The 89,784-nt window shown below is 62.0% G+C and carries 83 protein-coding genes, 1 tRNA gene and 2 pseudogenes (1 of these 86 cut by a window edge); 42 read left to right on the forward strand and 44 right to left on the reverse strand.

The window, feature by feature from the left end; all coding sequences use genetic code 11:
• From AC1VXC_RS02040 to AC1VXC_RS02065, 6 genes are all read right to left on the reverse strand, one after another.
• Positions 1–540 carry the 5' portion of a hypothetical protein gene (locus AC1VXC_RS02040; protein ID WP_005411398.1) on the reverse strand. It extends 369 nt beyond the left edge of the window, so 540 of the gene's 909 nt are visible here — the first part of the coding sequence; it begins with the start codon at positions 538–540; its stop codon lies off the left edge, out of view.
• On the reverse strand, positions 537–704 hold the full coding sequence (locus AC1VXC_RS02045; RefSeq protein WP_005411399.1) for a hypothetical protein: 168 nt from the start codon (positions 702–704) through the stop codon (positions 537–539). Before AC1VXC_RS02045 ends, AC1VXC_RS02040 begins: the two co-directional genes overlap by 4 nt.
• 277 nt (positions 705–981) lie before the next feature.
• Positions 982–1,218, reverse strand: coding sequence for a DUF2188 domain-containing protein (locus AC1VXC_RS02050; RefSeq protein ID WP_005411400.1), 237 nt, complete (start codon positions 1,216–1,218; stop codon positions 982–984).
• Between the two features lie 588 nt (positions 1,219–1,806).
• A complete protein-coding gene (locus AC1VXC_RS02055; protein ID WP_005411401.1) occupies positions 1,807–2,505 on the reverse strand; it encodes a helix-turn-helix domain-containing protein in 699 nt (232 codons plus the stop codon).
• A gap of 148 nt (positions 2,506–2,653) precedes the next feature.
• Positions 2,654–3,523 (reverse strand): restriction endonuclease, encoded by an 870-nt coding sequence (locus AC1VXC_RS02060; protein WP_005411402.1) that lies wholly within the window; start codon positions 3,521–3,523, stop codon positions 2,654–2,656.
• Positions 3,524–3,735: 212 nt separating this feature from the next.
• The gene (locus AC1VXC_RS02065; protein ID WP_005411403.1) at positions 3,736–4,563 is read right to left on the reverse strand and encodes a hypothetical protein; all 828 of its coding nucleotides are present in this window, start codon (positions 4,561–4,563) and stop codon (positions 3,736–3,738) included.
• 244 nt (positions 4,564–4,807) lie between these two features.
• Here AC1VXC_RS02065 and AC1VXC_RS02070 point away from each other — a divergent pair, with 244 nt between their 5' ends.
• Complete coding sequence (locus AC1VXC_RS02070) at positions 4,808–6,652, forward strand: DUF4209 domain-containing protein (RefSeq protein WP_005411404.1); 1,845 nt, start codon at positions 4,808–4,810, stop codon at positions 6,650–6,652.
• Positions 6,653–6,674: 22 nt separating this feature from the next.
• Here AC1VXC_RS02070 and AC1VXC_RS02075 read toward each other — a convergent pair whose 3' ends face one another.
• The 9 genes from AC1VXC_RS02075 to AC1VXC_RS02115 form a co-directional block, all read right to left on the reverse strand.
• Complete coding sequence (locus AC1VXC_RS02075; protein WP_005411405.1) at positions 6,675–8,417, reverse strand: hypothetical protein; 1,743 nt, start codon at positions 8,415–8,417, stop codon at positions 6,675–6,677.
• Between the two features lie 593 nt (positions 8,418–9,010).
• Positions 9,011–9,442, reverse strand: a complete 432-nt coding sequence (locus AC1VXC_RS02080; protein ID WP_481514792.1) for a GlcG/HbpS family heme-binding protein — start codon at positions 9,440–9,442, stop codon at positions 9,011–9,013.
• 69 nt (positions 9,443–9,511) lie between these two features.
• On the reverse strand, positions 9,512–10,525 hold the full coding sequence (locus tag AC1VXC_RS02085) for a zinc-binding alcohol dehydrogenase family protein (protein ID WP_481514793.1): 1,014 nt from the start codon (positions 10,523–10,525) through the stop codon (positions 9,512–9,514).
• A gap of 131 nt (positions 10,526–10,656) precedes the next feature.
• Complete coding sequence (locus AC1VXC_RS02090) at positions 10,657–11,187, reverse strand: peptide-methionine (S)-S-oxide reductase (RefSeq protein WP_481514794.1); 531 nt, start codon at positions 11,185–11,187, stop codon at positions 10,657–10,659.
• A 280-nt stretch (positions 11,188–11,467) separates the two neighbouring features.
• Positions 11,468–11,734 (reverse strand): hypothetical protein, encoded by a 267-nt coding sequence (locus AC1VXC_RS02095; RefSeq protein WP_481514795.1) that lies wholly within the window; start codon positions 11,732–11,734, stop codon positions 11,468–11,470.
• Between the two features lie 218 nt (positions 11,735–11,952).
• Positions 11,953–12,225 carry a glutaredoxin 3 gene (gene grxC / locus AC1VXC_RS02100; protein WP_279704292.1) on the reverse strand — a complete coding sequence of 91 codons (273 nt, stop codon included), beginning with the start codon at positions 12,223–12,225 and terminating at the stop codon, positions 11,953–11,955.
• Positions 12,226–12,450: 225 nt separating this feature from the next.
• The gene (locus tag AC1VXC_RS02105; protein ID WP_481509477.1) at positions 12,451–13,731 is read right to left on the reverse strand and encodes a thiolase family protein; all 1,281 of its coding nucleotides are present in this window, start codon (positions 13,729–13,731) and stop codon (positions 12,451–12,453) included.
• 255 nt (positions 13,732–13,986) lie between these two features.
• A complete protein-coding gene (locus tag AC1VXC_RS02110) occupies positions 13,987–14,733 on the reverse strand; it encodes an FAD-binding oxidoreductase (protein ID WP_481514796.1) in 747 nt (248 codons plus the stop codon).
• On the reverse strand, positions 14,726–15,331 hold the full coding sequence (locus AC1VXC_RS02115; RefSeq protein ID WP_481514797.1) for a sulfite oxidase-like oxidoreductase: 606 nt from the start codon (positions 15,329–15,331) through the stop codon (positions 14,726–14,728). The genes AC1VXC_RS02110 and AC1VXC_RS02115 overlap by 8 nt, the downstream gene beginning before the upstream one ends.
• Before the next feature lie 662 nt (positions 15,332–15,993).
• On the opposite strand from AC1VXC_RS02115, the gene AC1VXC_RS02120 reads away from it, so the two are divergent.
• Both AC1VXC_RS02120 and AC1VXC_RS02125 read left to right on the forward strand, forming a co-directional pair.
• On the forward strand, positions 15,994–16,464 hold the full coding sequence (locus tag AC1VXC_RS02120) for a peroxiredoxin family protein (protein ID WP_481514798.1): 471 nt from the start codon (positions 15,994–15,996) through the stop codon (positions 16,462–16,464).
• Between the two features lie 3 nt (positions 16,465–16,467).
• Entirely contained in the window at positions 16,468–16,959 is a 492-nt protein-coding gene (locus tag AC1VXC_RS02125) for a DM13 domain-containing protein (RefSeq protein WP_481514799.1), read from the forward strand.
• 112 nt (positions 16,960–17,071) lie between these two features.
• On the opposite strand, the gene AC1VXC_RS02130 is transcribed toward AC1VXC_RS02125, so the two are convergent.
• From AC1VXC_RS02130 to msrB, 6 genes are all read right to left on the reverse strand, one after another.
• Positions 17,072–17,521 carry a hypothetical protein gene (locus tag AC1VXC_RS02130; protein WP_200909198.1) on the reverse strand — a complete coding sequence of 150 codons (450 nt, stop codon included), beginning with the start codon at positions 17,519–17,521 and terminating at the stop codon, positions 17,072–17,074.
• A 95-nt stretch (positions 17,522–17,616) separates the two neighbouring features.
• Entirely contained in the window at positions 17,617–18,189 is a 573-nt protein-coding gene (locus AC1VXC_RS02135; RefSeq protein ID WP_054662472.1) for a hypothetical protein, read from the reverse strand.
• Positions 18,190–18,283: 94 nt separating this feature from the next.
• Entirely contained in the window at positions 18,284–19,252 is a 969-nt protein-coding gene (locus tag AC1VXC_RS02140; RefSeq protein ID WP_481538004.1) for a magnesium and cobalt transport protein CorA, read from the reverse strand.
• Positions 19,249–19,953 (reverse strand): glutathione S-transferase N-terminal domain-containing protein, encoded by a 705-nt coding sequence (locus tag AC1VXC_RS02145; RefSeq protein WP_054662466.1) that lies wholly within the window; start codon positions 19,951–19,953, stop codon positions 19,249–19,251. Before AC1VXC_RS02145 ends, AC1VXC_RS02140 begins: the two co-directional genes overlap by 4 nt.
• A 187-nt stretch (positions 19,954–20,140) precedes the next feature.
• The gene (msrA, locus tag AC1VXC_RS02150; RefSeq protein ID WP_028876941.1) at positions 20,141–20,635 is read right to left on the reverse strand and encodes a peptide-methionine (S)-S-oxide reductase MsrA; all 495 of its coding nucleotides are present in this window, start codon (positions 20,633–20,635) and stop codon (positions 20,141–20,143) included.
• Between the two features lies 1 nt (position 20,636).
• Positions 20,637–21,080: a peptide-methionine (R)-S-oxide reductase MsrB gene (gene msrB, locus AC1VXC_RS02155; RefSeq protein ID WP_028876940.1), complete on the reverse strand. Its 444-nt coding sequence runs from the start codon at positions 21,078–21,080 to the stop codon at positions 20,637–20,639.
• Positions 21,081–21,359: 279 nt separating this feature from the next.
• Between msrB and AC1VXC_RS02160 the strand changes: the two genes are divergently transcribed.
• Positions 21,360–22,577 (forward strand): bifunctional alpha/beta hydrolase/OsmC family protein, encoded by a 1,218-nt coding sequence (locus AC1VXC_RS02160; protein WP_279704282.1) that lies wholly within the window; start codon positions 21,360–21,362, stop codon positions 22,575–22,577.
• 130 nt (positions 22,578–22,707) lie between these two features.
• Here the strand turns inward: AC1VXC_RS02160 and AC1VXC_RS02165 are convergent, their stop codons facing one another.
• The 4 genes from AC1VXC_RS02165 to AC1VXC_RS02180 form a co-directional block, all read right to left on the reverse strand.
• Complete coding sequence (locus tag AC1VXC_RS02165; RefSeq protein WP_481538003.1) at positions 22,708–23,250, reverse strand: MarR family winged helix-turn-helix transcriptional regulator; 543 nt, start codon at positions 23,248–23,250, stop codon at positions 22,708–22,710.
• Positions 23,251–23,887: 637 nt separating this feature from the next.
• The gene (locus tag AC1VXC_RS02170) at positions 23,888–24,301 is read right to left on the reverse strand and encodes a cupin domain-containing protein (protein WP_279704280.1); all 414 of its coding nucleotides are present in this window, start codon (positions 24,299–24,301) and stop codon (positions 23,888–23,890) included.
• A 101-nt stretch (positions 24,302–24,402) separates the two neighbouring features.
• Entirely contained in the window at positions 24,403–25,416 is a 1,014-nt protein-coding gene (locus AC1VXC_RS02175; RefSeq protein ID WP_481514802.1) for a cytochrome P460 family protein, read from the reverse strand.
• An 87-nt stretch (positions 25,417–25,503) separates the two neighbouring features.
• On the reverse strand, positions 25,504–26,220 hold the full coding sequence (locus AC1VXC_RS02180) for a cytochrome P460 family protein (protein ID WP_481514803.1): 717 nt from the start codon (positions 26,218–26,220) through the stop codon (positions 25,504–25,506).
• A gap of 269 nt (positions 26,221–26,489) precedes the next feature.
• On the opposite strand from AC1VXC_RS02180, the gene AC1VXC_RS02185 reads away from it, so the two are divergent.
• Together AC1VXC_RS02185 and AC1VXC_RS02190 are read left to right on the forward strand one after the other, a co-directional pair.
• A complete protein-coding gene (locus AC1VXC_RS02185; RefSeq protein WP_481538002.1) occupies positions 26,490–28,394 on the forward strand; it encodes a putative bifunctional diguanylate cyclase/phosphodiesterase in 1,905 nt (634 codons plus the stop codon).
• Between the two features lie 663 nt (positions 28,395–29,057).
• Positions 29,058–31,664, forward strand: a complete 2,607-nt coding sequence (locus tag AC1VXC_RS02190; protein WP_481514805.1) for an AAA family ATPase — start codon at positions 29,058–29,060, stop codon at positions 31,662–31,664.
• Positions 31,665–31,916: 252 nt separating this feature from the next.
• On the opposite strand, the gene AC1VXC_RS02195 is transcribed toward AC1VXC_RS02190, so the two are convergent.
• Together AC1VXC_RS02195 and AC1VXC_RS02200 are read right to left on the reverse strand one after the other, a co-directional pair.
• The gene (locus tag AC1VXC_RS02195; RefSeq protein ID WP_481514806.1) at positions 31,917–33,989 is read right to left on the reverse strand and encodes a hypothetical protein; all 2,073 of its coding nucleotides are present in this window, start codon (positions 33,987–33,989) and stop codon (positions 31,917–31,919) included.
• A gap of 599 nt (positions 33,990–34,588) precedes the next feature.
• Positions 34,589–36,334 (reverse strand): glutamine--tRNA ligase/YqeY domain fusion protein, encoded by a 1,746-nt coding sequence (locus AC1VXC_RS02200; RefSeq protein WP_481514807.1) that lies wholly within the window; start codon positions 36,332–36,334, stop codon positions 34,589–34,591.
• Between the two features lie 258 nt (positions 36,335–36,592).
• Here AC1VXC_RS02200 and AC1VXC_RS02205 point away from each other — a divergent pair, with 258 nt between their 5' ends.
• Positions 36,593–37,468: a LysR family transcriptional regulator gene (locus AC1VXC_RS02205; RefSeq protein ID WP_481514808.1), complete on the forward strand. Its 876-nt coding sequence runs from the start codon at positions 36,593–36,595 to the stop codon at positions 37,466–37,468.
• 215 nt (positions 37,469–37,683) lie between these two features.
• Here the strand turns inward: AC1VXC_RS02205 and AC1VXC_RS02210 are convergent, their stop codons facing one another.
• Positions 37,684–38,079: a RidA family protein gene (locus AC1VXC_RS02210; RefSeq protein ID WP_005411430.1), complete on the reverse strand. Its 396-nt coding sequence runs from the start codon at positions 38,077–38,079 to the stop codon at positions 37,684–37,686.
• Between the two features lie 140 nt (positions 38,080–38,219).
• Between AC1VXC_RS02210 and AC1VXC_RS02215 the strand changes: the two genes are divergently transcribed.
• Positions 38,220–39,143 (forward strand): LysR family transcriptional regulator, encoded by a 924-nt coding sequence (locus AC1VXC_RS02215; protein WP_005411431.1) that lies wholly within the window; start codon positions 38,220–38,222, stop codon positions 39,141–39,143.
• A 245-nt stretch (positions 39,144–39,388) separates the two neighbouring features.
• Here AC1VXC_RS02215 and AC1VXC_RS02220 read toward each other — a convergent pair whose 3' ends face one another.
• The gene (locus AC1VXC_RS02220; RefSeq protein ID WP_032966091.1) at positions 39,389–39,631 is read right to left on the reverse strand and encodes a hypothetical protein; all 243 of its coding nucleotides are present in this window, start codon (positions 39,629–39,631) and stop codon (positions 39,389–39,391) included.
• Between AC1VXC_RS02220 and AC1VXC_RS02225 the strand changes: the two genes are divergently transcribed.
• From AC1VXC_RS02225 to AC1VXC_RS02255, 7 genes are all read left to right on the forward strand, one after another.
• On the forward strand, positions 39,548–40,510 hold the full coding sequence (locus tag AC1VXC_RS02225; protein WP_232282078.1) for a ComEC/Rec2 family competence protein: 963 nt from the start codon (positions 39,548–39,550) through the stop codon (positions 40,508–40,510). The genes AC1VXC_RS02220 and AC1VXC_RS02225 overlap by 84 nt on opposite strands.
• A gap of 33 nt (positions 40,511–40,543) precedes the next feature.
• Positions 40,544–40,855, forward strand: a complete 312-nt coding sequence (locus tag AC1VXC_RS02230) for a hypothetical protein (RefSeq protein WP_005411433.1) — start codon at positions 40,544–40,546, stop codon at positions 40,853–40,855.
• Position 40,856: 1 nt separating this feature from the next.
• The gene (locus AC1VXC_RS02235; protein WP_032966093.1) at positions 40,857–42,311 is read left to right on the forward strand and encodes a hypothetical protein; all 1,455 of its coding nucleotides are present in this window, start codon (positions 40,857–40,859) and stop codon (positions 42,309–42,311) included.
• Between the two features lie 222 nt (positions 42,312–42,533).
• Entirely contained in the window at positions 42,534–43,049 is a 516-nt protein-coding gene (locus tag AC1VXC_RS02240; RefSeq protein ID WP_005411435.1) for a hypothetical protein, read from the forward strand.
• Positions 43,050–43,091: 42 nt separating this feature from the next.
• Positions 43,092–43,562, forward strand: a complete 471-nt coding sequence (locus AC1VXC_RS02245; protein ID WP_005411436.1) for a hypothetical protein — start codon at positions 43,092–43,094, stop codon at positions 43,560–43,562.
• Between the two features lie 107 nt (positions 43,563–43,669).
• Complete coding sequence (locus AC1VXC_RS02250) at positions 43,670–44,872, forward strand: hypothetical protein (protein WP_005411437.1); 1,203 nt, start codon at positions 43,670–43,672, stop codon at positions 44,870–44,872.
• Between the two features lie 179 nt (positions 44,873–45,051).
• On the forward strand, positions 45,052–45,450 hold the full coding sequence (locus AC1VXC_RS02255; protein ID WP_005411438.1) for an antitoxin Xre-like helix-turn-helix domain-containing protein: 399 nt from the start codon (positions 45,052–45,054) through the stop codon (positions 45,448–45,450).
• A 73-nt stretch (positions 45,451–45,523) separates the two neighbouring features.
• Here AC1VXC_RS02255 and AC1VXC_RS02260 read toward each other — a convergent pair whose 3' ends face one another.
• From AC1VXC_RS02260 to AC1VXC_RS02280, 5 genes and pseudogenes are all read right to left on the reverse strand, one after another.
• A complete protein-coding gene (locus AC1VXC_RS02260; protein WP_232282075.1) occupies positions 45,524–46,033 on the reverse strand; it encodes a hypothetical protein in 510 nt (169 codons plus the stop codon).
• A 201-nt stretch (positions 46,034–46,234) separates the two neighbouring features.
• Positions 46,235–46,669, reverse strand: a pseudogene (locus AC1VXC_RS02265) (TniQ family protein); the annotation flags it as partial.
• On the reverse strand, positions 46,666–47,562 hold the full coding sequence (locus AC1VXC_RS02270) for a TniB family NTP-binding protein (protein WP_005411440.1): 897 nt from the start codon (positions 47,560–47,562) through the stop codon (positions 46,666–46,668). The gene AC1VXC_RS02270 and the pseudogene AC1VXC_RS02265, both read right to left, overlap by 4 nt.
• Positions 47,555–49,468 (reverse strand): transposase, encoded by a 1,914-nt coding sequence (locus tag AC1VXC_RS02275; RefSeq protein WP_481514809.1) that lies wholly within the window; start codon positions 49,466–49,468, stop codon positions 47,555–47,557. Before AC1VXC_RS02275 ends, AC1VXC_RS02270 begins: the two co-directional genes overlap by 8 nt.
• Before the next feature lie 10 nt (positions 49,469–49,478).
• The gene (locus tag AC1VXC_RS02280) at positions 49,479–50,249 is read right to left on the reverse strand and encodes a TnsA endonuclease N-terminal domain-containing protein (RefSeq protein WP_481514810.1); all 771 of its coding nucleotides are present in this window, start codon (positions 50,247–50,249) and stop codon (positions 49,479–49,481) included.
• A gap of 48 nt (positions 50,250–50,297) precedes the next feature.
• Between AC1VXC_RS02280 and AC1VXC_RS02285 the strand changes: the two are divergent.
• Positions 50,298–50,729, forward strand: a pseudogene (locus AC1VXC_RS02285) (magnesium chelatase subunit ChlI family protein); the annotation flags it as partial.
• Between the two features lie 216 nt (positions 50,730–50,945).
• On the forward strand, positions 50,946–52,472 hold the full coding sequence (locus AC1VXC_RS02290) for an esterase/lipase family protein (RefSeq protein ID WP_481538001.1): 1,527 nt from the start codon (positions 50,946–50,948) through the stop codon (positions 52,470–52,472).
• Between the two features lie 275 nt (positions 52,473–52,747).
• Here the strand turns inward: AC1VXC_RS02290 and AC1VXC_RS02295 are convergent, their stop codons facing one another.
• Positions 52,748–54,163: an aminotransferase-like domain-containing protein gene (locus tag AC1VXC_RS02295; protein WP_313173161.1), complete on the reverse strand. Its 1,416-nt coding sequence runs from the start codon at positions 54,161–54,163 to the stop codon at positions 52,748–52,750.
• A gap of 270 nt (positions 54,164–54,433) precedes the next feature.
• Between AC1VXC_RS02295 and AC1VXC_RS02300 the strand changes: the two genes are divergently transcribed.
• The gene (locus tag AC1VXC_RS02300) at positions 54,434–55,633 is read left to right on the forward strand and encodes a hypothetical protein (RefSeq protein WP_481538000.1); all 1,200 of its coding nucleotides are present in this window, start codon (positions 54,434–54,436) and stop codon (positions 55,631–55,633) included.
• Positions 55,633–56,586 carry a hydroxymethylglutaryl-CoA lyase gene (locus AC1VXC_RS02305; RefSeq protein ID WP_482994992.1) on the forward strand — a complete coding sequence of 318 codons (954 nt, stop codon included), beginning with the start codon at positions 55,633–55,635 and terminating at the stop codon, positions 56,584–56,586. The genes AC1VXC_RS02300 and AC1VXC_RS02305 overlap by 1 nt, the downstream gene beginning before the upstream one ends.
• A 163-nt stretch (positions 56,587–56,749) precedes the next feature.
• On the opposite strand, the gene AC1VXC_RS02310 is transcribed toward AC1VXC_RS02305, so the two are convergent.
• Positions 56,750–56,826, reverse strand: a tRNA-Arg gene (locus tag AC1VXC_RS02310).
• A gap of 127 nt (positions 56,827–56,953) precedes the next feature.
• Between AC1VXC_RS02310 and ubiA the strand changes: the two genes are divergently transcribed.
• Positions 56,954–57,847: a 4-hydroxybenzoate octaprenyltransferase gene (gene ubiA / locus AC1VXC_RS02315; protein WP_313173164.1), complete on the forward strand. Its 894-nt coding sequence runs from the start codon at positions 56,954–56,956 to the stop codon at positions 57,845–57,847.
• Between the two features lie 154 nt (positions 57,848–58,001).
• On the opposite strand, the gene AC1VXC_RS02320 is transcribed toward ubiA, so the two are convergent.
• Together AC1VXC_RS02320 and AC1VXC_RS02325 are read right to left on the reverse strand one after the other, a co-directional pair.
• The gene (locus AC1VXC_RS02320; RefSeq protein ID WP_313173165.1) at positions 58,002–58,583 is read right to left on the reverse strand and encodes an HdeD family acid-resistance protein; all 582 of its coding nucleotides are present in this window, start codon (positions 58,581–58,583) and stop codon (positions 58,002–58,004) included.
• A 145-nt stretch (positions 58,584–58,728) separates the two neighbouring features.
• Positions 58,729–59,430, reverse strand: coding sequence for a ComF family protein (locus tag AC1VXC_RS02325; RefSeq protein ID WP_481537998.1), 702 nt, complete (start codon positions 59,428–59,430; stop codon positions 58,729–58,731).
• Between the two features lie 73 nt (positions 59,431–59,503).
• Between AC1VXC_RS02325 and bioB the strand changes: the two genes are divergently transcribed.
• From bioB to bioC, 4 genes are all read left to right on the forward strand, one after another.
• Positions 59,504–60,532, forward strand: a complete 1,029-nt coding sequence (bioB, locus tag AC1VXC_RS02330; RefSeq protein ID WP_313493226.1) for a biotin synthase BioB — start codon at positions 59,504–59,506, stop codon at positions 60,530–60,532.
• Between the two features lie 90 nt (positions 60,533–60,622).
• Positions 60,623–61,831 carry an 8-amino-7-oxononanoate synthase gene (gene bioF, locus AC1VXC_RS02335; RefSeq protein ID WP_313173168.1) on the forward strand — a complete coding sequence of 403 codons (1,209 nt, stop codon included), beginning with the start codon at positions 60,623–60,625 and terminating at the stop codon, positions 61,829–61,831.
• A gap of 17 nt (positions 61,832–61,848) precedes the next feature.
• Complete coding sequence (gene bioH, locus AC1VXC_RS02340) at positions 61,849–62,616, forward strand: pimeloyl-ACP methyl ester esterase BioH (protein ID WP_481537997.1); 768 nt, start codon at positions 61,849–61,851, stop codon at positions 62,614–62,616.
• 98 nt (positions 62,617–62,714) lie between these two features.
• Entirely contained in the window at positions 62,715–63,602 is an 888-nt protein-coding gene (bioC, locus tag AC1VXC_RS02345) for a malonyl-ACP O-methyltransferase BioC (protein ID WP_313493222.1), read from the forward strand.
• Positions 63,603–64,055: 453 nt separating this feature from the next.
• Here bioC and AC1VXC_RS02350 read toward each other — a convergent pair whose 3' ends face one another.
• From AC1VXC_RS02350 to AC1VXC_RS02360, 3 genes are read right to left on the reverse strand one after another with little or no spacing between them, the layout of a single operon-like run.
• Positions 64,056–64,487 (reverse strand): ketosteroid isomerase-related protein, encoded by a 432-nt coding sequence (locus tag AC1VXC_RS02350; RefSeq protein ID WP_481537996.1) that lies wholly within the window; start codon positions 64,485–64,487, stop codon positions 64,056–64,058.
• 29 nt (positions 64,488–64,516) lie between these two features.
• Positions 64,517–65,125, reverse strand: a complete 609-nt coding sequence (locus AC1VXC_RS02355; RefSeq protein WP_313493218.1) for a YdcF family protein — start codon at positions 65,123–65,125, stop codon at positions 64,517–64,519.
• Complete coding sequence (locus AC1VXC_RS02360) at positions 65,122–66,084, reverse strand: pyridoxal-phosphate dependent enzyme (protein ID WP_313173173.1); 963 nt, start codon at positions 66,082–66,084, stop codon at positions 65,122–65,124. Before AC1VXC_RS02360 ends, AC1VXC_RS02355 begins: the two co-directional genes overlap by 4 nt.
• 142 nt (positions 66,085–66,226) lie before the next feature.
• Here AC1VXC_RS02360 and AC1VXC_RS02365 point away from each other — a divergent pair, with 142 nt between their 5' ends.
• The 11 genes from AC1VXC_RS02365 to AC1VXC_RS02415 all read left to right on the forward strand — a co-directional run bounded on the left by AC1VXC_RS02365 (position 66,227) and on the right by AC1VXC_RS02415 (position 79,060).
• Positions 66,227–66,850 carry a hypothetical protein gene (locus AC1VXC_RS02365; protein WP_481526907.1) on the forward strand — a complete coding sequence of 208 codons (624 nt, stop codon included), beginning with the start codon at positions 66,227–66,229 and terminating at the stop codon, positions 66,848–66,850.
• 491 nt (positions 66,851–67,341) lie between these two features.
• Positions 67,342–69,231: a tRNA uridine-5-carboxymethylaminomethyl(34) synthesis enzyme MnmG gene (gene mnmG, locus AC1VXC_RS02370; RefSeq protein WP_481537995.1), complete on the forward strand. Its 1,890-nt coding sequence runs from the start codon at positions 67,342–67,344 to the stop codon at positions 69,229–69,231.
• 220 nt (positions 69,232–69,451) lie between these two features.
• Positions 69,452–70,270, forward strand: a complete 819-nt coding sequence (locus AC1VXC_RS02375; RefSeq protein WP_481537994.1) for a nucleotidyltransferase domain-containing protein — start codon at positions 69,452–69,454, stop codon at positions 70,268–70,270.
• A 65-nt stretch (positions 70,271–70,335) separates the two neighbouring features.
• Positions 70,336–70,869, forward strand: coding sequence for a gamma carbonic anhydrase family protein (locus AC1VXC_RS02380; protein ID WP_481537993.1), 534 nt, complete (start codon positions 70,336–70,338; stop codon positions 70,867–70,869).
• Between the two features lie 83 nt (positions 70,870–70,952).
• A complete protein-coding gene (locus tag AC1VXC_RS02385) occupies positions 70,953–71,873 on the forward strand; it encodes a DUF2167 domain-containing protein (protein ID WP_481537992.1) in 921 nt (306 codons plus the stop codon).
• A 183-nt stretch (positions 71,874–72,056) separates the two neighbouring features.
• The gene (locus tag AC1VXC_RS02390) at positions 72,057–72,755 is read left to right on the forward strand and encodes an RDD family protein (RefSeq protein ID WP_313173177.1); all 699 of its coding nucleotides are present in this window, start codon (positions 72,057–72,059) and stop codon (positions 72,753–72,755) included.
• Positions 72,752–73,744, forward strand: a complete 993-nt coding sequence (locus AC1VXC_RS02395) for a stage II sporulation protein M (RefSeq protein WP_313173178.1) — start codon at positions 72,752–72,754, stop codon at positions 73,742–73,744. The genes AC1VXC_RS02390 and AC1VXC_RS02395 overlap by 4 nt, the downstream gene beginning before the upstream one ends.
• Positions 73,734–75,323, forward strand: coding sequence for a DUF4129 domain-containing protein (locus tag AC1VXC_RS02400; RefSeq protein ID WP_481537991.1), 1,590 nt, complete (start codon positions 73,734–73,736; stop codon positions 75,321–75,323). The genes AC1VXC_RS02395 and AC1VXC_RS02400 overlap by 11 nt, the downstream gene beginning before the upstream one ends.
• Entirely contained in the window at positions 75,320–76,468 is a 1,149-nt protein-coding gene (locus AC1VXC_RS02405; protein ID WP_481537990.1) for a DUF4350 domain-containing protein, read from the forward strand. Before AC1VXC_RS02400 ends, AC1VXC_RS02405 begins: the two co-directional genes overlap by 4 nt.
• The gene (locus AC1VXC_RS02410) at positions 76,465–77,484 is read left to right on the forward strand and encodes an AAA family ATPase (RefSeq protein WP_313173181.1); all 1,020 of its coding nucleotides are present in this window, start codon (positions 76,465–76,467) and stop codon (positions 77,482–77,484) included. Before AC1VXC_RS02405 ends, AC1VXC_RS02410 begins: the two co-directional genes overlap by 4 nt.
• Before the next feature lie 277 nt (positions 77,485–77,761).
• Positions 77,762–79,060 carry a DUF58 domain-containing protein gene (locus AC1VXC_RS02415; protein ID WP_313493209.1) on the forward strand — a complete coding sequence of 433 codons (1,299 nt, stop codon included), beginning with the start codon at positions 77,762–77,764 and terminating at the stop codon, positions 79,058–79,060.
• Positions 79,061–79,245: 185 nt separating this feature from the next.
• On the opposite strand, the gene AC1VXC_RS02420 is transcribed toward AC1VXC_RS02415, so the two are convergent.
• Complete coding sequence (locus AC1VXC_RS02420; protein ID WP_481539794.1) at positions 79,246–80,433, reverse strand: glutathionylspermidine synthase family protein; 1,188 nt, start codon at positions 80,431–80,433, stop codon at positions 79,246–79,248.
• 4 nt (positions 80,434–80,437) lie between these two features.
• On the reverse strand, positions 80,438–81,001 hold the full coding sequence (locus AC1VXC_RS02425) for a DUF1190 domain-containing protein (protein WP_312369406.1): 564 nt from the start codon (positions 80,999–81,001) through the stop codon (positions 80,438–80,440).
• Between the two features lie 536 nt (positions 81,002–81,537).
• On the opposite strand from AC1VXC_RS02425, the gene ilvD reads away from it, so the two are divergent.
• Together ilvD and AC1VXC_RS02435 are read left to right on the forward strand one after the other, a co-directional pair.
• Positions 81,538–83,376, forward strand: a complete 1,839-nt coding sequence (ilvD, locus tag AC1VXC_RS02430) for a dihydroxy-acid dehydratase (protein ID WP_313495841.1) — start codon at positions 81,538–81,540, stop codon at positions 83,374–83,376.
• A 30-nt stretch (positions 83,377–83,406) separates the two neighbouring features.
• Positions 83,407–84,012, forward strand: a complete 606-nt coding sequence (locus AC1VXC_RS02435; RefSeq protein WP_313495839.1) for a hypothetical protein — start codon at positions 83,407–83,409, stop codon at positions 84,010–84,012.
• On the opposite strand, the gene AC1VXC_RS02440 is transcribed toward AC1VXC_RS02435, so the two are convergent.
• A complete protein-coding gene (locus tag AC1VXC_RS02440; RefSeq protein WP_313495838.1) occupies positions 84,000–85,058 on the reverse strand; it encodes an integron integrase in 1,059 nt (352 codons plus the stop codon). The genes AC1VXC_RS02435 and AC1VXC_RS02440 overlap by 13 nt on opposite strands.
• Before the next feature lie 176 nt (positions 85,059–85,234).
• On the opposite strand from AC1VXC_RS02440, the gene AC1VXC_RS02445 reads away from it, so the two are divergent.
• The 5 genes from AC1VXC_RS02445 (at position 85,235) to AC1VXC_RS02465 (ending at position 89,695) form a co-directional block, all read left to right on the forward strand.
• The gene (locus tag AC1VXC_RS02445) at positions 85,235–85,636 is read left to right on the forward strand and encodes a DUF4288 domain-containing protein (RefSeq protein ID WP_313173187.1); all 402 of its coding nucleotides are present in this window, start codon (positions 85,235–85,237) and stop codon (positions 85,634–85,636) included.
• Between the two features lie 778 nt (positions 85,637–86,414).
• On the forward strand, positions 86,415–86,684 hold the full coding sequence (locus AC1VXC_RS02450) for a DUF6959 family protein (protein WP_165713009.1): 270 nt from the start codon (positions 86,415–86,417) through the stop codon (positions 86,682–86,684).
• Positions 86,685–86,741: 57 nt separating this feature from the next.
• Complete coding sequence (locus tag AC1VXC_RS02455) at positions 86,742–87,155, forward strand: hypothetical protein (RefSeq protein WP_481526897.1); 414 nt, start codon at positions 86,742–86,744, stop codon at positions 87,153–87,155.
• A 1,003-nt stretch (positions 87,156–88,158) separates the two neighbouring features.
• Complete coding sequence (locus tag AC1VXC_RS02460) at positions 88,159–88,614, forward strand: hypothetical protein (protein ID WP_313173193.1); 456 nt, start codon at positions 88,159–88,161, stop codon at positions 88,612–88,614.
• A gap of 952 nt (positions 88,615–89,566) precedes the next feature.
• Positions 89,567–89,695 carry a hypothetical protein gene (locus tag AC1VXC_RS02465; RefSeq protein ID WP_481539793.1) on the forward strand — a complete coding sequence of 43 codons (129 nt, stop codon included), beginning with the start codon at positions 89,567–89,569 and terminating at the stop codon, positions 89,693–89,695.
• The last annotated feature ends 89 nt before the right edge of the window (positions 89,696–89,784 follow it).

Consider the following 89,784-nt stretch of genomic DNA (forward strand, 5'->3'; position numbering starts at 1 on the left):
GACCAAGGAGATCAAGTGCGGCTTCTTACCGTTCTCTTTTCTGCACGTGGTGCACGGCGCCTCCAGCAATTGTCCCAGTGCTTTCTTCATGTACCTAGATTCAGGAAACTGCGTGCAGTAGAGCAGCTGCTTGATCGTGGTTTCGCACATTCTTGCGGTGTAAAGAACCACCTCGTTGTACAGCCTGAGCCGCTCGATTTCGGCATCGATGGGGTCGTCCTGCGCCGAGGGCACCGTGCAGTAATCGTAGTAGGCGTTCACGACGCGGGCCAGGATCAGGGCAATCGACCCGCCGCTAAACGTGAAGGGATTGGTGTAGCCGCCTGTGGTCGTGAGGTCCGCGTTTGACAGCAGCGGCAGTTGACCTCGCTGCTTCAGCCATGCCCGCATTTCCCGCGCCAGCGGAATGAAGTTGATGCCGACCAGTTTATGGCCGTCCCAACGGAATGCCTGGGGGCGATAGCCCCACTCCTGGTGTGACCCATGCCAATCCCGGTGTGGCGGGCGCTGATCCTTACGGGAGACTTCGTTCGTCGTCACGGGCCATTGGCTTCCGTAGACATCAACCAGCGCCCCCGTGCTAGCAGCTCATCGACATCATGCTGAATCTGAATCACGTCCGGATCCACTTCGCCCAGGGATTCATGGACGGTGTGCAGCCGAGTGACCGTGTCAATTTTCTCTTGAAGCGTAAGGCGGGCCATGGTGGCTCCTCGTGGCGGCGCGGATGACCGGGTGGCGTGCTCGACCGCAATTCGCTGCAGCGGTTCGGCCTCCCCGCCTGTCGGCAAGGAGTATTCGACATAGTGACTATAGAAGCTGCCTGGTTTTCCGGCCAAGGTTGCCTGGCGGCGCAGACGGCCCGCCACCCCTGGCGACGTAGGTGCGACAGGCGGGGCCAGGCGTCCGGCGTCGACATCGCAAGCTCGCCGGAGCAGGCAAAAATCGGCCCCGGCGTTGACGCCGGGGCCGGGTCAGACCTCAGTGCTTTTCGTCTTTGGGCGGATGCGGATCCCGTCCATAGCTGTCGCTGTCACGGATCCGGCCGTCGGGGCGGTGGATGACCACCTCCACCCTTTCGCGCTGCGCCTGGCCCTTGGCACGCTCAATGGCCTCGCGCTGCGTGTCCACCACCACGCCGGCGCGGCTGGCACCTTCGCGCTTGGTCGCCCAGCCGTTGTCGTGGGGCACCACATGGATATCCTTCTTCTTGCTCACAGCACATCTCCTCGCGCCGTTATCGATAGCGGCGCCGTTGTCGTCGGAAATAGAGAAGTCTCACCTGCCAGCAGGAGCCCAACTTGCGCTGTGGCGTCCACTCAGGTTGACGGCTCTGCACTCGAGTGATGAGATAGCCGGGCTGCCGGCGCGTTTCGCGCCGGCAGCGACGGCCACTGCCTCAGGCTATTGCGAGATGGTGGCTAAGCAAGTTCATCACCCTCCTTCCGAATCAACCTTTTCGGCTAGGTGTCCCCGCCACGGGAACGATGGACGTCTCGAAGGGCCCAAGGCTGCAACCTTGGGCCTTTCTCTTTTTCGGCCTTTCACCGAAATCCTGGCACTTTGAATGCGCGCCGTGCTTCCTATTTCTTATTAAATCCAACAGCACAATTCTAGTTTGCCACGGTCTTCTGGATATTGCTGATCGACACCACCTGCTGCTGAACATGTAGCCCGCCGGCGCCACCCAACAGGTCGATGACCGCGATTGGATGCCTGGATGTCGCACTGGCCGCCTAAGGATAAAGGCCTCCACGTCTCGGGTACTGAGACAGCCTCTACGCGCTGGTGCAATGGCTTGGCAGGCTACCAGCCAATCCGCGTCGCTTTGGGCGTGGCGATGTGGTCGGGCTCCTTGCCCAGCTGAAACGCGACGACGTACAGGGCGGTCACCTCCATCGGTTTGGCATCCGGCGCGGGCGGTCCAAACTTCATCCGCAACTTTCGCTCGGCGTAGCGCAATGAGATGCCAAGCGACCGGAGCTCATCCATGTGGCGCTCCAGATCCTCGTGGACTTCGAGCTTCTGAGTCTCTGAGTACAGCTCCGAGCAATCCCGGTAGTCCCGGAAGTAGTCCACCAGCGCAGCAAACGCTTCGGCGGCCTCCCGCGGAAGCTCGAACGCCGGCTCAGAGACGTCCATCTCGCAGCCCTCCACGAGCTTCGCAAACTGACGCCCGGTGCTGATCGGCGCGAGGGCCAAGGTGACGTTGTCCCGATCAAAAGCTTCCTTTGCCGCCTTGAGTTCCGCCTCGCTCGGAATCGAGAACGGCTTGTTCAAGGCGTCCAGGTCCTGCAGCTCGAAAGCCCGAGCCAGGGCTCGTCGGGTATCAAAGTTGGCTGACTCGCCCCGTTCAACGCGCTGGACGGTGCGAACACTCAGGCCAGAGATCGCCGCCAGCTGCTCCTGGGACCATTTCCGCGACTCGCGGACCAGCCTGGTAAAGGCACCGACCTCCGGGACGGTCAGGACCCGGGGAGAGGTGGGACTGTTGGTCGGGTTCATGCCGCTCGCTCCTGACGATTTGCTTGCGGGCCAGTGTAGGCACCCCGCCGCGGGCGAACACGACAGCGACCCGCCAGGGAGGCGCCAGGGACAATACCGCTTGGGCAGGGGCAGAGCCCGGCCCCGGGCCCGGGGCCGGGGGCCCGGATCAGGACTGGATCTGGAACAGATCCCGCACGGAGCAAAAAACTTCCCCACGCTCGGCTGCGTGCCGCAACTTGCGGTCCAAGACCTCTGGCAGCGGTATGCGCTTGTCGAGCATGGTCCAAAGGTCCAGCCCATCCATGCACACGATCGCCTTCGCCCGTCCAAACGACTGCAGTCCATCCTCGGTGAAACCGCTGTTGCTGATGAACAACCCACGCGCCCATGCCGCCTTCTCGGTCACCTTGCCGTGGAAGTTCCGAAGGTCGGCCGCCGGGGTCTTCGGGCTATGCCACTTAGCCTCAAGCAGATAAAACTCCCCCTCGAACTTGAAGCTACCGTCGATCTGCTCCCCCACAAGGCGGAAGGGGCTGTTCGGCTGCAGGCCGTAGGCTCGAAACAGTCCGATCAAGAACTTCTCGAAAGCGTATCCGCGCGGATGGGGCTCCAGGTTGTGCAGCGCGATCAGCTCGGACTTGAGCGACTCCACTGGAATCGGCGACGCCGCAGGCGGCGGGGCAACGCCGTGGCCCACATCCCGACCTTCCAGACGCCCAATGACCTCGAGCAGCATGCCGTCGGCATTTGGCAGTTCATCCGTGCGTCCCGAGTCCCGGTAGATCTTGGCGCGGCATTTGAGTAGCTCTCGGAGCGTTCGAGCGGCGGTGGCCTTGTCGACACCTTGCAGGAAGGTACGAAGTCGCTTGGCCTTGGACGTACCATTCACCGCAAAGCTCGGGTCGTTGAAGTCGATGTTGAGTTCATCCAGGAAGAACTCTGCAATCGTGCGATCAGAGAAGTTGAGCACGAAGCCCGATTCCATCTCCAGCACGCGGTCGACCACCCGCATTTCTGACGCTTTCAAGTTCGACATGCCATCCCTCGACCTATGCCCCGACACGCCCAGACCGCGACGCCCCCTGGGGCAATCATCAGCGATCAGACGGGGATGGGCAAACCGGCTGAGAGGCCTCCTCCCCTCGTGTCGACCGATTTTGAAGAGGCTAGATCACGCCCCCTCGTCCGACACCAGCCCGGGGTTAAAACGCGTCGCCATCCGCTGTCAGGTCAGGCGGATACGCTCGCCTAGGGCCAGCGCTCAATCGCGTCCAAGAACGCTTCGATGCCGTTATTGCTCTTGGAGAAGCATCGGGCAATGGGCATGTCGACGCCCTCCTCGGCTATCCGCTTGCGCAGCCCGTTGACCCTTCGCTCCCACGCCTTGTCCAACAACACCAGGTCGCAGTAGTCCACGGCATCCACGGCATGCATGAAGTCCAACGCGTCGTTCCGGGAGATATTGGCGTTTATGTCAAGGACAAAGTCTCGCGAAAGCTCACCCGCGATCACAAACTGGCGGGATCGGCCATTACCGAGCGGGGCGGCCTTCGCATTGGCCCGGTAGGACTCAGCCTGCCGGTAGCGTTCGAAAGTCGCCTTGATGGGCAGGGCTGCCCCGTTCAGGCACTCGAGCATCTCCTCCCTGCGGTCATGCACTAGCTGGAACATGCCTTGGAAGACGTCTTGGAGCGAGCCAACTTGGCAGAATCTCTGAGAGAACCAATCCAGATTCTTTGCATCTGGTCGAGGCCGCGAGCGCTGGCTGAGACCCCCATCGCCTTCCTCAGACAGCGGTTTGGTCTCAAAGAGGTAGATGTGCGGGACCACCTGCGCGAGCAAAATTTCCGCCTGCGCGCAGTGCCTGGGGTCCTTGAACACGGCGAACTCCCCCATCGACAGCGGCGCCAGCAGCCAAGTGCCGTTCTTGCGCTTGATGGCCTCTGCAAACCGGGTGGTCAGCTGAGTGCTTTCGGATATCTCCCGAATCGCGTACGTATCGAGATAAACCGTGGGACTGGCGAACTGCTGGGTCCAGACCACGTAGTCCCCGTCGACGGCAAATGAGATCGGCATCCGTCATTTTCTCAGAGAGTGCACCGAGTGCGGCATGGGTGCCGACCACCCTGGCGGCTGCTAGATAGTACTGCGCCCAGCGGCCGTCCCCAGGCTTGACTGGGCAGCTACGCGATCCTCCCCTGTTGCGGCCGGTCCCGCTAGCCGCTTGCCGCTTGCCGCCTGGCCTGGCCGGCCCGGCCGGCTTGGCACCAGGCGAACAACACGCTTACTCTGGCTCGTCGGATGATCAGGACGTGAGCGCGTGGGCATACTGGGCAATGCATTGGCGCCTGACGCCATACGGGCCGTTGAGTTGGCGCGTCACCTGGAAGGGCTCGATGACTGGGCGTCCAGCGCCTGGCGGCACTGCTCCATCTTGGCCACACGCTCTCAGGACCTGGCGGCGCAAGGCCTCGCCAACGAGGCGTCGGTCGTTTCCTTGCTGGCAGCGACAACGTCCCTACGGCTGAGTGCGGGAACCCCTAACAATGTCTTTCACCGGTCGCGACGCTCAGGCGATCCCGACGCCATCCGGATCGAGGACTTCGATGCGGACGACATCGCCTGCCTCCAGATCCTTTCTGAGAACCTCGATGACCCGTGGCTCCGGGCCCGGGTAGCAGACGTCGCGTCGGTCGCAGGACGCAGCCTCGGCCTGAAGATGTGGCATTTCGGCCAATTGGCGGCCAAGGCGTATCTGGAGCACTGCGAGCAGGTGATGTGCACGGACGGTGCCGTCTCGTCACGTGACGAGATACAGCGAGGCGTCGATCTTGCCGCCATGTACGAGAAGCGCAATGCCGATCTGCAGTTACGGTATTGGACCCTGATAGAGGCCGGCATTCGCCACTCACTTGACCAAGGCTGGCCCGGCGTATTCCTTCCTCTTTCCGAACTGGTACGTGCCCGAAACCGGGCCCTGGGGGCCCAGCTTGCGCCCCTCTTCGAGGACTACGCGGTCCGGTACGCCCACCAGGGCCAGGGCTATCAGCCAGACAATGCGCAGACCTGTTTTGAGATCGCCGCCAGATTCTGGGAGCGGGGCCGGGACGATGCCGCGGCCAGACGATGCCAGCAGGGGGCGGCTGAGGTATTGATCACCCGATCCCGCTTACCGGCATCGGCGATGTTGAAGGCGGACTGGATGTCTGAAGGGATCGCCAAGCTGCGCCAGTACGGCGGAAACCGAGACCGGGTCCGCGAGCTTCAGGACGAGCTGGCAGACGTTCGCCGAACGATTCTTGATGAAATGCAGATGCAGGAGTTCCCCATAGACATTCGGGACCTGATCGAGTTTGTCCGGGCCACCGTAGTGGGTCCGACCGATCACGACGGACTGATGCAACTGGCATACGGCATCGGGCAGGGTGCCAGGTATGACAACGTCCGGAAGTCGGTGCTGGACGCCAACGCCAATCATTCGATCGCCGATTTCTTCACCCGGGTCAGCTACAACGAACACGGGGTCCCTGTGTCGAAACGCGAGGCGTTCGACCGGACCAACGAGGATCAGATACTCCAGAAAATGATCGAGCAGGTCCGGGAGATCGACTCGACGATTTACACGCCGACTATTTTTGAGGCGATCGACGTCTACTGCGAGAAGTTCGAACCATCACTCAACGCCGTCCTGCTCTACATGCACCAATCCCCCTGCGTCCCGGACGGTCATGAGGATTCAGTGGCGCTCGGCCTGACGGCAGGGTTCAACTATGACTGGCTCGAGGTAGCGGCGTACCTGATTCCTCAATCTGAAGCCATTGTGCGCAATATTTTCAAGCGCGAACGGGTCAACACGCTCGTCAATCGAGACGACGGCACCGAGGAAGAGATGTCCCTGAACCAGCTCTTGGAGAGCCCTCATGCCGCCGAGGCCCTGGGCAAGGACAACGTTTTTCAACTGCGAGCGCTGCTGACCGAGAGGGCCGGTTTCAACCTTCGAAATCTGTATAGCCACGGCTTACTGACAGATGACGCCGTCCATAACAATGGGCTGTTCATGCTCTGGTGGCTTCTGCTTCGTATGACTTTGTTTGTGCCCTGGGGAATCGAGTGGCACCGCAAGCGAATGGATGACGCCCGCGAGAACGCCGCTGCCGGCCGGTAGCGGGCGTTGCCCGTCCTCAGGCTTAGCCGTCCTCTAGGATCACTCCGGCGATGGCCCCTGCGAGCCTGTCCACGAGGCCAGGCTCTCGGGCATCCCATCCGAGGTCTGTGGGGGGATGGTCAACGCCAATGGCGCGAAGCACGGCGTAGAACTCGGAGAGATGATTGATCCAGCCACGCCGGGTCCGGGTGGCGAATTCGAAGGCGCTCGCGACTTCCACGATGTCCCCAGTCAGGAAGCCCGCCCAATCGCTGCGATAGACGATCCCGATGGGGAATCGTTCGCTGCGGCTTCGCCGCGTGGGCTCGATCAGGTACAGCCATTTGTCCCGGCACCTCAGCTCGAAGATGAGCAGCTGCCTTGGCTTGATACGCCGATCCGGCGTGGTGGCGGGCCGTACGGGCGTCTTGGCGGTGGTGGCCTTGAGTTCAAAACGATGGGCTTTCTCCCGGGAGGGGAGAAAGCGCCCCACGCAGCTGGGATCGACCGTGTCCTGCAGGCGTGTCAGGACCTTTTCGAAGACGGGGCGAAGATCGCGGCCGAACGGCACGGCGTAGTCCCCGGGTATGGGAGACATCTGATTTCCGGGAAGGACCACGGGAATGTTGGCCGCGTGGCTGCCGGGAACATCGGTCCCGCCACTGTCGACCGGCCGGAACCCGGGCCGTCGCGGGTCGGCGGCACCCGGGCCGACCTCGCTGGCTGTCTTGCGGGTGGACCGGAAGGCATCGGCCTCCAGATCGAGGGTTTGGACATCTCTGGCGCGCAGCGGGTTGTAGCGGCCATCGGTGGCTGAGGTCGCGACCGTCACGTTCGGCTTGGGAATCGGCTCGAGCCGAAAGGGGACGCCGGACGAAGGCGGGGAGACGGCCGCGCCCGGGTCCTCGGTGCCCGCCGGCTTGCGGCGCACGATGCCATCGTCAATTACCAGCTCCCGCCAGGGCGGCTGGGCGCTGTGCTGGGTCAACGCGACGATGAGGTAGCGCCGTGGCCCTCCCGGGGCACCCGGTAACTCGCGGGTAATCACCTTCCACTTCGCGGTCCCGGCGTACGGAATCTCCACCCGGGGTAGGCCGGTACGCTGGGAGCCAGGTGCGGGCGACGAACCGGTGACGCGCAATCGGCGGAAGGCGTGGAACAGCAAGGAGAGCCCGCGCCGTCCAGGCTCTGAGAACCATAGTCTGGCCAGCCGAAAGGCGCCTTCATTGCTCATGAAGCGCGAGATCCGGAACTGGGCGGTGCCGCCCGGCCCATCCATCCACCGGCACTGATCGGGATGCCAGGCTTGGCGCGAGCGACCCGTCAGGGCCATGCTCTCGCTCACCCCACCCAGAATGCTGGGCAGTAATCGAGGGTCGAAGACGTAGTGCGTGCGAATGAGCTCGCTGACGGGGAGAACGTATTGCGCTCCGTCCGCAGCCCAGAACTGCCAGCCACCGGACGGGTGGGGAAATCGCCCGCCAAGCCAGTCCTCCGGCACGACGTCGCCAGCCGAGTCAGGGCAGACCCAGGTGGCGCCCATCGACAAGAGAGGCTCGATATCCCGAGGCGTGTCGGCCGCGGCCACAGCGGTCTTGCGATGCCACCGCGAACCGAGCATCAGGAGGGGCATGCGGTCCAGCGGCAGCCAAAGTCTCACCCTCTGACCTGACTCCGCCGCCAGCAGCGCATGGATCTCAAGGGGTCGTTGACGGGATTCAGCCAATTGCAGCGCGCCTAGCCAGCGCAGCTCATAGGTGGCGTCGCCTTCAGGTAGCTCCTTCATTTGAACGACCGCGCTTCGGGACACCGGTGCTAACCCTCAGACGCGAACCGAGTCGCCATCTGCCGTAGGACCGTGATGGACTTTTGCCGATGTTCCAGGGCAACGCGAACGCGCTTTTCGCGACCAAGCACATCCACGGTCAGCCAGTGGCTTGCGCGAAGCTGGGTCACATACAGCGAAGCAGTCGACAGACTTACCCCGGTCAGGGAGGCCAAATCCGAGATCGTCAGGCCAGGGTGCTGGGCTGCGAACATGAGAATCTGACCCCTCACCGGATTGACGAAGACCTCGACGAACGCAGCCGTACGAAGGGCGTCTTCTTGAACACGAACCGTGTCCGCCAAGGGCAAGCGACTTGCTCGCGGCGTCGCGTCGACGGGGCGGTCGGGAGGCCTTCGCAACGACCTACGCTCCCACAGACGATCCCGGGCGTTGCCCGGGCGCCAGCGAACCATCATCCACGTTGAAGATCGATTGCGAAGAACGAGACATAGCAATTTCGAGGGCGGCCGTAGCGCCATGGCGAGCCATGACCCCGGTACTTTGAAGGTCGGATCTGCCGGCCATCGCCACCGGCGTTGGCCTGACAGTGATTAGGCGGGTACCTGGAACCCGATTTTCTTGAGGGCCTCGACGCACGCATCCTGATCCTGTTGATAGTTGCCTCCGGAGATGCCGATCCCGCCGATCAATTTCCCGTCCTCCAGAATCGGATAGCCGCCGCCGACAGCGACCATCCGGGGCCGATAGGCCAGCGGCGCCACCTTGGGATCCTTGGTCACGTAGTCGTTCCAGACATGGGTCGGGTAGCCGAACGAGGCAGAACTCCAGGCCTTGTCGATGGCAACATCAACGGTGAGGAAAGGTGCGTCGTCGGTGCGCTCGAACGCGCGCAGGTTGCCGGTGGCGTCGACGACGGCAACGGCAGCTGGGATACCTATTGAGCGTGCCGCGGCGAGCGCCGCGGCAATGAGCGCGACTGCGGTTTCGCGGTTGATGGATGCGGTAGCAATGGACTTGGCCATCTGATTTCCTTAGCCGGCGGGAGATCCGGCCGGCTCTATTGGGGTTGGAAGGATACTGGGGGGTGCTCGTCAGAATCCTTCGAGGACGATCTTGCCTATTGACGTACTACTTTCGATGAGTGCGTGAACTGTCTTCAGGTTCGCGGCATTGATCGGCGACAGTTTCCGGGTCAGCGTCGTTCGGATCTTGCCGTCATCCACCAGCACGGCCATCGCATCGAGGATCTTGCCCTGCTCATTCATGTCGGGCGTGCCATAGATCGACCTTGTGAACATCAACTCGTGGTGAATCGATACCGCCTTGCGCTTGAACAACATGATGTCGAATACCTTGGGGTCGTCGATCAGTGCGAATCGTCCTTGCGGGGCGATCAGTTCGGCGATGTCGGCGGCATGCTTCTCGGTATGCGTCGTCGAGAAGACGAAAGCGGGGGCGCCAATGCCGAGCTCGGAAATCTGGGCCGCGAGGGGTCGGGAATGGTCGATGACGTGATGTGCCCCGAGCCCCTTCACCCACGCCTGGGTGTCCGGCCGAGAGGCGGTGGCGATGACCGTGAGGTCCGTGCGTTGACGAGCGATCTGGATGGCGATCGACCCGACGCCGCCGGCGCCGCCAATGATGAGGATCGCGGCGGCGGCACCCGGAACGGGTTTCGCCACATCCAGGCGATCGAACATTGCCTCCCATGCCGTCAACGTCGTCAACGGCAGCGCCGCCGCTTCTGCCCAGTCCAGCGAAGTGGGCTTTTTACCGACAATCCGAGCGTCGACGAGATGGAACTGCGCGTTGGTGCCGCTGCGCGTGATCGATCCGGCGTAATAGACCTCGTCGCCGGCCTTGAACTGCGTCACTTCCGAGCCGACCTCGCGCACGATCCCGGCGGCATCCCATCCAAGCACCTTCCAATCACCATCCGCGGGCGGTGAGCTGCCGCGAACCTTGTAGTCAACTGGATTGACTGAGACGGCCATCACCTCAACGAGGATGTCGTGTCCCGCAGCGACAGGCCGAGGCAAGTCGATATCAACCAGCGAGGCATTCTCGGCGATGGGTCCCGGAACCTTGTAACCGACTGCTTTCATGGGTGTCTCCAGCTTGATTAAGGTGCGATTGCAGTAAGAAGAACTGTGGCGCGTTCCGAAGTAATCACGTTTATTCCCTCGGTTGCGCTTCAGGCTTATAGCCTTTCGCGCACCGAATACCCGCTTTGGACCTACGCGCCATCGCCACCTTCAATGGCCTGCGCCACGGTCGCTCCAGGGAGTGCCAGCTCCGAAAAGTGTTGTCGGATGAGATCCAGCTTGGGATCGATGTAGAGGCGGCAGAAAGGTCTGCTCGGATCGGTTCGATAGTAGTTTTGGAAACGCTCGTCCGACGCCTTGAAGCTCCTGAAAGGAATGACGAGGGTATGCACCGGCTTGCCTGACTGTTCGGCGAAACTGGAAATAGCTCGCTCGGCCTCAAGCCGCTGATGATCGTCAAAGAGGTAGATCGCGCTGCGGTACTTGCCTCGAGGGGAGCGCGCTCTCGTCGCGGAGTGCGTTCTGAGGTGCACCTCGGAAAGCGTTTCCAACTGAATGACTGTCGAATCAAAGGTGACGATCACGCCCTCTGCCCACGTATCTGCAGGCGCGTCTGACTGGACAAATCCCTGGTCAACCTGAGTGACGCCGCGCAATGATTGGAACACGCCTTCCGTGCACCAATGGCATCCCCCGCCAAAGCCAGCCTTTGCGATGGTCACAGTCCATGCCTCGGTTCAATTCGACGCGTGGCTTTGCGCAGATCATTGCTCGGACCGGTGGCAGGACGCCTGGGCGTCATCGCTTATTCCTTCTGAACTATGGCTTGCAGGGGCAGAACGCGACGCTCCGCCCAGCGACAGCAACGTTTAGACGATGGATTCATATCCATCCGAAGTCCAATAACCAACGTCTATGCCTTCTATACCCCTGGCGGTACGCGCCGCCGTGGTGCGCTGGCATCTTCATGCCGACCCGTTGGCCTAGGCGTCCTATCGCCCGTCAGGGGTCAGGACGAAACCCCAGCACGAATGCCACGACCTTTTGGGTGGACATTTCGCAGGGCTTTAGTGACGTCTGATCTGACGCAACCCGATAGAGATTGAAGCTGACAATGTCTGTCCCCGCCAACTCCCTTGCAAAGAGGCTGTTGCGACGACCATCCTCGGATCGCTTAACGGTCACGCCGAAACGGCGGCCTTCGTACGCGCCCTCGGCGTATCCCTCCGGCATCGCTTTGAAGGCGGCATCGAAATCGGCGTGCTCCATCTCAGCTCACTCGTGTTGATCGTCAGAACGCACATGGCTTCTGGGAACTCGTGGCAGCCGTAGCAGATTAAACCGGGGGCAGCCCTCCAGCCGAGAGGCAGGCGCGAAGCCCATTGCAGTCTTGCCTTGCTGCCAGACTTCCCATCCCGTCGGACTATCTCATCACCGCGGACAGCCGAATCGGTGTCGGCGAACTACTTGGCCCGGACTGCAGTAGCTTAGTCTTGAGGTGGCGGCCGCGCGAGGAGCTCGTCAAGTCCGCCCGCGGCATCAAGATCAAATAGGTCGTCGCAGCCACCGACATGAGTGCCGTTGATGAAGATCTGCGGCACGGTGCCTCGGCCCGATGCTTCGACCATGGCCTGCCGGCGGGCTGGATCCGACCCGATATCGATCGATTTCCATTGCACGCCTTTCTCCTTGAGCAGCTCCATAGCCCGTCGGCAGTACGGGCACCAGCTCTTGGTGTACACGAGAACGTCTGGTTTCACGGTACGTTTCCCTTAGTCGATAGTCGAGGCAGAGCCTGTCGCGCCCAGACCCGGGGGTTAGTCATAGACCTGCCGTGGAGTCGTCGTACGGCATCTCACAGTTCGCAGACCCAAAGTCACTCCGGGATGCCGCTAGCGGGTCGTTCGCATGTCACTTCAGCCGTTGGACCACTTTGGGCTATCCGCCAGCACGTCGGCGGTCGTCAGCATGCTGGCGCGGTCAATTTACTGATCTCCCATCCATGGGCGCTCGAGGAGTGCAACCGTGCCTTGACCGCCATCGGCGCAAATGCTGACGATCGCGCGCGAGCCAGGAGGCATGGCCCAGAGCTCCTTCACCGCCTGGCTCAGGTCACGCGCGCCGGTCGCGCCAAACGGATGCCCAATGGCGACCGAGCCTCCGTTGGGATTGACACGGTCCCAATTGAAATCGCCCATTGCCGCCTGGACGCCGGCCTTTGTGCGCACCCACTCCGGGTCGGAAATAGCCGCCACGTTCGCTAGGACCTGGGACGCGAAGGCCTCGTGGATCTCCCAGAGCCCGATGTCGGCGAAGCTCAGTCGATTCCGGGCGAGCAGGCGAGGGATCCCATACGCCGGCGCCATGAGCAGACCTTCGGTATGGAAATCCACCGCAGACACCTCGTAGTCCACGAGCCGCGCGTAGGGCGTGCCCGTGGGGAGTCGGGCCAGTCCGGCCTTGGTGGCGACCCAGCAGCCGGCAGCACCATCGGTGATCGGGGAGCTGTTGCCCGCCGTCAGGCTCCCCTTTCCACTGTCGCGATCAAAGACCGGCTTGAGTGCGGCAAGCCGTTCGGGCGACGTATCAGCCCGGGGATTCGCATCGCGCGCCAGCTCCGGCAGCGGGATCACGAGATCGTCGAAGAAGCCACGCTCCCATCCCGCCACGGCACGCTGGTGACTCTTGAGCGCCCAGTCGTCCTGCGCCTCGCGCGTGACCTGCCAGGCCTTGGCTGTCTCCTCCATATGGTCGCCCATGGTTCGGCCGGTGATCCGGTTGGCCCAGCCCTTTGTGGGCAGCAGGTAGTCACGGGGGGTAAGAGCCTGGAGGGCGCCAAGTGCGGCCGCGGGATCGCTCGCAAATAGGTCCGTGAGTCTCTTGGATGCATCAGCCGTTAATGCGATCTGAGGACGGCTCATGACTTCGGACCCGCCGACCATCGTGAGTTCCGTTCCCCCGCCCAGCATCCCCGCCGCCGCGAACGTGGCCGTCATGCTGGTAGAGCAGGCCAGGACGACCGAGAACGCCGGCACCGTGGGACTGAGCTTGGCGTCCAGCCAGGTCTCGCGGGCGATGTTGCTCCAGCCCATGTTCGGAATCACTGTTCCCCAGACGAGCAGATCTGGCTCCGCCTGGGCCGCCATCGCCTTTACAACAGGGACCGACAGGGACACGGCGTCATAGGCCGACAACGGGCCTCCACCTCGTCCGAAAGGGGTTCGAAGGCCAGCGGCTACGTAAACGGGTCCGGCAAAACGAGTCATGTGGGTCTCCTACCTTCTTGAACTTGCGGAGGGGTATGGATGTATCAGGTGCCACTGAATACCTACGAAGCGCTAACGCGCGTGCAACGGGGCCAGGGATTGTTTAGCTGCACCCTGTTTGCCCGCACCGGAGAATCTGTTTGGGCCTTTCTAGAACGGAACCGGCAAGCTGCCTTTGTCATCGGCAAGAACATTGCAGACTGAATCCTGGGCTGAACATACAGACCTAGAGGCACTGAATTTGGCCATTTCCCACTAGCCGCCGTAACGCTCGGTTCGGACACTGGAGGCATCCACGCCTGCAAGCAGAACCGCATCCGTCGCGATATTGACGAAGCCGTTGGATCCACAGACGAATACGTGTGTAGGCATTCGGTCAAGCCGAGTCAGGATCTCCTGGACCATGGCGCCGTCGATCCGTCGCCCATAGTCCAAGCCTCGGGCCGGTCGCTCCCGCGTAATTGCCAAAGCCATAAGGAATGCCGGATCGCTGGACTCGATCGAATGAAGTTCTTCCGAGAAGAGAACGTCCCTTGCGGTTCGCGCAGAGAGGAGCAACGCGGTCGGCAACGTTTGGGCAAGTGAGTGGCGCTGACGAATCATCGCCATCAACGGCACGAGGCCAGATCCTGCCCCGATCAGCAGCACGGCGTCTGCGGCAGGCTTTGGCCAAAGGAAATGGCCTCCCAGCGGACCACGAAGTTCTATTTCGTCCCCGACGGCTGCGACGTCGTGGAAAAAGGACGACACCTCACCATCGGGCAAAAGCTCAATAGCGATCTCTATGATCGAGCTTGCGTTTGCAGATGACGCGATCGAGTAGCTACGCATTGCGCTGTAGCCATCGGGCGCGGTCAGCTTGACGTCGACGTGCTGCCCTGCGATGTGCACAAATGATCTGCTCAGCCGAAGGAACAAGCTCTTGATGGTCGGCGTTCGCTGCACGATCCCGACGATCACGCACGACTGCCACGGTATCTGCTGATCGCCGTTGTCAGTCATTTTTGTACCGTTGCTCGCGCCACGGATCGCCGTAGATGTGATAGCCGCGCAGTTCCCAAAAACCGGCCTCGTCACGCGTTGTGAACTGCAGAGCATTCACCCACTTTGCTGACTTCCAGAAGTAAAGGTGCGGCACCAGAAGCCGCGCAGGCCCCCCATGGTCGCGTGGCAGTGGCTTCCCGGCGTAGCTGAGCGCAACCATCGCCTTTCCCGAAAGCAGATCCACCAACGGAACATTTGTCGAGTACCCGTCGTAGCAGTGCGCCAGTACGAAGTCCGTGGGCCGGCCAAGGCCGGCGTCCGCAAGAATGTCCTCGATCAGCACGCCTTCCCACTCGGTATCGAGTTTGGACCAAGACGTGACACAGTGAATATCCCGAGTCACCTTGGTCTTCGGCAGGGCGTTGAACTGGCTCCAGTTCCACACCTTGGCGGGCTTCGGGCCGATCTTGACGGTGAATTTCCAATCGGCAGTATCAACGAGCGGCGTGGGTCCGGCTGACAGGACCGGAAAGCCTTGCTCGAGATGCTGCCCAGGCGGAACCCGATCCGCTTGATTGCTGCCCGAACCGCGGCCAGTGAATCCTCTGGTGACCATGGCGAACCTCCTTACGTGTCACGACAGAAAGGAACCGGTTTCATCACGAACCACTGCGCATTCCCTTCGCACAGGTCGCTGCCGGACGGGCAACCGGGTGAAGGCCAGAATAGCGGATGCCAAATATCAGTAGCTACCTTCCCCCGACGCAGCGAGCCACGCGCATCGCCTGGAAACCGTAGCATCCGATCGACACCATTGCCCAATAGCGACGGGCTATGTATTCGATAGCCCAGGCAGGGATTTGTGGCCTATCCCCAGTCAGCGTCTTAACAGCCGACAGCGTCCCTTTCCTTTGGCGGTATGGAACGGGGGAATGTCGCTCATGCCGCACAGCCCCTGATGTTCCGCCCCGCCGTGGAAGCTCGGTCAATGCAGCGCCGTGCAAAGCTGAATTTCTCGATGGCGCGCCGCTGACCAAACTGCGCCGTCGCCTTGCGGCAATCAGGCATGGAGCCTATGTCGCGAAGCTATTTCAAATGTTTCGCGCTTACCTTCATAGTCTCAGGCGCGGTTCTTACGAATCCCGAGAACGCCTCGGCTTGAGTGCCGACTTGGCGGATCAAGCGTACGTGAGACAAACCGCAGGGGCCTTCGAGCGATCGGCAAGGGCTGCTCGCTCGGATACTTGCCAGGGGTCTACATCAAGGGTGGAGAATCTAATGAACGTGTCCGAACGACAAGCACCTGAGCTTCGAGTGCAGCGATGGATTGGCGCCGACGGAGAGAGAATCGCACCTCTCAAACTGTCGGATCTGGGTGCAGGACCGAAGATCCTGTTCGCATTCCAAGACTGGTGCGGTGGCTGCCATTCCCATGGGTTCCCGACACTCCAAGCGCTGCATGCCGTCTTGAGCGACCAGGGCGTCGGATTTGCTGTGATCCAAACCGTATTTGAAGGAGCGCACGAGAACACCTTCGAGAGATTGCGACCGAACCAGGTCGAGTACGCGCTTCCTGTCGCATTTGGTCACGACGAGCCCCCGGCGGGATCGACGCATCCGACGTTCATGCAGGACTACCGAACCCGAGGAACGCCATGGTTCACGGTCATCGACGCGGGTGGTCGGATTATTCTCTCGGACTTCCGCCTGGATGTGGGTCGACTCGTGAAGGCATTGGAGCAGGGATAGTCAATGCGGCGATGGCTCACCCTGACCACTACCCACCTAGCGGTGCTCGCGCTAGGTTTTGGCGGCGGCATCTATGCCCTGCCTATCCTGACAGCTCCGGAAGCACCGGATGAAGAGGTACTTGATCGGGTCGCCGCGGAAACGCTCTACGCAGGGCGCTTCGTGCGCGACCTCAAAGGCAGCAATCGACTCCACTGGGGCGAAGGCGAGGTGCGTGTATCGCGCAGTCACATTGCGCACTTTGGGCGCCTAGCCCCAGGCCCCGACTACAAGCTCTATCTCGCCCCACGCTTTGTCGACACGGAGGCGGCCTTTCTCCGCGTCAAAGACGTATCGCGCCGCGTGGGAGACGTGAGGACGTTTAACGGCTTCCTAGTGGATGTGCCGACCGACACCGATGTTCGTGACTACACCACGGTCGTTATCTGGTGCGAGTCATTCGGTCAGTTCATCAGCGCCGCTGAGTACCAGGCCTCACGTCTTACTCGAGAATGACGAGCGCGTTGTATTCCGTCAGGCCGGGGTGTAACCCCGGCCTGAACTGGCTGTCTCGCGGGAGGGCTCGCCTCGCTTTGAGCAGGCGCCAGCCAGAAGAACGGGAGTAGATCTACTCGACACTTTCTACGGTGATGTTCCGGCCGTTGAACTGCACGGTCTCTCCCGCGCGTGCGCCTTCAATGGCCTGGAAGATCGGCGCCATTGTGGAGATGCCCATAAGCTCCTGCCCATGACAGTTGAACTGGCTCGTTGACACAGCAACCACAAAGTACCGGCCGGACAACTTAACGACGGCACCCTCAACGACGGTAGACTTCGGCCCGAAATCGATTGTTTCGAGCTTTTCAATTTTATCCGCATAGTCATGGAGCTTGTCATCAAGCCCTTCGGCGAGGTCGCTCGCGATTTCCGCCTGAGCGTGCTCGTCATTCTCGATCGGCTCGCTTCGATCAAGCCGAGCAGTCGATACGTAGCCTAGATACGTGTCGCGAGCGCTCTTCAAGGCCGCCGTTTCCAACGACAGCATCGTCTCTCTGATGTGGTCTTTGTTCCAGTTCACAATCACCTCGCCTTGTATCGCTATTGGAGCCGTCTGCCCGTCAGGATCCGCCGGGGACCGCCGTGTAATTGAGCTTTGTCATCCCGCCCACGCGGCTATTCATCGCTGACAAAGTCCTCTCCTTGATAAGGAGCTCGGATCAGCCTGGGGTCTCGGATGATGCTTGTGACCAGCCAAACATAGGTTTGCTCTGCGGTATCAAATCCGAGGATGCTGAAGGCACCGCCGAAGGGACATGCGGGAAAGTCGGGGAACCCTTCCCGAAGGACATAACGCTCGGGTTCTTGTTCAAACTCGCGCTTGTAGACCTTGCGCAGACCGTGCTTGCTCGGCACATCCCGGTCCCCTGTCGGCACCGTTTCTCGATGTGCCAAAAGCTGCTCGGAAAAGTCCGCATGGCAAATCTCGTCGAACACATCGAATGCGTCGATAAGGAGTCCCCGGTGCCCCGTCTTTGGGTCCGTGATCGCGTAGATGTTTGAAGCATCCTCCGCATCGTCGCCACTCTCCAGGCGCAGCGCAGCGTCCACACGCATAGAGCAAGCATCCAGTTTCGATCCGAATTCGAGATCGACGAGATGGCCATCCTTGACACGATACTCGCGGTCGTATCCCTTGGCGACGTACGACTGCACTGCGCTTATGACATCGGTCACTTGGGTGTTCATTGAGGCGCCTTCATCTCGCGTTGAATGGAGCGTGCGCCCGCACGGGGCGTGCTGTGGACTGCCGGAGGACGGCGGAGATGTTTGGGTACAGAATTCAAAGCCACTTTGCCTTCTTGAAGCGCAAGAAGAGGATGAGGCAGGACGTCGCCATGAGCCCAATCACGACGAAGAATCCGTAGGTCGCATTCAGGCCGGGCATGTGCGTGAAGTTCATGCCATATATTCCAGCGATTACCGCCGGAACTGCCAGTACAGCCGTCCAAGCCGCGAGCTGGCGGGTGATCCTACCCATCCTTTGCGCTTCCAGAAGACTGCTGAACTCAAAGACAGATGACAGGACCTGAAGTAGTCCGTTAACCATGGTCTGCACGCGATCAACGTGGTCCGCGACATCGTTGAAGTACGGCCTCACATCGGCGCTGATGCAGGGAAAGTGCCCGCGAACCAGCTTTCTGACCAACTCGGCCATCGCTCCGAGCGTACGCTGGAAGTGGGTGAGCTCGCATCTCAGTGCAAAGATGCGGGCGACGTCTTCTCGTCCGAGAAAGTCGCCAAGTGACCGCCTTTCCATTGCCAGGACGTCATCTTCGATCATTTCAAAGATGGGCAGATACTGGTCGACAATCCGGTGCAGGATCGCGTGCAACACGTAGTCGACGCCCTTTCCCAACAGCGCCGGCGAAGCCTCGAGTTGCTTTCGAAGGGTACCTAGCTCTCCGGCGTGGCCGTGCCGTACGGTGATGAGATGATTGTGACCGGTGAAGATTGCCATCTTCCCGTAGCGAATCGTGTCGCCTACCAGCTCGGCAGTCTGGGCGACGACGTACAGCTCATCGTTGTAGACCTCGAGCTTGGGCGGGCACAGCGGGTGCATCGCATTATCGATGGCCACCGGATGGAGCTGATAGGTCGTTTGTATCGCGTGAAGCTCCTCGGCAGTGGGGTCGTGTAGCGCGATCCAACAGAAGTCCGATCGACTCTTATCCCATTGGACGTGCTCGTCGAGCGCGACGTCCCTGATTCGCTTACCTTCGTTGTAATAGCAGGCGGCAACGATGCTCATGCCGGCCTCGCAGGGATCTTCAGACCCCGCTGTACAGCTGGTCGAGCTAGCCCACGACCGAGCCAGGCTTGGATATTCGAGTATTCGCTTAGCCCGACGATGTCGCCGGCACCGTAGGTTTCGATCAGCGCGTTTACCCAGCCGAGCGTCGCGATGTCCGCGATCGAATAGTCATCGACGATCCACTCGCGCCCTTCCAGCTGCCGATCAAGCACCCCTAGGAGTCGCTTGGATTCGTCGATATAGCGCTGTTGTGGGCGTTTATCTTCATAGTCCTTCCCGCCCCAGCGCAGGAAGAAGCCTAGCTGGCCGAACATCGGCCCGATGGCCGACATCTGGAAGAACACCCACGTCAGAGTTTCGTAGCGTTTGGCGGGTGCATTTGGGATGAGCTGGCCGGTCTTCTCGGCCAGGTAGATGAGGATGGCACCGGATTCCCAAACCGCAATCGGGCTCCCGCTTGGCCCTGCAGGGTCGATGATTGCCGGTATCCGGCCGTTCGGATTCAAGGACACGAACGCCGGATCTTTTGACTCGTTTTTGGAGATATCGACCAAGTGGGGCTCGTACGGCAAGCCGGTCTCCTCCAGCATGATCGAGACCTTGACGCCATTGGGCGTGGGAGATGCATAGAGTTGGATGCGCTCGGGATGAGATGCCGGCCAGCGCTTCGTGACCGGAAAGGACGAGAGATCTGACATGGTTCTGCGATCCTGGTGATGCGATGGCTGGGGACTGGAGAACTCAACCCTATCAGCACTGGGTTCGATAACCGCGCCGAAGAATGGCGCGGTTATCGATGACTGCGAGGAGGACGGGGGCTCAGGTCGCGACCCGCGAAGACGGTTCTGCCTCAGCCCCGGCCGATGACCGCACAAGGTCCCCGTTTTAGCGCTTGGGAAGAACCCAGTTGGAACGGGGAAAGTGGCACGTATAGCCGCCCGGCCGATTCTCCAAATAGTTCTGGTGCTCCGGTTCGGCCTCCCAGAATTCGCTCACCGGCTCGACTTCGGTGACCACCTTGCCATCCCATAGTCCGGAGGCATCTACATCGGCGATTGTGTCCTCGACAACGCGTTTCTGCTCCTCGTCGACATAGTAGATGGCCGACCGATAGGAAAGCCCACGATCATTGCCCTGGCGGTTCTTGGTTGTCGGATCATGGATCTGGAAGAAGTACTCCAGGATATTCCGGTAACTGGTCACCGCCGGGTCGAAGATGATCTCGATTCCCTCGGCGTGCGTGCCGTGATTTCGGTACGTGGCATTGGGAACATCGCCACCTGTGTAACCGACACGCGTCGAAACGATGCCCGGCTGCTTGCGAATGAGATCTTGCATGCCCCAGAAGCATCCACCCGCCAGAACTGCGCGCTGATGCATGTTAAGCCTCCTTGATCTGATCGAGATACTCGCCGTATCCCTCGCCTTCCATCTCGTCACGCGGGATGAACCGAAGAGACGCAGAGTTTATGCAGTACCGAAGGCCGCCGCGGTCGGACGGACCATCCGGGAACACATGGCCAAGATGACTGTCGGCATGTACCGACCTGACTTCCGTCCGCCTCATCCCATGGGCGCCGTCCTGAACCTCGTTCACGTTGGCCTGAACGATCGGCTTGGTAAAGCTCGGCCAGCCGGTGCCAGAATCGAACTTGTCCGTCGATGCGAAGAGCGGCTCTCCAGACACGACGTCGACGTAGATGCCAGGCTTCTTGTTGTCGTTGTGTTCGCCCGTGAATGGCCTTTCGGTACCCGCGTTTTGGGTGACCCAATGCTGCTCCGGGGTGAGACGGTCCAACGCTGTCTTTGACTTTTCAAACTTCACGATAGCCTCCGTTACGCATCCAGTGGGGCAGCCAAACTGTCGTTTGTGTTCCTAGTCAGTACAACGACTATCGCAGCGCGCCTTGGATTTATCCAATACGTGCAACGTATCGCGGCGATAGCATTGAAGCACTTCGCGATCTGATTCACTTTTGTTCGCCCCAGGTCGCCAGCTGCTGATACCTTGAGTTGACTATCACAGGTTTGGCGAGCGCCCCGATGAGGCTCTTCGGGTGCCTTGGGAGCGCAACCGCCAGCCGTCTGCAGGAGGTTCGTTGGTATGGCGGAGACTAAGTTTGCGTTTGTTGGCGTGGGCGGCTCCCAGCTTTCCGGGCATCTTGAACCGCCGGAGGGAACGCCGCGTGGCTGGGCAATCTTCGCGCACTGCTTTACGTGCGGAAAGGACAGCCGCGCTGCCGTTTACATCTCCCGCGCATTGTCTCGTGCTGGTATCGGTGTCCTGCGATTTGATTTCGCCGGCATTGGAGCCGGGTCGGTAGAGCCCGTCAGCTTCGCGTCGGACGTCGAGGACATTCGTTTAGCCGCAATGGCGATGACGGAGGCGGGGATGCCGCCCTCCTTGCTTGTTGGGCACAGCCTGGGTGGAACCGCTTCGATCGTGGCCGCGGCCGAGCTGCCTGGCGTGGCGGCGGTGGCGACGATCGGCGCTCCCGCCGACCTAGAGCATATCCTCCGTTTTTTCCGGCCGATTGACCTGGATACCATCGCCAGCGAGGGCGAAGCATCAGCAGAGATTGCTGGCCGAACCTTCGTGGTTCGCCGCAGCTTCCTACAGGCGGTTGAGGCGTTTGACATCGAGAAATCCATCGCATCGCTCCGGCGTCCTGTGCTGGTCATGCATTCTCCGCTGGATCAGGTGGTCGGCATCGACCACGCGTCGCGCATCTTCGTCGCATCCAAACATCCCAAGAGCTTCTTCTCGCTCGACACAGCGGATCACCTGCTTACGAGTGCTGCCGACGCGAACTACGCCTCGGCTATGGTGGCCGCCTGGGCGAGCCGCTTCCTTCCACTTCTCAAGACTGATCTTCCGCAGGTCGAGGTTGCGAAGGGAGTTGTCGCCACCGAAACCCTTGCGGGAAAATTCCAGCTCGAGATCCGTAGCGGCGAGCATACGTTCTTCGCCGACGAGCCAGCGTCGGTCGGCGGTCTAGGAACCGGACTATCTCCCTACGAGCTTGTGTCTGCCGGCTTGGCGGCGTGTACGGTCATGACCATGCGTGTCTACGCAATTCGCAAGGGCTTTCCGCTCGAACGGGCGAGCACGACTGTGCAGCACGAGAGGGTGCCGGGCATGATGCCGCCCGACCGATTTACCCGCACCATCACCCTCGATGGCCCGCTGAACGATGATCAGCGTGCTCGGATTCTCGCGATCGCTGATCGATGCCCGGTTGATCTGACCCTAGTCCGGGGTTCTGACGTTCAGACGGAGCTTTCAAGCGGCACTGAGACTGCGGTACCCGCGCCAGACTGAAACAAGCGCCTACCGGCTGCGTCCATTAACACGGCCGTTTTACGCCAAGTGGGTTACGGATGTAGTTTGCGTCTACCGTACTTCCCTAGCTGGACCTATTTCTCAATGGGGCACGTGCGCGACTGCAATTTCACACCTCTCGACCGGCAGTAATACCTCGATCGAGCAACTCTGCGTCGACGGGACAGTCCGTACACCCCTCATGGCAGCAGAGGCGACATATCCGGTAAGAGTGTTCAAGACTCTCAAGACGAGCGCGGAGGACACGTGCAGAGAGCTGGCCCAGGATCTTCATCTCCTCGTGGGTCAGAACGGCCAGTCCCTCGGCGATGATTTGGTCCCTTGAGTTCAAGACGTCGTCGCTGACCGCCTTGCCAGCACCCGTCAGATAGAGTGCGCGTGTACGTCCGTCAGTGGGATGCTCCCGGCGCTCGATCAAGCCTTCCGTGACCAGACGGTCAACAAGTCGAACCGTTCCTGCATGGGAGAGACCCACGCCCGCGGCCAGCATGCCTACTGACAGGCCTGGCTTGTGCGCTAGCAGTGCCAGCGCCGAGGCGGTGGGGCCTGCCTCGGGCGCACGCGAAGAACTGGCGCGAATGACGTCGTCGCTGATCATCAGCGCGAACGCCCCAAAGACATTGCGATCTTGGAGTTGAGTCATGGAGACCATATATATGTCCACCGCGCATAGACTGCAAGGGAATAGTGATGCTTTTAGGGCATCCGGGAACAGGGGCTAAGCGTATGCGTCCTGTCTTTTGTGCATATAAACAGTGAGTTGGGTGACCCCGCGGAGACCAGCCCGTCCGATGCGATTGGTATTGGCAATGCCTATCAGCTATGGACTCCTGATCCACTCCAGACACTATATGCACGCCGCATATAGATTCGAACGATGACTGGACCCGTCGGAGGACGGGCGCTGGCCAGACCCCCTGCCCTCGGGAGGCCGACCACCAGGTCGGCGGATTGCGCAGCCAATTGCTAAGAGGAAGGAGGGGGCATTGCCTCCTGGACGCGGCGGAACCGGGTAACGGTTTGCTTCAGATCCGAATCAGATCAGGGCGTAGCGAGATGAGTGCGCCAAGGCGTGGCTTGTCAGGCACTTGGAAATTGCGGCGGCGCGGATGGCCTATGAGGGGCAGCGCTGAAATGAGGTCGCGCAATTATGTGCCGCTGCGCTGTCCTTAGCGTGTGAGGACTAGTGGACGCGGAGCTGCTGCCCAAGCCGCGCGTCTTGCAGGGAATCTGAACTAGCTGCCCGTTTGCCACGTAGTGACTGCCCGTTGCATCGACCAGGCGGTTGGTCAGTGACCCGTGTCTTCGCCAGCAGCGTCCGCCGTAGCGTGCGTTGTCCCGGGCTTGTGATGCGCCGGTGCGTAGATGGTGTAGAGCTGCATAGACGCTTGGCCGATATTGGAGATGTTGTGCCAGGTCCCGGCGGGCACCAGCACGCACCATCCATCGGACACCTCTTGGTCGAAGGTGAGTTCATCCTTCTGCGGCCCCATCTGGATCCGACCCCGTCCACCGTCGAGCCGGAGGAACTGATCGGTATCGGCGTGCATCTCGAGGCCAATGTCGCTTCCCGGTGGAATGGACATCAGGGTCAACTGCAGATAGCTGCCACTCCATCTCACCGAACGATAGTTCGGATTATTGATGGTCTCACTCTCGAGATCGAACGCATGGGGCGCTGGGCCCAAGTCTGGAGTCTTCACGATCTCTCGTCCCAATGAATGAAGGTGGCGCCTACTGCCCCTTTCCTTCGCAGTGCCGAAGTTTGCGGGTGCAGGAAAGATGCGCTGCGCGGAGTGCGCAGTTACCTCGCTTCCAGCAAATACGCGACAATCTCCCCTCGCTTCTTCGCGTCTTGAACTCCCCGCGGGAAAAGGCCGCCCATTCGATTTCCAGGAATAAGTTCCTTGGGCTTCTCGATATGACTGGCGAGGTTCTCTGCGGTCCAAATCACTTCGGAGCTCGACATCGCAGGGGAGTATGCGTATCCGGCTGATGTCCCGGCCTTTCGGCCCGCCACGCCTGCCAGGGAAGGGCCTATCCCGCTTTCACCTGGGGTCATTGAGTGGCAAGAGGAACAATAAATCTCGAACGTGACCTTGCCGGCTGCCACGTCGCTGTCCGTATCCTGCGCTACGCCGACGACGTCGCCGCCCGCCTCCTGGGCTCCGGCGCCGCCGTGCCTGGCGGCACCGGCTTCAGGCTCGCCGACGATGATGTCCTTTGGAGCCGTTGCCTGGGCGTTGGGGCCGAGCGCCGGGTAAGCGTAGCTATATACCCAATCCGACTGCATCGCCGGAACGTGGCAACCTTTGCAATCCGTCTGGTAATTGCTCGATATCTGCTTCTTGGTGGCTGGATCAAACTCTGCCCAACCCCAACCATCACCCCACAGCGGATTCGATGGAAAGCGTTCGTTTGCATCCTTGACCATCAGAAACCACGTTTTGGTCTCATTGGCCCAGAACGCGTTACCGGTTGTATGTTTGGAGCCAACGGCCAACGTGACTTCCTTGACCAGCACGGCGCCATCAAGGAATCTGCCGGTCTCGTTGAAGTTAACCACGTCAATGGGGCGTGCATAGACGGAGTGGATGTCTGCCACTCCGCCATCACCCGTGACCGCCCAGGACCCAATGAACACAAACCCGCTTGGGAAATTGGCCGGAAACCCGATGTCTCCCGTTTTGCTGACGAAAGACGAGTACGGGTCCAGTTCCGCCTGTACGGGGTCACTCTGTTTGCATCCCCCTGCGCAAAGCAGTGCGGCGATCGCGACAATGCTCCCCGCTGCCATCCGCGAACCGATTCTGCTCATGCGACTCGCCCCCACTTCGTTCCCGCGCGCTCCCCATCCCGCGAAGAGGGCAGTCCATAACAGCCCTCTTCGCATGGACGATGCATGTCAGTTCGCAGCGACAGGCAGAGGTAGCGGGGCGAGGATCGATTCGTAGAGTTTGACGTAGACCATGTCTTCGTCGGCGTTGGCGATGTGGCAACCAGCGCACTCACCAACCGGCTTGACGGCTGCTTCCGCAAGATACGGGGGGGGTGCGTGATTGAAGTTGAAGTAGCCCCAATTGTTTGTATCCGCGAAGCGCTTGCTGTCTTTCACGGAGACATCCAGACCATTGACCGCACCTGGGAAGTAGCCGCGACCAGAAGGCAAAACGCGCGAGCCATCGGGGAAATCGCCTTTGGGATCGTCAACCAGTTGCAGTTCCTTGATCATCATCGTGCCTTCCGGCCACTTTCCGGTTTCCCGGTATGCCTTGAACGCCGCCGGCTGGACGTAGACATTGTGGAATTCCGGGAAGTTCGATTTTCCATCATTCAGGCCATGCGGTGTCAAAGGAGCTCCGATGAAGACCATCTCCCGGAAATCCTTGGGTTGGATCAGATGCCCCTCGGGCGACCAGACCGGCGGGATATCAATCTCCGGGTAGGCTGGATCCGATCCAAGCCCCGATGCCGGAGCGGGGGCCGCAGCCGCGACCACAGGAGCGGCCGACGCCACGCTGGGCTCTGCCGCTTGATTTGTGCATCCCGCAAGTACGAGGAATGACATCGACAGCGCGATGCATCCAAGACCGTTTTGGAATCTTGAGTGGTTGATGCTCATGGAAGTACTCCCCTAGTGGGCGCGACAGAAACGAGCGCACGCTGACTACTGAGAAGCGCCATCTCTAAGTCAAATAGTGCAAACGCATTGGAACGATGCCTTTAAAACATAGTCGGCTGCTTTCCGCTTCCAAACACGATTGCTAGCTCATAAGACGCTCCTTATGCGCCCTTGCTTGAGGGCTCCCTGGACACAATTGGGCGTATGTTTCAGGCGCGATGATCTGAGGTAATGTCGGGCGTGACCCGCTCTAGGAGAGTCCAGTGCATATGACTGGCAGTCCCGTCTCGCCCGAGCAAGGCGAGAGTGATCGCGACAACGTTGTCCTACGCTGCGAGCGGTATCGAGAGGCGTTCTTGTTGTTGTTGAATGCGCCCTTTGAAGATCTGGACGACAGCCTGATGCGCATGTTGGCCGTGCTGGCGACCACCCTGGACGTCGACCGTGTTGGTCTGTGGCTGTTCACCGATGCTCCTCGCGGCATCCAGTGCGCCCACCAGTGGGACCGAGAGGTGGGTGGACCAGTTGTACCTGATGTCTTTCTTGCGAAGGACTATCCCCACTATTTTTCTGCCATCTCTAGCGAACTTCTGATTACGGTGACGGATACGCGCACGGACGCACGTACAAGCGAACTGTCACAGGACTACCTCGAGCCTCTTGGAATTCTCTCGCTGCTCGACGTCCCCGTTCGTGCGTTTGGTCGTTACCTGGGCGTGTTGTGCCATGAGCACAGGGGCACGACGCGACTGTGGACGGCGGAGGAGCAACACTTCGCCTCTGGCGTCGCCAATCAGATTGCGCTGGCTCATGAAAGGCATCAAGCAAGCAAGACCCAGCGGGAACTACTTTGGCGCTGTACTCATGATGAGCAGACGCAGCTTCCCAACCGGGCTTACCTTGATGGCGCGTTGCATGCCGCCGCGTCAGAGAACACTTCCGGCGTCACCTTAATTGTTACGTCTGTCGATCAATGCAGTTACCTGTTAGGCGCTTTAGACAATAGGACCATGGCCACCGTGGCGCAGCAGATTGCACAACATTTGCTGCGCGTGGCACCCGGTGATTGGCGCGTAACCAGGACGGCCCCAAATGAATTCGCGCTTCTCACTCAGAATAGCGATGCTGTCACGCTTACTCATGCGCTCCACACCTTGTCGGCTGCACTGAAACTTACAGTACAGGTTGGCAGGCAGCGCGTTCCTCTGACATGGAGTTCGGGCTACAGCCAACGAGAGCTACTGGCGCCAGATGACGTCAACGCGTTGATCAGCGAGGCGCAGCTGGCATCCGGCGCTGCGCACATGTCCGGCGGAAATTGCTTGGTTCAGTTTGATTCCGCGATGCGATTACGCCTGGCCGCACAGCTTGAGCTCGAACAGGAAATGCGAGATGGATTGGAAGCTGCGGAGTTTAGGCTTTTCTTTCAGCCTGTATTTAAGCTCGAGTGCGGAACTTGCGTGGCGGTAGAAGCCCTTCTTCGTTGGCAGCATCCGGAGCGAGGAGTGATTTTTCCTGATGCATTTCTTCCAGTCGCGCTTTCTTCTGGTCTTATCCTTGACCTAAGCCGGTTTGTCGTTCGGGAGGCATGCCAAAGTATCTCGAAGCTTCGCCAGCAGTCGGGGCTCACCGACTTGCAGATAGCAATCAACATGTCGGCTCCAGAGATCGTGGTCCCAGGCACCGTTGAACTCTTGGCTGACGAGTTGACTCGCGCGAATGTCACACCAGAGTCCCTGACGCTTGAGATTACCGAGTCCGCCTTGATACTCGATCTGGGCCGGGCTGCAGACGTGCTGTCCAGTATTCGTAACTCTGGGATCAAGGTTAGCTTGGATGACTTTGGCACAGCCTACTCGTCACTGTCCTGGCTTCGACAGTTGCCGATCGACAACGTCAAAATCGATCGCGGCTTCGTGGCAGGCATGATCGATGACCACCGTGATAGAGCAATCGTCGAGGGCATAGCCGCTCTGACAAGGTCTTTTGGGAGAGAGGTCATCGCAGAGGGCATTGATACGGTTGAGCAGCTTGCCGCACTGCGGGCTATTGGCGTGGAGTTTGGCCAAGGCTATCTTTTCTCTCGGGCAGTGCCGCTGGAGGAGTTCGTACCGACATTGCTGCACAGCTGCGAAACACTATTCTCCCCTGCCCCCGGAGCGCCACCCGGCTAGATGCTAGGGCGTTGACGCGCCCCCTGGCTATCCGCTGCCCGCCATGGACGGCCGGCACGCTGCGCGTATGCAGCGTCTGACTTGATTGTGGGTGCTGGTCGAGGTGGACCAGGCCGCTGAAGGTGACCGCGGCCTAGCTCATGTATCTGGCTACGGTCGCCTTCGGCCATAACCGGACTGGTTGCCGCGTCGTGCACCAATTCAAGGCGCCGCGGCTGTCTTAGGTCGCGAATGGTCCGGACAGCGCCCGAACTACGGAACGTAAATGCGAGTCTCGTAATTTACGAGAATCCGCCGCCAATTCCGTGATTGGACGTAGGATATTGTCCATGAGAGATTTTCCGGCGAGATTGAGGCAGCCATCGCTCCGTTGGAGGTCCGAGCGCAGAGTCGCCTCCCGACTCGAAGTGGTCATCGGGCACACGCGACGGCTGTAACTTCGTGCCGCCCTTCAGCGGCTGTGTATTTCGGCCCGGTTGAGCAACGAATCCGTTTGACGTTGACCACAGTCGGATCAGTTGCTGGTGCTGACCGGGGCCAGGTCTTGTTTCAGGCCACATCCGCTTCCGACCCGAAGCGGACATTCTCGTGCGCTGATCGCAGTTACCATCGTTGCCGGCAGATAGAATCGACATCGACACTAAGTGCTAGGTACAGAAAGCTATGACGACCGAAGCAGAAACGCTCGCAAACATCCTTCAGTGGTCTTCTGATAGTCCGGCCTGGCAGCGCGACGCACTGCGCCGACTGGCTACGCAACAGGTTCTAGGGCCAGCCGAAACTGACGAACTGGCTTCCATCTGCAAGGGCGACAATCCGGCGGCCCCGCTGGAACCGGGCCACCTTCGAGGCCCGAGCCGAGATCAGGGGGAGGTGTATCTGCGGCAGGTGCATGGCGTCCGGCATATCAATGCTCTGGCGCCCGACCAACGGCTGACGCTGCACCGTGTTGGATTGACGATCATCTATGGCGACAACGGTTCGGGAAAATCCGGCTACGCGCGGATTCTGAAGAAGGTGTGTCGCGCCCGTACGCTTGGCCGAGCCGAGGAAATCATCCCCGGCATCTATGACGCTGAACCAGGCACGCCGTGCGCCACGATTGAGTACGCCATTAGCGGCCAGAACCGCACGTGCGCTTGGCAGCTGGGGCAGGCAGCTGATGCTGCTCTTTCAGGCATCAGCGTGTTTGATTCCCGCACCGCGAACGTCCACGTTGATGAAATGAATGACGTGGCTTACACGCCGTTCCCGCTCAGACTGTTGGGCGATCTGGCGCAGCTCTGCAAGTCGGTTAAGGACAAGCTGGCAGTCGAGATTGCGCAGATAAAGGCGCAAACGCCCGAAGCAATCAGGACGCCGGTATGCAGCCTAGACACAGCGGTGGGCAAGTTCATGGCTCGGCTCGCCGCCAATACTGCGCCGGCGACCGTCGAGGCGTTGGCCACGCTCACACAGGCAGAGCAAGACCGACTGGCGCAGCTATCAGCAGACTTGGCTGGTGATCCAGCTCGCGTGGCGCGCCAGCTTATTGCATTGAAAACCAAGATTGAGGGGCAGATTGCACGCCTGGATCGGCTGTTTGCCTCGATCAGCGAAGATAACGCCAATAGCCTGCGCCGTCTTGCTGTTGATTGCGACGCCGCTTTTCGGGCCGCAGAAGCTGCGTCCAGCGCGATTTTCCGCGACGAACCGTTGCCGCAGATTGGTTCGGAGGTTTGGCAGGCGCTATGGGTCAGCGCCCGAGCATTCTCTGAGGTGGAGGCCTATCCCGAGCTGCAATTCCCCGTGACAGAGCCCGGCAGCGTTTGCCTGCTTTGCCAGCAGGAACTGACGCCGGTAGCCGCTGATCGTCTCAATCGCTTCGAGGTCTTTGTGCGCAACGACAGCCAGAAACGCGCCGAGGCTGCCCGCATCGCTTATGACCGGGCACAGGCGACGTTCAAGGGCGAAGCTGTTCGGCTGGCCGAGCTTGAGAGCATTGTGGTGACCGTCCGCGACGAACTGCGTCAGGAGGACTTGGCGCTCGAGATCAGGGGTGCGGCCATGCGCGCCTTGTGGCGTCATCGCCAAATCAGGCGACGCCACGCAAATCCAAGCGCCGCCTTTGACGTGCCCATTACGCATTATGCGCGTCAGGCACTAGTCGATCGAGCAGCGGGCGTTGAGACGCGGGCGAATGCCCTTGCAGCAGAGGCGGGCTCCCCAGCTCATGCTGTGTTAATTGCCGAAAAGACCGAGCTTTTGGATCGGCAATGGCTTGGTGGCATCAAGGCCGATGTTATGGCCGAGATTGGACGCAAGAAGAAGATTGAAGAGCTCGAGGAGGCCCAGCGGAGCACTGCTACCAACCGCGTCACCATAAAGAGCACTGAGGTCGCTCAGGCATTGGTGACGGACGCGCTACGCGCACAGTTTGCTAGCGAGGTGGCGAGATTCGAGATTGCTGACCTCGCTGTGGAACTTCGGCAGCAAAACAGCGCTCAGGGCATTCCGCGCTTCAAGGTCGCACTTACTCGGAAGCCCACGGCCGCGGTGGGGCAAGTCTTGAGTGAGGGCGAACATCGCTGCGTTGCGTTGGCCGCGTTCATGGCCGAACTCGCCACCACCGAGAACAAGTCCGGCATCGTCTTTGATGATCCCGTTTCCTCGCTCGACCACATGCACCGGGAGGCCGTGGCTAAACGCTTAGTTGCTGAGGCTGCTCATCGCCAAGTCATTGTCTTCACGCATGACTTGGCGTTCCTGTTCGAGTTGAATAGCGCGGCTGACGATGCGCAGCCCAAGCCGATGGTTGCAATTAGCTCCATCAGCCGGGGCACTGATAAGGCGGGCTTTTGCCGCAGCGAGCCACCATTCAAAGCGCGTCGGGTCAGCGATATCACCACAAGCCTGAGAAATCAGCTAGCGGGTGAACGCTACCATTTCGAACAAGGCAGTCAAGACGAGTGGCGAAAGACTGTCAAATCCATCGCGACAACGTTACGGGATACGTGGGAGATTGCGGTCGAAGAAGCTGTCGGTCATGTTATCCGGCGACTGTCCAACAAAGTGTCGACGCCTGGCTTGGTCAAGTTGACCGCGATCACGGTTCTAGACTGCGAGGCAATGCGGGACGGCTTTGGTCGCTGTTCCGAACTACTGCATAGCGCCGCCGCTGCGTTGAATCGCCCGCTACCTAGGCCAGACGCTCTAACAGCCGAGATCGAAGCTTTGGCGACCTGGGCGGACAGCCTTCGGCAGCGCCAGGCCGCAGCGAGATTGTCTTGAGCTACTGATAGCACCCGAGAGTTAGCGATGACTCAAAGGCCAGAGCATGTCCGCTCTTGGCCGGAAGCGGAAGTCGGCGCCCTTGGCGGTACCAGTCGCCGCTGCTCCAGCGTGCCGGCTCAGTCAACACCAGAATCGCTGGTCAGCGCATCCCGGCGCAAAGTTCAAAGTCGACCAGCGCCCGCAGCGGCACCTGAAGTGCCATTTCACGTGGTAGTCGCGCCACAGAAGCGAGGCACGCGCGTGCCCCTCCTAAGGAATCCGCGTGAGTCGGCCCGCCCAGTCCGCTTCGCTCCAGAGAGGAACAAGTGAGTCGTACGCCATAGCCGCCGCGCGGCCCGATGCAATCTCGACATCGGAGGTCGCGTATTCTCCCCCAGCCACGGCTTCGTACTCAGAAATGCCGCTGAGGATACGCTGACACTTGGTGTGGTTCCGGGTAAGAATGAACTGCACTGGACATCGAAGATGTCGCAGAAACTCCAAAGGGGTCGGTGCATCGCCGGCCCATAGTCGAATGATCTCACCGCCAGGAGTTCTAATCGGCTCTTGTCCCGCGCGCATTCCGACCTGGCCAATGACCGGGAGGTGGAGAAACCGCTTGATCATCGACGAATCGGCAAATAGAACCCCGTCGACGCCGTCCGGTACCGAGTACTGAAGGTTGTTGATGACACAAGGCACAAGCAGTTTCCCGCGGGCCTCCGGCAGTTGATCATCGAGCATGTCCGGATGTTTCAGAAGCCCATCAACCAACCGGCGGACTTGCCTGGCGTGGCTGACACTTTCCTGCCGCGCATGATAGGCCAGCTGAATAACCCCGCCTGAGAGGGTGTGATTCTTGCACTCGAACAAGAAACAGAAGTTCTCCCAGACCATTAGCGCGTCGTAGTCGTATTCTTCCTTGTCGCGCTTCTTCGTGAAGTGGGCGACCTTGCGGCCGGGCCCCTGGATTTCTTTTCTAAGACGCTTCTCGAACTCGGTTCCTTTGCGTTGAACCGTTGCGCCAACCCCGTTGAGCGCCGAAACAATGATTGGGCCAAGAATCCCATTCCGTTGGCTCGGCGCGACGAACAAGTAACGGTCCTCGCCCACGCGAATGAACGGATGGTCGTAGATGTCGCTGCGTCGGCTCGTAAGGCAGCAGTGGCTGAGGAAGCGGTGAGCGGCGGTCTCGCTCAGCCCACCACGGGTCAAGTACTGAACGATCTCAGCCTCTGCCAACTGCGGGCACGGGTGGTCGGTGGCTGCAGTCACGATTTCTGCGGCGAGTCGCCGCAGGATCGCGTAGCCGCGCAGCCACTCCATGAGCGTTAGGCCGGCATATTGCTTCGTATCATTCTGCACGTCGTACGAGTAGTACTCAAATAGCGTATAGAGCCCATGCTTTTCCTCGAATGAGACAAAGGCCGCCGGCGCCAGCGGCGTGTGCTCGTCTAAACTGGGGTCAGCACCTCGGTACCCGCTCGCCAGCATCTCGAAGTACTGCTGATGGGTGCGCGCGAGTAACCGATCGTTAGCAATGTAGTCAACCAACTCCACGTCGTGGTTGGGCTCAACATCCAGGATGGACGTGATCCCGGCCGGAGTATTTTTCGGCAGCGGCGGTGGCACATATTCGAACGGGCGATGGTCAAAGCGGGCACGGACCTGTGCCCGCTCCCAGCCGCCCCATGCTGCGGCAAAGCTCAGCACCGATTGCACAGCCTCTATCTCGTCGATTGACGGACGGTGGAGCGCGCTCGGCAGCACGACCTCGCCAGCCTTGTTCAACCAGCTATTCTGGTACGCGAGGAGCAGCACCGTTGCGCCCATGGCCTTGAGAACACCGAAAAGCTCCGTGTCCGGATTGACAATGCGGCCTCCAATCGAAAAGTTGCTTTTCACCCGCAACTCGGGACCCTTGTCCATGTCCTGTTGTGCGCCTTTCTCAAGCATCTCCAGCATTTGGCACGCAAAGGCCGTGGCGGCAGCCACCTGTGTGATCGGCGGCAGGGCCGCTCCCGCCGACTTTCCCGTCTGATCGAGTATTTTTGCGAAGTTGATGTCGACGGTATTCAACAGATCCGGGAGCGCCTGCAGCGTCGCGGCCGCATCGGCATCGAGACTGGTGAGCGCCAGAGCTACATTCGCTATGAACGACTTTCGTTGCGCGGGCCAGTCTTTCTTGGTGCCATGCTTGTCGAGCAACGACTCACTCTTCCACAGCGTATCAACCACCTCTTTGGCCGTACGGCTTCCGCTTGGCTGCACGAACCCGGCCACGGCCGTGGCGTCCAGCCGACCGATGGCCTTCTCGAGTTCCGAGCCTTTTAGATCTTCCATTCACAATAGTCCTGATTTGGGTGATGTGCAGTGCTGCGACTATTTGCCAGAGAGTGCTTCGGTTATATCCATACACACGGCAGACGACCAGAATGTAGGACGTCGGAGCAGGTTAGAGATCGTCCTAGGCGGCCATACGACGACCTCAGGACTGCCACCTCGCCCAGCAAGTCCCGTTAGCGAAGGCTGCGGATGCCTAGTCCGCTATCTTCCGGAAGCGGGTGTCTGCGGCCCGGATCCGACATGCTGGTCGCCAGTACCCCCGCGGGAAGGCTCACTCAACACTAGAATCCCTGGCCCGCTATTGCCGGCGCAAAGATTGAAGTCGAGCAGCGCCTGCAATGTGTGTGAGCTCGGCGCCATTACCTGTCCAAATTGACCGTTCCCCCGGCGGGCTAGGAGGCCGCGCGACCCCCTCGGCGAGCGACTTTCTCGGGCGCGACGGCGCCTGGCAGTTAGCGCGTGGGGACTTGCGTAGCGGAGTCTGGCTTCTCTGGTCCGGCCGAATTTTAGGTCGAGCCGCAGAGGCCTCTCGGACCCCAGCGGGGGTCAGCGGCCTCTATCTGCTTATGTCCGCCCTCATTGACAGACGGACCTTTTCAACCATGCCTGTCTGTCCAAGTGTCGCGGAGCGTGACAGTGCGATTAAACACCGGCTTGCCGGCGGTGTGATCGCGGCGATCTCCAACAAAGAAGCCCAGTCGTTCGAACTGTAGCTGTGTCTCTGGACCAACAGGGGCCGCTGACGTTTCAACAAAGCCCGAGGCAACGCGTACAGACAGCGGATTGAGGAATTCGCGGTACGTCTTGCCGTCTTTGTCGTTGTCCGGATCCCGAACTGAGAAAAGTCGATCGTAGAGTCGGAACTCTGCCGGCACCCCGTGTTTTGCACTCACCCAGTGTATTGTTCCCTTCACTTTGCGGCTTGCGCCGGGCATTCCGGGGCGCGAGTCAGGGTCTAGCGTGCAGCGCAGCTCTTGGACTAGGCCGTCCGCCGTCACAACGTCGTGGCACTTGATCAGTCCTACCCCACGCAGTCGGACTTCCTTATCTCGCGCCAGCCGGTGAAAGCCTGGCGCTGGTACTTCCGCGAAGTCTTCCCTATCAATCCATATTTCTGGCGAGAAAAGGACGGTCCGCTCGCCGAACGCGGAATCCTTGGGATGATTTTGGAACGCGACCTCGCTCTCATGACCCTCATCGAGATTCGTGATGATCAGTTTTAGCGGATCAACGACCGCGAATCTTCTCGCGCAGGTGACGTCCATGATCTCGCGAATGCAGCCCTCCAGCACCGAGTAGTCAATCAGGGAGTTCTGTTTGCTGATGCCGACTCGTTCGGCCAGCAGACGCAGCGCCGCCGGCGGGCAACCGCGGCGGCGCAGACCCTGCAGGGTTGGCATGCGCGGGTCGTCCCAGCCCGATACCAGGCCGTCTTCCACCAAGGTGAGCAGCTTTCGCTTGCTCATGACGGTGTAGCTGATGTTCAAGCGCGAGGATTCGATTTGTCGCGGTTTCGCGACCGGTGCGGCCAAGCCTGCGTCGAGGACTGACTGGTAGAGCTCCGGGTTTCGCACCAGGTCCACGTTGTCCACGAACCAGTCGTACAGCGGCCGGTGGTCTTCGAACTCCAGCGTACAAAGCGAATGGGTAATGCCTTCCAGGGCATCGCTCAGGGAGTGCGCGTAGTCGTACATCGGGTAGATCGGCCAGGCGTTTCCGGTGTTCTGGTGCTCGACGTGCTTGATCCGGTAGATGGCTGGGTCGCGCAGGTTGATGTTGCCGCTGGCCATGTCGATCTTGGCGCGTAGGGTGCGGGCCCCATCGGGGAACTCACCGGCGCGCATACGGCTGAACAGGTCGACGTTCTCTTCGACGCTGCGGTCGCGGAAAGGCGAGTTGCGGCCCGGTTCGGTCAGCGTGCCGCGGTATTCGCGCACCTGCTCGGCGGTGAGGTCGCAGACGAAGGCCTTGCCGTCGCGGATTAGCTTGAGCGCGCTGAGGTAGAACACCTCGAAATAGTCCGACGCGTGGCGCAACTCGGCCCATTCAAAGCCCAGCCAGCGCACGTCCTCCTTGATGGCATCGACGTACTCGGGGTCTTCCTTGGCCGGGTTGGTGTCGTCGAAGCGCAGGTTCACCTGGCCGCCAAATTCCTGGCCGATGCCGAAGTTCAGGTAGATGGCCTTGGCGTGGCCAAGGTGCAGATAGCCGTTGGGCTCGGGCGGGAAGCGGGTGCGAACGGTGGCATGGCGACCCGTGGCCAGGTCCTCTCGGATGATCTGGCGGATGAAGTCCTTCTTTTTCAGTGAGTTGGCGTCAATGGGAACGGGAGTCGAGGTCATGCGGCCGGCCAGGTGGTTGGGTGAGAGGGGTTGGCGGGTGGTCTGCCGTCTTTCTGGCGTCCCCACCCGCCCCGGAGCCCAAAACCGAACGTCCGGGCGCCTCAGAGCAGGGTATCCGTCGCCCTGGGGCACAGCAATATGCGCCGCGCACATAGTTGCTCTATTTCAGGTATTATGTGCGTGGCGCATATATATGGCTGAATGCCGATGCGTCTTCACCTACGCGTCAGGACGCTTCGCAGCGAGGGCCAGAGGGCTATGGAACTCCATCAGATCAGCTACTTCATCCACTTGGCAGAAACGCTCAACTTCACGAACGCTGCGAAGCTGAGTGGTGTTTCCCAACCCAGCCTCACCCGGGCAATTCTCCGCCTGGAGCAGGAACTCGGGGGGGCCCTGATCTATAGAAAGGGGAAAAACAGCCGACTTACGGGATTGGGACAGCACGTCGAACTAGAGTTCCGGCGAATGCTAGTTGCGCTGGAGAGCGTGCGGCAGCACTCCGACAATTGGGCGCAGGGAAAACATCAAGTTCTTGATATCGCGGTTGCGCCGACCGTGGGGGCGACTACTTTCGTCCCATTCCTTCTCAGTGCGCTGGAACAGATTCCGTCCATCGAGTTCAAGTTGCATTCGCTCAAATCCAGCGAAGACGTCTCGGGTTTGATGTCGGGAAGGTATCACGCGTGCATATTCCCGCAGAGTTCGAGGCCTGACATTAGGTTGTCCGTTGTACCCCTGTTTCGGGAGCGCCTGGTGCTGGGCTGCGCAGCGGATCACCCATTGGCTGCATTTGACACCATCCGCGCTGAAGACTTGGTGGATTATCCGTTCATTGATCGGCTTAACTGCGAGTACCGCGGGCAGATCCAGGATCACTTCACCAGACGAGAAGTCGTTATGCGACCCCGCTTCCGGACAGACCGGGAAGATTGGGTCCAGCGCGTCGTAGCTCAGAGCAGGGCCGTCTGCATTCTCCCGGAGCGGTCCGTTGCAGTTCCTGGCATGGTCACTCGACTGATCGAAGGCCTCACGTTGGAGCATGATCTCGTCATGGCGATGGCCACAGGATCCGCTACACCCGTCGAGCTAAAGCAGTTTGCCCAGTTCGCATCCAACTACGAATGGCACTGATTGATGATCCATGTGCATAGGCGTCATGGCGTCGATGCTCGCAGTGCATGAGAACTACCCGCCAGCCGTGGGATAGGACTCAAATCCGCGTGTATCAACATTCTGCGGGGATTGAGGTGCCCGCCGCCATCGAGATCGCGGCGAGCACCAGCTCCTTGTGGATCGTTGCCCTGACCGCCAAGCTACCTGCTTCGGGTCGACACCGACCACGCGGCTCAGGCCGCTCCAATGCGGGCAATGACCTTGATCTCGAAATCGAAACCCGCGAGCCAATTGACGCCGAGGGCGGTCCAAGTCGGATAGGGCGGGGCCGAGAAGACTTCGTTCTTCACAGCAAGGACCGTGTCGAACTGCTTTTCGGGGTTGGTGTGGAAGGTGGTCACATCAACGATGTCATCCAGGGTGCAACCGCCGGCTTTCAGGGTCGCCTGAAGGTTGGCGAATGCCAATCGCACCTGCGCCTCGAAGTCGGGCTCGGGCGAACCATCGCTGTGGCTACCCACATGGCCCGAAACGAAGAGGAAATCGCCCGATCGGATGGCGGCGGAGTAAGAATGCTGGATGAAAAGCTCATTCCGGCCGGCCGGAAACACGGCTTCACGTGTGGTCATCGGGAGTTGTCCTGTGGTGGGAGAGGGATTGCGGGTACGTAGCGGTCACTCTAGGCGCTCGTAGCGACCGGATAAACGAGCCAAAGCCGGCATCACTGTTTGTAGAATCAGAACAATCCCGCCATTACCCGGAGCCGCGCATGGACCGAATAGATGCGATGCAGGCCTTCGCCCGCGTGGTGGAGACCGGCAGCTTCACCAAGGCGGCCGAAACACTGCAGACGAACAAGACCCGCGTGACCCAATTGATCCAGCAATTGGAGACGCGCCTGCGCGTGAAACTGCTCCACCGCACCACGCGAAAGGTCAACGTAACCGCCGATGGAGCCGCGTACTACGAGCGAGTCGTACGCCTACTAGCCGACTTCGACGATGCCGAGACCAGCCTCTCTGCGGAATCCGCCGTGCCGCGTGGACGACTACGCGTGGACGTGCCGGCGCCGTTCGCCAGCCTGGTGCTGGTGCCGGCCCTACCCGACTTCCACGCGCGCTACCCTGACATCCAGCTCGACCTTGGCGCCAGCGACCGCAAGGTGGACCTGATCGATGAGAACGTGGACTGCGTCCTGCGTGGTGGCGAACTCACCGAGCTGTCGCTGCGCGCCCGCCATGTCGCAGACCTACCGTTGGGTGTCTACGCAGCGCCCGCCTACCTGGCCCGGGCCGGCACGCCAGCTTCCCCGCAGGCCTTGGACGACGGCCAGCATGTCGTTATCGGCTACCGCGGCTCGCGGGCCGGCACTCCGCTGGCCCACACGCTGCACCGGGGCGATGAGCGCCTGCAGGTGCGCGGCCGCCTGGTGCTTACGGTGGATGATGGCAACGCCTACCTCGCCGCCGGCGTGGCGGGGCTGGGGGTACTGTGGTTGCCGACGTACATGGCGAGCGCTCCCCTGGCCCGCGGAGAGTTGGTTCCGCTGTTCGAAGACTGGCAGCTCGATCCGATGCCCCTCTACTTGGCCTTTCCACCGAACCGGCACGTAAGCCTGAAGCTGCGCGTGTTCATCGATTGGATCGTCGAGCTGATGGCGCGTCGCGGCCCAGGAACGATGCGCATGCCATAGCCTGGCGCTATGCCCCTTCAGGCAGGTTGGCTATGCCTTTCCAATCCGAATGTCCACGACCGACCCCAGTTTGCCACTCCGGCGTGTCCGCCCGTGAGGCCGGTCGCCGTTGGCAGTAGTTGGCAGTGCTAGCGAGCTACTTGGGGAGAGTCGCCATGAGGTTTTTGCTTTGCTGCGCCTTGTCGGCGGGGCTATTTCTCTCCGCCTGCTCGGCCACCCAACCCGTGCGTCCAGATGAAGTCGGGTCAATTGAGCCCACGCGGAACGTAGTCGTCATAAGGGGGCTCGAAGGGGATGGTGATGTCCAACGGGCACCCCCTGCCGTCGTGCGCCGCTTGGAAGTTGAGGAGCGCAACAGCCGATACCTTGGTCGCCTGCAAGCGGTAGATCCTCCCGATCTCCACGTGCGGGTTGTCGATGTCGGTCAGGGTCTTTGCGTCGTCGGCCTTACGGCGGAGGGATACACGTTTCTCGTCGACGCGGGTCACTGGAACGGAACCGCCTGTGCCGACGGGGTGGACAAGCTCCTGCCGGACATGGGTCTGTCCATGGTGGTGCTTACCCACAGCGATGGAGACCACCTTGGTAACCTGCCACTCATCTTAGAATCGAGGGAAGTAGGCACACTACTGTGGACTGGCTACACGCCGCCGCACTGCACGCACGTCGGCGCCTCCGGATGCACCACCTTCTTCAATGCACGGGAGGCAATCGGCGAGGTCGCAGAGGATCAGTCATCCGTCCTCAACCTGAAAACAACGCCGCTCGCATCTGGCCAGGTGTTTGAGCTTGGCGAAGTGGAGATCACCTTCCTGGCGGGTTGGCACGAGTTCCCGGACGTGGGGCAAATGAGCCCTTCAGAGATCTCCAATGCTGTCTCCATCATGGTTCGGATCTCGCACGGCGGCAGATCGATCCTGGTGACAGGTGACGCTATTGGCCGGCCGTTGCGTGGGTCAGACGACGAAACGTGCACAGGCTCAGAGGGATGGGCCGTCGAGAACGTGGAAGAGGATCTGCTGAGCGCCGACGTCCTGATTGCTTCCCATCACGGAGGCAACAACGGTAGCGCGAAGTGCTTCATCACCGCGGTCGCGCCAGAGTTTGTCATCTTCTCTTCGGGAGGCGGGCACGGACACCCCCATCGGGAAACCGTTGCTCGCTTTCTTGCGGCGGGAATCCCGGAAGCGCATCTCCTTCGGACCGATCGGGGCAGCAACAGCGCGAGCGACGCCGAGGAGGGGGAATGGGCCGAGACGTCCGTGCCGGCATGTGGGGATGGGTCGAAGGACGATGACATTGACATCCTCTTCGGTAGCGATGGCGGCATCACAACTTCGTATGTGGGGCCCAACCGTTGCAAGTAGCGCCGAACCCAAGCCCAATACAGGGGAGTCAGAATGAAAATCGCGAAGATCGAGGAAGCCGTCGGGATTGCAATCAAACTCATGTATGCGGAACGCGTCGGAAAACCATTCTCGTTTTCGACCACGCCAAGCAAGCCGTTGCGTAAGGGTGGGATGGGTGTGTCGTGGTCTGTTTGGCATGGCTATCTCAATGGTCTGGTTCACGACCACCTTCCCAAGGAGCCGCCATTCTCTGGCTTGGTTGTGGACACGCCATTGGTAGATGAAACCTATCGAAAGGATCTTCGAAGCCTGCGGCACCAGCTCACGAAGCGAATTGCACTGAAAGACAAGTACGGGGTGTGACATGACTCGGATTACCCGACTCCAGACGTTCGTCATGGCAGTTGCTCTCTGTATCGTTCCGCTCCATGTGTATGCCGAAGCCAGTTTGCCCAGCCCTGAACTGACAGCCGTTTTCTCTGAAGCCAATCAAGCCTACTTCTGCGACAAAGAGGGGAGCACCAAGGTTGCGCCGCTCTTCGGCCAGGTCGGCCTGGCATACCAGCTCAACTTCGCAGCGCTACCTCGCCTTCCTGATGACCAAGGCCAAACTGCCCCAATGCCTGCGGATGTGTTGGCAATGAGATGGGTGCTGCACTGGGGCCGTGTCGAGGCGGGCGACGTGGATGGTCTCGGACTCACAACTGCCCAGCAATCGGCGATCCAAAGCATCCGATACGACTTGGCCGAGCATTTGGCTTGGCTCGCCGAGAATCCGAAGAAATCGAAGTACCGACTGGACCCAGCTACTCCACTGGCGTCCATCAACACGCCAGATGCTAGAGACGCCGCGCTACGCAGGCTGTTCGCTCCTGTCTTGGGAGGTAGTGAGGCACCCCTCCGGATCCTTTGCGTCTTTCGAGATGGCACCGCTGCGCCCCCCAAACCCCCTGCCGAGCCGTCTGACGGCCGGGTAATTGTGGCCCTGAGAGGAAAGATAGACGACCTAGCCGTGGTTCGGGCTCCCGCCGGAAGTGAGAGGGACGTTGAAGCATTCAAGAAGGCGTCCGGGGCCAATCTGTCGTTCACTGACGACGACGTCAAAGGATCATCGGTTCTCACCGCTGAAGCCGTGGTCGGTGTGGGGACGCAGTTGGGACCGAACGACGCCGCCTTTCTTTTCTTGCACTACCTCGCGAGCACATCCGAGACACAAGCACCAGGTGACGACGACGATAGTAAGGATATCCGGGCGCTTAGTCCTGGGCTGATGTATCGCAGGTCCTTCGGTGACGAGGACGGCCAAGGTGCCTATGGCACCTTCACCGCGGTCGCCTACCAGACTGACGATAGGGCGAAGGACTCGACGATCCTGCGAGCTCGGGTGGGATTGGTCGACCTTGCTTACCTTCCGAGCGGCGCCAAGGCGGTCTGCGGCGCAACCCGCACTGCCGGACCGCTTGACTTTGACTGTCGCGCCGGACTCTTTGCCGAGTATGGACGCGTCCAAGACGCAGGTAGCAACACTGACTTTCAGTCCCTAGTCGATGACAACTACGCCGGCATCGGTGGAGAGCTGACCCTTCGTTTCTCTCTTCCCGGGGTCAAGCCGCTCGCGCCATTGTCGTTCTCGATCGGCTATCGCTACATGCGCATTCTCTCTGGGGATTTGGAGAACCCCGGCCGGCTCTCGATGGATCTGACATACGCAATTCCAGACTCTAGTTTCTCCATCGGCTTGTCTCAGACCAGAGGGGAGAACTTCGAAACGTTCGAAGAGGAAGACCTGACAAAGGTCGTGTTCGCATTTAAGTACTAGCGCCTGCACGTAGCAACGAGAAGACAATGCCCAGGCAACCCCGGATAGCCGGAGCACGCGCAAGCACCGGTCCGGCTCCACGTTCCATCCGGTGCATGTGCGAAAGGCGCTGCACCGCCACTCTCGGGGGCGGTGGATTCTCCAGAACGTACTGAGGTAGCCTCGGGTACTAGCACTATTTGTTCGTCTTTTTGCTTAGCGAATCAGGGCACAGGGGAAATCATGGAACCGGCAACCTGGGGGGCGATCGGCGCCCTGATCGGTACGGTGGTGGGTGCGGCCGCGAGCGTGGTGACCGCGTACATCGCCACCCGCCATGCAGCGTCCCTGCAGGCTGCGGACGATCAGGCCAGTCGGCGGGACCAGGGCCGGGCGTTCCAGCGGGAGACGTTGCTTGCGCTACAAGAAGCGCTAAGTGACTTGCTTCGTTTGGAGACTCGCTGCCACCTAGAGGATCGCCACGCTTTCCGAAGCTCGGGTATTTGGGGCAAGAACTCCGTTGGCGAGACGCTCTCCGAGGAGAATCGACTGGCGCGTCGATGGGCCATGATCCTCAAGGAGCGGGTCGCAGACGATGCGTTGCGTGTGGCTCTGGATGGTTTCTGCGGGCAGCTGACACAGGTCTCCCTGGTCGACTCGGAGGCCGAGGCGGTAACGCTGTTCGAACTCAACATGCGCCAAGCGACCCCGATGATGGAGCACATCGGCCGGACGCTCCGCGCCCAGTACGACCATTGATGTCTTCCGCAGACTAGGCGGCATACCGAGGAGGCGGAGTACATGCAGCGCGAAGAGGCGGAGAAGCTTCTAACTCAGGCGGTCGACCAGGTCATCCGCTTTGACCGCCTATTGCTCGAGCTCGATGTGACCGAGCGGGCGCTCTCCTGTCGGATTGCCCACTACATGCACGATCCGGAGCTTGTCCCGCCGCCGCTCAGTATCGACTGCGAGTACAACCGCCACTTTGGTGACCCCAAACGACTCTACTTGCCGCCACGGGACGCCTTTGACCGAGAGGTCCGGGCCACTACCGTCTTCCCAGACATCATTGTTCACGAACGGAACTCGGATGCGCGCAACCTCCTGGCCATAGAAATGAAAAAGCCTGGCGGCAGCTTGGAATACGACCGGCAGAAGTTACTCGCCTTTCGACGGGAGCTAGGTTACCTGCACACGGCCCATCTGATCTTGGGACTCGACGCCAGCGGGGACTTGGTCAATCAGGTCATCTGGGTTGATGACGTGACTTAGCAGGTGATTGCGTCCGATGCGGATGGGTCGTCGCCGCTGCCCTCATGGGGCTGGATTCGAAATGGCGTCACCTAGACATCACCACCATTGCAATGAGGGGTTGAACAATGGCCTTTTCAACTGACAAGAGACTCTGGAGATACGGCTCTAAAGTTGCCAGCAGCCTCGGCCGTGGCGTTGCTTGGGAGCTCGACTTTCTTCGAGGCATGCATCAGGGCAATGCGCTGCGATATCTGGCCCGTGAACTCAGCTCAGCGACGGGGCGAGCCATTCACTTGACATCTATTTGGCTGGATAAGCACGCCTGGGTGTCTTGGTCCCAAGGCGGCAATCGGGTAGACAAGCGAGAGTTGGCGGACCTTGCGGTCATTGTCAGAAGGCGGCACCAACGCAAAGTGGTCAGCTGGATGTGGCTCATTCAGGGCAAACGAACAAGCAAGCTACTCGATACCTATACTGGATCGAGCACCCCCTTCGAGCTCGACCTCTTGCATCGTATGCCCATGTTTTCGCTCAATGGAGTTAAAGGGGCATTCCGGCTAAAAAACGACTTCCCCCCCAGTGGCTGCACGGCCATTAGCCCTCAGTGGCCGATTGCTGTTAGCACGCCGTGGACATTCATGGACTTCCGTGCGGATTCCGCAAAGCATTGGTCGGCCAATTCTCAAACGTATTCGCCTATCGCTCCTCGCTGGCCTGGATCAAACCCGCCGCTTGGAGCCTGGGCAAAAAAGTGGCAAACGATCAATTCTTCGCCCCAAATCAGCCTCAGCTCTTACACCGAATGTCTCAGCGCGATCATCAAATGCGCGCCTCACCCGTGGACAAGTCCAATGCTTCCCGGCACCTCGTGGCCTCATTTCGTTCCAGGCGCACCTATTGATCCGGATACATTTCCAGAGTGGTCTGCCCTTTATGACGAACTGATCGCCGGGGCTCAAGGTAAAGCTATTGGCCATGCAGCCACGAACTCGAACCCTCTCGGTTCTCTGTTGCAGTTGAGTCAGGTTCTGCAGAATTGGTACTTACATAAGGCGCTCCTTACCGCCATGCCGTCGCCAAGCTCCCGATATACCTTTGGGCAGCATGGCTGGGATTGGGCAGCAGCCACTGCTGGCTTCGGTCAGCGTCCAGGTTCTTCTATTGAAGACCTAATTGAATTCCACCACCGCGTTGCCGAACAGTGGATCCCGCGAGCACCCAGCGAGCCCAAACGGCCAAGAGAGCCTGCTTTCGAGAACGATGAGCCAGGCGGCATGCTGACGCTCTTCGTGGACGTGCTCGGCGAAGCTGACATCCATCTGGGCTAGCTGCGGGCGCCGGTCGCTTGTGAACGACGGGCCGGCGGCATCTGATCACCCACGCGGGTGCTAAATGACCGGAGTCTTGCCCGCTGGGCCGCTCGGCTAGACTATTGGTGGGCGGCCCCGACCTTCACCCGAAGCTGCGGCGGCTCTGGTCGCCATCAAAGATCCAGCGAGGACTTTTCATGAAGCCTCAAACCCATCAGCCCCTGCAGACAAGGCCCGACCTTTCCAGACCCGGCCTCACCGCGTTCTTCAATATCTGCGGGAAATGGGGCCTCACTTCTGAAGAGGCCCGCGTTCTTCTGGGCCGCCCGGCACGTTCAACCTACTACCGATGGAAGCGGACTCGCACCGGAGCGCTCACCAATGATGTCCTTGAGCGCACCAGTTATGTTCTCGGCATCTACCGAGCCCTGCACATTCTCTTTGCGACCCCGACGCAGGCGGACGGATGGATCAAGCGCGCGAATGCGGCCCCGTTGTTCGCAGGAAGCAGTGCTCTGGATCGAATGATTGGGGGCCAGGTTGCCGACCTCTACGTCGTCCGCCAGTACCTGGACACCCAGCGCGGCTGGGGATAGGCCTTGGCGCGGCTAGACTTCACTCTTTCGCGATGAGGCTACGGATGATTTACGGCGCCGGCCACATCAACGCTCAGTCCAGCCCGGACACGCCCTCTCCCAAGAGCACCCTGTTCGCGGGAAGCATTCGTTCCCAGGTGGAAAGTGAGAGGGCCCGGCACAGCCCATCAAAGCTGATGGCCTGGCCGCCGGCTCGGAGCCACCGCGCGCAGCTTTGAACTTCCTGTGATGTCAGTCGGTGGGGCTGGGCCGTGGGCAGGGTATCAAGCACTTGCTGGATCCAGAATGGGATGTGCCGCCGATCCCCCATCAGTACTGACCGGCTGGAACAAGACGACCGCACGTCTTTCAGGAAGCGATCCGGCCAATCGGTCATCCACGTTGCTAGTGCGAGCAGAATCGGCCGCCGCAGTTCGATCCCCATACGCTCGAACTCTGTGTGCGTCCCAGAGAAACGTAACGTCCCGGCCCGGTCGATGATTGCGGTGTTCGCCAGGTGCTTCAAGCGCGATGACGTGAGCGTGTGCGCGAGGAACCGGTACCCGTTGAACAGCGTCAGCGAACTGACCCAGCGGCAGTTCATCCGTGCTCCGCCTCTGCCGGCCGCTGCCACGAGTCGCGCCTGCTGTCGTCGCAGTAGGCATTTTGACCCGACACTGGCATCTGGCTTGTTCAGGGTCTCGCCGCACGTCGCGCAGCCCCACCGTTGCCCGCGATCCGGGTGCATCCGGTGAAACATGAAGGGAGACGCGCACATTGGGCACCGGTCCAGAAGAGGGCGCTCATGCTCCAGGCACTCGGTCACGAACGCGTAGCGCCACTGCTTTCGAGCGTATGCGATGGGCTCCGCCAAGCATTGCGGACAGTATTGAAGTCCATGGTGCCGGCGTACCCGGTGGTAAACACCCAGGGGAAGCACCCATCGACAGACTGTCCCGGTCCGGCTTTCGCCGGTGACCTTGCCCTGGATCGTCGTCAACAGGAGTTCCGACAACCGGTACTCGGAAATGCCCGTCCATTTCGAGAGCACGGGTAGCAATGCAACGGGCATGGTCAGATCGAGGTCGCGGTTCAGCAACGGGACTGCCCCGAACATCATTGAGCACAGCGTGTGGTCCGAGCGGCCATTGGATCGGGCCAGCCGATGGAGCCAGGACGACATGAGTTCGTCGGGTTGAGGTGGCGGAACGCTGGGCCAGCGATTGCCGCGGACTCTCACGGCGTCGCGGCGCGGGCCAAGCGTTTTCGGTCTGACGGGGGCGTCCAGGCCAGGCCTCGGAGCAGGGTCTCGTCAATCCGCGGGGCGTCTGAGGCGATCGCCACACTGAGCGCCAGCTCGAGCAAGTCGTAGACTTCGCCCACGAGGCCCTCGGACAAAGTGTGGATCAGGGCCGCCATGGCTTTCTTCCCCAGCCCCGAACGCTCAGGCAGCGGCATGTGCTCCTCGAAAGAGAGCAGCAGTCGCTGAAAGTCAGCATCCAGCTTCCACGTGGGCAATGTGAGCGGCCGAAGTCGATTGATCATTTCGTCCGACGATGCCAAACCCCCGGTGCCGCGGGGTGTGCTGAAGGCCACTACGGGCACGGGAACCTGGTTGGCGATGTACCGCAATGCATCCATCACGGCTCTGCGCTGCTCGAGCCGGGCGCCAAGAATCTTCTGAAGCTCATCCAGCATCAACAACTGCAGGCCGGCGTTACGCATCGCGACGATGGCGGCCTCGCGCTTGTCGGGCACGGGATCGGTGAGCCGGTAGGGAATCCCCAATATCGAGAGAATGCGCTCGATGATCGCTGCCTCGGTCGGCGTAGGAACGACCTCCAGTAGCATCACTGGCATTTGCATCTTGTTATCGGCTTCGGAGAAGACCGGCGGGTGGAGGCCGGCAAATCGCATAGCAATCGAGGTTTTGCCGTTGTTCGATTCCGAGGTGACCAGATACCCCGGCATGCGCGCCCGTCGCGGCTTGTTCACCAGCGCTTCCAATAGCGCCAGGATGGCATCGGACGCCGGGTACTTGATCCAGAACTCGGTCTGAAACCAAGCCAAGCGCTCGGCGGCCTGCCGGCCCAGCATCGCGCGTGTTTCGGCGCTCAGATGGTCCTCAGCCACCGCGCACCACCTCGAAGGAAGAAATCTCCTCGTCGTCCTCCAGCAGGCCGTTCGTGTTGGCGGGCCTGCTGGGCGGCGCTTGCTGGCTGGCGGGGGTGGCAGCGCCTACTTGAGCGGCTTCAGCGGCTTTTTTCTTTTCGTAGGTTCGCTTCTTCTGATCACGCTTACGGGCCTCCTTGGTCTCATCGCTCGCATTATTCTTTATCCGCTGGAGCTCCTCGTAGGTATCAAACACGAGGTCCTCATCAACCTCTTCCTTGCCTTGGGCTCGCAGGTGCGCTCTGACCTCTCGCAGCTCCCACAGGTTGAGCGAAGGGTGCTCCATGCGCCGGTACGGAATTTTTAGATAGACGTCGCGGTCGGGGTCCAGAAACCAGATCGAACTCAGATCCCGGGGGTCCCGCCGAACAGTGAATCGCCGCTTCCTGCCTGTCTCCGGATCCCGGGCATGAATCCAATGATCGATGCTCGGGTCGTAGTAGGTGATGGTGTCCCAGGTGACGCCATAGGCTTGGACGGTCACTTCCTTGAATGGGAGAAAGTCCAGCCGCAGTCGCATCGGATCCTTGATCGGCGCTTGCAGGCCCGTACCTAGGGTGTGAGCATCGCCAAGAATTCCGGACTCGTACATCCGGATCGGCGGGCGGCCGATACCGTCATGCTTGCTTTGGTGATACACGCCGCACAGATACTTGGTGACATAGGTTTCTGAGTCGGAGAAGGTGAACTCGGCTTCTTCGTGCGATTTGTAGTCGCCTCGCTGGGTAGGGTTTGAGAAGGTCGTCCCGTTGATGGTGTGGATTTCCTGATTGAGCGTGCCAAGGAGCCGCTCGATGTGTCCACCCCAGTGCGGCGTCTTGACTGGCCGCCACTCCAGGTCAAACTTCTGCGCCATCGCCGCCCGAGTGACCATGTCGCATCGGAATGTCTTGTCGTTGTCAGCGTGAACCTTGATCGGCTTGCCCCAGTTGGGCCATTTGACGTCGATGCCATGCGCCGCCAGCCAGCCTTCCTTGGGCAGGATGGCGTGGACCAGGGCCATGCCAACGGAGGTCGCGTTGGGCTTGTCTAGCGAGAGGTAGAAGCCCACGACGCAGCGACTGTAGACGTCGATGACCAGGGTCAGCCACGCCCGGCCGATGTTGCGACGATAGACATCATCGACGATGCACAGATCCAGGGGCGTGTGATCGATCTGCCAGACAGAGTTCGGGTGGGTAGCTTCCTTGTAAGAGCCCGGCACGGGCCGGTGCCGCTTGCGGCCGCGCTCTCCGTCGCGGGCTTCATCCTTTGTCTTGTCAGAGAGCCAGGACACGCGAAGCCTGACGGTATTGGCATGCGGTACTTTCAGATTCGCGCGGCGGCACTTGGGCCCCAGAATCGTCATGACCTTCGAGATCCGCATTTTCTTGTCGGTCAGGTAGTGTTCTTCGATGGCCGCCCAGATGACATCGTCAAGGATGTCGTTTAGCCGCGATCTGCCACGCCCACCGCTGGGGTGTAGCGGCGCCAGCGCTGCAATGCCTTTCTGCTGCTCCCGCTTGAGCCAGCGATAGATGGTGCTGACATGCACGCCGAAGAACGTGGCCACCTCGGCGGCCAGTTTCTTTGATGGCCGCTTTGCCTCCACCAGCGTCTTGAGCTTCTCGCTTCGCGCTACCGCGATATCCCAGTCTTCTTTTGACAGGGTTTCCGTGCCGCTCGAAGACGCTGTTTCCTCGTCAGGGGTTGAGGTCGATTGGGGAGTGGCAATAGCATCTAGGATGTCGGCAATGATCAGCCGCACCTTCTGGCCGTCGCTTTCTCGACGCGCGATGAGATGGGTCAGGTCGAGATAACTGTCGACCAGGTAGGTTTCGCCACGAAGGACGAAGACTCCGCCGATAGCCAGCGGATTCTCTGGCACCGTCGAGCTACTAGTCGACGGCACGGATCGGAGACTGTGGCGTCAGTGGCTGATCCAGGTTGGCCACGATCTCACCCCTGCAGATCAGGTAGTACACAACCGGCAGTACCGCTGCCTTGTCCCACTGGCTGCCTGGCAGCGAGGCCATGTACTGGTGAATGGTCGTTTCGCCCAAGGCGCGGACCGACTCCATCACCTGGTGCTCCAGGATCCAGTCGGTATCCCGACGCGAGTAAGGGAGAAGGAACTTGGCATTGGCCAGCCGCGGGGTCCGAATCTCAACCTCGGTGAGAATCCGGAACCGCCAGCCCCGCTGGCGGGCGTAGCGGCGGCAGGCTTTGAACTTGGGCTTGAGGGTGACCCATTTCCGGAAGATTTCCTCCCGATACTTGATCTCGCACAGCTCCGCCCGCTGGGTCGGCTCGCCGTTCACGGTCTCAATCCGTTCAACCAGGACGTCCGGGTAGTACTTCTGGTTTCCCAACCGGCCAGCAGCGGGCCCGGTCACTTCGGCGGGCTGGGGATGCCAGACCGAGACCTGCTGGTCGAACTCGAGGAGGACGAAGTAGTCCCGCTCCAAGGCGGATTCGAAGGGGCCGGGACCCTCTACCTTCGCGCCGGACGTCATCATTCCGGTCAGCGACCGGCGGCCTAAACCTATCTTTCTGGCGGCTGGGAGCAAGTTTGGGAAGCCTTTCGCATCTTCTGCTGGAAAACTATAAGAAGTCGCAGCCAGTAAGGTTTGAAGTCGCTTCAACTGATGTGCGGTCTCTGGCGTCATTTCGGGCCTCCTTGGCCCGATGGTCGCGAAGACTTCTGGAAATGTCACGCTGAGAGCATCCGTCGCTATCGCGCACGCATCTCCGGCCCCTTGCTGGACCGCATTGACCTGCACCTGCAGGTGCCACGTTTGGCACCGAGTGAATTGCGTGGCGACACAAGTGCAGGCGAAAGCAGCGCCGTAGTGCGCGAGCGGGTGATGCAGGCACGGACACGCCAGTTGCAACGAGCGGGCAAGGCCAACGCACATCTTGGGCAAGCGGAGACGCTGCGCGACTGCGCGCTGTCCACTGCTGAAGGTGATCTGCTTGAGCAGGCGATGGAGCGCTTGCAGCTGTCGGCGCGTTCGATGCACCGGATCCTGCGGGTGGCGCGGACGATTGCAGATCTTGCCGGGGAGCCTGCGATCCAACGGGCGCATCTGACCGAGGCGATTGGGTATCGGCAGTTGGATCGGGGTGGTGTTGGAGGTGAGGGGTAGCGTTGTGGAGGGCTTTGGTGTCGCGTAGAGCCACTACAAAGGCAAAGACCTCACCCCTCCCCTGCGCTTCGCGCAAGGGAGGGGGCAGAGCTTGGCCCCCTCCCTTTGGCGCAGCCAAGGGGAGGGCTGGGGAGGGGGAAGCTCTTGAAGCACCACATTCAAGACAAATCCCGAAAATCCGTTCACCATCGCCGGCAGTCCCCGCGGAGACCGGCCATGGAACGTATCGAACGCCCCTACTTCCCGATCATCTATGTGCGCGGCTATGCAATGACCCGCGACGAGATCGTCGAGACCACCTCCACGCCCTTCATGGGCTTCGAGGCCGGCTCCACCAAGATGCGCCAGGCGCAGGACGGCAGCATCGTCAAGTTCGTCTTCGAGTCGCCGCTGGTGCGCTTGATGAAGGACTACAACTACCGCGACGTCTACGAGTTCGGCGCCGAGCGCCGTGACCGCATCTCACCGCGCTGCATCGTCATCCATCGCTACTACGATCCAGCCGACCCGGCCTTCGGCGATGGCAAGACGCCGTCGATCCCGGATGCCGCTGCCGCATTGGGCAAGCGCATCGAGCAACTGCGCGACAGCATCTGCGGCAACAACGCGGCCATGCGCAAGGCTTTCCGTGTCTATCTGGTGGCCCACTCGATGGGCGGACTGATCTGCCGCTGCCTCCTCCAGAACCCCGACGTGGCCAACGCCGAGGTCCGAGCGATGGTCGACAAGGCCTTCACCTATGCCACGCCGCACAACGGCATCGAGGTCGGCGGCATCAACCTGCCGAACCTGCTGTCGATCAACGACATCAACAATTTCAACCGCAGCAACATGGGCAAGTACCTGAAGGTGTCCAAGGACAAGGTCAATACACTGGGCAACTCCGGCTTCCCGCCCGAGCGCCTGTTCTGCCTGATCGGTACCAACAGCCGCGACTACGCCGCTGCGCATGGCTTGTCTTCGTTTGCGGTCGGCGCACTGAGCGATGGCCTGGTACGCATTGCCAATGCCTATGTCGAAGGCTCACCGCGGGCCTTCGTCAACCGCAGCCACAGCGGCTACTTCGGTATCGTCAACTCCGAGGAGGGTTACCAGAACCTGGTGCGCTTCCTGTTCGGCGATACCTGCGCCACGGCCCAGCTCGACATCAGCGCCCTGCCCTTTCCGCCCGAGATCGAAGCCGCGCGCAAGCGCGGCAAGAAGATCGAATCCTCCTACTACATCGAGGCCACCGTCGCCCCGCGCGGTGCCTACACCTACGAACTCACCTCGCGCACCCAGGCCAACCAATGTGCCATCCGCCGCGAGTACGGCGATATCTTCGATGCGCAGGGCAACCTGCTCAAGGACAAACGCTCGACCGTGCTGTTCTCGGTGTTCCTCGACAGCAGCAAGATCCTGGCCGGCAGCGAGATCGCGTTTTCCATCGATCTTGCGGTCAGCAATGCCGGCTATCAGGTTGATGGCGCGCTGTTCCTGAAGAACCACATCCCCGGCGAGTACCTGTTCCGCAACACGCTGGTGGTCTTCGCCAAGCCCGACGATGCGGGCGGCTGGCGCCTGCGTTACGTGTGGAGCGATGATCAATGGGCCGGCGGTCCGAAGAACGAGGCCGAGCTGGACACGGCCCGCACCAAGGCCATCGGCATCAACCAGCAGGCACCCAACATCTTCGGTATTCCGCTGCAGTCGGCCAAAGGCTTCCAGGCAGAGCTGAAACTGTCGCTCTCTGACTGGCGCTAGGAAGAACGAGGGCCACGGCAATTGCGGAGCAGACGCCGCCATGCTGCTGTTCTGTGGCGATGGCGCTTCTGGCCCGAAGCCGCAGTTGCCACGACGTCGGCGCCAGGCGGAGCGCCACCCCGGCAAGGGACCCTCAATCGCGCCCCGCCCACTTTCGCCATCAGCGCGATGCACAGATCTTGGATCACCAGGACCCGCCGCACGACGCAATGATCAAGCCATGCGTCACTGCCGGTCGCGGCCGGCAGTGACAGTTCCGCACTTTCAGCCAGGCATCACGCCAGTGCCGCAACCTGGTCCATCTCCTCGCGGAGGCTGTCGATGAAGACGCTGTCGTTCAGATAGGCCACATTCAAGCGTGTCCATGGCGACACCTGCTCGGCGTCGACGTTGAAGAACGCACCGGGCGCCAGCACAACACCTCGTGCCAGCAGGCGGGCGGTCAGCTGGCGCGTATCGTCGATACCATCGAAACGCGCCCACAGATACAAGCTCTGCTCGGGTGTGGCATAGACCGTGGCGTTGAGCCGCTGCAGCACGTCCAGACCTTCGGCAGTGGCGGCGCGGACGCGGTCCTGCAGGCGCCCGACATGGCGCAGGAAGTTCCCCTCGCGCAGGATCGCTTCAAGCACGCGTTCGCCATACTCGCTGCTGCCGATATGCAGCAGCATCTTCAGGTCGGCCAGCTCCTCGATGTGGGCGTTCTCCCCGGCGATGAATCCGCTGCGCAGCGCGGCCGATACCGATTTTGAGAAACTACCCACATACAGCGTGTTGCGGAACTGCGCCAACGACGACAGGCGAAATGCCGAATTCGGCTTGAAGTCGGCCATGGCGTCGTTTTCGACGATCAGCACGTTGTGCGCCGCCGCCAGCTCAAGCAAACGCTTGCCGACCTCCGGCGACACATCGGTGCCGGTCGGATTGTGCGCGGTGCTCTGCATGAAGAAGATGCGTGCCTTGCTGGTCTGCAGCGCCGTCTCGAACTCGACCAGGTCCGGGCCATCCACGCGCCGGGTGATGGCGACGGATTTTGCACCATGCAACTGCAGCTTGCCGAACAACGGGTAATAGCCCGGCTGTTCCACCAGCACGGTGTCACCGGGTGCAACATGACGCCGGATGATCAGGTCAAGCGCGTGATTGGCACCGAACGTGGTCACCAGCTGGCGTGGGCCAAGCTCCATGCCGTGCATGGCCAGGCGTCGTATCAGCTGCTGGCGCAGCGGCAGATAGCCGTAGCGGTTGCCGTAGCGGAAGAGGCTGCCGATGCCGCTGCGGGCAACCTGCCGGTGGAAGCGATCAAGGCGCATATAGGTCAACCAATCGACCGGCGGAAAACCCTCCGCCAGATGCGAGCGCCCCGGCTCGCGGATGGCCTGCTGGCGCATCATCCACAGCGTATCGATCACCCGGCTGTAGCCGATCGGTTCCTCGTCAATGTCGCGTTCGGCGGGCACCTCGATGCCGCGTACAAAGAAGCCCTTGCCGTGCTGCGCTTCGACCAGCGCCCTCTCGCCGAGCAGATCAAACGCCGAGATGACCGTGTTCTTCGAGTAGCCGTTCAATCGTGCGTACTCGCGCAACGAAGGCAGCTTGTCGCCGGGCTTCAGCACACCGGCCAAAATCTGGCGACCGATGTCCATGGCAACTTTTTCCGCTAGTGAAATCTTCCGTGGTTCAGAGCGCATAAAAATCCATGCAAAATTCTTCAGGCACTGACTGTATCGGCGCACCGCGGCACTCTGTAAAGAGCATAAACAGACATTTTGAGATGCGCTCGCGATCGCGCGTCACCGGCATTGCTGTTTCCTGTAACTGTACCCACCGGCTGCGCTGCATTGCTTACGCGCCGCCTGCAGATCTGCGCGACCCTCGATGGCGATCACTCGTGCAAGGGGATACGCGTGAACGCAGTTTCTGCACATTCGCCACCCGCAGTGCAAGAAGACGGGACTGCAATGCAGGCAGCCAAAACGCGCGCACATGCCGCCTGTAATTTCGCCGACAGTGCACTACCGGACGGCTCGTTTGGCATCGGCGCGGACCGCGTCGGCTGCCGTGAGCCACCCAACGACCCGTCATCCGGCTTCATCGAAGGCTTGCTGCTCAATGGCATCGCGCAGCGCGTCCACATGCCAGGCATCAGCAGGACGTTGGCCTCCCTCATCAGTCGTTTGGCCCACCTCAGCGGCAACGATGGATTCATCGCTTTCGGCGCAGGCCCGCTGTTACGCGTATGCATTCAGTTCGCGGGTATCGACGACATCCGCAGCGCAGGTTCGCGGGTACTACGCCTGGGCAATCAGCTGGTCGGTCTGGCCAACACCATGAACCCGCTGCTGGTTGCCCACGGGGGCGGCTGCAAGAGCATCGACGCACATCCGGGCTACGCCCTTCGCCACGGTGCCTGCCTCGAGGTCGCGCTGGTTGTGGATATTGCCGGGTGCTCCAATTGCCGCGGCATCAGCGGCATGGTTGCTGGGGTGGCGCAGCATATCGAGCCGCTGATCCAGGGCCGCAAGGTCGGAACATCCATCACTCGCATCGCTGATCAGCAGCTGCTGTGCGCACAGATCACCCTGCAGACGCAGCGCTTCGCCCCCTTCCTTGAGGTCGATGCACTGGCCGGGCGCATTGTGGATCTGCACACCTTCATCTGTGCCCGTCAGTATCGGACCGACCTGTACAACGCCCGCATCGTTGAAACAGTGAACGCGGTGCTCGCCGGCACGGCGGCAACTCACACCGGGCCGCAGAACAGCTGGACGGCGCATGCCTGCGGCAATACCGCGCTGGCCGTCTGGTACTGCGACCACCGTGGCCGTCTCTGCGGCAGGATTGCCGTGCCGGTGGTCGCCGTTCAATGGGACCTGTGCCAGGACAGGCAGCATCCGGCACCTGCTGCCGATGCCTGCCCAGGCCTGCAGCCGATCAATCACGCCGCCGCCATCGGTCTGGCATGCAGTCTGGCCAGCCTGCATGCCCATGCGACTGACGCCATCGCTGCCGCGGAGCCCGCCAGGCACGCGCGTGATCTCGCACTATTGGTGGGCGCGCGAGGGGCTGAAGTCGATGTGCTCGTGCGGTCCATGCCAACTGCGGCAGACATCCGCAGCGACCGTGCGGTAGCGCTGCTCGATGCACTGCGGAGCCGCTGATGCAGACACAGGCGCCGACAACGGCAGATCGGGTGCGCATCATCGAGACAGGCGCGCACCGCGGCTTGGCCAACCAGGCCAGGGTGCTGCCGACCACGGTGCGGATCAATCTGATCGAATTGTTGGAATCAGCCGGGATCAGGGAAGTCGAAATCGGTTCGTTCGCCCCCTCACGCCAGGTACCGCAGATGGCCGACACCGCGACGCTCTGTGCGTTGTTGGGCACGCCGCCCATCGACCGGATCCGCTCGCTGTGGGTGCCAGACATGAAAGGGCTGGAGAGGGCCATCGCCAGTGGCTGCCGCGATGTCACCGTCGCGTCGGCGGCATCGGATGCGTATTGCCGCGCCAACTTCAATTGCAACATCGCCGAGAGCCTGCGCCGCGCCGACAAGATCGCCGGACATGCACTGGCAGCAGGCATCCAGGTCAGGGCTGCGCTGTCCACGGCCATCGACTGTCCGTTCGATGGGAAGGTGGCGCTGTCGGATGTCACCCGCATCGTTGCGCGCTTCCATGAAATGGGCTGCCGCGAAATCAGCCTGGGGGACACAACCGGATCGGGGACCCCTGCGTCAGTGGGCACGTTGCTCCGCGCGTGTGCCACCGAGGTGCCCGTGCATCACCTCGCCGCCCATTTCCATGACACCTTCGGGCTGGCCATCGCCAACGTGGTTGAAGCACTGGAGCACGGCGTGCGCGCGTTCGACAGCGCCATTTCCGGGCTCGGTGGCGACGCCCATGCGCCGGATGCTGCCGGCAGCCTCGCCACCGAAGACCTGGTCTATCTGTGCACCGAGCTGGGTATCGGCTGCGGGGTAGATCTGGATGCGCTGCTGCTGGCGGCCGATTACATAGATTGCATACTGCAGCGCAAAACCGAATCGCGGGTGGGTCGCGCCCTGCGCGCCAGGCACCGCCAGGCCAAGGGCAGGACCGGGGCGACGGGCTGATGATGGCCACGGCCCGCAGCCCTGCGCGCGGCGCAAGCGCACCAGGCACGCCTTGCCGCGGTTTCCAGTCCGTAGTCTCCGCGCCGGTCGGCCCTATCGTCGAAAAGCAGAAGCCCCGCGATGCGGGGCTTCTGGCGACCTGCGCAGATGGCAGGCTGGAATCTGGCGCGCCCGGAGGGATTCGAACCCCCGACCAATGGCTTCGGAAGCCACTACTCTATCCGGCTGAGCTACGGGCGCATTGTGACCCGGCCGGCTGAGCCGGGCGGAGGCGCATTCTAACGGCAAAAGCGTCCGCAGGTCTGCCCCCATCCAACAGATCGGCACAGGCGGGCGGGAAAAACCGCCCAGCTGTTAACCTTTACGCATGAGCCGTCTCCCAAATACACCGTCCACCGCAGCCAACACCTCGCGGTTCGGGCACTACTGGAAATTGATGCGCGCCGACCGCCCGATCGGCACCTTGCTGCTGCTGTGGCCCACCTGGTGGGCGCTGTGGCTTGCTGCCGACGGCCTGCCACCGCTGTGGACACTGTTCGTGTTCAGCGCTGGGGTGTGGCTGACCCGCTCGGCCGGCTGCGTGATCAATGACTACGCCGACCGCTGGCTGGACCCGCACGTCAAGCGCACCAAGGACCGGCCGCTGGCCACCGGTGCCATCTCCGGCCGCGCAGCGCTGACGTTGTTCGCCGGCTTGATGCTGGTCGCATTTGCGCTGGTCCTGACCCTGAATGCCCTGACCATCGGGCTGAGCTTCATCGGCGTATTCCTCGCCGCCAGCTATCCCTACCTCAAGCGCTATACGCATCTGCCGCAGGTCTACCTGGGCATGGCCTTCGGCTGGGGCATCCCGATGGCCTTCGCCGCCATCCAGGGCGAGGTCCCGCCGCTGGGCTGGGTGCTGTACGCCGCCAACATCCTCTGGTCCACCGCCTACGACACCTGGTACGCCATGGTCGACCGCGACGATGACCTGAAGGTGGGTTCGCATTCCACCGCCATCCTGTTCGGCGATCTGGACCTGGTCATCCAGGGCATCCTGTACGCGCTGTTCTTTGCCGCGATGGCGCTGGTCGGACAGCGTGCGGGGCTGGGCTGGGCGTATTGGGCCGGAATCGGCGTGGCGATGGCCTTGGTGGTGTACGAGTTCTGGCTGTGCCGCGACCGTGAGCGCGAGCCCTGCTTCAAGGCCTTCCTGCACAACAACTGGGTCGGCGCGGTGTTGTTTGCCGGCATCGTCGCCAGCCAGTATCTGGATTGAAACGAAACGGCCCGCAATGCGGGCCGTTTTGTTTTAGGTAGAGCCGAGCCATGCTCGGCTGAAGCATTGCCGGTGAAGCCTCTGCCGAGCATGGCTCGGCACTACACCCCCGCCCTTTCGCGCAGCTAAGGGGAGGGCTGGGGAGGGGTAAGCACTACATCGCGCCGATGGACTTGCCCAGCGAACGCAGGCGGAACGCTGCAATTATCTGCAGCACCCCGTAGATCAAGGCCAGCACGCCGATCCACAGCGAAGTCACCGCCAATCCGGCCAAGGGGTTCAGCGCGAACATCACGCCCAAGGCCACTGCCAGCAGACCGCTGACAATCAGCATCCACTCACCAGTGATCTGCTTGCGCACGCGGATGGCGAACACAATGCGGTAAATGCCGCCAACCACCAGCCAGGCGGCCAGGAACAGCAGCAGCACGCTCGCCGTAGCCAGCGGGTTGATCACCGCCAACACGCCAAAGCCTATCGATGCCAGCGCATAGAACAGCGCCCAGCCACGCGAAACCGGCGCCGAGCCACTGAAAGCCGAAATCAGCACGACCACGCCTTCAACAATGGCCATGATGCCCAACCACCACGCCAGCACCGTTGCGGTGCGCACCGGTGCCATCACCGCCAATACGCCGAATATCACTGCAAACAGACCGAACAACAGCAGCACCCACCAATTGCGCGTCAGCGTGCCAAACAACGATCCAGCAGGAAATCCCGGGGAAGCTCCCATGTCCGTCTCCTCATGTTGAACAGGTGTAAAGGCCTCTCGACCCCAGTCTAGGCCCATCGCTGTAGTAATGGCATGTAGAGATGACATCGGCGATTTCAAGCGGACCGCACTGCTGGCCTGGCCTTGCTGATCACCTCGGCAGCGATCAGGGCACGCGCGCGCAGACCCAGGCATCCACCCGCTGCACGCCGGCGCGGCGCAGGGTGAGCGCAGCGGCTTGCAAGGTCGCTCCGGTGGTCATCACATCATCCAGCAGCACCACATGCGCTGGCGGTTGCCCCACCGCGATGAAAGCGCCGCGCAGATTGCGCTTGCGCTCCGATGCATCCAGTTCCGATTGTGGCGGTGTGGGACGCTGCCTGTGCAGGCCCCGGCATAGTGGCAGCTGCAGCGCGCGCGCCAGCGGCCTGGCCAGCTCCCAGGCCTGGTCATAGCCCCGCTGACGCAGCCGCGACAGATGCAGCGGCACCGGCACGATCGCCTGCGGGCGCTCGGCACTGCCCAGTACATCCACCATCAACGCTGACAGCAAACGGCCGGCGCTGAGATCATGGTGAAACTTGAAGCGCAGCAGCAGGCCATCAAGCGGCGCGTTGTATGTGAACGCCGCCCGCACCGCCTGCAGGGGCGAGCGCGCGTGTTGGCAGGCGCCACACAGGCCCTCCGCATCGGCCCCGGGCAAGGGCAAGGCACAGCGCCTGCAGGCGGCCTGTTGCCACGGCATCCCAAGGCTGCAAGCCAGGCACAGGTCCCGCCCCGGCAGGCCATCCTCGCCGCACACCAGGCAGCGTGGCGGGAACAGCAGCGCCGACAAGCGCCCTCCAATCCTGTAAACCAGATGATTCATTTGATGGTTGACAGCGATGTATATGCTGACCAGACTGCGCCGCTTCCATCGCCCCATCTGTCAGGTAACACCGATGTCCACCGTCATCCGCCACGACTGGAAGCGCGAAGAGCTGCTGTCCCTGCTCGAACTGCCCTTCCCCGAGCTGCTGCACCGCGCCGCCAGCGTGCACCGCCAGCACTTCGACCCGGCGCAGGTACAGGTTTCCACCCTGCTCTCGGTCAAGACCGGCGGCTGCCCGGAAGACTGTGCCTACTGCCCGCAAGCCCAGCGCTACGACACCGGCGTGGACGCGCAGAAGCTGATGGACACCGACAGCGTGGTGGCCCGTGCCCGCGCCGCCAAGCAGGCCGGTGCCTCGCGCTTCTGCATGGGTGCTGCCTGGCGCTCGCCCAAGGACCGTGACATCCCCAAGGTGGCGGCGATGATCCGCGAGGTGAAGTCGCTGGGCCTGGAGACCTGCGCCACCCTGGGCATGCTCGAAGGCCATCAGGCGCAGGCATTGAAGGACGCCGGGCTGGACTACTACAACCACAATCTGGACACCGCGCCGGATTACTACGACTCCATCATCCACACCCGCCAGTACCAGGACCGCCTGGACACGCTGGAACACGTGCGCAACGCCGGCATGAAGACCTGCTGCGGCGGCATCGTCGGCATGGGCGAGACCCGCGAGCACCGCGCCGGCCTGCTGCAGGCGCTGGCCAACCTGCCGGCGCACCCGGACTCGGTGCCGATCAACCGCCTGGTGCAGGTCGCCGGCACCCCGCTGCACGGCAGTGCCGAGCTGGACCCGTTCGAGTTCGTGCGCATGATCGCGGTCGCCCGCATCGTCATGCCGCGCTCGATGGTGCGGCTGTCGGCCGGCCGCGAGAGCATGAGCGACGAGCTGCAGGCGCTGTGCTTCCTGGCAGGTGCCAACTCCATCTTCTATGGCGAAAAGCTGCTGACCACCGGCAACCCGGACACCGAGCGCGACCAGGCCCTGTTCGCCCGCCTCGGCATCCGCCCGCTGCAGGTAAACGTGGACGCCGACGACCACGACCACCCCGGCACGGTCCACCTGGATATCGCCCCGGCCTGCGCGCACAGCGCCTGACCCGGTTGGCGCCCCGTCGCCGGGGCGCCGCTTGGGCATTCTTACAGGCAACCGGGTACGCTAGCTGCCCGCTTGACCATGAACCTTGCCATGGCCCGTCCTGACATCCACGACCGCATCATCGCCCAGCGCAAGCTGCGGCTTGCCCAGGGCCGCATCCGCAGCCGGCGCAGCATCAGCCGCCGTGACGGGGTGCGATTGGAACTGGACGGCCGCTGGTTAACCGGCTTCTGCAGCAATGACTACCTCGGCCTGTCGCAACAGTTCGAGGTGATCGCCGCGTTGCAGGACGCTGCTGGCCGCGAAGGCGCTGGCAGCACCGCCTCGCACCTGGTCTGTGGCCACCACAGCCTGCACGAACAGTTGGAACGCGAGATGGCCGATTGGCTCGGCTACCCACGCGCCCTGCTGTTCGACAGCGGCTTCATGGCCAACCTCGCCGTGCAGCAGGCGCTGCTCAGTGAAGAAACCGATATCTGCGTGCAGGACCGGCTCAACCACGCCAGCCTGCTCGACGCCAGCCGCCTGGCCGGCTGCCGCCTGCGTCGCTATCCGCACCTGGACAGCGAAGGCGCCATGCGCCAGCTCAAGAACGCCGGCGACGGCGCTGCCATGCTGGTCACCGATGGTGTTTTCAGCATGGATGGCGACATCGCCCCGCTGCGCTCGCTGTCGCTGGTGGCGCGCATGCAGGAAGCGCTGTTCTATGTGGACGACGCGCATGGCATCGGGGTGATCGGCGAACACGGCCGCGGCTGCGTGGCCGATGCCGGCCTGGGCGTGAACGAGGTTCCGCTGCAACTGCTGACGCTGAGCAAGGCCCTGGGCGGGCACGGCGCCGTGGTGGTGGGCGAGGACGCACTGATCCAGCATCTGGCCGAAACCGCGCGTCCTTACATCTACACCACCGCCCTGCCGCCGGCACAGGCTGCCGCCTCGCTGGCCGCGGTGAAGCTCGCGCGCCGCGACCATTGGCGCCGCGACAAGCTGACCGAATTGATCGCCAGCTTCCGTGACGGTGCGCGGCATCACGGCCTGGAACTGATGGCCTCGGAGACCCCGATCCAACCGCTGCTGTGCGGTGACGAAGCCACGGTGATGGCCTTGTCGGCAACGCTGGAGCAGTCCGGCTTCCTGGTCAGCGCGATCCGCCCGCCGACCGTGCCCGAAGGCAAGGCGCGCCTGCGCGTGACCTTGTCGGCGCTGCATACCGTGGACCAGGTCAAGGCGCTGGTGGAAGCGATCGCCAAGGCCCGCGACGTGGTGCTGTACCAGAAATCCCTGAACACTGTTGCCTGAGAACCGGTTGTAACGCCATGCATATCGAAGTCACCGGCAGCGGACCGGCATTGGTCCTGATCCACGGCTGGGCACTGCATGGCGGCATCTTCGCGCCGCTGCTGGAACGGCTGGCGCCGCACTTCGAGCTGCATGTGGTCGACCTGCCTGGCCACGGCCACAGCCGCGACGACGCCACCCCGCTTCGCCTGCCCTACCTGGTCAACGCCATCGCCAGCGCCACGCCGGCGGCGGTGTGGTGCGGCTGGTCGTTGGGCGGGCTGGTGGCCCTGCACGGCGCCGCTACATTGCCGCAGGTGCGCGGGCTGGCGATGCTGGCAGCCACGCCGCGGTTCGTCCGCGATGCCGATTGGCCCGATGCGGTCGAGCCGGCGGTGTTCGAGCAGTTCGGGCGCGATCTGGAACAGGACTACCGCGGCACCCTCGAACGCTTCCTCGCGCTGGACGTGATGGGCTCGCAGCACGCCCGCAGCGAACTGCGCACCCTGCGCGATGCGCTGGTCGAACGTGGCGAGCCGGCCCCGCGTGCGCTGCACGAAGGCCTGGCGCTGCTGGAGCGCAGCGACCTGCGCGGCAGCCTTCCCAGCCTGCACAAACCGGGCTTGTGGATAGGCGGCCAGCGCGACCGGCTGGTGCCCTCCAAGGCCATGCACCAGGCTGCCGCATTGGCGCCGGCGGGCCTGCACGCCGCCCACACCATCGACGGCGGCGGCCATGCCCCCTTCCTTGGCCACGCCGACCACGTTGCCGGGCTGCTGCAACAGTTCGTTGCGGGCTGCGCGTGAGTGGTTACGCAGCCATTCGCGCGCACTGGCCGATGATGTCGTTGGCCGCTTGAGCGCAACCGTGCCTCTCCCCTGAATTACCAATCCGAATCACCGTCATGTCTTCTCTGTTCGACCCCAAACACGTCCGCCGCGCCTTCTCGCGTGCCGCCAGCAGCTACCGCGCCGCCGCGGTGCTGCAGCAGGAAGTAGCCAAGCGACTGCTGGAATCGCTGGACTACCTGGAAGACCGGCAACCGCAGGTGGTACTGGACGTGGGCAGCGGCCCGGCCCACGCCACCGCGGCGATGAAGAAGCGCTGGCCGAAGGCGCAGGTGATCGCGTTGGACCTGGCCCTGCCGATGCTGGCCGAGGCCAGGAAGCAGGCCAGCTGGTGGCGCCCGTTCTCGCGCGTCTGCGCCGACGCCCGCGCCCTGCCGCTGGCCGACAACAGCGTGGACGTGATCTACAGCAACCTGTGCCTGCAGTGGGTGGAAGACCTGCCAGCGGTATTTGCCGGCTTCCGCCGTGTGCTCAAGCCGAACGGCCTGCTGGTCTGTTCCACCTTCGCCCACGACACGCTGGTGGAGCTGCGCCAGGCCTTCGCCCAGGCCGATGACACCTCGCACGTGAGCCACTTCGTGCAGATCGCCCAGTTCGGCGATGCCTTGATGATGGCCGGCTTCCGCGATCCGGTACTGGACCGCGACATGTTCACCCTGACCTACGACGACCTGCCCGCACTGATGCGCGAGCTCAAGGCAATCGGCGCCACCAATGCCATGCACAACCGGCGCCACACCCTGACCGGGCGCAGCCGTTTTGCCGCTGCGCGCGAGGCGTATGAGCCGATGCGCCGTGCTGACGGCAAGCTGCCGAGCAGTTGGGAAGTTGTCTACGCCCATGCCTGGGCACCTGCACCGGGCGCCCCGATCCGGGAGCAGGGCCATGATGTGGCGAGCGTACCGTTGTCGGCGATTCCGATCCGGCGGAAGACGAAGGAGTAAGGATTCGGGATTCGGGATTCGGGATTCGGTGCAGTCTGTTCCGGCTTTCGGCTTTTTTGGGGTGTTGGCTTTTAGCTTTAGCTTTTAGCTTTAGCTTTTAGCTTTTAGCTTTTAGCTTTAGCTTTTAGCTTTTAGCTTTTGGCTTTTGGCTTTTGGCTTTTGGCTTTGGCTTTGGCTTTAGCTTCAGCTTCTGGCTTTTGCTCTTGCTTTTGGCTTTGGCTTTGGCCTTGGCTTTTGGCAGTTGCCTTTGATTTTCTCCTCTCCCCTTGCGGGAGAGGATGCCGAAGGCAGGAGAGGGGAAGCGGCGAAGCCGCCAAGCTCATGCCCTCGCAGATTGCATGCTGATCGATCCGCAAGCGTTCCCAGCGTCGCGGCTTACGCCGCTCCTACACGCGTGCATCGTGATGCCTCACAGCCTGCGTCGCGCCCACAACAGCACAAACACCAACGCCGCTATGCGCCCACTACCTGCGCGATCCAGTCCTGCAGGTTGTAGTAATTGCTGACGCGACTGATCCTGCCATCGCGCACATCAAAGAACGCGCCACCCGGCAGCACGTAACGCTGCCCACGTGCCGGCGGCAGGCCTTCGTCGGTGTGGTGGTATTCGCCGTGCACCACATATTCGGCGGCCACGCGCAGGCCATCGTCGCTGGCCATCACCACCACGTCGCGCAGCTGCTCGCGATAGCTCGCCTCCATGCGCTGCAGGAAGGCGGCAAACAGCGTGCGGCCGGTTTCACGCGCCCCCTGGTTGAGATCGTGTGCAACCTCATCGCTCAGGCAGGCCAGCATGCCTGCCCAGTCACCGCGATTGAACGCTGCGTAGTACGCGTGTACCAGCGCGACGGCCTGCTGCCGTGCAGAGGATTCATTGCCAACCATTACATTCCCCGTGAGAACGAGAGCACCGCTCAAGCGCCTTTTGCAAACAGGTCGCGGTGGAAGAAATAGACCTCCTGCAGCAGAAAGCGCCAGCTGGTATGGAAGCTGCGGAAGCGCGTGCTAGGCGTGGACGAAGCCAAGGCATCGATGCCCAATTCCCTGGACAGGCGCAGCGCGCGTGCCATGTGCAGCGGGTCGCTGACCACGATCACCTTGTGCATGTCGTGCTTCAACATCACCTGCTTGGCCTCGACCAGATTCTGCCGGGTAGTGCGCGAACGGGTTTCGATCAGGATGTCGCTGCTGGGGACCTTCTGCTTCAACGCATAGCGCCGCGCCACCTGCGACTCGGAGAAACGCGCACCCGCGCCGCCAAAGCCACCGGTAAAAATCAACTTCGGCGCATAGCCCTGCCGATACAGATCCAGGCCGTGACGGATGCGTTCTTCAAACACCGGCGAAGGTTTGGCGTCATAGGCCGCAGCGCCGAGCACGATGATGGCGTCGGCAGGTGCGGCCTGGTCACGGTCGCCGACCCAGATGATCCACGCCGCTACGCCCAACAGCCACAACAGCAGCAACACACACAACCGCCACACCCAGCCCATCACCCCTGTGCGCCGAACAGCTGACTTCATGCCTGCCCCCAGGGCAAGGCATCCAAATCGACGTTGCCGCCGGACAATACCAACCCCACCGTGCGCCCGACAAAGCGCTGCGGCTGGGCCAACACCGCCGCCAGGGTGATCGCAGAGGACGGCTCCACGGTCTGTTTCATTACCTGCCAGATCAATCGCATCGCGGCCACGGTATCGGCATCGTCCACGCTGATCACCTGCGCCGCACCGTGCAGCAACGCGAAATTGGGTTCACCCAGGGCACCACGCAGACCATCACACAGCGTGTCCGGCACGAAGTCGATCCGCCGCTCCCCAGCCGCCAGCGAACGGGCGGTATCGGCGGCACCGGCGGGTTCAGCCAGCACCAGTTCGCAGTTGGGCAACAACTGCTGCATCGCCAGCAGGCTGCCGGCCGCCAGTCCACCGCCGCCAACCGGCACCACCAGTACATCCAGTTGAGTCCCCGCCTGCCGGATCAATTCCAGCACCGCGGTCCCCTGCCCAGCGATCACCCGCGGATCCGCATAGGGATGAACCAAGGTGGCTCCGGTCTCACGCTGCACACGCAGGCACTCGGCCTCACGCGCCGCCTGGGTGGGTGCGCAGCGCCACAGCGTGGCCTGGTTGCGTTCGATATTGGCCAACTTGGCCGCCACCGCGCCTTCCGGCACCACGACATGGCAGGGAACGCCCCGCGAGCGCGCCGCCAGTGCCAGTGCCGCCCCGTGGTTGCCCGACGAATGCGTCACTACACCATGCCTGGCGTGCTCCACGTCCAACGACCACACCGCGTTGCAGGCCCCGCGGAACTTGAATGCACCGCTGCGCTGCAGGTGCTCGGCCTTGAAATGCAGGCTGGCACCGGCCAAGGCATCCAGCGCGCGCGAGCGCAGCACCGGGGTAACCGTCGCATGGGCAGCGATACGTGCCGCCGCCGCCAAAACCTCGGCAAAACCGGGCAGGGGAAGTTCATTCATGCTCAAAGGTTAGCCCAGGCCCCGGCCCTGCGACCATCTCACCTGCGCACACGTTGTATGTTCAGCCATGTAGACGCGAATTAAGGGCCGATTCAACGCGGCGGCCCGAAGCTGCATGCCATACCCACTGGGGGGACTTTTCATGATCAAGCGCCTGATTCTTTCCACCGGCCTGCTGTTGGGCCTGTCCGGCTGCGCCACGTATGACTACGTAGGCGGCGGTTCGGGCGGCTACTACCATGGCTCCCCCTCGGTGCAGTACAGCTATCCCTATGGCTACCCCAACGGCTATGGCTACGGCGGTTATGGCTATGGCAGTGGCTATTACGGCTATGGCAGCTACGGCTACCCGGTCTACCGGCCCAATTACAATCGTCCGCGCCCGCCGTATCACGGCAACGGCCAGCGTCCGCCCGGTCATGGCAATGGCCAGCGGCCGCATCCGGGCGGTGACGGCGACCATAACCATGGCGGCAACCGTCCGCGCCCACCGGGCAATGGCAATGGCGGCAATGACGGCCGCCCGACCCGGCCGCCACCGCCGGTGAACGGCGGCGGCAACAAGTCGCCGTGGCGCAATCTGGACAATCTGTCGCGCCCGCAACCGCGTGCCAATTACCAGCCGACGCCGCGCGCCCAGCCTATGCAACAGGCCATGCAGCGTCCGCAGGCCGCCGCCCGGCCTGCCATTCAGGCACGGCCGATGCCCGCCCGACAGGCGTCACAAACCCGCCAAGTACACGGGGTCAGGAACCTGGAACCATAAAAAGGTTGCAATTGCCGTAAATGCAGGCATTCTTGGTTCCACGGGTGACCGGCAACGTCGCATAGTGACCTAAACCGGCCTTACCCAGACAGCTCAATGTCGATGTCCGTCAGGAAATCTGGATCCCCCCTGTTCCGGCCCTGTCGGGCATCGGCGCCTAATAAAGACAAAGCCCCGGCCTAGGCCGGGGCTTTGTCTTTAACGCTTTCCCGCCAAGGCGGGCCCTGCTGGATTGCAAGGCCGGTAGTCCCCCGACTACCGGCCCCCTGCTACCCCAACGTGCGCTTCGGTCGGCCCCTGTTCCAATTCCGACCTTGTTGCGCCTATGTCGCATGCCACGCTGGGTGCAATGTATTAACTGCAGGTTGCGTGCCAACTTTAGGGTTGATGCGTACCTGATTGCGCTTGGCGGTAAAATCACCACACATGCCGTAACAGCGTGCGAATACCACGCCGACGGACTTCACATTTTCTTTACCGATCTCACGCCCATGAGCGACTCCTTCTACCGTTACGACGTCATCGTCATCGGCGGCGGCCACGCCGGCACCGAGGCGGCCCTGGCTGCCGCGCGCGGCGGCGCCCGCACCCTGCTGCTGACCCACAACGTCGAAACCGTCGGCGCAATGAGCTGCAACCCGGCCATTGGCGGCATCGGCAAGGGCCACCTGGTCAAGGAAATCGACGCCCTGGGCGGGGCCATGGCGCATGCCGCCGATCGCGCAGGCATCCAGTGGCGCACCCTCAATGCCTCCAAGGGCCCGGCGGTGCGCGCCACCCGTTGCCAGGCCGACCGCAACCTGTACCGCATGGCGATCCGCGGCATCGTCGAGTCGCAGCCCAACCTGACCGTGTTCCAGGCGGCGGTGGATGATCTGATCATCGACGGCGACACCATCCGCGGCGCCATCACCCAGACCGGCCTGACCTTCCACGCCCCAGCGGTGGTGCTGACCGCCGGCACCTTCCTGGCCGGCAAGATCCATATCGGCGAAACCCAGTACACCGCCGGGCGCATGGGTGACCCGCCGGCCACCACCCTGGCCGCGCGCCTGCGCGAGCGCCCGTTCGCCATCGACCGCCTGAAGACCGGCACCCCGCCGCGCATCGACGGCCGCTCGCTGGACTACAGCGTGATGGACGAGCAGCCCGGCGATGACCCGCTGCCGGTGATGTCCTATCTGGGCGATGTCCGCGAGCACCCACAGCAGGTGAGCTGCTGGATCACCCATACCAGCGAGCGCACCCACGACATCATCCGTGGCGCGTTGCATCGCTCGCCGCTGTACAGCGGCCAGATCGAAGGCATCGGCCCGCGTTACTGCCCGTCCATCGAAGACAAGGTGGTGCGCTTTGCCGAGAAGAACAGCCACCAGATCTTCGTCGAGCCCGAGGGCCTGGACGTGGTCGAGATCTATCCCAACGGCATCTCCACCTCACTGCCGTTCGACGTGCAGCTGGAGCTGGTGCGCAGCATCCGTGGTTTCGAGCAGGCGCATATCACCCGCCCCGGTTACGCCATTGAATACGACTTCTTCGATCCGCGCGGCCTGAAGAACACGCTGGAAACCCGCCAGGTCGCCGGCCTGTTCTTCGCCGGCCAGATCAACGGCACCACCGGCTATGAAGAAGCCGGCGCACAAGGCCTGCTGGCCGGCATCAACGCCGCCCTGTTCGTGCAGGGCAAGGACGGCTGGTGCCCGCGCCGCGACGAAGCCTATATCGGCGTGCTGGTCGACGACCTGATCACCCACGGCACCAGCGAGCCGTATCGCATGTTCACCAGCCGCGCCGAGTACCGGTTGCAGCTGCGCGAGGACAACGCCGACGCGCGCCTGACCCCGACCGGCCGCGAGCTGGGCCTGGTCGATGACCGCCGCTGGGCCGCGTTCGAGACCAAGCAGGCCGCCGTTGCCAGCGAGAGCGCGCGCCTGCGTGGCATCTGGGCAACGCCGGGCAATGCACTGGGCCGCGAAGTCGCCGAGACCACCGGCGTGGCGGTCAGCCGCGAAACCAATGTGCTGGACCTGATCAAACGCCCCGAGCTGGACTACGCCAAGTTGATGCAGGTGCCGTCGCTGGGCCCCGGCGTGGAAGACGCACGCGTCGCCGAGCAGGTGGAGATCAGCGTCAAGTACGCCGGTTACCTGGACCGCCAGCGCGAAGAGATCGAACGCCAGCAGCGCCATGAGAACACCGCGATCGCCGAAGGCTTCGACTTCGCCTCGGTGCGCGGCTTGTCGGCCGAGGCACTGCAGAAACTGGAGCGCGTCCGTCCGCAAAGCATCGGCCAGGCGCAGCGCATCCCTGGCATGACGCCCGCAGCAATCTCGCTGCTGCTGGTGCACCTGGAGCGGGCACGCCGCGGCAAGGTGGCGTGAGATTTTCGAGAGGGGTTGTTGGAGCCTTGAAAGCCTACCCCTCCCCAGCCCTCCCCTTTGCTTCGCAAAAGGGAGGGAGCAGAAGCGACGCTTCGCCATCTGAAAGACCACGCCAAACAGCCCCCTCCCTTGCGCCGAAGGCGGAGGGGAGGGTTGGGAAGGAGTGCCTTTCGCGCGCACCCTGACTAGACTGCGTCTCCCGCTAAAGGAGCCGCAGAATATGGACATTCACCCGATCGACCCGGAAAAGCGCCAAGCCGTACTCGCCGCGCTGGAACAGATCGAACGCCAGCACGATGTACGCGTGTTGATGGCCTGCGAATCCGGCAGCCGCGGCTGGGGATTCTCATCGCCGGACAGCGACTACGATGCCCGCTTCATCTACGTCCATCGCCAGCCGTGGTACCTGAGCGTCAATGAACGGACCGGCCCGGGCGAAGCACAACGCGATGTGATCGAGCTGCCCATCGATGACGAGCTGGATATCAGCGGCTGGGATCTGCGCAAAGCATTGCGCCTGGTCTCCAAGTCCAACCCAACCCTGTCCGAATGGCTGCGCTCACCCATCCACTATCGCGGTGATGCTCAGGCCATTTCAGAATTACAGGCCGCGGTACAGCAGTTTCACTCGCCCCTGGGCAGCTGGTGGCATTACTTCAACATGGCAAGCGCCAATCATCGCGGCTATCTGAAAGGTGAGCGGGTGCGCACCAAGAAATATCTCTACGTGTTGCGGCCCTTGCTCGCCTGCCAATGGATAGAGAACGAGCCCACACCGCCGCCCATGGCTTTTGAGGACCTGCTCGATCGCCTGCTTCCCGATGGCAATGTACGCAACGCCATTGATCAGCTGCTGGTGACAAAGCGGCGCAGCGCGGAGGTAGCCGATGGCCCTCGCATAGCCCTCATCAGTGACTACATTGATGCCGAGCTTGCGCGGCGCAGCAGTACACCGCCGCCGTTGACTGCAGGCCAAGGTGACGCCAACGCGCTTGACGGACTTTTCAGACAAATGCTCATTGCCCACGCACCGCGTTGAGATCCCCCAACTGGCAACAGCGACTATGATGTTGCTTGCTAAATTCGTTCCCCGAGGCGATCACCATGCCCGCACTCCGCCCCTTCCTGGACAAAACCCCCGCCCTCGGTGAGCGCGTCTACATCGATGAAGCCTGCACCATCATCGGTGACGTGCAGATTGGCGATGATGCGTCGGTGTGGCCGGGTACGGTGATCCGCGGTGATGTGAACCACGTGCGCATCGGTGCGCGTACCAATGTGCAGGACGGCACCATCATCCATGTGAGCCACGACAGTCCTTACAACAAGGGCGGCTACCCCACGCTCATCGGCGAAGGTGTCACCGTCGGCCATGGCTGCATCATCCACGCCTGCACCATTGGTGATTACTGCCTGATCGGCATGGGCGCCTGCATCCTCGATGGCGCGGTGATCGAGGCCAATGCCTTCATCGCTGCCGGCGCCGTGGTCGGGCCGGGCAAGCTGGTGCGCAGCGGCGAGCTGTGGGCCGGCAATCCGGCGCGACTGATGCGCCAGCTCAGCGACAAGGACATCGAAGGCCTGCGCTATTCGGCCGACCACTACGTCAGGGTCAAGGATCAATACCGCGGCATGTAGGGCTGAGCGAGCAGGCATTGTCGGCAAGCCCCCTGCGGGTGCACACTGCCGGCCCGGCGTGGGGACGCCTTTGAGGGTTTGACATGAAGTCGATGAAAGTCGTGGCGCAGCGCCTGTTGGCGGCTGTGGCACTGCTGTGCGTGGTTTGCTTTTCCGCCTCCGCCCAGGACGCTGCCCAGCAAGAAGAGGGCATGAGTGTGGAGCAGTTCGAGCAGTCGCTGCAGTTCCGCAGCGGGCAGATCGAGGTACCCGAGGCACGGGCCCACTTCAATTTGAACGACGAATTCCGCTATCTGGACAAGGCCGATGCGCGCCGCGTACTGGAAGACATGTGGGGCAACCCGCCGGATGACAGCGTGCTGGGCATGATCGTGCCGCGCAGCCCCGGCCTGAGCGAACCGGAAAGCTGGGCGGTGGTGGTGACCTGGTCCGACGATGGTTACGTGTCCGACGAAGATGCCAGCAAGATCGACTACGACGATCTGCTCAAGACCATGCAGGCGGAAACCCGCGACAGCAATCCGGAGCGGGTGAAAGCCGGTTATGGCTCGCTTGATCTGGTCGGCTGGGCAGTGCCGCCGCGCTATGAGGCCGGCAGCAAGAAGCTGTACTGGGCGCGCGAGCTGGCCTTCAATGACCAGCCTGACCACACCCTCAACTACGACATCCGCGTACTCGGACGGCACGGCTACCTGAGCTTGAATGCCGTTTCCGGCATGTCCGAGCTGGCGACGGTGCGCGAGGGCATGGACAAGCTGTTGCCGATGGCCGAGTTCGACCAGGGCGCCCGCTACGCCGACCACAATCCCAGCACCGACAAGGTCGCCGCCTACGGCGTGGCGACGCTGATCGGCGGCGGGCTGGCGGCCAAGGCCGGCCTTTTTGCCAAGCTCGGCCTGCTGCTGGCCAAATTCTGGAAGCTGCTGTTGATCGGCGTGCTGTTCCTCGGCGGCGCAATCCGGAAGCTGTTCGTGCGTGGTGACGACAACCGCACCGTGCGCTGAAACCTGCCGCGCCCGGCCCGCTGATCGCATCGGCGGGCTGGGTTTTCGCGCTGCCGCCAGCTACAGTCAGCATTCTGATAAGGACGTAGCAGAGACACGAATGCCCCAGGCATCCGTCCGGGCTGGACTCCGGGCTTCCATCCGCCGCACGCAGTACCCGCATCGGGTGCCGGGCTCACTGCAATGAACGACGCTGCACGGCCGATGCTGGACACCTACCGCGAAGTCATCACGCCCGAAGGCGTGCCCCTGCAGCTGCCCGCCGCCGGCCCGGTGCCACGCGCCCTGGCCTGGCTGATCGATCTATGCGTGCGTTTTGGCGTGCTGGCGGTGATGAGCCCGCTGCTGGTCGCCCTCGGCGAACTTGGCCAGGGCATCTACCTGGGGCTGATGTTCCTGATGTTCTGGGCGTATCCGATCGTGCTGGAAGTCTGGTTCGGCCGCACCCTGGGCAAGAAGGTATTGGGCCTGCGCGTGGTCGCCCGCGATGGCGCGCCGCTGGGCTGGATGCCGGCGATCGTGCGCAACCTGCTGCGCACCGTCGACGCCCTGCCGTTTGGGTATGCGCTGGGCCTGGTTACCTGCCTGTTTGATGCCCATGGCCGTCGCCTCGGCGATCTCGTCGCCGGCTCGTTGGTGGTACATACGCCGCCACGCCCGGCTACGCCACCGGCCCGCATCGATACCGTGCTGGCGCCGCCGCTGCCGCTGCAGCCCGGCGAACAGGCCGCGCTGGTCGCCTATGCCGATCGTGCCCCGGCGCTGTCGCCCGGACGCCAGCATGAGCTGGCCGACATCATCAGCGGGCTCAGCCAGGAGCGGGGTCAGGCCGGCGTGCTGCGCCTGTATGCGATGGCCAACTGGTTGCTGGGGCGGCGATGAGACAGGAACAGTTCGTCACCCGCTACCAGCACGAATGGCAGCAGTTCGAGGACTGGCTGCAACGTCGTGGCGAGCGCTCGCGGAAGCAGCGCCACGACACCGACCCCGACCTGCTGGGCGATGAGACCATCCCGCAGCGCTATCGGCGCCTGTGCCAGCAACTGGCGCTGGCGCGCCGTCGCGGCTACAGCCCGCAACTGGTTGAACAGCTCCAGCAGCTGATGCAGCGTGGTCACAACCTGCTGTACCGCACACCCGCACCGCGCTGGCAGCGCGTGGTCGAATTCCTGTTCGCCGACTTCCCCAGCACCGTGCGCAGCCAGGCCGGAGCGATGTGGGTGGCCTGCGCATTGTTCGTTGTTCCGTTGGTCGGCATCTTCGTCCTGCTGCAGTACAAACCCGAACTCATCCACATGCTGCTGGACCCGCGCCAGGTCGCACAGATGGAGAAAATGTACGATCCGGCCGCCGACCATCTTGGCCGCGACAGCGGCACCGATTGGGCGATGTTCGGCCACTACATCATGAACAACATCAGCATCGGCCTACGCACCTTCGCCAGCGGGCTGTTGGCCGGTATCGGCACCATCCTTGTGCTCTTGTTCAACGGCGTCACCATTGGCGCCGTGGCCGGACACCTGCAGCAGATTGGCTCGGGCGATCCGTTCTGGCGCTTTGTGGTGGGCCACGCACCGTTCGAGTTGACCGCCATCGTCATCGCCGGTGGTGCCGGCCTGCAGTTGGGACTGCGGCTGCTGGCACCGGGCCGCAAGCGCCGTATCGACGCCTTGATCGAAGGCGGTGTGATTGGTGCACGGCTATGCCTGGGCGTGGCTTTCATGCTGCTGGTGGCCGCTTTCATCGAGGCCTTCTGGTCTTCGATTGCGTGGGTGCCGATGTGGGGCAAGCTCAGCGTGTCGGCGGTGCTGTGGACGGTGGTGCTGGTATGGCTGTGGCGCGGCGGACGTGGAGCCGGTCATGCGGATTGATCGACTCGACGTCGTGTTGCGCGCGCGCTCGCAATGGGAAGCGATGGAGCTGGGCACCGCGCTGGTGCGCCGGCATGCCGCCGCCATCTGGAAGCCCTGGATACTGCTGACCCTGCCGGTGTTCGCGGTGCTCAATCTGCTGGGCTGGTGGCTGGACAACTTCTGGCTGTCCAGCTTCATCCTGTGGTGGCTCAAGCCTGCCTTCGAGCGCATTCCGCTGTATGTGATCTCGCGCGGCGCATTCGGTGCCGAACCCGGTACCCGGGAAACCCTGCGCGCGCAGTGGAACTGGGGCTGGCGCGGATTGGGAGCCTACCTCGGCTGGCGCCGGCTCAGCCCCGCCCGTTCGCTGTTGATGCCGGTCGACCTGCTGGAAGGTGGCGATGCCGCGCAACGACGCGGGCGCCGGCATGCGCTCGGGGGGGCCAGCTATGGCCACGCCTCGTTGCTCACCTGGGTGTGCTGGCACTTCGAGGCCATGTTGCAGTTTGCCGGCGTCGCCCTGGTTTTCATGTTCGTGCCGGTGGAACTGTTGTCCGAATCCCTGCGCGCCACCTGGGAACTGATTGGCGAAGACACGCCGGCCTGGGCATGGATAGGCTTCAATCTGCTGGCCTGGTTGGCCATGAGCCTGATCGGCCCGTTCTACAGCGGTGCCGGCTTCGGCCTGTATCTGAACCGCCGCACCCAGCTGGAAGCCTGGGATGTGGAGATCGCCTTCCGCCGCCTGCGTGAGCGTCTGGCCGGCCTGGCGCCGATGCTGGTGTTGCTGTTGGCCGTGTTCGCACTGCCATCACTGCAGGCGCGGGCGCAGGAGATCGCCGAGCCCCCCGGCAGCAGCAGCCACGGCAACCACAAGGGCACCTCAGCAGCAGCGCCCGAAGCCACGACGGCAACCACACCCCAACAGTTGTTTGGCGATGCACCTGCAGACACCGCCGGCTTCCGCCAGGCGGCGGCACGCGCTTACGAAGATCCGCAGCTGGGTGCCAAGCGCAGCGTCACCCGCTGGGTCAGGAAGGCCTCGGACAAGACGCCCGAAGCCGATGACGACAGCAACAAGCCTGATCCCGGCCCCCTGCTGGAGGGCATCGCCAAGTTCGCCGCACTGATCGGCGAAAGCATCCTGTGGATCCTGCTCGGCATTGTGCTGGTGATACTCGCATTGACCGCACGCTGGTGGCTGCCCTGGTTCCGCGGCGATGGTCGCAGCACCCGCAACGTACAGGCACCGGTGCTGCAGGAAGCCCTGCAGCTGCCGGAAGTGCTGCCGCCGGACATCCTCGGCAGCGCGCGCCGGCTATGGCGCGAGGGCAAGCCGCGGCACGCACTGGCACTGCTGTACCGGGCGTCGGTTGAAGTGCTGGTCGAACGCGGCAACGTCGTGCTGCCGCCGGGCGCCACCGAAGCGCAATGCCTGCGCGCCTCGCGCAAGATGCCGCAGGAGGCCGACCGCAACCTGTTCGCACGCATGGTGCGGACCTGGCAGTACGCCGCCTATGCCGGCCGCCTGCCCAGCGACGAGGCCTTCGACGCGCTGATCAAGGACCTGAACCAGCAGTACGGGTGGCCGGCATGAACGCCGCTGTACGCAATGCACTGATCATCGGCCTGCTGTTGCTGACCGCGTTGATCGCGTTCTGGTTCTTTCGCAATTTCGAGAAATCCAGCGAAGAAATCACCCTGCCCGCTTATGGCGAACCCACTTACAACGCGCTGTACGCACTGCGCGAAACCCTGATCCGCGATGGCGTCAAGGCCGAAACCCGGCGCAAGCTCGACCTGCCGGCCATGCAGCTGCAGCCGGGCGACAGCGTGCTGATGCTCGACGACCCGCGCTTGCTGACCCCTGCGCAGGTCGAGAGCCTGCTGGACTGGGTGCAGTTTGGCGGCCACCTGCTGCTGCGCGTGCCCGATGCCGACGAAGACCTGGATGGCGACGAACAGGGCCTGCTGGAACGCCTGGGCGTGGTCACCAGCGACGCCGCAGCTCGCTGCCAGGTCTGGCAGGTGCCGGGACAGGCCTCGCACGACGAATTCTGCAGCGGCAATCGTTTCACCCTTACCGACAGGATCCGCGCCGAGCTGCGCTGGGCCGATGGCGGCGGTGATGACACGCTGGCCTATGCCCGCCTGCGTTACGGCCTGGGCCGGGTGGACATCCTTGGCGACATGGATTTCCTGCTCAACGGCGCAGGCGCGGGCGACCCTGGCCTGCGCGATCTTCCGCACCGCGATCTCGCCCGCCTGGTGCTGGCCCCCAACTACGGCAAGGGCACAACGCACCTGATCTACGCGATGGAACTGCCATCGCTGTGGAAGACGCTGTTCGAACGTGGCTGGCCGGTATGGTTGCCGCTGCTGCTCGCCCTGCTGGCGTGGCTGTGGATGCGCTGCCAGCGTTTCGGCGCGCTGCTGCCCTCGCCGCGCGAAGACCGCCGCTCGCTGCTGGAACACGTGCGAGCCAGCGGCGAACACCTGCACCGCTACCGCAAGTCCCCGTTGCTGTATGACGCAGTCCGCCAGGCCTTCCTCGCCCGCCTGCGCCGGCGCGCGCCGGTGGCTGCGGCGTTGACCGGCGAGGCCCAGGCACAGGCGATTGCCGACCACCTGCAATGGCCCATCAGCCGCGTGCAGACCGCCTTGCAGATTCCCCCTTCGCAGGACGACATCGCCCTGCGCGACCGCATCCGCTTGCTCATCCAGATGAGAAACCAGCTATGACCGACACCTTCACTCCGCCCGCCCTCCCCGGCGCTGCAGCGACGCCGGCTCCCGCAGCGGTCAACACGGTTCTGATCGAACGCGTCGAGCGCATCCGCGAAGCGGTCGGCCATGCCTTTATCGGCCAGAGCGATGTGCTGGACCAGATCCTGATCGCCTTGCTGGCCGGCGGCCACGTACTGATCGAAGGCGTGCCCGGCTTGGGCAAGACACTGCTGGTGCGCGCCCTGGCACAGGCGCTGGAGCTGGACTACGCGCGCGTGCAGTTCACCCCGGACCTGATGCCCAGCGACGTCAGCGGTCATGCGGTCTATGACCCCAAGACCGAAAGCTTCAAGATCCGTCGCGGCCCGGTGTTCACCAACCTGCTGCTGGCCGACGAAATCAACCGCGCACCGGCCAAGACCCAGTCCGCGCTGCTGGAAGTGATGCAGGAAGGCCAGGTCACCATCGAAGGCAAAGCCTTCTCGCTGACCCCACCCTTCCTGACCCTGGCCACGCAGAACCCGGTGGAGCAGGAAGGCACCTATCCGCTGCCGGAAGCGCAGCTGGACCGTTTCCTGCTGAAGGTATTGATCGACTACCCACAGCTGGAGGACGAGAAGCAGATGGTGCAGGCCATCACCACCGGCCGCACCGCCAGCGACTTCAACCTCACCCAGGTGCCGCGCGTGCTCAGCGGTGCCGACGTGGTCGAGCTGCAGAAGGCGGTGGCGGCAATCACCGTTGATCCGCAGGTGATCGACTACGCGGTGCGCATTGTTGCCGCCACCCGCAAATGGCCTGGCATCGCGCTGGGCGCCGGCCCGCGCGGCAGCATCGCGCTGGTGCGTGCGGCACGTGCGCAGGCCGTATTGTCAGGCCGCGATTTTGTCACCCCGGACGACGTCCGCGAGATCGCCAAGCCAGCACTGCGTCACCGCATCGCACTTGCCCCGGAGCTGCAGATCGAAGGCCAATCCGCCGATGACGCCCTGACCGCACTGCTCGCCAAGGTAGAGGCCCCGCGCAAGTGAGGAATGCGGCAAGCACCCACGGCCAAGCCCGTGCCCCCGACCCAGCGCGCGCAGTGCGCCGGAGCGGTTGGGTGAAGGCAGCCGTTGCCTCTGCCCCTGCCTCTGCCTCTGTTTCGGATTTGGATTTGGCTTCTGCTTCTGATCTAGCCCCCTCCCTTGCGTGCGCAGCACGGAGGGGAGGGCTGGGGAGGGGTGCTCCGGCTTTTGCTTTTGCTTTTGCTTCTTCTGCAGCGCTTTCCCCATCAACACCAACACACAAAACAACCAGGGCCACGCAGTGAGACCCGCTCCCCTACTGATCGCCCTGCTGGTGCTCTGGAGCCTGCTTGGCCTGCCAGTCGCCCTGCACTACCTGCCGATGCAGGCATGGACCATCAGCGCGGCTGCAATCGCCCTGTTCGCAGCGCTCGATCTGCTGCTGCTGTGGCGCAGACCCAGCCCGCTGGTGCGGCGCGAACTCCCCGACTCCCTCGCCCTGGGCGTCGAACGTGAGACATGGCTGCAACTGGATTCCTACGGCAAGCAGCGCGTCGACGTATTCGACCTGCTGCCCGATGGCTGGAACAGTGACGGCCTGCCACGCCGCTTGAAGCTGGGCAAAGCCAGCGAAACCCGTTTCAGCTATCGCTTCACCCCGACCAATCGCGGCACGTTCGTATTCGATGGCGTGCACCTGCGCCTGCATTCGCCGCTGCGCCTCTGGCGCCAACAACGCACGGTTGGCACGCCACAAACGGTGCGTGTCTATCCCAACTTCGCTCCGCTCACCCGCTTCGCCCTGCTGAGCGCGGAGATGGCCTCGCGGTTGGTCGGCGCCCACCTCAAGCGCCGTCGTGGCGAAGGCACCGACTTCCACCAGATGCGCGAGTACCGCGTTGGCGACAGCCTGCGCCAGATCGACTGGAAGGCCACTTCGCGCGCGCGCAAGCTGATCTCGCGCGAGTACCAGGATGAAAAGAACCAGCAGCTGGTGATGATGATAGACACCGGTCGGCGGATGATGGCGGACGAAGGCGGCCTGTCGCATTTCGACCACGTGCTCAATGCCTCGTTGGTGGTCTCGTATCTGGCATTGCGCCAGGGCGACGGTGTCGGCCTGTTCGCCAGCGGTGGTGACAGTCGCTGGGTCGTCCCCAAGCGCGGCATGGGCGCGATCGACAGCCTGCTGCGCGCCAGCTATGACCTGCAGCCCAGGCCAGTGGCGACCGACTACCTTGCCGCGGCCACCGAGTTGTCGTTGCGTCAATCGCGACGCAGCCTGGTGATGCTGGTCACCAACGTGCGTGACGAAGACATCGAAGACCTGCTCGCTGCCGTGCGCCTGCTGCAGAAGCGGCATCTGGTCTGTGTCGCCAGCCTGCGCGAGCGCGAACTTGATCAGGCCTTGGCACGTGATGTGGAAACCGTACCCGAGGCGATACAGGCCGGCGCCATTGCCGCCTACCTGCAGCAGCGCAGTGATGCCCATGAAGCACTGCGCAGCCACCGGGTGATGGTATTGGACGTCACCGCCGAAGAGCTGCCTGCAGCGCTGGTAGAACGCTATCTGGCGGTAAAGCGCGACGGCCTGCTGTAAACCATCAGCCCCGGCTTCGCGGCTCACGCCGCTCCCACGACCCGACCATGGGCCTCACCGACCACGCCACTGTAGTGCCGAGCCATGCTCGGCAGGGGCCTTACCGGTAAAGCCTCAGCCGAGCACGGCTCGGCTCTACAGTAACGCTGGCTTCGCGGCTTACGCCGCTCCCACACCTCAACCACTCAAAGATAGATACGCGTCGTGCCCTGCGGTGCATCGTCGATGATGACGTGCGGCAGGAAGCGCGCACTGTCGCGGGTGATGCGGCTGTTGTCCTCGCGGATGCCCACACCACAGGCGCGGTCACCCACCACCCAACTGCCCACCAGCGGGTAGTTGCCCTCGAACACCGGCAAGGCATGAAACGCCTGGCGGATGCTCGGCCCGCTGTACGGCCCTTCGCTTTCCTGCCAGCTGCCATCGTTCATATGCATGGCCACGTTGGCACCTTCGCGCGAATGCAGCGGCTTGCGCACCCAACCGGCCGGCAACGTGCTGCCGTCATCGAAATACGATTCGAGCAGGTTCGGGTGGCCACGATGGCGCTGCCACAACAGCGGCAGGATGCCCTTGTTGCTCAACACCGCCTTCCATGCCGGCTCCAGCAGTTGCACGCCCGAACGCGGCAAGGCCGCGCCGAATTCCTCGCGCATCAGGTCTTCCAGCGGGTACAGCTTGAACAGGCTGCCGATCACCACATCGTCCAGATCGGTGAAACGGCCGTCTTCGGACAGGCCGATATCCTCGATGGCGATGGCCGCACCACGCAGCCCGGCCTGCGCCGCGCAATCGCGCAGGTAGGCGACCGTGCCCTGGTCTTCCTCGGACTCGCCCACCGCACTGAAATACAGCGGCGGCGGCAGGCGCGAGGCCAGTTCGGCAAAACGCTCCACCAGGGTCTCGTGGAGGGAGTTGAACTGATCGGCCTGCTGCGGCAAGGCGCCACGGTTGCGCTGATCCTCCAGCCATTGCCACTGGAAGAACGACGCCTCGTACAGCGAGGTAGGCGTGTCGTAGTTCAACTCGTACAGCTTGGCCGGGCCGTTGCCGTCATAAGCAAAATCCAGGCGGCCGTAGAGATGTGGGTCGCGGCGACGCCAGCTTTCGGCGATCCAGTCGCGGAAGGCCTCGGGGATGGCCAGCTGCGCCATCAGCGCCTCGCTGCCCACCACCTCGCCCACCAGATCCAGCGCCATGGCATGCAACTCGGCGCTAGGGTCCTCGATATGGTTTTCGATCTGGCGCAGGGTGAAGGCGTAATACGCGCTTTCATCCCAGTAGGGCGCACCGTCAATGGTGTGGAAGCGGAAACCGGCTTCGGCAGCACGGTCCCGCCAGTTGCCACGCTCGGCAATTGCAACGCGCTTCACTGCATCAACCGCCGACGCTGCTGCGGCCGCCGCTACGGGCGCCAAAACCGCCACGGCTGGCGGTGACGGCGCGGTTGGGCTCGGCGCTGACCGGCGCCAGGCCCGCCTTGCCGGCACCAATGCCGCTGGCCGTGTTCAGGCCACCACTGCCGCCCGGCGCGGGCTTGGCCCAACCGTTGGCGTTGTCCTTGAAGGCCGGCTGCGATGCCGGCGGTGCGGCCACGGCACCACGGCTGCCGTTGAGCATCTGCGACATGAAGAAGCCCATCATCATCGGCCCGATGAACGAGGTACCGGCGCTGGTCTGCTGCTGCACGCACTGCTCGGCCGGGTACTCCTTGGCGCACTCTTCCTTGCTGGCGTACTTGGGCGCGGCATCGGCGGACTGCTTCTGCGCGGTGGCGAAGGCCTCGCGGCAGCTGGACGGATTGCCGGTGGCCTCGGAGCAGGCTTCCACCGAGGTGTACAGCCCTTCCTGCACCTGCACGGTTTCTTCCTTCTGGCAGGCGGTCAGCAGCAGCGGCACGGCGCTCATCAGCACCAGTGCGGTGGCCTTGGATCGCTTCATGGTCGGTTCCCGGTCAATGTGATTCCCCAATGATGCCCGATGCAGGCTGCAAGGCGGAAACCGGAATGTTCCTGAAGCTGAATCGCGTTTCAGGTGATTTGGTGTTGGGGCTGATGTGATTGGGTTTCAGGGGGGGCTTTGCTGCTGCGAGATTACTTCTCCGACGCTGCTGGGTGGGCTGAGAGCCAGAGCTAAAAACCCCCCTCCCCAACCCTCCCCTGCGCTGCGCGCAAGGGAGGGGGTAGAAGCGGCTTGCTTGCGGTCTGAACGCGCGCAGCAGATAGCCCCCTCCCTTGCGCGTAGCGCAGGGGAGGGTTGGGGAGGGGTGCTTTTCGCTTCCGCTTTGCCTTTGCCTGGCTCTGGCTTTGGGACTGGCGCTGACTCCCTCACCACCTCCACCCAGCCCCATTCGAAACCCCAACCAATCACCCCATTCCACCCTCAAACCACCGCAACCCAATGGTTGCAGCTGCAACCTGGAACTTCATGCAGAATCAATCGCACTGCACTTCTGCCAGCCCGTTCCCGCTCGCCCCATGCCTGAATACCGCTCGAAAACCTCCACCGCCGGCCGCAACATGGCCGGCGCCCGCGCCCTGTGGCGTGCCACCGGCATGACCGATGGCGATTTCCACAAGCCCATCGTCGCGGTAGTCAATTCCTTCACCCAGTTCGTGCCCGGCCACGTGCACCTGAAGGACCTTGGCCAGCTCGTCGCGCGCGAGATTGAAGCGGCCGGCGGCGTGGCCAAGGAGTTCAATACCATCGCCGTGGATGACGGCATCGCCATGGGCCATGACGGCATGCTGTACTCGCTGCCCAGCCGCGAGATCATCGCCGACTCGGTCGAATACATGGCCAATGCGCACTGCGCCGACGCGCTGGTGTGCATTTCCAACTGCGACAAGATCACCCCGGGCATGTTGATGGCCGCGCTGCGCCTGAACATCCCGGCCGTGTTCGTTTCCGGCGGGCCGATGGAAGCCGGCAAGACCAAGCTGGCCGAGCACAAGCTGGACCTGATCGACGCCATGGTCGCCGCCGGCGACGAGAAGGTCAGCGACGAACAGGTTGCGGCCATCGAACGCAGCGCCTGCCCCACCTGCGGCTCCTGCTCGGGCATGTTCACCGCCAACTCGATGAACTGCCTGACCGAAGCGCTGGGCCTGTCGTTGCCCGGCAACGGCACCGTCGTGGCCACGCACAGCGACCGCGAGGCGCTGTTCAAGCGCGCCGGCCGGCTGATCGTCGAGCTGTGCCACCGCTGGTATGGCGGTGAGGAAGCCAATGTATTGCCGCGCGGCATCGCCACCTTCGAAGCCTTCGAGAATGCGATGACGCTGGATATCGCCATGGGCGGCTCCACCAACACCATCCTGCACCTGCTGGCTGCCGCACAGGAGGCCGAGGTGGCCTTCGACCAGCGCGATATCGACCGCCTGTCGCGGCGCGTGCCGCAGCTGTGCAAGGTGGCCCCGAACACGCAGAAGTACCACATCGAAGACGTGCACCGCGCCGGCGGCATCATGGCCATTCTTGGCGAGCTGGCGCGCGGCGGCCTGCTGCATACCGATGCCTCCACCGTGCACAGCCGCACGCTCGGCGACGCCATCGCGCAATGGGATGTCACCCAGACCCGGGATGAAGCCGTGCACCAGTTCTACAAGGCGGGCCCGGCTGGGATTCCCACCCAGGTGGCCTTCAGCCAGTCAACGCGCTGGCCCTCGCTGGACCTGGACCGTGCCGATGGCTGCATCCGCGATGTGGGCCATGCGTTCTCCAGCGAAGGCGGCCTGGCCGTGCTGTACGGCAACCTCGCCGCCGACGGCTGCGTGGTGAAAACCGCAGGCGTGGATGAATCCATCCACGTGTTCGAAGGCAATGCCCGCGTGTATGAAAGCCAGGACGCAGCGGTCAAGGGCATCCTCGGCAACGAGGTACAGGCCGGCGACGTGGTGGTGATCCGCTACGAAGGCCCGAAGGGTGGCCCCGGCATGCAGGAAATGCTGTACCCGACCAGCTACCTGAAATCCAAGGGCCTGGGCAAAGCCTGTGCGCTGCTCACCGACGGCCGTTTCTCCGGCGGCACCTCCGGCCTGAGCATCGGCCACTGCTCGCCCGAAGCCGCTGGCGGTGGCACCATCGGCCTGGTGCGTGACGGCGACCGCATCCTGATCGACATCCCGCAGCGTGGCATCAACCTGCTGGTGGACGATGCCGAACTCGCACGCCGCCGCAGCGAACAGGATGCCAAGGGCTGGAAGCCGGCCGAGGCACGCCCACGCAAGGTAAGCACCGCACTCAAGGCCTATGCCCTGCTCGCCACCAGCGCCGACAAGGGCGCCGTGCGCGACAAGGCGCTGCTGGACGGTTGACCCTGCAAGCGGGCGCGGCAGAATGTGGCCATGAACACGGCCACCCCCTGCCCGCCCCCGCTGCCTGCCATCGCCAGCTGCTTGTGGAATGGCCACCCGTATCGGGTGACGACTGCCGAGCTGGGGGCTTACGTGGATGCCCACCTTCCCGCACTGCTGTGGGACTTCGACATCCACGCCGAGCGTATCGACCCTGACGGCAGCACGCTGGACGAAGACGATCTTCCGCCCGATGCGCTGCACCTTCGGGTGCATGACTGCCCGGCTTTCAGCAGCGGCCCGGGCGCAGTGACGCACTGGAACGACATCGCCGGCATGCAGATCACGTTCGCCAGCAAGGACGAACCCGAAGTGCTGCTCTACACCGGCGAGCACCTTGCCCTCGACAACGGCGGCTTTGCGCTGAGTGAACGCGACGGCCAGCTATGGATAGCGCTCAATGGCCATTGCGATGGCATGCATGGCCCGGCCAGGATCGAAGTGCTCGCACCGTTGACGTTCACCACCATTGCCTGCGGGCGCCGCGATCAGGCCCAGGCCCGCGAACACATCGCAACCGTCGTTGACCCCGACCACTACGCATTCGAATGCGACGAGTACGGTGTCGCACGCTTCCGCCCAATTCACACGCGCTGATCGTCAGGCTCACGGGTACTTTCCAGCACCGACAAAGCCGACACCGGCAACCGGTCCAGGGGACTGAGCACGGCACCGGCACCGCGCCCCAATACATGCGTGTAGATCTGTGTCGTGGCGATGTCCTTATGGCCCAGCAGTTCCTGCAAGGTACGTATATCGCAGCCCGCATCCAGCAGATGGGTGGCAAAACAGTGCCGCAGGGTATGGCAGCTCGCCGGCTGCAGGATTGCCACCTGCAAGCGCGCCTGCTTGATCGCCCGCTGCAGCACTTCCTCACTGAGATGATGGCGGCCACGCCGCCCCGTGCGTGGGTCGCGGGACATCCTGTGCGACGGGAACAGGTACTGCCAGCCCGGTTGTACGTCAGCTGATGGGTACTTCCTTGCCAAGGCATTTGGCAGATGGACCCGTCCCCCGCCTGCAGCAAGATCACGTTGATGCTGAAACAACACCCGCTCGCGCTGCTGCAGCAAACGATCACGCAGCGACACTGGCAACGGAACACGCCTATCCTTGTTGCCCTTGCCGGCACGCACACAGATCTCACTGCGCGCAAAGTCCACATCCTTGACCCGCAAGCGAAGGCATTCCATCAGTCGCATGCCCGTGCCATACAGCAGACGCGCCATCAGTGCAGTCACACCTTCCGGGATTGCCGACAGCAGCCGGGCAACATCCTCCACGGGCAGAACGACGGGCAAACGTTTGGGGCGCTTCGCACGCACAACGTCCTGCAACCATGGCAGTTCCATCCGCAGCACCTCGCGATAGAGGAACAGCAAAGCCGCCAACGCCTGGTTCTGGGTGGCTGGCGCCACCTTGCCTTCCGTCGCCAGCTGACTGAGGAATGCCGCAACTTCATCACCGCCCATCTCGCGGGGGTGGCGCTTTCCGTTGGCCAGGATGAACCGCCTGATCCACCCCAGATAGGCCTGCTCGGTACGGATGCTGTAGTGCCGCAAACGAATCTGTGCCCTGACACTATCCAGCAATCGCAGCGGCTGCGCCGGTGTTACACCGCTTGGAACAGGGTCGTAACGCATAGGCCGCTCCCAAGCGGTAGTTTCCGGGAAGCATGCAGTCCGGCTTTGGCTACCCCTATCGGCTAAACCCATGATTCGACGTGGGAATTTCTTAATTTGAAAGCGGCAAGAAAACAGGGATACTCTGCTCTACACCGCTGTTAGGCGGTCCAATACGAGTTAGGTGCATAACACAGATGGCCGCATACTCAAAAGACATATCTCCCGTTGGCTGGTATGTGGGCTCTTACCTACTTCGTTTCATTGAGCTCGACTCCAGCGGCAATGACGACCCTGAGGGGAAGTTTCTTGTCTGGGAGAACACTGTCATTGTGAGAGCCGGCAACCTGGAGGAGGCTTATGCCAAACTCGTTGCTATCGCAAACTCGGGAACCGATTCATATAAGGGCGGTACCGAGGGAGTGCCAGTTCAATGGGTCTTTGAGGGAGTGACCGAGCTCCTGCCTATCTATGAGCCGCTAGAGGATGGCGCCGAAATCATGTGGGCGGAGCATGAGGCCGTCAGACTCAGCGAGCTGAGGCAACGAGCAAAGTCACTGAGTGAGATCAAGGAGCACCTAGATGGCGAGCGCACCTAACAATTCATTCAAGCCGACTGCCACTTGGTGGCAGCGGCTTAACTCAGAGCGTTAGGCTCTAGAGAGCGCAAATGGCAGGCCAAGTCACGCAGCTACGCGAACTGATCGAAAACCGCCTTCTAGATGCACCAAGTGTGTCTCTTGTTGATGTCCTTGCAGCTTTCGATCACCAAAACCATTGTCTGCCCACCACGTGGCGCTGGAATAAAGCGATCGCGGAGGTAGCAGAGCCTTTGGTCTTGTCCGCTGACAGAACCCATGTAGAGCTCTCTACCGGACCCAAGCTTGCCAAACTATCGGACTCAGACGTTTCCCGTGTTGTTGCACTGTACCTGAGTACTGTTCGGCATAAACAGCCAGGGTACGAGGCCTAACAATTCATTCAAGCCGAACCCGCTGCGCGGGTCGGCTTAATTCCGGAGTTAGGCGGCAGTGGGTTGGGTTGGCTGGCCCCTCTTCTTTCGGCCGCAACATCGGCAAGTCACCGGTCGGCTCCGGGTAGCAGCACCAACTGTTCTCGGCATCGGCAAGCGCATCATTTCGCCTTACGCTTCACTGCCCCATCGCAATCATTTCATCGCACTTCGGCAGCTACGCGCGGCAGGGTTTCCCAGGCAAGCTCCACCCTGCAAACTGTGGCATGATCGGCTCACGTTGGGTTGCACAAACAAGGCAGCATTGGCCCCGGGGAGCGGCAAGTGGCCACAGCCGCCTAACAATTCATTCAAGCCGAACCCGCTGCGCGGGTCGGCTTAATTCCAGAGTTAGGCATCAGATCATGCGCATCGAGAACGTCGAGATCTACTCAGACCAATCGAATATGCCCGTTGTCCGGCATCCTGGTCGCAAGTTCCCGGGATTGCTTGTGCAAGGCGACACTCTTCATGCGCTATGCGTCCAGACTGCCGTGGCGCTCTCAGATAGTCCTGCCGCAGTAGATGAGCTTCGTGATCTACACGGCACCCTGCTCGCCATGCTTGAGCACTATAAGTCCGTACTCGATGAGCATCAGATCAGCCTCCCTTTCGCGGAGACGCCGGATGCCTAACAGTTCATTCAAGCCGAACCCGCTTCGCGGGTCGGCTTAATTCCGGAGTTAGGCGCCGTGAGATCCATCCACTACCTAGTTATCGCAACCCTCGCTCTATTATTCGGATCGCTCTCGGCTTCTGCCGAAGGCCCAGAAAAAGCTGAGACCGTTTCCATCGTCCAGCTCCTCGCAAATCCCGAAAAGTACGAGGGCAAACTAATCAGCGCACGCGGATTTGTACGCCTCGAGTTCGAGGGGAATGCCATATACCTGCACAAGGAAGACTATGAGCAGAGCCTCTACTCAAACGGACTCTGGCTCAACGCCAAAGACTGCAAACGCGTCGACGGCCAAGAATTCGACACTGGCTACGCTTGGGTCACAGCACACTTCACGGCAAGGCACCACGGCCACATGGGGCTGTGGTCTGGTGCACTTGAGGATGTTCGAGACTGCAGTGAGTGGCCGCCTTACCGGGCTGGCACCTAACAGTTCATTCAAGCCGAACCCGCTTCGCGGGTCGGCTTAATTCCGGAGTTAGGCGCGATGACCACTGCTACGCAGAGAGAAATGCGGAAGTCCGACCTAGCCGTTCTGGCAGCACTTGTAGCACTCGCCATCGCAGGAATCTTATTTAGGGATGCAATTGGGCTGATTGGATTCCTTGTTCTTCTAGTCGCCGCGCTGATACAACTAGTACGAGTCCTTTTCTTCATGGGAAGCCGAAAGAAACTTAAGGATTTATGGGAGGCGCTTCGAGATGCAATCTGGGGACTTTGAGTTCACAAGCAGCATGGCTTTCGCGCCTAACAGTTCATTCAAGCCTACGCCGCTTCGCGGCGCGGCTTAGTTCCAGAGTTAGGCATGACAAGAGTCCTTCCGATCGCCGTTGTCCTGAGTCTTGCACTCACCGCCTGCGGGAGCCAGGCGGGCATTCCCCTCGATCATGGGTGGGCGCCACCTGGCGCTTGTGTGTTTGTGGGCAACCGGGCCGACAAGCATTACTGCGCTACAACATCTACGCAGCTACTCTCCAATCCCGATGTATATGACGGCCAATTGATACAAGTTGCCGGCATCGTCGTGGCTTCATCCGATGGAGGTGATGCCTACTTGTTTCTCACTCGTGAAGCATTCGATGGAGGAGAACCTTACGGCACAGTCAATTTGAAAGGTCCGGACGCGCTTGCTCTAGCGAGGTTTGCTCATCAGTCGAACTCCATTCATACACCTGTCCAAGCTCGGGTTTCTGGCAGGTTTCGTCTTTACGGTCTGGCGCCTGATGGCTCGAGAGTCGCCCAAGGTGGGAACGATACTTTTCGCTTTGGAGCTATCGATGAAATCGAATGGCGACCCTAGAGAGGAAGGAAAACAGGTGGGTAGAGTCGGATCTTTCCATCCATTCTCAGCATGGCATCTGATCAATCATGCCTAACCGTTCATTCAAGCCGAACCCGCTTCGCGGGTCGGCTTAACTCAGGCGTTAGAGCTCATGGACACATCGTCGTTAGCCAAGAATCTTCTCCCCCAACCTGACCTTTCTTTTGGCATAGGTGGCATAGGGTTCTTCTCACTTGCCGCGCTAACCGAAGAACAGAACGGGTACGAAGGGCCTGACTGGAATCAGAGTTGGCTCGTCTTAGCCAGAGAAACCGCATGTGGCGACCCGATCTTCATTGATCAGTCCCAGGCATCATTGCCGGTGTATACCGCCATGCATGGCATGGGCTACTGGGAGACCACCCCAGTCGCGGATTCCTGGCATCAATTCTTGGCCGCCCTCAAGTTCGTTCGTCCTTACACAAGGCGCAGAGAGCATCCCGTTGGGCTGGAGGAGAACCCACTTACGGCGGAGGAACAGCTTGCTCTTAAAGTCGGCTTATCCAACATCCTTGGCTCACCGGTTCCAACTTTCTGGGACTCACTACTGGCGCCGTATGAGCCCTAACAGTTCATTCAAGCCGACCCCGCTGCGCGGGTCGGCTTGATTCCGGAGTTAGGTCGCCAACGATATCAATGCACACGACTCTTGCTTTCTTACCACTCTTATATAGCCCCGCCCTGACTGCCGCGAGGTTCGATCCAGAGCCCTTGGGCATGATTCAGGCCGAGGTTGGTCAAGCTTGCAAAGTAGTACCGATCGAATTCACTCTTTCACTCGCCGGAAACAATGGGCTCAGGATAGAACGATGGAATGCAAGGACATGCAAAGGTCTAGCTACATATGGGGCCTCGTACCGTCGTATGCAGTTCTTTCCCGGCCATGACACTCCGTATGCAATTCGTCGCATCGAGTAGCAGTACGCGGCCTAACAGTTCATTCAAGCCGAACTCGCTTCGCGGCGCGGCTCAATTCCAGAGTAAAGCCCTGCATGAAAGACTCCTGCGAACCTGAGATTACTTTCGCTGCTGCGAGGGCGCTTGCATCCAACAATTGCAATCAGCTCTCAGACGATCACCTGGAAGCAGAGCACTGCTGGATATTCTTTAGCCTCAACCGCGGCGATTGGGCCACTGCCGTATCACGGCACGGCCGCGTAAGCTCGGTGTACGATTTGCGGGATGACCCACAGAAGATGCGGGATTATTTGTCCATGTTTTCTGCGTACTGTTCGGGCAACAGAGAGGTTACGGATGGGTTACTGCAGGACTTCATGCGCAAGTACTATCCCGCCGGGACCTGATCGTTAACCCAAGCCGACGCCGCTTCGCGGCGCGGGTTGTTTCCAGAGCCAAGCGTCGTGTCGAACAATTCACTGATCACCAGAATTGAGTCCGTACTTGCGTCGGTGAGAGCTCGGCAGAGCACCGCGCAATGCCTCGCTCGAGCCATTCGGAACAACGGTCGCACATTGGAACTGATGCCGTACCCTCTCATTCGGGAGCTGGAGGACTTGGCGATGGATCTGGACATTGCGGCCTGGCTCGACGGGGATGGCTTTCTGCCCGATCTGGATTCCATTCTTCCCAGGGTTGATACATGGCTGCGCCAGATCCAACAAGACGCTGACCTGAGACGAAACGTGTAGCCATTTGGATAGTGAGTTCTCTACCCTTAACAGGCAAGGAGAGCTCCATGAAGAAGCGATTTACCGACGAGCAGATCATCTCGATCCTG

Source organism: Stenotrophomonas sp. STEN033, from assembly GCF_056856655.1.

Coding starts and splice junctions, on each gene's coding strand:
- AC1VXC_RS02280 (WP_481514810.1), bottom strand. CDS start 50,249: ATGACGCCAGAGACCGCACATCAGTTGAAGCGACTTCAAACCTTACTG.
- AC1VXC_RS02450 (WP_165713009.1), top strand. CDS start 86,415: ATGCGCATCGAGAACGTCGAGATCTACTCAGACCAATCGAATATGCCC.
- AC1VXC_RS02400 (WP_481537991.1), top strand. CDS start 73,734: ATGCGGATTGATCGACTCGACGTCGTGTTGCGCGCGCGCTCGCAATGG.
- AC1VXC_RS02165 (WP_481538003.1), bottom strand. CDS start 23,250: ATGGTCTCCATGACTCAACTCCAAGATCGCAATGTCTTTGGGGCGTTC.
- AC1VXC_RS02140 (WP_481538004.1), bottom strand. CDS start 19,252: ATGAGCATCGTTGCCGCCTGCTATTACAACGAAGGTAAGCGAATCAGG.
- bioC (WP_313493222.1), top strand. CDS start 62,715: ATGTCTTCTCTGTTCGACCCCAAACACGTCCGCCGCGCCTTCTCGCGT.
- AC1VXC_RS02240 (WP_005411435.1), top strand. CDS start 42,534: ATGGAACCGGCAACCTGGGGGGCGATCGGCGCCCTGATCGGTACGGTG.
- ubiA (WP_313173164.1), top strand. CDS start 56,954: ATGAGCCGTCTCCCAAATACACCGTCCACCGCAGCCAACACCTCGCGG.
- AC1VXC_RS02435 (WP_313495839.1), top strand. CDS start 83,407: ATGAACACGGCCACCCCCTGCCCGCCCCCGCTGCCTGCCATCGCCAGC.
- AC1VXC_RS02425 (WP_312369406.1), bottom strand. CDS start 81,001: ATGAAGCGATCCAAGGCCACCGCACTGGTGCTGATGAGCGCCGTGCCG.
- AC1VXC_RS02145 (WP_054662466.1), bottom strand. CDS start 19,953: ATGTCAGATCTCTCGTCCTTTCCGGTCACGAAGCGCTGGCCGGCATCT.
- AC1VXC_RS02115 (WP_481514797.1), bottom strand. CDS start 15,331: ATGGTCACCAGAGGATTCACTGGCCGCGGTTCGGGCAGCAATCAAGCG.
- mnmG (WP_481537995.1), top strand. CDS start 67,342: ATGAGCGACTCCTTCTACCGTTACGACGTCATCGTCATCGGCGGCGGC.
- AC1VXC_RS02085 (WP_481514793.1), bottom strand. CDS start 10,525: ATGAAAGCAGTCGGTTACAAGGTTCCGGGACCCATCGCCGAGAATGCC.
- AC1VXC_RS02360 (WP_313173173.1), bottom strand. CDS start 66,084: ATGAATGAACTTCCCCTGCCCGGTTTTGCCGAGGTTTTGGCGGCGGCG.
- AC1VXC_RS02160 (WP_279704282.1), top strand. CDS start 21,360: ATGGCGGAGACTAAGTTTGCGTTTGTTGGCGTGGGCGGCTCCCAGCTT.
- AC1VXC_RS02440 (WP_313495838.1), bottom strand. CDS start 85,058: ATGCGTTACGACCCTGTTCCAAGCGGTGTAACACCGGCGCAGCCGCTG.
- AC1VXC_RS02460 (WP_313173193.1), top strand. CDS start 88,159: ATGGACACATCGTCGTTAGCCAAGAATCTTCTCCCCCAACCTGACCTT.
- AC1VXC_RS02255 (WP_005411438.1), top strand. CDS start 45,052: ATGAAGCCTCAAACCCATCAGCCCCTGCAGACAAGGCCCGACCTTTCC.
- AC1VXC_RS02175 (WP_481514802.1), bottom strand. CDS start 25,416: ATGAGCAGAATCGGTTCGCGGATGGCAGCGGGGAGCATTGTCGCGATC.
- AC1VXC_RS02365 (WP_481526907.1), top strand. CDS start 66,227: ATGATCAAGCGCCTGATTCTTTCCACCGGCCTGCTGTTGGGCCTGTCC.
- AC1VXC_RS02045 (WP_005411399.1), bottom strand. CDS start 704: ATGGCCCGCCTTACGCTTCAAGAGAAAATTGACACGGTCACTCGGCTG.
- AC1VXC_RS02350 (WP_481537996.1), bottom strand. CDS start 64,487: ATGGTTGGCAATGAATCCTCTGCACGGCAGCAGGCCGTCGCGCTGGTA.
- bioF (WP_313173168.1), top strand. CDS start 60,623: ATGGCCCGTCCTGACATCCACGACCGCATCATCGCCCAGCGCAAGCTG.
- AC1VXC_RS02405 (WP_481537990.1), top strand. CDS start 75,320: ATGAACGCCGCTGTACGCAATGCACTGATCATCGGCCTGCTGTTGCTG.
- AC1VXC_RS02305 (WP_482994992.1), top strand. CDS start 55,633: ATGCAGACACAGGCGCCGACAACGGCAGATCGGGTGCGCATCATCGAG.
- AC1VXC_RS02390 (WP_313173177.1), top strand. CDS start 72,057: ATGAACGACGCTGCACGGCCGATGCTGGACACCTACCGCGAAGTCATC.
- bioH (WP_481537997.1), top strand. CDS start 61,849: ATGCATATCGAAGTCACCGGCAGCGGACCGGCATTGGTCCTGATCCAC.
- AC1VXC_RS02245 (WP_005411436.1), top strand. CDS start 43,092: ATGCAGCGCGAAGAGGCGGAGAAGCTTCTAACTCAGGCGGTCGACCAG.
- AC1VXC_RS02355 (WP_313493218.1), bottom strand. CDS start 65,125: ATGAAGTCAGCTGTTCGGCGCACAGGGGTGATGGGCTGGGTGTGGCGG.
- AC1VXC_RS02375 (WP_481537994.1), top strand. CDS start 69,452: ATGGACATTCACCCGATCGACCCGGAAAAGCGCCAAGCCGTACTCGCC.
- AC1VXC_RS02180 (WP_481514803.1), bottom strand. CDS start 26,220: ATGAGCATCAACCACTCAAGATTCCAAAACGGTCTTGGATGCATCGCG.
- AC1VXC_RS02295 (WP_313173161.1), bottom strand. CDS start 54,163: ATGCGCTCTGAACCACGGAAGATTTCACTAGCGGAAAAAGTTGCCATG.
- AC1VXC_RS02210 (WP_005411430.1), bottom strand. CDS start 38,079: ATGACCACACGTGAAGCCGTGTTTCCGGCCGGCCGGAATGAGCTTTTC.
- AC1VXC_RS02325 (WP_481537998.1), bottom strand. CDS start 59,430: ATGAATCATCTGGTTTACAGGATTGGAGGGCGCTTGTCGGCGCTGCTG.
- AC1VXC_RS02185 (WP_481538002.1), top strand. CDS start 26,490: ATGACTGGCAGTCCCGTCTCGCCCGAGCAAGGCGAGAGTGATCGCGAC.
- AC1VXC_RS02290 (WP_481538001.1), top strand. CDS start 50,946: ATGGAACGTATCGAACGCCCCTACTTCCCGATCATCTATGTGCGCGGC.
- AC1VXC_RS02060 (WP_005411402.1), bottom strand. CDS start 3,523: ATGTCGAACTTGAAAGCGTCAGAAATGCGGGTGGTCGACCGCGTGCTG.
- AC1VXC_RS02385 (WP_481537992.1), top strand. CDS start 70,953: ATGAAGTCGATGAAAGTCGTGGCGCAGCGCCTGTTGGCGGCTGTGGCA.
- AC1VXC_RS02380 (WP_481537993.1), top strand. CDS start 70,336: ATGCCCGCACTCCGCCCCTTCCTGGACAAAACCCCCGCCCTCGGTGAG.
- AC1VXC_RS02320 (WP_313173165.1), bottom strand. CDS start 58,583: ATGGGAGCTTCCCCGGGATTTCCTGCTGGATCGTTGTTTGGCACGCTG.
- AC1VXC_RS02080 (WP_481514792.1), bottom strand. CDS start 9,442: ATGGCCAAGTCCATTGCTACCGCATCCATCAACCGCGAAACCGCAGTC.
- AC1VXC_RS02110 (WP_481514796.1), bottom strand. CDS start 14,733: ATGACTGACAACGGCGATCAGCAGATACCGTGGCAGTCGTGCGTGATC.
- ilvD (WP_313495841.1), top strand. CDS start 81,538: ATGCCTGAATACCGCTCGAAAACCTCCACCGCCGGCCGCAACATGGCC.
- AC1VXC_RS02190 (WP_481514805.1), top strand. CDS start 29,058: ATGACGACCGAAGCAGAAACGCTCGCAAACATCCTTCAGTGGTCTTCT.
- AC1VXC_RS02135 (WP_054662472.1), bottom strand. CDS start 18,189: ATGAACACCCAAGTGACCGATGTCATAAGCGCAGTGCAGTCGTACGTC.
- AC1VXC_RS02250 (WP_005411437.1), top strand. CDS start 43,670: ATGGCCTTTTCAACTGACAAGAGACTCTGGAGATACGGCTCTAAAGTT.
- AC1VXC_RS02120 (WP_481514798.1), top strand. CDS start 15,994: ATGAACGTGTCCGAACGACAAGCACCTGAGCTTCGAGTGCAGCGATGG.
- AC1VXC_RS02065 (WP_005411403.1), bottom strand. CDS start 4,563: ATGCCGATCTCATTTGCCGTCGACGGGGACTACGTGGTCTGGACCCAG.
- AC1VXC_RS02125 (WP_481514799.1), top strand. CDS start 16,468: ATGCGGCGATGGCTCACCCTGACCACTACCCACCTAGCGGTGCTCGCG.
- AC1VXC_RS02200 (WP_481514807.1), bottom strand. CDS start 36,334: ATGACCTCGACTCCCGTTCCCATTGACGCCAACTCACTGAAAAAGAAG.
- AC1VXC_RS02445 (WP_313173187.1), top strand. CDS start 85,235: ATGGCCGCATACTCAAAAGACATATCTCCCGTTGGCTGGTATGTGGGC.
- AC1VXC_RS02395 (WP_313173178.1), top strand. CDS start 72,752: ATGAGACAGGAACAGTTCGTCACCCGCTACCAGCACGAATGGCAGCAG.
- AC1VXC_RS02300 (WP_481538000.1), top strand. CDS start 54,434: ATGCAGGCAGCCAAAACGCGCGCACATGCCGCCTGTAATTTCGCCGAC.
- AC1VXC_RS02230 (WP_005411433.1), top strand. CDS start 40,544: ATGAAAATCGCGAAGATCGAGGAAGCCGTCGGGATTGCAATCAAACTC.
- AC1VXC_RS02410 (WP_313173181.1), top strand. CDS start 76,465: ATGACCGACACCTTCACTCCGCCCGCCCTCCCCGGCGCTGCAGCGACG.
- AC1VXC_RS02195 (WP_481514806.1), bottom strand. CDS start 33,989: ATGGAAGATCTAAAAGGCTCGGAACTCGAGAAGGCCATCGGTCGGCTG.
- AC1VXC_RS02095 (WP_481514795.1), bottom strand. CDS start 11,734: ATGGAGCACGCCGATTTCGATGCCGCCTTCAAAGCGATGCCGGAGGGA.
- AC1VXC_RS02075 (WP_005411405.1), bottom strand. CDS start 8,417: ATGAAGGAGCTACCTGAAGGCGACGCCACCTATGAGCTGCGCTGGCTA.
- AC1VXC_RS02260 (WP_232282075.1), bottom strand. CDS start 46,033: ATGAACTGCCGCTGGGTCAGTTCGCTGACGCTGTTCAACGGGTACCGG.
- AC1VXC_RS02205 (WP_481514808.1), top strand. CDS start 36,593: ATGGAACTCCATCAGATCAGCTACTTCATCCACTTGGCAGAAACGCTC.
- msrA (WP_028876941.1), bottom strand. CDS start 20,635: ATGCATCAGCGCGCAGTTCTGGCGGGTGGATGCTTCTGGGGCATGCAA.
- AC1VXC_RS02055 (WP_005411401.1), bottom strand. CDS start 2,505: ATGAACCCGACCAACAGTCCCACCTCTCCCCGGGTCCTGACCGTCCCG.
- AC1VXC_RS02215 (WP_005411431.1), top strand. CDS start 38,220: ATGGACCGAATAGATGCGATGCAGGCCTTCGCCCGCGTGGTGGAGACC.
- AC1VXC_RS02235 (WP_032966093.1), top strand. CDS start 40,857: ATGACTCGGATTACCCGACTCCAGACGTTCGTCATGGCAGTTGCTCTC.
- AC1VXC_RS02105 (WP_481509477.1), bottom strand. CDS start 13,731: ATGACTCGTTTTGCCGGACCCGTTTACGTAGCCGCTGGCCTTCGAACC.
- AC1VXC_RS02465 (WP_481539793.1), top strand. CDS start 89,567: ATGGATCTGGACATTGCGGCCTGGCTCGACGGGGATGGCTTTCTGCCC.
- bioB (WP_313493226.1), top strand. CDS start 59,504: ATGTCCACCGTCATCCGCCACGACTGGAAGCGCGAAGAGCTGCTGTCC.